Source organism: Thioalkalivibrio versutus, from assembly GCF_001999325.1.
Lineage (GTDB): Bacteria > Pseudomonadota > Gammaproteobacteria > Ectothiorhodospirales > Ectothiorhodospiraceae > Thioalkalivibrio > Thioalkalivibrio versutus.
Map to the genome: position 1 here is coordinate 1 of NZ_MVAR01000012.1, position 109,347 is coordinate 109,347.

The window sequence follows — 109,347 nt, forward strand, 5'->3', positions numbered from 1 at the left end:
CACGGAAATTAGACCAGCTCAGGGTGCAGCGGTTGAAAGCGGGTGTTTAGTGCGGGCGCTCGTAAGTCCTCTAATGATCAATTGGAGATCCCAACGTATGTCGGCCGGCTTTGATGGAGCTTCATGCGGAGGCAATCGCCCCTAGCGATCCCGGGCGGCCATTCCGTGTCGAGTGCGCAGGATCTTCTTACTACACGAAAAAACTACTACACATGGAAACGATTCATCTGTTGGATGGCGCACAGATGAGCGGTGCTTCTTGGAAATTCAGTTTCCGCTGAGAAACCAGAAGAAGTGGACACCCATGATCTTCTTGACGGTCTGAGGCGGTCGGGCTAGGTTTTGGGGTGAGTTCATGGACCAAGGAGGGTCCTGATGACGCGAGCCAGGAAGGAGCTCGTCTCGATCGAGGCGACGCCGTATTACCACTGCATTTGTCGCTGTGTTCGCCGTGCGTTCCTGTGTGGCGAGAATTTCTATTCCGCATGACGAGGTCGGACCTCGTTACCATCCACAGGGTCAATTCGAGCGCCGCGCGATCAGGTCCATCACCGCGCGGATGAGTTGCCACTGGCCGATAAGCCCCACGCCTTGCGGATCGATGTGGGAAAAGCCATCGATCAGGTGGAGGTCGACCTCGCCGATTGCACGGGCGAGGCGCGCGCTTTCGGTGTGCGGGATCATGGTGTCGGCCCGACCGTGGATCAGGATGGCACCGTTGGAAAGATGCGAGAGGTCGCGGTTGGTGAGGGACAGCATTTCGATGGCCTCCCGCGCGCTGGCCGGCAGATCATTCAGGAGCTCCGGCACGCGCTCCTGGTCATCGTTCAGGATTAACGCCAAGAGGGTCCGCCCCTCATCCCCGAGATCATCTGTCACGTCGTCGATGGGGGCCTTGGGGTCGCCCATGCGCCGGCGCGCGATTTCTTCGAGAATCCTGCGGTCTTCGCGGTTATCCAGCATGTGCAGATTGCCGCGCAGGAATAGCCACTTCGCCAACGGGTCAGGCGTCCGCGTCTGCCAGTGGTCCGATCCGGGCTCCTGGAAGGCCCCTGTGGTGGAGAAGGTGATGACGTTCTTCGTGTCGTAGTAGCCGCCGATCCCGACCAGGAAGTCGATGGCCGCTTCCCCCTGCGGCGTCAGCGTCGCCAGGACGGCCAGGCCCACGGCATAAGAGATCGCCGCGACCCCCACGTATTGTTCATCCGCTGCGCGCTCCACATCCAGACGGGACAGAAGGGCCGCGGCATCACCGATGGCAGCGGCCTCCTCGGGACGCACGCTGAGGTCTTTCGAGCCCTGCAGGTCGGGCACCAGCACCAGGAAGCGCGCCCGCGCCAACGTATTGGCGAGTTGCACCAGCCGCCGGTCGTCCTTGCCCTGCGGCGTGAAGCCCGGCACGAGGACGATGCGGGCCCCCACATTCTGCTGGGGATGATAGAGGTCGGCCGCGATGTCACCTTCGTCCGTCTCGAGGGTAAGCGTTTGGCGCGTGGGCTCGGGGGTGCGGTCCTTCAGCGTGCTCGGTCCCGCGCCGGCCTCGATGTCCTGGAGCACGCGCGTCGCCTCCCAGCTTTGGGTGCTGATGCAGCCGGCAAGCAGCAAGAGACCCAGCAACACAGCAGCGATGCGCAGCATGCGATTCTCCTGTCAGATGAGCGGTACCAGTCCCGCCGGTACCCTAAGTCTATATCCGGAGTGACCGGGTCGGACCTCCAGGCGTAGGGTGTAATGAACAGGTTGCGCCCTGATCGGCAAAGGGTTTGGGCCTTGGAGTGGCCATTTTCGGCCATGAGTGGGGCTGTAACGTGCGGGGTCTTCGGCGAGGTGTGAAGCGTCCGAGTCGGTGCGTACGGAGTGATCGACGGCGCGGATATCCAGCTGTGCCTGGATCTGGCGCAGGAATGATTGGCTTCCCATGAAGAAGAGGGCACCCATGACCTTTTTGGGTGCCGACGCTTGGTCCAGCTTTACTAGTCCGGAGAGCCAAGAAGGGGATGTGATGGAGAACAATCTGGGCGGGGCATTTCTGGAGGGGATGCTGCGATTCTGGTGGGCCTGGATCTTGGTCGTGCTGTTCGCCATCGGTCGGCTGCCGATGGTCAAGGGCTGGGTGGGTGAGCTTGTGGTTCGCCTGATTCTGTCGGTTGGGCTGGACGGCAAGGCGGGGCACGCGCTTCATGATGTCACGCTGGAGACGGGCGACGGCACGACGCAGGTGGACCATGTGCTGGTGTCCCGCTTCGGCATTTTCGTCATCGAGACGAAGAATATGCGCGGGTGGATCTTTGGCGATGCGCGGCAGGCTCAATGGACGCAACGTTTCTACCGCCGGTCGTTTCGCTTCCAGAATCCGCTGCGCCAGAACTACCGGCATGAACGGGCGATTTCCGATGCGCTGCAGGTCGAGCCCGAGACGATCCATTCGGTGGTGGTCTTTGTCGGCAGCAGTCGTTTCAAGACGCCGATGCCCGAGAACGTGGTCCGGGGCCTCGGGCTGCTGGGCTACATCCGTTCGTTCCGCACGAAGGTGTGGAGCGATGACGAGGTGCAGGCCCTGGTGGACCAGCTGAAGGGTCGCCGGCTGGAGCCTTCTCGGCATACGCACCGGGCCCACGTGCAGCAGCTACGCGAACGGCATGAGGCCCCGGCCGGGCCGGCCTGTCCGAAATGCGGCGAGGCGATGATGAAGCGGAAGGCACGTCGCGGCTCCAGGGTCGGCCAGGAGTTCTGGGGGTGTACGCAGTATCCCGGCTGCCGCGGAACGAAGCCGGTCCAGTAGTCGGGCTCAATCTGGCATCGTGGAGGCGTTCGATTCGTTCCGGAAATGAAAAGGAAGGGGCCATGGCGAATACTCGGTATGTGACCGCGAATCGATTGACTGAGGAGTCGAAGGCGATTCAGGCGAAGGGGCGGAATCTGGTCCTGATCCTGGGCCTTCCGGTCGCGGTTGCGGCCTTCTTCATTCATCCGCTCGTAGGGCTCGTAGCGCTTGCGGGCGTGGCGGCCCTGTATGGAAGCATCGGTGGCAGCGCGGTGATCGAGGCGGGGGCGCGCGGCGAGGATGCGGCCCTGGACTGGCTTTCGAAGCTCCCGGATTCATTCGCGATCTTCAATCAGGTGGATCTGCCCAGCGAACAGTCCCGCACCGGGATGGTGGAGACCGACTTGGTGGTGACCGGACCGGAGGCGGTGTTCGTGATCGAGGTGAAGCACAACAACGGGGCGATCGACTGTGACGAGAGCCGGCCGCAATGGACCGTGAGCAAGACGGGGCGTCGCGGAAACCGCTATGGCAAGGAGATGCGCAATCCCATCAGGCAGGTGAAGAAGCAGGTGTGGTTGCTGAGTGAATACCTGAAGAGCCGCAAGGCGAAGCGCTGGATCCAGCCGATCGTGCTGTTCACCCACCCGGATGTCTCGCTGGGGCGTTCGTCCGACCTGTCGGTACCCGTGCTCACCGGCCCCGAGGCGGTCGAGTACATCCGGAACTTCAAGCCGGAGCGGCCGCGCCCGGTGAAGGAGAACACGGTGCAGGCCATCGCGACCCTGAAGGGCTGAATCGTCGAGAGTGGCTGCGCATCGGGGGGGCGGACCAGGGTAAGGGTTGGAAAAGGCGGTGAACATATCTGGCCTAGGGCACGAATTCGGGCTTGAAGCCGCCATTTCGACCGTCAAATGGCTATTTCAGGGAGGGAAGCCCATCACTGGCTGGGCCAATCTGGCATGTGGTCCATCGCTGTCTCAAGCAGGAGTTCCTGCTGAAGTTTGCCCGTGACCGCAGGCTCGGGCGGTACTGGCTGTATGACGCGCGGCAGCACTACGGTTTGTGTGTGCTGAACGCCATGGTCACCTCGCTGCGCGTGCACCTGCTGGTACGCCATGTGGGGAGGGCGAGATGGCGGGTGACGTCGTGGATCGCGGGATGGGTGGCCAGTCCTAAACCGGCGCAGGTTATCGGGTGGATACACGGTCTTGACCACCAAACAGGGCGGATAAGCGTCTAGAAAGGGGGTTTGGCGCGATATAACTACATTAAGTCAGTAGGTTATCGTGGTCCGACCCCGTCGCCGCCGCCGTCTGTTATGGGTGCACGGCGGTGTTCTGTCCGAACTGGATCTGCCAGCCGTGGTGATCGTGGCGTTCGAACAGGAAGCTCATACGCGTGTGCAGCTCGCCGTCGCCGCGGTCCGGCAGGCCGTCCGGCATGGATTCAATGCCCGAAACCCGAAACATGACCTCCGCGAAGGCGGTGTCGTCGCCGAGCAGGATGATGTCCTGTACGTCGACGCTTAGCGAGGTTCCGGCAAAGGGGCCCTGCAGCAAGTCCGTATGCCGTTGTGCATTGCTCGAACGGTCCTCGAGGCGCGTGCCGACGAGATTGATCACCCCGGCGTTCTCCGCATAGTCGCGTGCCCAGGCCTCGCCATCGCCGGCTTCCCATGCGGCCCCCTTGGCCTCCAGGATGCGCTGGATCTCGCCGTCGTCGGCCCAAGCAGGGGCCGCCATGAGTGCGGCCAGGGGCAAGGCGATCAGTAGGAACGGTTTCCTGGACATGCAAGCTCCGGATGGTGTTTGTGACAGGCGCCCCCTGTGTACAGGAGTGTCGGCCTGAGTGCCAGCGAGCCCGCGCTATGGGGTCTACCTTCGGATGTAGCAGGCCGGCATCGCCAAGGGAGCAGCTGCGGCGATTTCCCGCACAAATGGGCCCCCCGTCGGCTTGAGTGGCGCAATGGATGTGCGAGCAACAAAGGACACCAACGATCTTCGTTATGTTTGACACCGTACGGACTGCATCCTGACATCAGCCCATTTTGGCGGAAAGTGGAAGGGGCCTGGCATCAAAGCAAGGGCCGGAAGGCGCCTCGTACGCTGGGCATGGATCGCGTGACACTACGCGGGATATTCGGATGGAAGGAGTGACATGATGGCCAGAGACAATTTGCCGACCGTGGATTGGGAGCGTGGCGAGAACACGGATCGGGTGAAGGTGCAGGTAATGCGCGAGGAGCCCGTCATCCTGCAGATGCCATCGGGCATGGACTGGTCGGTGGATGGGGGTGAGTTCAAGTGCACAGCCGATCCCGACAGAGGGATGCAATGCGACTGCGAAGGCGGCCTGTTGCGGAAACTGGCGGAGCTCAACAATATGCCAGAGCTGAAGGAAATCGCGGACGCCTGCGAGTATTCGAGTTCCCGCGTCGATATCGACCCCGCCGGCGCGCGCATCATCGTCCACGACTGATTTGCCCGGGAGCCGCGAGGGCGGCAAGGGCTCAGGCCGTCCTTTCGCGCCGCGCCTCCACCCAAGCGGCAAGGGCTTCTCTAATGTCCCGGGCTCGTTGATGTCTCACAACATCACGACGTGTGGCGCTGTTATATTGTGCGGCGTTTCGCTGACCCATCGCGGGGTCAACGCGAAACATGTCGCCGACCAGCAGATCGACGGGTCGGGACTCACTCACGACCCACGATAGGGACTGGCTGAATGGCACAGGGCGCACCGACCCCGCTGAGGTCGCTTTCATCCGAAAAAGTGGTGGGTCTGAGCACGCTGTTCGTCGCCCTGGCGGCGTTTTCCTGGGGGCTGTCCGGCGGGATTGGGGGCATTCTCACGGGCCAGGGTTGGGATCCGGTGGTGGTGTCGTTCTACCGGGGTGCGATCGGGCTGCTGTTCGTGCTCGCCTGGCTTGCGATTCGTCCGCATGGCAGCGGATTGGCCAGTGGCCGCATGTGGTTCTGGTCGGCGATCGCCGGCCTGGGGGTCGCGGGCAACTTCACCTTCTACTTCCTGAGCATCGCCGAGGGCAGTGTCGCGGTGGCTGCGACACTGATGTACTGCGCGCCGGTATTCGTTTATCTCGTCTCTTTTGCACTCGGGCTCGAAAAACCCACCCTGTTCAAGTGGGTCGCGATCGCGATGGTCATGCTGGGTGTGGTGCTGCTGACGGGTATTTACGATATCGGCGCCGGTGACGTGACGCCGATTGCCGCTGGGGCCGGTCTGGCTTCCGGGCTGTCCTACGCGGTCTTTATCTTCGGCTTCAAGTTCGCGGCACCCCACGGCAGCCCGCAGGCGATTCTGGTGATCGCGTTCGCGGTCCTGGTCGTCATCCTGTTCGGGCTGGGCGATCCCGACCAGACCGTGGCTGTGCTGAGCACGCCGAGCTGGCCGTTGTTCGTGATACTGGGCGTGCTGGGCGCCGGGTTGTCGTTCATTTTCTACATCATCGGCCTGAACCACACGGCACCCGCCGTCGCGTCCATCGTGGCGATGGTCGAGCCGGTGACTGCGTCGCTGTTCGGCGTGGTGTTCCTGAGCGAGACCCTGGGCGCACTCCAGGTCTTTGGCATGGGATTGATCCTGCTGACCGTGACCGCCCTGAGCGTCTATTCCAGCTCGCAGAAGCAATCGGTTCCGCCCCAACCTCGCGCTGATTAGCGCTTGAACCTGCTCCGGGGAGCTGGATTCGTGGGGTCCGATATCGCCTTCACGGCTCATCTTCCGACAATGTTTCGAAAGAGACAAAGGGATGAGAATGAGGGTCAAGATGCACTCATCCCTGCTAATCTGAACTAGGGATCGGGCGGCGCGGACGTCTCCCGGTGTTTACTGGTCAGCGGCCTTGCCCAAGGAGCCCAGTGATGCACGAGCCTGTCCACTCCCACCCCTGCTGCGGCACCGAACACCCCGGGGGCATGTCGTGCCTGTGCGGCCGGCCGGAGACCATGCGCGCCATGCAGCGTATTGAGGCGGACATCAGCCGCCGGCGTATGCTGGGAGGCATGGCGGTGCTGGTGGGCATGTTCGCCGGGTTCCGAGTAGCGGCCGGGCCGGATGAGCGGCCGGGCCTGCCGGATCGCCCCCTGCTACTGGTGAATCTGCGGCTGTTCGATGGCCAGTCCCTTCATCTGAGGGAAGGCGTGGCGGTTTTGATCCAGGGTGAGCGGATCGTCGATCTGATCACGCCGGACGCAGCGCCCGAGGGTGTGCTGCGTGTGGATTGCGGAGGACGGGTGGTGATGCCCGGACTCATCGATGCCCACTGGCATACCACCCTGGCGGGGGTGGACATGCGCACCGCCCTGACGGCGGATCCGGCCTACATTCACCTGCAGGCGGCGCGCGAGGCGCGGGCGACGCTGATGCGTGGTTTCACCACGGTGCGCGACGTGGGCGGCCCCGCCTTCGCTCTCAAGCGCGCCATTGACGAAGGCGTTACCCCGGGGCCGCGCATCTTCCCCTCCGGCGCGATGATCAGCCAGACCTCGGGGCACGGTGATTTCCGCATGCGCCATGAAGTACCGCGCACGGCCCTGTCTGGCCCCATCCAGACGGAGCTTTCCGGGGTTTCGGTGATCGCCGATGGCGCCGACGAGGTGCTCCGTCGCGCGCGGGAACAGCTCATGCTGGGCGCAAGCCAGATCAAGCTAATGGCTGGTGGCGGTGTGGCCTCCCTCTACGATCCCCTGGATAGCGTGCAGTACACCGAGCGGGAGTTGCGCGCGGGTGTCGAGGCCGCCAGGGACTGGGGCACCTACGCCACGGTGCACGTTTACGTGCCCGAAGGGATCAAGCGCGCCATCCGCGCGGGTGTCGGCTGCATCGAACACGGCCAGCTGGCAGACGAGGAGGCGGTCCGCATGATGGCGGGCGAGGGCGTCTGGTGGAGCCTGCAGCCATTTCTCCAGGACGAGGACTCCAACGTTTACCGGGATCCGGAACAGGTGGCGAAGCAGACGCGGGTGGCCAGGGGTACGGAACAGGCCTACGCGTGGGCACGCGAGCATGAGGTACAGACCGCCTGGGGCACGGACATCCTGTTTGCCCCCGACAAGACCCATACCCAGGGGCGTCAGCTGGCCAAGATGACCCGCTTCTACGAACCCCTCGAGGTACTGCGCATGGCTACTGGGGACAACGGCCGCTGCCTGGCGTTATCCGGGCCGCGCGCGCCCTACGGCAGCGGTCTGGGGGTTGTTCAGCCCGGCGGCCTGGCAGACCTGCTGGTGGTCGACGGGGAGCCGGAGCGGGATCTGTCCTTCCTGGCGGAGCCGGAGAACTCGTTGCGGTTGATCATGAAGGGCGGGCGGATGTACCGGAACACCCTGTGAAGTCGCTGCCGGCAGGGCTAAGAATTCTACCTGCGGATTTAGCAGGTCGGCGGGTTGGCGGCGGATGGGCAAAGGGCAAGGTTCGACCCCGAGCATTTCGGCTGGCAGTGGATGGGTAAAGGGCAAGGTCAGCCCCGGTCATCTCGCCTGCGCGAGGATGGGACTCGGGGGGCGGCCTACTCGAGCGCGCAGAGGCAGTCGGCTCCGTCTCAAGCAGGCGCTGAGTGGCGCCTGGGCCTGGAACCGGCCCGGTGCAGTACGGGATGGTGGCGTGGAATCACGCCAAATATCGGTTGATCAGGCTATCGTGGGTGGTAGATGGTCACCAGGACTGACGCGTCTTCCAGCGCCTTGAGGGCATGGGGCTGACCCCCATTCAGATAGATCAGGGCGCCGGCGGTGAGTCGCTGGACCTTGTCTTCCCCGATACGGAAATCGACCGAGCCTTCCAGGCATTGGACCGTGATCTCTCCGGGTACGGCGTGATCACTGAACTCTTCGCCTTTGGGGAGCACGACGCGGAAGACATTGCAAATGTTCCGAACGCAGCAGCGTTGCACTTTTTGATTCGCGCAGTTCTTTCCCCAGGGGGCGAACGTCCACGATTTCTCCGGGTGTGGCGTGGTGCAATGCCATGTTGTGCTCCAGCAGTTTTCTGCAATGGCGGGGCGCGCTGGCCTCAGCGGAGTGGGCGCACCTCGGCGATGTCGGACAGCGCGAGTGGCACGACCATGTAGCCGCTGCCGAAGCGTCGGCGCACACGGATGTGCTCCTCCTCGATTCCGAGCAGTTCGCCATCGCGGGTGCGCCCGTCGGCGAGCTGGATGCGGATATTGCGGCCGATGTGGTCGCCCAGGGCATTCAGTGCGATGTTCGGGACAGGCGATAAATCGGGTGCCGTGGTCGAGGCGGCCGGGCCCGTGTTCAAGTTCGTATTCTCGGTCGTCGTCGGTCTGGCGGGGCCCGGGGTGACGGGGCGCAGATCGACGCGACCGTAGTGTTTTTCGGCCACGGTCAGGCTGGACTCGACCCGACGTAGCAGGTGGGTCGGGGTGTCGACGTTGGCCCAGAGCAGCGCCGGGTTGTCGATCGGGCCAATGCGCAGCGAAACGTCCTTGGGATCCTCGATGAAGCGTCCGTAGGCATCGACCATCGTGGGCCCGGGCTGCACGCCGAAGGGGCGCCAGGCCTCGACCCAGGCGCCTTTGTGGTGCTCGGTATAGTCCTCGAGAGCCATCTCCATCTCGTTCGCGCAGAATTCCATCAGTGCAGGGTAGTACCCCCGGTCCGCGTACCCCACGGTCAAGGATTGTAGCGAGGCGGTCATTAGCGCCGGAGCGAGATCGCGGGCCCGGTTCGAGGCGGCCTGGATGTCGAAGCGTCCGGTGGAGGTGCCCTGGCCCAGTGGGCCCATGCCGAACGTGCTGTGCACGGTCAGACTGTTGCGGTCCTCTTCGAGGTGGTAGTGGGCGCCGAAGTCCAGCGGGATGTCGCGATAGCCGAGTGCGGCCATCAGGGCGTCCGGCGGGGCGGCTTGATAGGCCCCGCAGCCGGCGGTGTCGAGCCACAGCGCAGGCGTGTCGCCCTGCGCGCCTGTGGCGATGCCGGCCGGCAGGGTCAGCCCGTGCACGGAAAACCCGAGCTGCCGCGGCAGGCGTCGGGCATCCAGCGTGTGCCGAAGCCGGGCGAGCCGCCACAGGTTTCCGGCTTCCAGGGTGATGCGGTCAGCGCGCATGCGGCCGATGGCCGTGTTGTTGGGTTCAAACAGCAGCCCGTTGACGTGCAGTTCGCCCCCGAGGCCGATACCGACGTCGGAGTAGTGCAGCGTGCCGAGCGGCTGGAGCATCTCCACCATGTCGTCGAGCTTCTGCTCGACCTGCCGGACCTCGTAGTGGTAATACCCGACACCGGCGGCGGCGACCACGAGGCCGCCCACGATCAGTTTCCCTGGCATGTTTCTCTCCCTTTTTTGACTCATCCGGGCCGCGCGATACCGGACCCGACAGCGGGATTGCCTTGTCCCGCGCCAACAAGATACCCACTCCGGGACATTTCCGCACTGCGGTCGAGGCTCGCTACGCGTCGGGGGGCTATCTAGGGATTGAGCCCGCCGGCGGGATGGACGGAAGCCGGGCGCCCACGGCCCTGCGCCCCCGGGGCTCGTTGATGTCCGGTCCGGGCGGCAGCAAAGGGGTCATTCCTCGCGGGCGGGAATCGAGGCGAAGTAGGCCGACACGGCGGCCATCTCTTCTTCCTCCAGCTCCTGGGCGATGCCTTGCATCAAACCGGCCAGGGCGGTCTTGCGGGCCCCCTGGGCATAGGCCTGGAGCTGTGCCATGAGATAACGCGGGGGATGGCCGGCGAGCGGTGGCAGGCTGGGGTTGCGCTCGCGCCCCTGTTCGCCATGGCAGGAGGCGCAGGACTGGATGTTTCGCTCCGGCAGCCCTTCGAGCGCAATCTCGCGCCCTTTTTCTACCAGGTCTTCGGGCACCCGGTGCGGCCCGCCCGCGGGTTTCATCTCGGCGTAGTGGCGGCTGACCGCCTCGATCTCGTCATCGTCCAGATGCTGGGCGATCTGGCCCATGGTGGCATTCGGGCGCTGGCCTTCCCGGTAGGCCGTCATTTGCTCGACCAAGTAGGCCTTCGGGAGCCCCGCCAGGCGTGGGAATGGGGGCTGTGCCTGGCCCTGTCCCTGTTCGCCGTGGCACTGGATGCAGGCGGTCGCGCCGCGATCATTGCCTCCCTGCGCAATTTGGGCGCCGGGGGCGTCCTCGGCGACGGCGGCGCCGCCCAGCAGCCACAGGGCGGTTAACAGCGCGAGTGGCCGGACAGTGATTCGGTTGAAGGTGTGCGCTCGTGCCATTGGGTCACCACGATTGCAGGACGTTATCTTCAGGAACATAGGGCGGTTTCAACGATGGTGCAATTGCGGTGCACATTTGGCGGGCTTGTGAGGTGTGCGCCGCCGGATATAGCCGCGGTCCGGCGTGCCGCATCCGGGGCGACCAGGAAAGGACGGGAAGAGAGCAGGAAGAGGACACCCTGCTTCCTGGGTTTCGCACGGCGCGGCGGCGCATCCGGGAATCATTCCGCCGGGAGGCAGTCCGGAAGGGAATCCTCCAGCCTGCGGGGCGTGATGCCGAGGTCGGCGAAGCTTCCCGCCGTTTCGTCGGCGACGTTGTCCTGCTGCATCAGGAAGATCTGGTCCCGGGTCAGGGGTGCGTTCGGTAGCAGCGAGCCGAGCCGGGCCAGTGCGTGCCAGAGCGCGAAGGGCACTGGCACCATCGGGCGCTGGCGTTCCAGGTGAACCAGTACCCGAGTCAGGATCTGGCGGTACGTCATGATGTCGGGACCACCGAGTTCGAAGACCGGGTGTGCAGGCGGGGTGGCGGTGAACAGCCTGGCCACGGCGCGGGCGACATCGGCCACGTGCACCGGCTGCAGGCGGGTCTCTCCGCGGCCGAACAGGGGGATCACCGGCAGACGCGCAAGGCCGGCCAGGTTGCGCAGGAAGGCATCATGCGGGCCGAAGAGCACGCTGGGACGCACGATCAAGGCGTCGGGGAACGCGCGGATCACGGCCGACTCGCCTTCGGCCCTGGCGCGTATGTAGGCGGAGCGCGACTGCCTGTCGGCCCCGATCCCGGAGATCTGCACGACTCGCGCCAGGCCCGCGGCGCGCGCCGATCGGGCGAGGCGCGCAGCGCCTTCCACGTGGATGGTGGTGAAGCGGAGGTCGCGGTGTTCCACATACAGGCTGACCGCGTTCACCACGCCGCTGGCCCCCTCCAGGGCCCGGGTGACGGCGGCATCGTCACGGATATCGGCGCTGCAGTGCTCCACCTGGGCATGTTGTTCCAGCGCGGCGGGTAACGCCGCCCGGCGCGAAGCAATCCGCACGGGGTGTCCGGCGTCGATCAGCTCGTGCACGATCGCGCTGCCGAGAAAGCCGGTGCCGCCAAATACCGTGATCAGGTCCGGGCGCATGGCGAGCCACCTTTGTGCGCTCTAGGTAGGCGCCAGATGTGGGGTGTCAATGATCAGTCGTCCAGGTACTGGGTGAGACCGCGCAGAAGTACGAAATGTCCCGGGCCGGCGTGGATTCAAGGGCTGTCTGTGCCTTTTGGGAACGGTCAGGCGTTCAGTCAGCGCGTGCGTCGACATCCGGCCAGCTGCCCGGCCCAGGCATCAAGCAGCCGCTGACGCACACCGGCGTCGTCGCCGCGCCGCAGCTCCTCGCGGCTAGCGGCGAAGGTTTGGGTCATCCAGCCGTCCTCGGCGGCGCATTCGACCCGAATCTCCCAGCCATCGTCGTGCGGCTCGACATCGAACGTGTAGGTCGCCAAATGCAGTTCCTCCAGCAGGCCGTTGACCATCTCCCGCGCCCGGGAGAACTCCTCGACGGATAACGTCATCGTGTCGTCCCTCATGTTGCCGTGCAGCCACTGTTCGAAGCGGCGGATGGAGTGCTCGAACTCCGAGCGGTAGTGCGCTGCCGGGGGGTGATTGCCCGCACCGGCCAGCGCTTCGCGGTAGATGTTCAATGTGCGCTCGACCCATTCCCGCGTGGCGGCCTCGCCGTCACGCTTGATCAGGAAGCGGATGCGTTGCAGTTCGTCGGTCACGGTCTGCTCTGGAACGGGGCTTGTATCTGCCATGATGTAGGGTATTGCGGGCGCCTCTGCAACCGGTGGCCCTTCGAGGCGAGTCCGTTATGGGCCGCCGGAGCGCGCGGGGCCGCTGCGGGTGGGGCCCGCCCCGAGTGCGCTCCGGGTTGGCGAGGCCTGGGCGGACACCAGTGGAACTGTGAAACGCCGCGGCGCGAGAGGCGGCAGACCGGGAAGCGGATGCAGGAGCGTCTTTCACACGTGGTGGGTTTCGATGATGCGCCGTTCGCGCGGCCACATCGGGGTGATGTGCTGGTGGTCGGTGCGGTATTCGCCGGCATGCGGCTGGACGGTGTGATCTCGACGCGGGTGCGCCGTGACGGAGCCAACGCCACCGCGCGTCTGGCCGAATGCGTGCTGGACAGTCCGTTTGCACCGCAACTGCACGCGATCCTGTTGCAGGGGATCACCCTGGCCGGATTCAACGTGGTGGACCTGCCGGCGCTGCACGCGCGCACCGGGTTACCGATCCTCGCGGTGGCGCGCCACGCACCGGATCTGCCCGCGATTCGTCGCGCGCTGTTCGGGCCTGTTCCAGGGGGCGTGCGCAAGTGGCGATTGATCGAGGCCGCCGGCGTCATGGAACCGCTGGCGGGGTTGTACGTGCAGCGCTGCGGGCTGAGTCCCGAGGCGGCGCAGAGGCTCCTGGAAGACCAGCGCGTCCATAGCCGGTTGCCGGAACCACTGCGGGTGGCGCACATGATCGCAGGCGGGGTGGCGACCGGGGCGAGTCGTCACCGTCCGTGACCGGGGGGCGCGAGCCGTCCGGGAACGGGCGGACATTGGGCCGCCCGCTTTCCGCACGCGACTCCACTGCATGAGTGCAGGCGAGATTGGGGCACCCTCCGGATAGGGCGTCAGGCCTGTGGCTACACTCGTTGCAGGCAAGCCTGAAGGAGGTCTCGATGGCCTGTGCGTATGTCGGGACGTCCGGCTGGAACTACCGGGCGTGGAAGGACGACTTCTACCGCGGGGTTCCACAGCGCGAGTGGCTCGCCCACTGTGCGCGGAATTTCAGCGGGCTGGAGATCAATGCCACCTTTTACCGCCTGCCCGCGAGTACGACTGTGCAGCGGTGGGCGGAGCAGACGCCGCCGGATTTCGGCTTCGCGATCAAGGGCAGCCGGTTCGTCACGCATATCCACCGACTGAAGGACGCCGGGGACTCGGTTCGGCTGCTGCGCGACCGCATGCAACCGATGGGGAGCCGGCTGCGGGCGGTCGTGTGGCAATTGCCGCCGAACTTCGCGGTGAACCAGGAGCGTCTGGAGGCGTTCACCAACGCGCTGGGCTTCTGGCCGGAGGTGCGGCATGCGATCGAGTTTCGCCATCCCAGCTGGTTTACCGTGGCGGTGGCGGGGCAGCTGGACGCGGCCGGAGTGGGGATCTGCCAGTCCGATGCCCCGGACTGGCCGTGCTGGGAGGCCATAGCGGGCCCGCTGGTCTACTGCCGTCTGCACGGGCATACCCGCACCTATGCCTCGGCCTACAGCGACCGCCTGCTGGACCAGTGGGCCGACCGCGTGCGGCAGTGGCTGGCGCAGGGGCGTGAGGTGCATGTCTACTTCGACAACGATGCCGAGGGCGCCGCGCCCCGCGACGCCCAGCGCCTGATCGAACGGCTGCGGGATGCAGGCTGATGGCTCAGGCATCCGCCTCCGCGCGGTGGCGGCGGTACAGCCGCAGGGCCGTTAGCCCGACCAGCAGCGAGGCCAGTCCACCGATCACGAACACATGTGCGGGCGTGGCACCGGCGGGCCCGGTAAGCAGCCAGAACAGGACCGGTGCCACCAGCATGGCGGAGAAAGCCAGGAAGTTGCTGGCGGCGATGAAGCGGCCGCGCCGGTCAGCGGGGCTGTGACCCTGCAGGTAGGCGGTGATCGGCACGATGAAGAAACCGGAGGCAATGCCCAGCAGGGCCATCAGCACCAGCGTCGCGGGGTAACTGTCGGTGGCGAAGTACAGCAATGCGCTGATCAGGGCCGCCGCGATCATGCCGGCCGGGGCATGGTGCATGGCGATGCCGCCACGCGACAGGTAGCCGGCAAGGATGCTGCCGGTTCCGATGCCGAGCGCCAGCGTGGTCAGGATGATGCCGGTCGCGAGCTCGCCCAGCTCCAGATGGACCTCGGCGAACAGTGGGACGTTGAGTTGGTACAGCGTGCCCAGAGCCCAGAACCATGCGATGCCGAGGATTACCATGAACAGGACGCGGTGTGGCCGGATCTCGGTGACCGACTGCATGACGGTCGCGAACGGGTTCAGGCGGAACGGCGCGGGGTTGTCGGTGGCCAGGGTCGGGGCGATGAACAAGCTGGTCACCAGACCGGTGACGGACAGCGCCACGATCAGGGCCGCCGGGACCCACAGCGCCTCGCCGGCGAACTCCATCACGAAGCCGGCCAGCGCGGTGCCGAGGATGATTGCCAGGAACGTCCATAGCTGGATGTGTCCGTTGGCGCGCGATAGCTGCTGGTAGCGCACCAGCTCCGGCAGGATGCCGAACTTCGCCGGGCTGAAGAACGTGCTCTGCAGTCCCATCAGGAAGGTGGTCACCAGCAGGCCGGGGAAGTTGTCGGTGATCAGCATCAGCGCGGCGGTCAGCAGCACCGCGGCCTCGGCCATGCGGGTGCAGACGATCACAATCTTCTTGCTGTAGCGGTCGGCGATGTAGCCCGCCCATGGCGAGAACAGCACGAACGGAAGCAGGAACACGAAACCGACCAGGCTGTAGTAGAAGGTGCCTTCGCCCTCGGCGACGAACTCGCGGATGGCGATGAAAATGACCACCAGCCGGAAGAAGTTGTCGTTGAGGGCGTTGATGAAGACCGTCGCCATGTGGGCGACGAAGCTCTTCCTGCGGATGTCCGAGGTCTCGGTCATGGGATCTGCGGCCCGGCGGGGTTTTTGAAAGAACTATAGGTCAGGTTTGACCGCAAAACGGGGGCGGAACACGCGAAACGTCGAAAACAGCGATGAAACGAGGATAAAGCGTCAATTTCAGGCTAGATGAGGAATCCCATGATTTTCCGGGAGGCGAGATCCGGTGTGAAATGCGGGGTGCAGGAACGTGACCGGCCCGGCCTGCCATGGGCAGACCGGGCCGGTTGTCTAGCGGCCGGAAGGCGCGATCGCGATCAGTTGTCCTGATCTTCCGCCTGATCCGCAGCCATCTGTTGCGGAGCCCAGGCTGCACCCTGGTAGGGGGCGGGGTGGTAATACGGGGCATAGCCATAATGCGGGTAGTAGTTCCCGTAGTGACGGCCGTAGTAGTCGCCGTATCCATGCCCGCTGCCGTATCCATGTCCGCGACCGCGCATGCTGAAGTCGAAGTCGCCGAACATGTCGCCGAGGCCGAACCAGTCACCTACGCCGCGACCCCAGCCGGGACCGTACCCGTAGCCGGGACCGTAGTAGGGGCCATAATTCGGCGCGTGATAGCCGGGACCCCACCACTGGGCCGAGGCATGCATCGGGATCGCAAAGGCGCCGATCAGCGCAGCGGTAGAAAGAGCTTTGGCCAGCTTGTTCATGGCAATACCTCCTCAAGTTAACAACCACTTAAACAAGACCAAATGTCTCGGGGCATTCGGGGCCCCGCCTGCTGGAGGGCGGGGTTTTGGGCCCGCCAGTACCTAGCGGCTTGCATCGTAAAAGAAGAAAATCCAGATAATCTGATATATGTCAATTTCTCGACGGAAAATTTTCCTGTGAACGGGGTTGGCTGCGGTAACCGTCGAAAACTTGGCGATTCGAGGGGCGGCTGATCAGCGTCTCCTTGCGTCTCACGCCGAGATTGCGGATGCCATGCCGTTGAGCGCGGGCTGGGGCGGTCAGGCTTTCAACCAGCACGAGGGATGCAAAGGCACCTTCTGGGAGGATCGATGCCCACGTGACGGCGGTGGAGACGGGGGCACCTCTGGCGCGCGGCCTGGTGTATGCGGGGTGGAACATGGTGCGGGCGGGAGTGGTCTCGCATCCATCGGAGTGAGCATGGGCGGACATCGCGAGATCCAGGCGTCACCCGAACGCTACCGCGTCATGTCCGGTGGAGACGAAGCAAGAGGCTCTCCATGATCTTGTTCGCTGCCGTGGCAGTGTGCCGGTTCCGCGTGCCTACCGATGCACGGCGGTGTTTTGCCCGAACCGAATCTGCCAGCCGTGATGATCGTCGTGTTCGAGCAGGAAGCTCATGCGCGTGTACAGGGCGCCGTCCCCCCGGTCCGGGAGGCCCGCAGGCATGGATGCGATGTTCGAGACCCGCAACAGGGCTGCGGTGAAGGCCGTGTCATCGCTCCGCATTGTGATGTCCTGGACGTCCACGCGTAGCGACGTTCCGGCAAGTGGGCCCTGCAGGACTTCGGTATGCCGTTTGGCATTGGTCGCGCGATCATTGAAGCGCGCCCCGAAGGGGTTGGGGTGACGGGCCCAGCCCTGAATCGGACGATCAGTGCAGGGCGGTCGTTGGTCTGGAAGCTACTGAGGGCGCTTGTCGGCTCCAGGGGTGCCGGTTTCAGCGTTGATGGAGACGGGCGTAGGTAGGTAGCGGGCTTGTGTGGGTGACCGGACGACCGGGATGCAACGGCGGGAGCGAATGATGGACAAGACGCAGGCGTTGTTTTTGTCCCATGGCGGCGGGCCGCTGCCACTGCTGGGGGACCCAGGGCACACGGCCATGGTGACGAATCTGGAGGGTCTGGCCGGGCGCGTGCGGGTGCCCGATGCGCTGGTGGTGGTGAGTGCGCACTGGGAGGCGTCGGTGCCGACCATCACGTCCGGGGCGAATCCGGGGCTGATCTACGACTACCACGGGTTTCCCCCGGAGTCGTACACCATCGAGTATCCCTGCCCGGGCGAGCCGGCACTGGCCGCGGAGGTTCATCGACGGCTGCAGGTGGCGGGCATCGATGCGCACCTGGACCCGGCGCGGGGGTTCGATCACGGGCTCTTCGTGCCGCTGAAGATCATGTATCCCGAGGCGCAGGTCCCATGCGTTCAGCTCTCCCTGGTGGAGACGCTGGACCCGGCGCAGCATATTGAGATTGGACGGGCTCTGGCAGGGCTGCATGAATCCGGTGTGTGGGTGGTGGGGTCTGGCTTCTCGTTCCACAACCTGCGCGCCTTTTTCACGCCCGATACGCAGGAGTCCCGGCAGCTCAACCAGTCGTTCGAGGCCTGGTTGGAGGCCGTCTGCTGCGGGCGCGCGGACGCGGAAGATGCACGGGCGGCCAAGCTCGTGCACTGGGATGCCGCGCCGGGCGCCCGGTTCTGCCATCCGCGGGCGGAGCACTTGTTGCCGCTGCATGTCTGCTACGGAGTGGCGGGTGGCCCCGCGGCGGAGCGTATCGGGATGCAAATTATGGGCAAGGAAGCCAGTTGTTATCGGTGGTAGCCGAGGCCACGGAAAGGCGCCCCAGTGTCGCCTTCCGGTAACCCGTAGCGCGGGCCGACGCCGCCCCTGGCTACCAGGCGAGTGCCAGCAAGCCGGCCCCGAGGCAGACGACGATGACCGGGATGATGGTCTCGCGGATCACCTGACCCTCGCGTGCCTGCAGGCCGGCGGCCCCGGCCGCCATGGCGATGTTGTGCAGCGAGATCATGTTGCCCACCCCGGCGCCGATCAGTTGCAGGGCGAGTACGGTCGGGAGCGCCATGCCCAGGGCATCGGCAGTGTCTGCCTGGAGCTGGGCAAACAGCAGGTTGGAGACGGTCGCGCTTCCGGTCATGAACGAGCCCAGGGCACCGAGGAAGGCACTGAACATCACGAAGGTCCCGCCCAGTGATTCCGCCAGGCCCTGCCCCAGCACCTGTGGCATCGACGGCAGGCCTGCGGCGTTGGAGCCGGAGCTCAGCAGGAGCTGGGTGAGGGCGATGATGAATGCCAGCACGATGGCCGCCACGCGCAGCTTGCCCCAGGTGGCGGCCACCGCCTGACCCAGCGTGGCGCGGCTCACGCGGAACAGGATCAGCGCGGTGAGCAGGGCCAGGCCAAAGTAGAAATAGGGTGTGTACAGCGGGGCCAGGCTCTGCCCCAGCTCGATGCCGTGGAACTCGCCCGGCGACCAGCGCACGGACTGCAGGGCCTCGCGCAGCGGCATGATGGTGCGCGAGGCGATCAGCGCCACGGCCATGACCGCGAATGGCACAAACGCCAGCACCACCCGCCCGACTGGGGCCCGCTCGACCTCTGCGCGTCGTTCGTGCCCAGGTAGCAGGAAGCCGCGATGGGCCGCCAGGGCAATCACCGCCATTGCCACCACGCCGCCGATGATCGCGGGCAGTTCCGGCCCCACCAGCCAGGCAATCAGCAGATAGGGGATGCCGAACGCCAGCGCCGATAGCACGGCGAAGGGCACGAACTCGCGGAAGCGCCCGCGTTCCTCGCCGAGGGTCGCCACCCAGACCATGAACAGCGTAATGAATGGTGCGAGGACGGTGTGGATGACCGCCGTCTGCAACACGGCCGAGCGGGTGGTCTCCGCATCCAGTCCGAGGCCGGCGAAGCCGATGATCACGGGCGTTCCGGCCGCACCGAAGGGGACGGCGGTGCTGTTGCCGATCAGGGCGATGGCGACCGCCTTCAGGGGCCGCATGCCGAAATACACCAGCAGCGGTGCCGCCAGTACCGCGGGGGTGCCGAAGCCGGCGATGCCCTCTACGAAACCGACCAGCCCCCACCCCAGCAGCATGGCCAGCACCCGGTGGTCGCGCGAGACGCTGGCGATGACTGACTGGATCGCGCTCATGTGCCCGGTCCCGATCATCACGTTCAGCACCAGCAGTGCCATCAGGATGATCAGCAGGACCTCCACGAAAACGATGGCAGCATCCAGCAGACTCGCTACCAGCACCGTGCCCGATATCTGCCAGACCAGAACGGCCAGAACCAGGGTGGCGAGATAGGCGATGGGCGCCGCTTCAAAGGCCGGCCGCCGCAACGGCACCAGCCACACGAACAGCAACACGAACGGCACCAACGTGAGCCAGAACAGCACGATCCCTCTCCCGTTATGCGCAAGGCGTCATCCTAACCCGGGGCTCGGTTCGGGAATAACCGAATCAGGCTGCCACAAGGCCCCTCGGCGTTATGCCCCGCGAAGAGCTCGCTGGGTCGGGCAGCGTCCTGGAGGTCAGGGCCGGACGCTCGGCCCCATGGGCCGTGGATACTTGTCTATAGTGAGGCTGAACTGGTCACGTCCGGGTCTACATGATGCATAACTCCGAAACCCAGTCATCCGGGGGCGCCTCGGATGCCCTTGATACGGACTTCTTGAAGAAACTTCCGAAGGTGGTCGATGACCTCAGGGACCGCTGGTACATCGTGCGCCAGCGCGGGTTCCGGCCACAGGATGTGATGGATGTCCGGGGCATAACGCGGGCTTTGGTGAGTGGTCTGACCGGCTCGGCAATGGATGACTCCTTCACCACCGCTCGCCGGATTGATGAGCGTCTGGCGCAGTATGCGGCCACCACGGTGCGTCCCAACCCGGCCGATCTCGAGACCATTGGAGCCCTGGTTCTGCGGCTGCGCGAAAGTGTGCGGGGCGAAGTGCCGCTCGCCGCGTACGACGCCGAGACGGCCGCGCCGGCCCCGACGATCCAGCGGCCTCTGGTATGCCTGTTCGGGGCGGATGCTTCGCCGGAGAGCGAGACCGCCTTGCTGCTGGGAATACACGGCTATGCGGTTATTGCGTGCGCCGACGAGGCAGCCCTGCCGCATCCGGGCGACGCGACCCGCCCCGACGTGATGATCGCCGAACTGGCGGCGATGGATGACGCCGAACTGTCGCGGCTTGTCCATCTGCGTGACGGTTCGCTGCCGGGCGTGCCGCTGGTCATCCTGGCGCCAGTCAGCGGAGGAGCAGCAGGACAGGCCGGGCTGCATGTGCTCCGCGCCGGTGCCGATGCCCTGTTGAAGCGGCCCGTGACGGACCTGGACTTGGTGGGGGCCATACGCGGGCTGGTGCAGGACGACCTGATCCCGTACCGGGTGCTGATGCTCGGCGCGGACGCCGGGTCTGTCGAGGAGCCGGCGTCCATGTTGCGGCAGGCCGGGCTGGAGGTAGGTATCAGCGTGGACCCCCTGGAGGTGGTTGGTCGAGTGGCGGATGGTCGGCCAGAGGCGGTAGTGATCGCCGGGTCTTTGCCGGGGGTCACCGCGGAGGAGATCGGCCGCCTGCTGTTGCCCCACGACATGTCTCTGGATATCCCCCTGTTGGCTTTGGGTGTGCCGGGGGCACCGGATGGCTCGCCCGGCAATGGGATGCTCGACTACCTGCCGCCCGCCAGTACCGATGCGGACATCGTCTGCCGGGTTCGTGCGCGGGCTGCATGGCACCGCCGTATTCGGTCGCGGGCGCACGGCCAGGCCGAGCTTGGTCGTGCGCCGACACTGGTGCATCCCCTGGAGTTCGAGCGTCTCGTGTTATGCCATCTCGACGGCCTTGATCCTGCGCAGGGGGCCGCGGTGGTCCTGCAGTGGGCGTTCGATGACCCGGGGGCACTCCTCGCCCGCCTCGGTCCGATCGACTACCAGCAGACTCGCAACCAGTTCGTGCGCCGGATTCGCGAGGCCATGGCCCCGGGTGATCTGGTGGTGAGCCATGGTGAGGCGGGCTTGATTGCGATTGCCCAACGCAAGGACCTGAAGGAGATCGTCGAACTCGCGCAACGCGTGCATGAGCAGACTGCCGGTGCCGCTGTGTCCGGTCTCCCCGGTGGAACCGTTGCGGCCAGCATCGGTGTCGGACAGGTGATGTGGGAACGTCCGCTCAAGGCTCTGGACCGTGCCATCGCGCTTTGTAGCGAGGCCCGCGACAGCGGCGGCAACCGGGTGCAACTGGATCCGGAGTTGCTGACGCCGAATCTGGAGGTCGAAGAGCGCAATCACTGGCGGCGCACCATTGCCCATGCCATCAAGGAAAAGCGACTGTTCCCGGTGTTTCAGCCGATCGCGAATATCAGTGGGTCCGATCAGATCGAGCGTCACGAGGTGCTGCTGAGAATCCGCGAGCCGAATGGCAAGATCCTGTTGCCGGGACAGTTCGTCGAGATGGCGGAACGGCTCGAGCTCGACCGGCATCTCGATCGCTGGGTCATCAGTAATGCCCTTGGCATCCTCAATGCCCGAACCGTGAGCCATCCGCAGTCGCGGCTGTTTGTGAAGATGTCCCGCGGCTCGCTCGGCGATTCGAGCTTTTTGCCCTGGCTGGGCAAACAACTTGCCGTGCACCCGGTATGGCCGGGAAGCCTGGTTCTGCAACTCCGCGAGGGCGATGTGCTGGGCCGTGTGGATCAGCTCTCGGCCTTCGGCGATGCGCTTCGGGATTTGGAGATCCGCATCGCCCTGGAACACTTTGGCGCCAGTACCGATGCCGATACGCGCCGGATGCTTGCCGAAATGCGGCCCGACTACGTCAAGATCGCGCGGGAACTCACCGTGGGGCTGCATCACTCCGCCACGCCTTCGTTACGGCTCAACGGCCTCCTGGGTCAGGCCAAGGAGGTCGGTGCCTACACCATGGCCAGCTATGTGGAGGATGCCGATGGTCTGGCCTTGTTGTGGCAGGCCCAGATCGACCTGGTTCAGGGGAACTTCATCCGGCAGCCAGAGGAAGAGCTGCGCTACGAACTCGAGTTTCCAGGCCTGGACGACGCGGGCTGATCGGCTCGGTGAGACAGGACAGTACGCCTGCGAAGAATGCGGTCAGGCCGGCAAGGCGCAGGGGGCGGTCACGAGCAACGGATGGTCCAGGACGGTAGGATCGGCAGGCGGGGTCGCCAGGCCCCGCAGCGACGGACCGTTCCAATCACGTGACGCAGGGAGGCGTTCATGATTCTTCTGGTTGTATACAGTTTCGCGGTAGTGGCCGCATTGGTGATGCTGTTGTCGCGACGGCGCGCCGCGCTTGGCGTGCGGGTGTTGTATGCCTTCGCGACCTTGGCGCTGCCCTTTGCCACGGTATTGCTCGCGCATGCGCTGAACGGTGGCGAGGCATCCGGGGCGGGGGCTTTCGGGCTGGTGCTGTTCGCGTTCCTTGGGAGCCCGTTGTTGATGTGGTGGGTGTTTGCCTATCGCCACCCTGCAGGGGTCTGCGAGGGTCCTGCTGAGGGGGGCATCGCGCCGGGCTCACCGCCGCCGGAGGCGGCCCGATCGGCCGCGCCGGATGCCGTCCAGGAGTCCGCGGTGGCCGCGGCACAGCGGTCGACTGTGCGGATGCACCCCTTTCATCGTGCGGCGCTGGTGCAGACGCCGGGGTCGCTCCTGCTGGGGTTGGGACTGGCCGAGAAGCTCGGGGATAATGACGGTCCGATCTTTCCGTTTCTGGCGAATGGCTGGCTAGTCGACGGCATGCTGGTGCTGGGGACGGTTCTGTTTGCCGTATCGCTCCGTATGATCGTCGCGGAACTGCGCCGGCCGTCCGCACCGCAACGGGATACCGATGCGCTGGGAATCCGTAACCCGCGTCGCTGAGCCACCCGCAGACGCCGTTCGCCGCGACCGCTTCTCGTACGCCCGTTGACTGTTCCGGTGGACCGGATCTTGTGAGCTCTCTAACGGAACGGTGCTTCCGGGTATGACGGATCGGTAGCAAGCCTCTCCGGCGCGGGCTATGTTCTGGGTGGAGCCGCTGTGGTGGACGAATTCCTCGACTCGCGGGATCGGCCCTAAAACGGTCGGTCGGCGCGGACGGAGGACTTGTGTGGGGTCGTGGGTATGGATGAGTAGCGTGGTGCGGAGGGTTTCGTCATGCAGGGATACGTCGTCGGCAGGGTGGAATCCGATTCGCGGGCAGGGCCTGGCTTGCGGTACCCATGACGTCGGTGGTTGTCACCGCGGCGGGCTGGAGAACGAAGGTATGACCACCGCACAGAGTGACCCCGCTTGAAGGTGCTCGTCATCCTCGGCCACCCGCGCACCGATAGCCTGTGCGGGGCGCTGGCCGAAGCCTACAGCGAAGGGGCGCGCGCGGCCGGGACCGAGGTGCAGTCCCTGAATCTGGCGAGTCTGGAGTTTGATCCGCACGTCCACACCCCTTCGCCCAATCAGCAGCCACTCGAAAAGGATCTGGAGGCCGCACGCGGCCTCGTCGCGTGGGCTGATCATCTGGTGTTTGTCTATCCCACCTGGTGGGGCACCATGCCGGCGCTGCTCAAGGGTTTTCTGGACCGGATCATGACGCCGGAATTCGCCTTTCGCTCCTGCGAGGGCGGTACCGGGTACGAAGGGTTGCTGCAGGGCCGCTCGGCGCAACTGATCACGACCATGGATACGCCGCCGCTGATCCACCGGCTGGTGTATCGCCAGCCAGGTGCCAATGCGATGGCGCGCGCCACGCTGGGGTTCTGTGGGGTCCGGCCGGTGCGCTCGTTGATGTTCGGTTCGGTGCGCCATAGCGACGAGGCCCAGCGCAAAGCCTGGTTGCAGCGCGCACGCCAGGAAGGGCTGCGTCTGGCCAGGGGGCGCGAAAGTGCGGGCGAGTGGCTTGCGCACAAGGCCGGTGCCTGGCTCCAGGCGTTGCGCTTGCAGTTCTATCCGATGACCTTTGTGGCCTACGCGGTGGGGGCGCTGGTGGCCGCCCCGGCGGGTGGGGTGTTCGGCAATCCGGTGTTCTGGCTCGGGTACCTGTGCCTGTTTCTACTGGAAGTGGCCACGGTGCTGGTGAACGAACGCGTGGACTTTGGCTCGGACCGGCAAAACCGGTTCTATGGTCCCTTTACCGGTGGGTCGCGTGTGCTGGTGGAGGGGCTGTTGTCCGCGCGCGAGCTGGGCGTGGGGATTGCCGTCGCGCTGGTGGGCTTCGCCCTCGCGTTCGTTGCATTGCTGGCGACCGCACCCGGAGATTCGGGGCCGATCCTGCTGGTGATGGTCGTCCTCGCGATCCTGGCGATCGGCTACACGGCGGCGCCGCTGAAGCTTAGCTATCGGGGGCTGGGCGAGCTCGATGTCGCGCTGACGCACAGCCTGGGCGTGCTGCTGTGCGGCTATGTGTTCCTGGCGGGCGACTGGACCGCGTCCTTGCCCTGGCTGTTGAGCCTGCCGCTGTTCCTGGCGATTGTGCCGTCGATCACGCTATCCGGTATTCCCGACCGCGAGGCGGACGCCGCGGTGGGCAAGGGCACCCTGGCCGTGCGGCTGGGGAACGACGGTGCGCTTTGGGTGGCGTTGTCGTTCACCATCCTGGCGGCCGCCAGCGGCGCATTGTTCGATGCGCTGGGATGGGCGCAGGGGGCCTATGCCGGGATCGGGTATGTGGTGGTCCCGTATGCCGCCTGGTTGGTCTGGCTCCTGTGGCGTGCGCTGCACCGCCAAGGCCCCAGGGGGCGCATTGATGGATTAATGGCGGCATCCCTGGGCTATGTGCTCTGGTTCGGACTGTTCCCCCTGGTGAACCTGGTCATGGGCTGATGGTGAGTATCTCCGACGAAGCCAATAGCCATGGAAGGCAACGGAGAGGACAGACAGGAACAGGATGAAGGGGCATCCACCAGGCTCCAGCAAGGATGAGGGCAGCGAGCCCGGTGTCCTGGGGAAACACTGATCAAGGTGCATGTTGGCGCTCGAGTCGCTTTTGGGTGTCAGCAAAGGGCGGCGACTGCCGTGCGGTCACTTTGCCCCAGGTGAGCCACAACGCCGTGCGCGCACCCGTTTTCACCAACAGCGGTCGGCCGTGCCCCGTCTTTAAAGGCGTTGTGGGGTTGGTGCGCCTTGTCTCGGAAAACATGGGACACCAACGCGAACATACTCCTTGATCAGTGTTTTCCTGGCGGCCAGGCCATGACAGGCCGACCCGTTGGGGCCGGCCTCTCGTTCAGGGTGGGTTTAGTTGTTGTCTTCTTCGTCGTCGCTATCCAGGTCGAAGCCGCCTTCGGCCTCGGCATCGCCTTCGGCGTCGACTCCATCATCGTCCATGTCGGTGTCAGCGCCGGCTCCCGCGCCGGCCCCCATGCCGCGGTCGCTGCCCAAGCCACGTTCGCTACCCATGCCGCCGCTTGCTTCGGCTCCGGTTTCGGCAGCGCCTTCGGCAGAGGAGCCTAGATCCTGGGCCTGGGCGGCGCCCAGGGCACCGAGTGTGAACAGCGAGCTCAGGGCAATGGCAATGCCGGTCTTTCGATAGTTCCACATGGTTCTTGCTCCTACATTTTTGGCAAAAGTCGCACCGACTGGATGTCACCCCTCGGGGGTGCATCGGTCGCGTGCAAGCCATGGATAACGCTGGTTGGGGGTCGGATAAACCCTGTGCGTGAGGAGTTGAACGCTAGTTCACAGATGTAGGCGGCAAGTTGTGGAGGGGTTCGCGTGCAGGCGGGAAGCGGGCGGGGGCAGCCATCATTGGCTCAGGTGTTGGTTTAAGGCCCGGGGATGCGGCTTATGCGGAGGGTGGCTCGCCAGTCAGCCGCTGCGGGCTGCTGGCATCGGCGGCGCCGCGCCGTTTCCTACGCGCCTTGTCTCGCCAGTTGGGGGCCAGGGTTTCGCAATCGGCGAGTTGCTGCAGGTGCTGGTGGTTCGGGCGCTGATAGACCGCGGCCATTGCGGCCGCGATGCTGAGGCTTTCCGGCAGGCGTTCGAGCCGTTCGATGGTGTCGCCCGCAGTAAGGGTGCCGGGTTCCAGAACGCGGTAGAACCAGCCGCAACGCCCGGTTTCCTGGACCCGGCGTGCCAGGCCGGGGATGTCGAAGCGGACGTCCAGCTTCCAGCAGGGTGTTCGGGGCTGGCTGACCTGCACCCGGACGGAGCCGATGCGATAGACATCGCCGATGTGCACGCTGTGCTCGTCCATGTCGCGGCTTGCGAGGTTTTCGCCAAAGCCGGGGGGCTCGAAGCGCGTGGCCTGCGCTGGGTGCTCCGTCTGCCACCAGGCGTAATGGTCGAGGCAGTAGTGGAGCAGCGCCCGTTCGGGACCGCCGTGATTGTCAGGGTCGGCCTGTTCGTCACCGGTCAGGCCGAGGCGATCCACTGATACCTCGCCTGGCGCGGGTTGCTTGTCGATGGCGCTGGCGCGGCCCTTGGCGTAGTCGGGGGCCACGCGGCCGGTGTAAAGGCCACTGAGGGTGGAGATCGTCATCTGGGACCTTTCCCTGTTGTCGTGACTTTGACCATACAACAGCCCGGGCGCGCCGATAGAGGCCGAGAATGAGCCATCCGTTGGGCCTTCAGCGCCCGCTCAGGTAGATCAGGCGGGCGATGAAGGCGATTCCCAGGATGATCCAACCGACCGGGTAGGGCAGTACGCCCGAGAAGAATGCGGTCAGGCTGGCGACGAGCAGGACGCCGATGACGAGCAGAGGGATATCCATCCCCTTGAGAGCCAGGATTCCGGTAGACGTTCCGCGCGGGCGGGACACGCCGGGCACTTGCGCTTACGGGTCGCCTTGCCACTGATCGAGGATCTCCAGGATCGTGTCGATGGCCGGGGGTTCGTCCGTCAGCGGCCCGGGCACCAGCAGCCCACGATGCGAGGCCTCGAGGATCAGCGGGTTCGGATGACCGTCCAGGTGCAAGGATTCGACCGGCACCACGCCGTCGCCCAGTTCGTCGTCGGTCTGCTCCCACCATTCGCTGATGCGCCCGGCCACCGCCTCGAGGTCGATCTGTTCGTCCAGCGCGGCCAGACTCTCGCGCATGGCGGGGGTGGGTTCGGGCAGTTTTCCGCCGATGATGCGGACCGGTATGTCGTCCGGCCAGGGGCGTGCGTTGAGTTCGGCCAGGAAGTGGCTGCCCGGGCGCAGGTCGATCTTGGCCGCGCCGGTGCCGTCGCGCAGGCCGGCAAACAGCGAGAAGCGCTGCTGCTGGATGTCGGCCAGCCACTCGCGTACCTCCAGCCAGACCCGCAGCCGGGCCCACTCGGAGCCATGATTGGGGGTGGCCACCAGGATCACGCCGGCGACGGGTCGCCCCCCGACACGCGGGGTCGCATCCTCCGGATGCCGGTAGCGAGTCACGAAATCGCGGATCACCAGACCCCCCATGCTGTGGCCAATCAGGATCAGCGGGTCGTCGCCTTCGAGCTGCGCCCAGTGTTCCGCCAGCAGGTCCGCGCTGTGGTCGATGGCCTGGTCGTTGGGATAGCGGAATTCCCAGCCATTGATTCCGGCGTCGTCCAGCGCGGGCGCCAGGGCGTCCCAGATATCGCCGGGCTCGTCCAGTCCGTGCAGCAGCAGAACGTCCGGCGGGCGCTCGTCGTCGAACCGGTCCGAACGCGGCAGGAAGCCCCGCAGATCGTCGGGCAGCTCCATGGTCTCGGGGAACCATTCGTGCAGGCGGTCCTGGACTTCGACGCGCAGCTCGCGCTCCTGTTCCGGATTCTGCTCGGCCCAGCCGACCCAGATGGCGAGGCCGAGCAGGGGCACGCCCACCAGGATCAGGAAGGCGCCGAGGCGCCGGCGGCGCCGGGACGGTTCGGGACGGCTGGCATTCATGGACGATCACCATCGGACAAGCCGAGCTCCACGGCAAGTGGGGGCCTGGCGCGGGCCAGTCGATGCCCTGTGTATCATGGCGGGAAGTCCCTCACGGAAGTTTCGACATGCGACGCGCGCACCTGCTCCCCTGGCTTCTGGTCCCCCTCTTGCTGACCGCCTGCGCCGGACTGGATGTCCGCGACTTCGGCCTCGATGGTGGTGATGATCGTGCCGAGGAGGCCATCCGCGAGGCCCTGCGGGTGGGCACCGAGCGCACGGTGGAGCGGACCGGCCGCGAGGATGGCTACTGGGGCAACGCGTTGATCCGCATCGGTCTTCCGCCGGAGCTGGAGCAGGCCGGCGATACGCTGCGGCGCGTCGGGTTTGCCAGCCAGGTGAACGATCTGGAGCGGCGGATGAATCGTGCGGCGGAGTCCGCAGCGCAGGAGGCCGTTTCGGTGTTTGTCAGCGCCATCCGCGGGATGCGGCCGGAGGATGTGTATGGGGTGCTGCGCGGGGCCGATGATGCCGCCACGCAGTATCTGCGCGATGCGTCGGAGTCCACCCTGCGCGAGCGCTACATGCCGATTGTGCAGGAGCAGATGGAGCGGGCCGACGTCTATCGGGTGTACCAGCCGCTGCGCGACGCGGCGGGCCGCATTCCGGGCCTGTCGGGGCTGGACGTCGATCTGGATCGCTACGTGACCGATCACGCCCTGGATGGCCTGTTTACCATCCTCGCGGACGAGGAGCGGCGCATCCGCGAGGATCCGGCTGCCCGCACGACCCAGCTCCTGCGCGACTATTTCGGTCAGTAGCGCACCGCGTGCAGATGGCCGGTGTGCGGCGTGTCGGAAAGCAGCAGGGATGGGATCTCTTCGGCCCGTAACGGACGGGCGAAGTAGTAGCCCTGGATGCAATCGAATTTTAGTTCGCGGCCGATTGCCAGTTGTTCCTTCGTCTCCACGCCCTCGGCGATGGTTCGCAGGCCCAGCGACTCGGCCAGCAGGACCATGCCGCGCGAGAGGTCGTGGGCGGACGGATCGATCCCGAGTCCGGAGATCAGCTGGCGGTCGATCTTGAGGATGTCGATGGGGAATCGGTTGAGGTAGGCCAGCGAGGAATAACCCGTGCCGAAGTCGTCGATGGCGAGCTGGATGCCGAGTGACTTGAGCTGCTTCAGGGCATCGGTGGCCGCGTCCATCGCCAGCACTGTCTCAGTCAGTTCGATGTGCAGCAACTCCGGCGGTAGCCGATGGCGATCCAGCGCGGCCGCGACATGGGCCGCCATTTCGGGGCGGACGATGTCGTGCGCCGAGAGGTTGATTGCCACGTACCATGCGGGGCGGCCGTGTTCGGCGGCCAGGGCGTTCCACGCACCGGCCTGGCGGCAGCCCTCGTCCAGGGCCAGATCGCAGATGTCATGAATTAACGTGGAATCCTCCGCCACGTCCAGAAACTCCGCCGGGGATAGTTCTCCGCGGATGGGGTGTTGCCAGCGGATCAACGCCTCGACGCCGACATGGCGCTCCTGCGCCAGGGAGTAAATCGGTTGGTAGCGCAGGAAAAACTCGTTGTGCCGCAGCCCGCGCCGGATATCGAATTCTTGGCGCATGCGCCGCAGTTCCTCGGTGACCGGGTGCAGCGCGGGGATGACCAGCCAGGCCATCAGCTGGCCGATGCCGACGAAGAATCCGGTACGGGTTAGCCAGCGTTCGGTCTCCTGCGCGATGCCGGCGGTGACATCCACCGGCGTCATGGGTCCGGCCAGAACGCCGGCCACCAGGGCCACGACCAGGGCGGCGCCCGCGCCGAAGCGCGCCGCGGCGAACAGGATGGGCACGTAATAAAAGTGCGGGACGATACTGTCGGCGCCACCGGCGGTGTAGACGACCAGCCAGGACAGGGCGAGCCCACCCAAGATCAGCAGACTAGCGCCCACGAAGGACATGCCCACCCAGGCACGGAGTGTGGTGCGGGCGAGGTAGTCGGTGTAGCGGATGCTACCGGTGGAGGGCAGGGCCGAGGGAAACCTGGACATCGCGCTCTTCCTTTGGCCAATCCCGGGCCGGTTATTACACCTTTGGCTGTGCGACAAAGCGGCACGGCTTCAGGGTGGCATGTCCAGTCGTCCAAGCGACCGCGCCTGTATCCCGAGTGTAGTACATGTGAGTCAGAACACCGTTTTGCAGATCGGCAGCGCGGATCTGGCAAATCGGTACCCCATGAACGCTGCGGGGTCGTTCCTGGTGCATATAAAAGGCGGGCCCTCGCCTTCGATGATCTGGCTTTTCATGCCCCCTCCTCGCGATGCCCGGGTGGCCAGAAAGGACTCTCGTTAGGCGGTGTTAGGTCTGAGTTGTGGGCAATCGAGATCGGGATGATAATCCGCCGCCCGGGGCACAGCCCCGGCCTGCCATTGCAAGCCTGGGCCCCGAATGCTGAAGAAGATCAAGTTGGAATATGTCGTCGAGGGAATGTACAGCCGGGAACTTTGTGGCTCGTGGATGGAGCATCCCTTCTGGCGCACGCGCTTCCTGCTGGACGATGCGAAGGACCTCGCGACCCTGCGCGAAAGCAGTATCCGCGAGGTCTGGATCGACACCACCAGGGGGCGGGACGTGGAGGGTGCGGAGGCCGCCATGACGCCGGCGGAGCGGGATGCCGAGGTGCAGGCGTCGCTGCAGTCGGTCCCGGATGCCGGGCGCGATTGGGAGCCCGCGTCCATGCGGCAGGAACTGGACCGGGCGGCGACCATTTGCCGGAAATCGCGGCAGGCGATGACCTCGATCTTCGGGGAGGCGCGCATGGGCCGCGCCGTGGACACGGAACTGGCGCGCAAGGTGGTTGAGGAGATCACGGACTCGGTGGCTCGCAACTCCAGGGCGCTGGTCAGCCTGGCGCGGCTGAAGAACGCGGACGACTACACCTACATGCATTCGGTGGCGGTATGCGCGCTGATGGTGGCGCTGGGCCGCGAACTGGGACTTGAGGACGACGCGGTCCTGGCGGCTGGTGAGGCGGGTCTGATGCACGACATCGGCAAGGCCGCGATGCCGCTGGAGGTGCTCAACAAGCCGGGCAAGCTCACCCCCGAAGAGTTTGCCGTGATGAAGCGCCATCCGGCGGAGGGGCGTCGCATCCTGCAGGCGGCCGAAGAAGATCTCTACCCGGTCACCCTGGATGTCTGTCTGCATCACCACGAGAAGATGGATGGTTCGGGGTATCCCGAGGGGCTGGTTGGGGACCAGATTACCCTGTACGCAAAGATGGGCGCGGTCTGCGATGTCTATGACGCGATTACGTCGAATCGCCCTTACAAGGCGGGCTGGGACCCGGGCGACTCCATTCGCAAGATGGCCGAGTGGGCTCAAGGCCATTTCGATCCAACCGTTTTCCAGGCGTTCGTGAAGAGCCTGGGTATTTACCCCGTGGGGTCCCTGGTGCGACTGGAGTCCGGGCGGATCGGTGTGGTCGTGGACCAGTCCGCGGGTTCGTTGCTCAAGCCGGTCGTGAAGGTCTTTTACTCAACCAGCTCGGGGTGCCGCATTCCCCCGAAGGTCGTGGACCTCTCGGCCACGCACGTTCAGGAGGCTATTGCCGGGCGCGAGGACCCCACGGCATGGCCGTTCCCGGACCTGGATGAGCTTTGGTCCGGTCTGCCCGGCGGCAACGGATAAAGGAGACGCTTCGCCGCCGCCGGTGGTGGGTCGTCAGAACAGGCCGCAGGCGGGTCCTGTCCGCGCCGAGCGAACCCCGCGGATGTCGGGATGGGCCCGCAGCTCATCCATCATTTCGCTGTACAGGCCATCCGGGACATCCCGTGCAAAAGTGATGTCGACGCGGCCGTTGCGGCGCATGTTGTAGGCCGTAAAGGCGTCTGCATCGTAGTCGAAAAGGATGTGGGACAGCGCATCCTCGGACGCTCGTGCCTCCGGCGTGGTCGCATGGGTGGTAGCGCAGCCGGACAGGGTTAGAGGTAGAGCGAGAACTAGGATCAGTACGAGGGGCGATAAAAGGATCTGCATGGTGGACCTCCGTGCCGGACGCGATCAAATCGGCGGTTCCCGGGTTGTGCGGCTTTCCTGCGTTACCGGGTGGGAGGTGGCAACCAGGGGCCATCATTCATCTTTGAGCTTCGCCATCAGCTTTCATTTATGTCAAAACATGAAGGAAAGCAAGGGTTGTGCGCGGCTTAGAAGGGATACCCAGGGAGAGGCGGATTCAATCCGCGTCTCCCTAGGCGAGCAGGCGCAGGACGAGCTGGGGTGCCAGGTTGGCCTGGGCGAGGATGGCGATTCCGGCCTGCTGGAGGATCTGGGCACGGATCAGGGCGGCGACCTCGGCGGCATAGTCGGCATCCAGGATGCGGCTGCGCGCGGCCTGGAGGTTCTCGCTGCCGATGCCCAGGTTGTCGATGGTGGACTCCAGGCGATTCTGCACCGCGCCCAGACGACTGTGCCGGGCGCTGATCTGGTCCAGGGCCTGGTCGATTCGGGCGAGTGCGTCGCTGGCGCCCTGTGCGGTGCCTAGGTCGATCCCGGCCAGGTGGCCCTCGACCGCGCGGGTGGCGGGCATGTCCAGGGCATTGAGACCGGCGTCGCCGCTTATGGTGATGATCTCGCGTGCCGTGATGTCGAGGCGCCCATCGAAGCTGGCGGAGGCGCGGTTCGGGGCTCCGAGCTCGCGGTTGATGGCGGTGGCCAGGGCCGCGACCGAGCCGTAATCCCCGTCCGGGACGTCGATCTCCGGCCGCTCGCCGATGCGGATGCGGAAGTCGCCCGCCACCGTGAACGGACCGCTGGCGAACAGCGCCGTCAGATCCCCCGACCGGCTGGTCGCGATCGCGCCGAGCTGGCGCGTGCCCATGCCGTCGCCGAGGTCCACGGCGAGGGTCTGCCCGGCGTTGGCACCAACCTGAAAGAACGCGGTGGGGGCGCTGCCATCGAGCAGGGTGCGTCCATTGAAGGTGGTCTGGGTGACCACCCGGTCGGTCTCGGCCAGCAACTGCCGGGCCTCGCGGTTCAGGGCCTGGCGGTCGGAGGCGGACAGGGTGCCGTTGGCCGCCTGCAGGGCCAGCTCGCGGATGCGCTGGATGTTGCCGCTCATGGAGCCCAGCCCGCCCTCGGCGGTGCGGGCCAGCCCGATGCCGTCCTGCGCATTGCGCATGGCCTGGTTCAGGCCACGAATCTGGGTCGTGAAGCGTTCGCTGATGGCCATTCCGGCGGCATCGTCGCGCGCCGAGTTGATGCGGCGCCCGGAGGCCAGGCGTTGCAGGGCCACCTGCAGGGCGCCCTGGGAAAGCCGCAGGTTGCGCTAGGCGTTGAGCGACAGGAGATTCGTGTTGATCACCTGGGCCATGATGTCGGGTCTCACGGCCCCGTCACCGGGCCTGTCGGTACCCGGTGCCATGCCGCCGGGATCATGCAGCCGAAGTTTCGCGGCTACAGTGCGTTAACGGCGGTCTTGAGGCGAACTTTAGGCCCAGGAAACCCAATCATTTCCATGGTGGCCCCAACCTGTTGGGTACGCCCCATAGCGCTTGCAGGCGCTCCTCCCGGCCGCAAAGGGTCACGTAGTCGGCGTAGCGGTCCGGGTGGTTGCGGTAGTAGTTCTGGTGTTCGTCCTCGGCCCGGTAGAAGGGTGCAGCGTCCCGTATGCGTGTCACCACCGGTTGGTCGAAGCGGCCCGAGCGGTTCAGCTCGGCCCGTGAGGCTTCGGCGATGGCGCGCTGGGCGGCATCCTGCGGAAAGATGGCGGTTCGATAGTGGGGCCCGCGATCACAGAACTGCCCGTGGGGATCCAGCGGGTCAATACTGCGCCAGAAGGCCTCCAGGATCTCGCTGAAGCCGATGCGCCCGGGGTCGAAGAGGATACGCACGGCCTCGACGTGGCCGGTGCGCCCGGTGACCACCTGCCAGTACCCGGGATCAAGGGTATGCCCCCCGGTATACCCAAGCTCAGTTTCAAGCACGCCTTCCAGCGCATCGAAGGGTGCCTGCATGGACCAGAAGCAACCGCCGGCCAGTACCGCCTGTTCGGGTCCCTCGGCCTGTGTCAGGGCCGGCGCCGAGAACAGGAGCAGGGCGGCAAGCCAGAGCGTGCGAGCGAAGGACATGATGCCTCACGAATGCATGCGATCCGATCTTCAGACCCCGAGCCGCGTTCAAGGTGCCCGGTCCAGCGGTCGCGGGCGCCTGGATCAGTCCCTACTGGTTATCACGAGGGATGGAGGCGATGGACCTGACCCCGAACCTGGTGCCACTGCAGGACATCCGGTGGTGCTGGCCGATGATTTCTCCGCGGGAGTGGCCTACTGTTTTGGGAAAGAGCACGCTGGTATCGAGGATCTGGCCACGCGGGGTGAACTCGATGTGGCGACGACCTCGCGGATTGTGTCCCGCACGGCGTGATCCGTACTTTTCGTGGCGGGAGGGCGTCTGCGTATGCGGCGGGGATGGATGACATGACGAACCCCTTGGGGAAGGGTACGGCAACCGCCGTTGCACGCAATGTAAAAGGGCGGTACAGATTCATTGTGCAAGGAGCCAGGTAATGGATAAGCGTACACGGGCAGGGGTGTTGGCGGCCGTCCTGTCGCTGGGACTCGCGGTGCTGTTGGCTGGGTGCGGGGGAACCTTCCCGCAGCCCGGTCCGGATCCGGAATTCGACGACGGACTGAGTGCGGAGGCCCTGTTTCAGCGAACGCTTGCGGCCCACGGCGGGGACCTGCGCGAGTACCCGGGTGATCTGAATCAGGCGACCGATGGCGAGTGGGGGCGGATGATCCAGCGTTTGCAGCCGCTGGTGGCGGACGGCGAGTACCGCGGCCAGGGTGAGGAGCGTTATCGTCCCGCCGATGATCTGTATGCGGTCCACTACACCGGTCCCGAGGGCACCAAGAGCGTCTTCCGCCACGGTGACGAATTCCGCTTGTACTACGATGGCGAGCGCAGTTCGGACCGCGACCGGATTCGCGCCAGCGCGATGACCACGGACGCCGGCGAGCTGTTCCACTACGGTCCGAGCTTCGTCAAACACCGGGCGACCGACATGGAGCGGCTGGCGGACCAGCGCGAGGGCGGTGTGAACTACCGCCGGGTACTGGCCACCATTGAGCCGGGGTTCGGCGAGGCGGACGAAGACCGGGTGGTGCTGTGGATCCACCCCGAAACCGACCTGCTTTATCGCGTGCATGTCACCCTGAACGGCTTTGGCCCCACCCAGGGTGCCCACGTGGATACGACCTTCCTGGAGTACGCGGAGATCGAGGGGTACACCCTGCCGACTCGCTTCGAGGAGCGGGTGCGCGGGCCGCTGCGGCTGTTCGTGCACGAGTGGTGGGTGACCGGTCGGGACAGCGGACGTGACTGGGCGCCTGCGGATGTCCGTGGGCCCGGTTTCTCGGGGGCTGCGGCGCCCCCCGCGGCGGACACTGCCGCTCCGTAAGGGATGTGTTCGGGTGTGCCGTCATCGGCCCGCCATGAACGACGTGAGCCGACCCAGGGCCGATCTGCCGCCTCCGAATGCCCCCGCGGTTCCGGCTGCGCCGGCGGTCGCCGATTGCTTGTGGGGTCGCTGTGCGGTCGGGCCCTACTGGCTGGAGATTGCGGAAGCGCTCGAATCCGACCCCGATGGGATGGCGGACAAGCCACCTTCCTGAAGGCGCCGGACCACGGCCAGTGCCGTGCGGCGGCTGTAGTCGTGGATCTTCCAGTGATCCGGCATCCAGCCGACCAGGAAGCGGTAGAAGTCGGCCTGGGCAATGGGGAACAGCGCACGCCACTCGTGCTCGATGGCGCCGGCTTCCGTGCCCTTGCCCCGTTCGTTCAGGGCCTCGCGCAATGCCTCGAAATAGGCATCCAGCAGGTCGGCCTCCCAGTTCTCCTGTTCCCGTTCGTCCAGGCAGCTCCCGAGGAAATAGGCCACATCGCGCATGCCGCAGCCGCCCCCGACATACTGGAAATCCACGGCTGCGACGGCGTCGCCCTCTGGCGCAAAGCAGAAGTTGGCGACCTTGGCATCGCCGTGGACCAAGCTGCGATAGCGGGCGCCGGTCAGGGCGTTGTCGAGGGTCGCTGCCGTCTCGCGAATCGCCGGGTCCTCGATGGCGGCCCATTCGTCCGGGCGGGTGGCCAGATGCCAGTAGCTGCCCTCGGGCCACAGGCCGGTGGGCTCCCGCCCCATGAAACGCGCGTGGAAGCGGGCGAGCCAGCGCAGGCAGAGCCGCGCCTCGGCGCGGGTCAGGTGGTCCTTGCGCTGCGGGAAACCGGCAGCGTCGAGGTCCTCCAGCACGATCAGGTGCTCGCCGCCGATGGTCGCGGTATCCAGACAGCGGGGGACACGGGTGCTGGCGTCGCATTGGTTGGCCCAGTCGCGGTACCAGGCCATCTCCACCTGATAGGAGCGGAGCTTGCGCTGATGCGAGCGGTTGTTGCTCCAGCCGCGCGGATGGTCCAGTTCGTCGGGGAACACGATGTGCTTGAGGATGACTGTGGGGGAGTCGCCGCCTTCAAGAAGGTAGCGCACGATCTCGCCGTAGCCGCTCCAGAGGGTCTGGATGACCGGGCCGCGCACCGCCGTGCGGGCACTGGTGGCCTGCAGGACGAAACGGGTCGCTGCGTCGGTCATCCGCGGTCGGGCAGGGCGCGACAGCTCCAGAACACGCCCAGCATCTCGAGCATGGCGGCGTCGTCGCGGGTCCAGAACACGATGTCGTCGGTGGGATTGGCGTAGCGCCCGCCGTAGGCCGTCTCGGTGGCTTGTAGTCGGGCGCGGGCCCCGTTGAAGGCCAGGACGGCCTGCTCGCCCTCGAAGGTGGCGGTGAGTTCGGGGCCGTAGGCGCAGATGTAGGCCACCTCGCGCAGGGCATCATCGCCCCGCGGCAGCGCGCTGCAGCCGGCGATCAGCATGATTCCTGCCAGTACGATTGCTAGGCGCACGCGGTGGTCTCCGGTTAGTGATGGTCCATCGTAGGGAAACACGGATCGATGTGCATGCTCGCTGCGTCGTCGCTTGGGCGCGCGAACATGGCGCGGGGAACCGCTCAGGCGCTGCGGCCAGGCTGCGTGGCGGCGGACGAAGCGGGCTCGGCGAGCATCCGTTGGCAGTCGGCGGCTGGCTGCGGGCGGGCAAACAGGAAGCCCTGCAGGGTCTGGCAACCGGCCTCCTGCAGGAAGGCTTGCTGCGCCTCGGTCTCCACGCCCTCGGCGACGGATTCGAGGCCCAGGTTATCCGCGAGGCTGAGGATGGTGCGCACGATGGCGCCCGCGCTCGACTCGGTCTCCAGGTCCGCGGTGAAGCAGCGATCGATCTTCAGCACATCCAGCGGAAAACGGCGCAGATAGGCCAGCGATGAATACCCGGTGCCGAAGTCGTCCAGGGCCACGCGCACCCCGCGCTCGCGAAACTGGCCCAAGGTGCGGATGACCTGGTCGGTATCGGCCATCAGCATGCTCTCGGTGACCTCCAGCTCCAGGGCGTCCGCACTCAGCTGGGTGTGTTCCAATACCCGGTCGATGCTGTGCGCCATCTGGCGATCCCGAAACTGGGGGGCGGCCAGATTGACGGACACGCGGACCGGTGGCAGCCCGGCCTGATGCCAGGCCCGACACTGACGGCAGGCCTCGGTCAGTATCCACTGGCCCAGTTCGACGATCAGCCCGGTCTCTTCGAGGATTGGGATGAAGGCGCCCGGCGAATGTACCGTGCCGGCGCCATCCTCCCAGCGCAGCAGGGCCTCGACGCCTACGATCCGGCCATCGCCGGCCGCCACCCGCGGCTGGTAGTGGAGAAAGAACCCTTCCTGGTGATCGACCGCGCGCCGCAGTTGGCCCTCCAGCGAGACGCGTGTCCGCACGTCATTGTTGAGCTCGCCGGAACAGAACTGGATGGCATTGCCCTCGGTGCGCTTGGCCTGGTGCATCGCGGATTCGGCGCGGCGCATCAGGTCGGACGCATCCTGGGTGTCGTGGGGATACACGGCGACCCCGACGGAACCGGGCACATAGAGCTCGTGCTCGCCAGCCTTGATGATCTGGCGCAGCGGCTCCAGCAGGCGGGTGACCGCGCCGGCGACCGAGCCGGGAGACTCCACCGGGAGCAGAGCGCCGAACTCGTCGCCGCCCAGGCGTGCCAGTACGCCACCGACCGGCAGACGGTTTTCCAGGCGCCGGGCCACATGTTGCAGGACCTCGTCGCCGGTGGCCTGGCCCATGCCTTCGTTGACGCTCTTGAAGCGATCCAGGCCAATGTGGGCCAGCACCAGCGGACGCCCCAGGCGCTCGGCATCGGCGACGGCCTGGTCGGCGCGTTCGGCAAAGCGGGTGCGGTTGGGCAGGCCGGTGAGGGCGTCGTGGTAGGTGATGAAATGGAGGTGGCGCTCCGCCTCGCGCCGTTCGGTGATGTCGTGCACCACGCCGGCCATGCGTTGGGGCCGACCCTGGGCATCGAAGTCCACGCTCCCGCGCTGGTAGACGATGCGGACGGAGCCATCGGGGCGGACGATGCGGTGCTCGATGTCGTATTCCGGTCCTCCGGGGGTGAGGGCGTCGTCGACCGCGCGCTGCACGCGCTCGCGGTCGTCCGGGTGCACCGCCTGCATGAACGCCTCGTGGGTAGCACCCCATTGGTCGTATTCGAGGCCGAAGATGCGGAACACCTCGCTGGACCAGCGGATGCCCCCGGCGTCGAAGTCCGAGATCCAGTTGCCCAGATGGGCGATCTGCTGCGCCTCCTGCAGTTCCGCCTCGCGCCGTTCCAGCGCCTCGCGCGCCGCGCGACGCTCGGTGATGTCCTGGAACGAGACCACGGCGCCGGTAACCCGGTTGCGGGCATCGAACAGCGGGGCGGCGTTGATCAGTACCGGGAACCCGTGTCCCGCGCGGCTCCAGAAATACTCCTCGCAGGCCTGCAACGGCTCGCCGGTGCGCAAGACCCGGTAGACCGGGCATTCCGTGGCGGGGAAGGCCTGGCCGTCGGGCCGGCTGTGGTGCGACAGTTCGTGCGAATTGTGGCTCAGGGCCTCGTCTTCGCTGGCGAACCCGAGCAGTTCGCAGGCCGCGGGGTTGAGAAAGGTGTAGTTGCCATCGGCGTCGATGCCGAAGACGCCCTCGGCCAGGCTCCCCAGCAGGTTCTCGCGCAGGAGTTCGCCCTGCTTGCGGTCCGTGACGTCGATTCCGAGGGTCTGAAAATGGGTGATCTCGCCGGCCTCGTTGAAAAAGGCGCGGCTGGTCCAGCGGATCCAGCGGTCGGCCCCGTCGCCGCGGCGCACCGGGTTCTCGATGGTGCGCACGGGCGCGTCGGGGGTATAGCGCAGCAGGTCGGCGCGGTTCTCGGGCTGCCGCTCTTCGGGGAGGTCATGGATCCAGCGGTGCCCGAGCAGGCTTCCGGGGCGCGCCGCGAAGTACTCGTGGGCCGCCCGGTTGGCATAGAAGATGGTGGTGTCGGGTCGATAACAGATGATGATGAAGGGGTGGTTTTCCACCAGGTCCTCGTACTGGACCTTCACCCCGGACGAATTGCTCATGCATTTCCCCTGTCGGACGCGTCCTGCTGGCCCCCTCCACCCGAACGCGTTGTCCCGAGTTTGTCAGGGGAGTTCTGAAGGCGCAAACCGTATTCAAGAGGCAGATTTCCGGGGCGGTCAAGCGGCGTCAACGCGGCGCGGTTCAGTGGGGCGCCGGTACGGGCGGAGATGTCAGCGCGGGCGTTCGCCGGAATCGAGTTGATCCAGCGGGTCGTGGGCGTCCTCGCGCTGGCGGACGCGTTGTTCGTGTGTCCGGGGGTCGGTAAGGGAGGGATCCGCTTGCACGTTTCGCACGACCAGGAAGGTCCATACCGTCGCAAACACCCACAGGAACAGACCGATTGCCAGCGGGAAGCCGCCGTAGCCGGAGATGCCGGCCAGGCCGGTCAGCAGGGCATAGGCGATCGACACAAGGGCGGCCGCCCAGGCAATGGCGATCGGCGCGGCGCAGCTGTGGGCGGCGGCGCCGTAGCGGTACGCCGCCACCGGTGGCAACACGATGCCGAGAAAACGGTAGAGCGCAGGTTCCCGCGCGGGTTGATGCAGGCTGGTCATGTCGATCCCTCCCTCCGGGGTGCCGCTTTCCCCGGAGTCTGGTCCGAATCCGGGATGTTTTCCACGTGGCCCGGCGCCCGCTGCGCGAGGACTGGACGTGGATCACGGCCCTGGCGCTCGGCCCGGCCGCGGATGGACTGCGTTCCGGCCCCTGCGCGGGGCGCGGTCCGGTTGCTATCCGTTCAGATCACCGGCGATGGGGATGGTTCAGGGCCTGGGTTTGGCGGTGTCGGCCGCGGCAATGGCGACCCGGTCGCGCCCGCCGCGCTTGGCCTGGTACAGGGCGCGGTCCGCGGCCTCGACCACCTGCGTGGCGTGGCGGGTCTCGTTGGGGGTGAGGCAGCCGACCCCGGCGCTGGCGGTCAGTGTGGGGGCCACGCGGGAACTCGCGTGCGGGATCGCCTCCTCGCGGATGCGCTGCAGGCAGCGCTCGGCCAGCGCGTGGGCCGCGTCGATATCGGTGTCCGGCAGGATCAGTACGAACTCCTCCCCGCCCAGGCGTGCCAGCAGGTCCTGTTCGCGGCCGACGATGCCGGCGAGGCAGGTGGCGATCCGCTGCAGGCAGCCGTCGCCGGCCGGGTGGCCGTAGCGGTCGTTGTATTCCTTGAAATGGTCGATATCGAGCATGATGGCGGAGAGCGGGCGCTGGTCGCGCCGGGCGTGGGCCCACTCGCGTTCGAGTACGAGGTCGAACTGCCGACGGTTGGCGATGCCGGTGAGCGAGTCGCGGTAGGACAGGGCCTCCAGTTCGGACTTCAGGCGCAGTAGTTCTTCTTCCTGTTGCTTGCGCTCGCTGATGTCGAACATGAAACCGACCAGGGCCTCCACCTCGCCGTCCCTGCGCACCACGTGGACCACATCGCGGATCCAGATGTAGTGCCCGTCCCGTGTCAGGGCGCGGTAGTCCGCCTCGTGGTCGACCCCGGACTGCGACTGGGTGACGCAGAAGTTGACGACCGATTCGCGATCGTCCGGGTGCATGCGCTCCACCCAGTCGTCGATGCTGACCCAGCTCTCCGGCGTCCAGCCCAGCAACGCCTCGATCTGCGGGCCGATGTAGGTGAAGCGCATGGTGGCCCAGTCGATCCTCCACGGGATGGCGCGGGTGGATTCCAGCAGCGTGCGATAGACGGTGCTGTCCGGTTCCATCTCGGGGTGCGTGGTGGGCGATTCGATGCCCGGTCCCGGGGCCGTCCCTGTGTTCTCCGGCTGGTCGGCTGCGGTCGCGTTCATGGCGAATCAAGTCCTTCTTTGGGGCGCAGGCGGTATTGCGTGGTGGTTGGATTGATCAGCTGGCGGCGAGGGGCTGGATCAGCAGCTCGATCTGCGGGGAGAACGCCTCGCTGCCGAGGTTCCCGGCCGGAGTGGTGGTGCCGAAGACGCGCAGGACCAGGCGTTCGGGGGCGACCCCGGCGTTCTCCAGGCGGCGGCCCGCCGCCATCGCATCGTCCTCCGTGCCCTCCGATGAGGTGTCGGATGCGTCCATGCCGTGTCCATGCGCGATGACGGTCACCAGGCTGGCACCAAACTCGTCGAGCAGCCGGCCGATGGTATCCAGTGCGCGGGCTTGGTCCGCACCTTCCGGCAGGGTCACGCGGATACCCGAATCCTGATGATCGATCGCGCTGGGTTGTCCGGACAACTCCTGGCGCAGGCGGGCCCCCAGGACGTCCATGTAGTAGCCCAGGCGGCCGGGGTCCAGGGTTTCGTGACCCTGTTCCCTCAGGAAGACGCGTCGTTCGCTTTCGGCGCTGGACGAGCGGGCGATGTGCAGGCCCAGCGACGGTTCGGTGGGTTCCGTCGAGCGGGTTTCCGTCTCCGTCTCGGTGTCCGTATCCGTACCTGCGGCCGTGTCCGTGTTCGTATCCGTTTCGGGCTGGTTATCGGTGCCTTCGGGTGGCGTCGTATCGGTTTCCGGCGCGGCGGGTTCGGAGGCGGGGCGGTCGCCAGTGGGAGCCGGTGCATCCTGCTCCACCGGCAACAGGGCACAGCCCGAGGCCATCGCGGACAGTAACAGGGGGAGCGCCAGGATTCGGCCCGAGCGACGGGTGTTCGAAGATTGGAACATGGTCTCCTCAGTGTTGGCGGCACCAGTCGAGGAAGGCCTCGGCGGACAGGGGACGGCTGAAGTGGTAGCCCTGTCCGCCTTCCACGCCCTGCGCGCGCAACCATTCCACCTGGTGGGCCGATTCGATGCCCTCGGCGACGATCTGCAGATTGAGCGAGCGGGCCATCTCGATGATGTGGCCGATGACATGGCTGGTCACCGCTTCGTGGGCGATGGCATCGGCAAAGGTCTTGTCGATTTTTAGTGTATCGAGTTCGAAACGTTCCAGGTAGGAAAGGCTCGAATATCCGGTGCCAAAGTCGTCGATGGCGATGTGGTGGCCGCGCCGGCGCAGTTCCCGCAGGCGGGCGCGTATGGCGTCTTCGTTGAGCAGGGAGCGTTCGGTCAGCTCCAGCTTGATCGCGGAGGGTGCGACACCTGCCTCGCGCAGGGCCTTGCGCAGCGCATCCCCGAAGCGGTCGGAGGCCAGGTCGTGGCCGGTAATGTTGAGGTTGATGGTCTGCTCGGGATGCGCCCGCAGGTTGTCGCCGAGATCGCGGAGGATCGCGCGCAAGATCGCCAGGGTCAGATCGGTGGCCTGCCCGGTGTCCTCGGCGAGCGGCACAAAGACATCCGGGCGGATGGTCTCGTCGCCCTCGCGATGCCAGCGGGCCAGGGCCTCGGCACCCCGGCAACGGCCGTCGGCGAGGTCGACGATGGGCTGGTACTCGACACTCAGGCACTCGTTGGCAATGGCCTCGCGCAGCTCGCTGGCCAGGCTCAGGTGGCGGCGCAGGTAATGCAGGACCAGGAGTAGCCAGAGGGTCACCAGGAGCAGCCCGAAGATGCCCGCCACGATCAGGGTGGAAAGGTAGCGATCCCAGAAGGCCGCCAGCGGCTGCACGGCAATGATGTCGACAGGGAAGATCGTGTCCAGCGAGAAGCGGCTGACGATGCGTCCCTGGGCGCGGTCGACGCTCAGGCCAATGGGGGTGGCGGCGGGTGATGGCAGGTCGGCGTCAGCGGGATAGCGGCTCATGGGAAGGCCTTCGACCCACAGGCCGACCCGCTGCTTGTCCAGCAGGCCCGGACTGATCAACAGGCGTGGGTCGATCGCGACATCATGCTGGCCGAAGCGCATCAGGAACAGCTCCACACCGCCCACGGCGGTGTCCGCGCTCGGCCACCAGGCGACCACGCCGGTGTCGTAGATGCGGCTGGCACGCGGTGGTGTGAGGGCCTCGCCCTGGACAAACCCCGCACCGCACTGGCGTTCGGCCGCGCGCCAGTAACCGATGGCACGCACATGAGGCCGTGCGATGGCCGCGTCCTGAAGGCGTTCCAGGTGCTCCGGGGAGCAGGGTTCCAGATCCAGCTGGTTGAGGCTGTCCAGTAGTTCGCGGGCGTCTACCAGCGCGGCTTCGGTCTGTTCGCCCAGACGCTGGGAGAGTTCGGCCAGGCGCTTCTCCTCGGCGACCACGGATTCCTGCCACAGGAACCAGGCCAGGGCGGCGAGCGGCAGCAGGATGCCGAGCAGGGTCGCGGCGGAGACCGAGAGCAGGACCTTGTCGCGTCGGGTGACCATATTCACCAGGGGCCGGGATCGAACGGATTGAGAGTAGCACGGGGCGGACCTCAGGCCGGTACCCGTAATGTCACGGAGATTCGGCAACGTCTATGGTCAGAATGAGGAGTCCGTGTCGGGAGGTGTTGCCATGAACCAGGATCGGAAAGAGGGCGGAGATGGGGGCGCGACGATGTCGCACGAAACATCCGGAACGCGAATGCCGCAGGCCCTGCGCAGCCGGATCAGCATGCATGACGGTGTCACCGATTGGTGCGACTGCTGTTCCTGCGAGGCCGAGCCGTACTGGGCGGAGGTGGCCGAGGAGCTGGGAATCGATCCGGATCTGGGCGTGGCACGTGGAGGGCGCGCCCGCGGGTCAGTCGCAGCTCCCGACTGAGTCACGGGCGCAGATGCGGCCGTCGGTCCAGATGCTGCGGCTTAGGTAAGCAGCGTCCAGCCGGGCACCGGAGAGGTCGGCATTGGTCAGGTTGGCGTGGGCGAGATTGGCACTCTCGAGGTTGGCGTCGACCAGGCGAGCCTGGATCAGGTCCGCGCCGGTCAGGTTGGTTCCAGCCAGATTCGCGCCCTCCAGTCCGGCCAGGGCGAGGTCCGCGAAACGCAGATCCGCGTCGGTCAGCCGTGCACCATGCAGGCGCGCGCCGGCCAGGCGGGTGCTGTGAAGTGACGCGCCCGTCAGGTCGGCACCGCGCAGGTCGGCGCCGGCCTTGTCACAGTAGTTCCAGTTGACCCCGGGCCCCGCGGCTTGTTCGCAGTTGGGCCCGGAGTCACGCTCGAAGGCAATCCCGAAGGCGAGCAGCAGGCCGATGGCCAGGGTGACTGCAAGGCCACCCGCGATCCAGGGCCGCGGCCCGCGGACCCACTCACTCCAGGGCGGCGCCGGCCGTTCCAGGATCTCGGCCCATTGTTGGCGATGGGAGATCGTCGCGGGCGATTCGGGACAACGGCGGTCCCCCTTGCGGCGTTCGCGGATCTCGGCGGGCGGGTTGTCGTCGCGCCGTTCCCGCCGGCGTTCGTCCTCGCGCAGGCGGGCCTGCTCCAGGCGTTCGCGGCCCTCCGGGGTGTGGGCGTTCTGCAACTCTTCGGGGATCAGGTGAGGGCGCTGGTCGATGCGCCACCAGGTCTCGCGGTCGAGGCTGACCTGGTCATCCGGGCGCAGCCGGCCCAGGATCAGGAAGCGGCCGATCGAGCGCTGAGGGTAGGGCCCGCAGACCTGATCATCGCGTCGGGTAAACCACAGCTCATGGCGTCCGTCGCCGGTTCCCGGGGGCGGATCTTTTGCGTCTGGCCGGGGATCGGGGTTATCGCTGGTCACGGTTCTTGCTGGCTTCCCTTGGCACCGCGTCCGTTACGGTGGATGCCGCGAGTATAGGGCATGAAACCGGGCTTCTGGGCACGGATTACCGGCTGGGGGCCGGGGGCTGGATGCCCCAGGCATCGAGCTGGGCGCGGAGTTCCCCGGCGGCGGGCTCCGCCTTCTCCAGGATTTCGTCGATCCGGTTGAAGTGCAGCAAACGGATGCCACCAGTGTCCGGTACCAGGTAGAGATCCGGCGGGTCGAGGCGGGTCATGTGGCGGATGATGGAGCCCTGCATGATGCTGAAGCTCTTGAACAGCAGGTCGGTGATGCCGATCTCCTCGGTGGCGTTCGGCGAGCCATTGCCGGACACGTCCACGGCGATCACGTAGTCGTATTCGCCCTGCAGCAGATCATAGGGCAGAGGATTGGAGGCCCCGCCGTCGATCAGGGTCTGGCCGTCGTCGTGCCGGACCGGTTCGAACAGGCCGGGCACTGCCATGCTTGCCTCGATCGCCAGGAAAAGGTCGCCCTGGTCGATCACCACGCTCTCGCCGGTGCGAAAGTCGGTGGCGACCACGGCGAAGGGGATGCGCAGGTCGTCGAAGTCGCGCGCCTCGGTGTGCTCGGCGAGGAAACGCAGGAACTCGCCCGAATCGAACAGGGCATTGCGGCCCAGTCGCAGGGGGACCAGGTCCAGCAGCTTGATCTCGGAGCGCGCCAGCCCGGTCAGGGCATCAAGCTCGGATCCGGAAAAGTCGTCGAACAGGTCGAAGATCTCGTCGGCATCGAGCCCCGCGGCGTACAGGCCGCCGATCACGGCGCCGATGCTGGTGCCGGTGATGCGGTCGGGCAGGACCCCCCGGTCGTCGAACACCTGCAGCATGGCGATATGCGCCAGCCCCCCGGCCCCGCCCGAGCCCAGCGCCAGGCCAATGGTGGGGGTGGGCGGTTCAGCGGTGTCCGCAGCCAGTGCGACCGGGGCGGTGGCCAGGAACAGGGCGAGGAAAAGGAACGACAGCCGTCTCATGGGGCGATGCGTTTCCGGGGCGTGTGGGTGTCATGCTGCTACCCTGAGCCCGAATGCACGGACGGGCAAGAAGAGGGTCGCGCATGCGGGTCACAACAGGGAGTGGCGAGAGGGTCCCCCGCGCCTTCAAGTGGAGCTATCTCGCCTTCGTTCTGGTGCTGGTTCCGGTGTATGCCGTGGTGCATGGCTGGTTCAATTTCCTCTGGTTTTCCAATGTGGCGTTACTGGGCGGGCTGCTGGCGGCCTGGCTGGAGAGTCGCCGGATCGCGAGCATGATGCTGGTGGCCGTCGTGCTTCTGGAGCTGGGCTGGGTGCTGGATTTCCTGCTGAGCATGGCGGTCTGGGGCTGGGCCCCGCTGGGGGTTGTGCACTACATGTTCAACCCCGAGATCCCGCTGTTCGTGCGCCTGCTGTCGCTTTACCACCTGCCGCTTCCGTTCGTGCTGATCTGGATGGTCTGGCGTCTCGGGTATGACCCCCGTGCCTGGCGTTACATGGTGGGGCTGGGCTGGGTCATCCTGTTGCTGACCTTCGCGCTCGCGGATGCCGACAACAACGTGAACTGGGTGCTGGGTCCGGGTGGGCAGGTGCAGGAGTGGATGCACCCTGTTGCATGGCTCGCGGTGGTCATGGCGGTATGTTCCGGGGTGTGGTGGCTCACGCATCTGCTGTCTGCCTGGCTGTTGCCGCAGCGCAGCATCGCGCGCTGCGGGCGGGCTTGGTAGGCTGACGGGCTTCCCCGAGCGAGGAAACGGGAGCGGAAATGATCGAGACTACGCCGGTAGAGCGGGTCGGGCTTGTCGAACCGGACACGTTCCTGCGGCAGTACAAGGCGGTCGCGCAACCGGTGATCCTGGAGGAGCTGACCCGAGAGTGGCCGGCACGGGAGCGCTGGACACCCGACTATTTTCGCGAGGTCGCCGGGGATGCCGTGGTGCCGCTGTACGACAGCCGGCCCGCGCGCGACAACGAGCATCAACACGCCGCGTCCCTGCACATGCCGCTGGCGGAGTATCTGGACCTTCTGGAAGGGGGCGAGCGCGATCTGCGCCTGTTCTTCTTCAACCTGTTTGCCGCCCGGCCGACGCTGGCGCGCGACTTCGAGTTTCCCGACATCGGTTTGCGACTGTTCCGCAAGCTGCCCGTGCTGTTCATGGGCGGCAAGGACGCGCGCGTGCAGATGCACTTCGACATCGACCGCCCGGATATCTTGTTGTGCCACTTTGGCGGGCCGAAACGCGTACTGCTGGTCGCTCCCGAGTACACGCCGTACATGTACCACGTGCCTTTCTCGTTCAGTGCGCTGGCCTCGGTGGACTTCGAGGATCCCGACTACCAGCGCCATCCGGCGCTGCGGCATGTGCGGGGCCACCTGGCCGAATTGCACCACGGGGACGTGCTCTATATCCCGCCGGGGTTCTGGCACTACGTGCTGTATGACGACATCGGCTTTTCCATGGCACTGCGGGCGTTTCCGCGTGACCTGCCGAATGTCGCGCGGATGCTGAGCAACCTGCTGGTGACGCGGACTATCGAGGGCACCATGCGCAAACTGGTCGGGCAATCCTGGAACGACCGCAACGAACGCCGCGCGGTGGAACGCACCGAACACTTTCTCGCCCGGCATCCAGGGAAACACTGATTAATGTACACGCTCGCGCTCGAGTCGCTTTTGNNGCGGTGACTGCCGTGCAGTCATTCTGCACAAGGGAACCGCAACGCCGTTCCCACGCCCGTTTTTGATCAACAACGGGCGGCCGAGCCCCTGCTTTTAATGGCTTGTGGGGTTGGCACCCCAGGTTCCCCGATCCTGCGTTGCGGCCCTTGCCGGTAGAACCACTACCGGCTGCGCACCGCGCCTGGTCTCGGAAAACCTGGGGTGCCAACGCGGGCGTGTACATTGATCAGTGTTTCCCCAGCGGCCTGATGGATCCATGCACGCGCTCGCGGAGTAAGATCAGGGTGCTGGCCTTTTCTTCTTCTGCCTGGAACGAGGTGCTGCCGTGAGTGAAGCCCTGCACGTGGTCTGTCCGCATTGTGACGCGGTGAATCGAATCCCTGCGACACGGCTGGGTGCCGGCCCGAAGTGTGGCCAGTGTCATCGGTCGTTGTTCGGCCAGGATCCGCTGGAACTGACCGCCACGAACTTCCTCCGCCACCTCGAGCGTAATGAGATCCCGCTGTTGGTGGACTTCTGGGCGCCGTGGTGCGGCCCCTGCAAGATGATGGCCCCGCAGTTCCGCCAGGCCGCGGCGGACCTCGAGCCGACCGTGCGGCTGGCGAAGGTGAATACCGAGGCGGAGCCGGAGCTGGGCCGGCGGTTTGCGATCCGCAGTATCCCGACGCTGGCGCTGTTCCGCGGCGGACGCGAAGTGGCGCGCCAGGCGGGCGCGATGGGGGCGGCAGATATCGTGCGCTGGACCCAGAGCCAGGTTTAGCCGGGCAAAGGTGGCTTCGTCGCGGTCGTCAGCATCGTAGGGTGCCGACGGTAATCAATCAGCGGCTGCCCAGTTCGCGCCAGGCCTCGTGGCCGCAGCTCATGCAGTGGTATTGCGCCTCGAAATGCCCCGGCTGGTTCGCACGTTCCCGGATCGTACCGTCCTGGAAGGTGAAGCTGCGCAGGGTGCAGCGCGGGCATTTTTCGACCGGGTCGCGGGGCGCACGTGGCTCGCTGGCCGCAGGCGTGTGGGTGCCATCGGTCCTGTCGGCGGCGTCCTCGATTGCCTGATTGAGCTCCCGGGTCAACTCGGCCGTGACCCGGTGGGCGGCCTCTGTGGTGTCCTCGCGGGCCATGGCCTCCAGCTCGGCCAGACGGTCACGGATGTGCTTTAGACGGGTTTCGAGTTCGGTCACGGGCGCCTCCAGGGTGGTATGCCCAGCATAGTCGGTTCGAGTTCGACGGGGGTTAATCCAGCCGGACTACTGTACGGCCGCGGATCTGGCCCTTCAGGATCGCTTCGCCGTAGTCCGGCAGGTCTTCCAGGCCGATCTCGCTGGTGATGGCGTCGAGATCGGCCCCGGGGAGCAGAGCGGCCAGGCGCTCCCAGGTGCCCCGCCGCCGCTCGGCGGGGCACAGGACCGAGTCGATCCCCAGCAGGTTGATCCCGCGCAGCAGGAACGGCAGGACCGTGGTCTGGAGCTGCGCGCCGCCGGCCAGGCCACAGGCGGCCACCGAACGTCCGTACGCCATCCCGGCGAGTACATGGGCCAGCATGTCGCCGCCGACCGTGTCCACACAGCCCGCCCAGCGTTCGCCCAGCAGCGGCTTGGCCGGCGCGTCGGCCAGCGCCTCGCGAGCCAAGATGGTGCTGGCGCCCAGTTGGTGCAGGTAGTTGGCGTTCTCCGGGCGTCCGGTCACGGCGGTGACCGTGTAGCCCAGGCGTGCCAGGAGCCGCACGGCGATGCTGCCCACGCCGCCGGAGGCACCGGTGACCAGAACCTCGCCGGTGCTCGGTTGCAATCCGTGATCTTCCAGGGCCTGCACCGCCAGCATGGCGGTAAAGCCGGCGGTGCCCGCGGCCATCGCCTGGCACGCGCTGTATCCGGACGGCTGAGCGATCAGCCAGTCGCCGCGGACGCACGCGCGCTGGGCGTAACCGCCCCAGTGGGCCTCGCCGACACGGTAGCCGGTCAGCACGACGGGATCGCCCGGGCGGTAGCGCGGGTCCGCCGATTCGAGCACGGTCCCGGCCAGGTCGATGCCCGGCACGTGGGGATAATCCCGCACCAGGTTGCCCCGCCCCTGCAGGATCATGCCGTCCTTGTAGTTGAGCCCCGAATAGTGAACCTGGAGCAGGACTTCGCCCGCGGGCAGGTCGTCGAGGGTGAGTGTCCGGATCGTGGCCACCGGGCCGTCGGGCTGCGGTTCCAGGAGCAGGGCCTTGAAGGATTCGGTCATGCGAATCAGCGTCTCGTCAGGGAATGCAACGGCAGCCTAACAAACGGCCGTCTTTTCTGGCGCGAAGGGCGGGGAATGTTGCTAACCTCATTGAGATGGGCGAACGGGATTGCGCGTGTTCGCCGGGCGGCGTTGCGCCACGCGCCGATTGTTTCCCGTTGCGAGGATCATCATGGCGGCAGACCCCTCCGGGTGTTTCCATTCACAGATCATTGAATACGCCCCGGTCTGGGTGAATACCCTGGATCCCGAGGGGCGGGTGACGCTGTGGAATCGGGCGGCGGAACGGATCAGTGGCTATAGCCGCGAGGAAGTCGTGGGACACGCGAGTATCTGGGAATGGCTTTTCCCCGACCCGGACTATCGCGTAGCGGTCTACGCCGAGGGGCAGGCCATCATTCACGAAGGCCGCGAGATCGCGGGCCTGGAGTCCACCATCCGCACCCGTAGTGGCGAACAGCGCACGCTGTCCTGGTATGCCCAGCGGTTTTTCGATACCGAGGGCACGCTGCTTGGGGCCAGCGTGATGGGCGAGGACATCACCGAGCGCAAGCAACTGGAACTCAGGGCACAGCACCAATACCGGTTGCAGGAGGTGGTCTCGGCGATCTCCGCGCAGTTTGCGGACCTGTCGGCGGACGCGGTGGACGCGGCCGTTGTGCAGGCCCTGCAACGTCTGGGCGAGTTCTTCCGGATGGGGCGAGCCTACGTGATCTGCTTTCGCCCGGACCATGAGACGATGGACCTGGTGAGCGAGTGGTGCGCGCCCGGGGTCGGCCCCTTTCTCGACGAGATGCAAGGGATACCCATGGAGGCGCATGGTTGGGTGACCCGCCAGATTCGGCAGGGACACCCGGTGCACGTCCCCGATGTGGGTGCGCTCCCCGAGGCTGCGGTGGTGGAGCAGGCCGAGTTCCGGCGCCAGGATATCGAGTCCCTGTTGCTCATCCCGTTGATCAGTGATCAGAAGGCCTTCGGGCTTTTGGGCCTTGATTCGGTGGCCCGGCACTACGAGTGGAGCCCCGAACAGATCGCCGTGCTGCAGGTGGTAGCCGATATCATCGCCGGCACCTTCGCGCGCAAGGAGGTGGAGGCGGAGCTGGCACGCCAGGCGCGGGTAGATGGCCTGACCGGCCTCGCCAACCGGCGCGAATTCGATGCCGTGCTGGAGCGCGAGTGCGGTTCGCGGCGCGAGGTGAACCTGGCGCTGTTGATGATCGATATTGACCACTTCAAGCCGTACAACGACCGCTTTGGCCACCAGCGTGGGGATGACTGCCTGCGCCAGGTCGCGGAGGTATTGCGCGCCGCGGCACACCGGCCCACCGATCTGGTGGCGCGTTATGGCGGCGAGGAGTTTGCCTGCATCCTGCCGGACACCACGCTGGAGGGTGCGCGGGCGGTCGCCGAACGGGTGCGCCGCAAGGTCGAATCGTTGCAGCTGGGCCACCCGGATAACGTGACGGATGCGGTGACGGTCAGTCTCGGAGTATCCGCAGTCGACGGGGGGCGATCCGTGGCGCCGGAGGATCTTCTGGGGGAGGCGGACCGGCAGCTTTACCGCGCCAAGCGCGAGGGACGCAACCGGGTCTGCGCGGCGGGGCTCTGATTACCCCCGCCGGGGTTATTCTGCGCCGGCGGCGCGCGTCGGGCGTTCGCGCGGATCGGCGGAGCGGGCATCTTCGCGCTCCAGCAGGGTGACGACCGGGACCGACTCGCTGTCTTCGCTCACCAGCTGATCGCCTTCCATCCACGGTGGCGGCAGCTGCGGACGCATGTCCTGGACCTGGGCGAAATTCGGGAACTCCACCTTGGAGAACAGTTCCGCAGCGGATTCCTGCGCCTGCGGGTTTTGCAGGGTCAGCACGAAGCCGGTGGCCAGCACCAGCAGGGAAAACTGGAAGCGCTGATCGCTATAGGTGGAACGTGAACGCAGCAGGTCGAGCATTGGATGGTCTCGCGGGAGTATTACCTGCATAGACAGTACGCCCGGACGAGGGTTTCCATCAAGCAGGCCCGGTGCGGAGCGGGGCTTTGAGTCGCCACCGACCCGGGTCGTGTCAGGGGCAGCCGGGGGCGTGTTGCTTCAGGAGGCGCGGCGGCAGACCAGAAAGACCTCTTCGACGCCGTCGGTGGCGACCATGCCGGGGGTCAATTCGAGGGGCTTTTGCAGGCGCAGTCCCAGGGGCATCAGGAAGCGGTTGTAGACCTTCATCGCGACCGGCCGATGACGTTGCAGGAACCACATGCCGAGGTCATTGAGGCGCGAGGATTTGGGCTTCATGCCGAAGATTGCGCTTTGCTCGATCTGCAGGTGGTGGCGTTCCAGCAGTTGCGTCAGCTTGGCCGGTTCATAGCGCCGGTAGTGGCCGACGATGTCGTCGAACGGTGTCCAGTATTCCGGGTGTAGCGGGGTGGAGAGCAGTACCCGGGCCCCGGGTGCCGCCACCCGCGAGAGCTCGGCCAGGGCCGCCTCGTCGTCTTCCACGTGCTCCACGATGTCCAGCGCGCACACCAGGTCGAAGCTCTGGTCGGCGTAGGGCAGGGCGGAGATGGGGGCGGTGTGGGTGATGCCGCCCGCGCTTTCCAGTGCCGCCAGGGCCGGTGGGCTGATATCGACAAAGTGGGTGCCGGCGATCGGCAGGCGCGGGCGCATGCCGGGCCCGACTTCGAGCCGGCGGGTATGCGATTCGGCCAGGCTGGACACCAGGCTCCAGGTGTTGAAGCGCTCCGGGTGCACCAGACGCGTGTCCGCCCACAAGCCATCGTAGAAGCGCTGGTTGACGTCGCCGATGTCCGAATGTTGCTGCGGGGCAGTATCGTGGGTCACGCGGTGGCCGGGCTTGAGTGGTGCGCAACAGTGTAACCAACCTGACGGGTGGTCACAGGCTGACTGGGTAGACTCCGGGAAGCCGTTCTCGGTTTGGTGGGCGGGTCAGCGCCATCCGCTGTGTCATTCGTCGGTCTCAATGTGCCGTGAGTGGCGGCGCTGAATCCGGTGGCGCAGCGCGGCGCCCAGCAACAACAGCACCGCCAGCGCAAACAGGGGCAGGAGGGTTTGCGGTTGCAGGGCCTCGCCGCTCGCGAGGGCGTCGGTGGTCCCGTGGATGGCGGTGGCGTACACGCTCCATTTGACGGCGAGCCCAAGCACGGCTGCCAGCAGGAAACGGCCAAGTGGAAGGCCCAGCGCGCCGCCGGCGTAGTTGACCATCGAATGGGGAAAGCCGGGGAGCACGCGCAGCGCGATCTGCGTGGCGAGGCCACTGTGGCGGTGCAGGAAATCGGCCAGCCAGGCGTCTTCGCGGCGTTCGTGATCGGGATGGCGCGCCAGGCGGGCGGACACGCGGTACGCACCCCAGGCACCACTGACGCTACCTGCGAGGAGCAGACCGATGGCTAACAGGGGCGGATGGAACGGGGCGATCAACCAGAGGATGAGCGTGCCGGGCAGAGCAAAGGTCAGCATCAGGGCCATCAGGAGCACCAGCCCTGCCGTCGCCCAGGGGCCGCCCGCGACGGCATCGCCCCAGGCCAGCAGGCGGACCGGATCGCCGATCCGCAGCGCGATGCCGATGCCCAGCGCGATCAGCAGCACCAGCAGGCCGCGCCCGATGTTGGCGCGGGAAAACCCGTTGGGTCGGGGGCGGGGGTGCGTCATTGAGCGGGGCCTCCGGGGAGCGTCCGGCGTGATGCGGTCAGAGTAGCGGATGCGCAATCCCAAGGTTCGGTGGGCAGGTCGCATCGGCGCCGCGGATCGGTACACTCGGCTCAGGCACCCGGGGAGGAGACGCGCATTGAGCAAGAAGCTGGAGAATCAGACGGCACACAAGATCCTGCGCGGGCTCAAGTCGCACTATCCGGTGTTCTACCTTCTCGGCTGGGACGAAGATCGCATGGAGCGGCTGCTGCGTTCGGTCGCACGTTCGTTCTACGGCGAAGACGGCCACCTGGAAGTCTGGTCGGCGAGTCACGGATTTGGCGAGCACGACGACCCGAATGCCCCGACGACGGACCCGGTAGCTGCAGTGGCGCGGGTGGCGGCCGGCGAGACGGATGCCCCGCGCATGGTCCTGCTGAAGGATCTGCCCATGTGGTTCGATGACAACCCGGCGCTGGTGCGCGGAGTGCGCGACCTGTACTACCAGCTGAAGAAGGGACGCAACGTGGTGTTCCTCAGCTGCCCGTTGCTGAAGCTGCCGGAGATCCTGAAAAAGGAGGTCTTCCTGGTCGAGGTGGAGCTGCCGTCCGAGGCCGAGGTGCTGGAGCAGCTCGAACACACCCGCGGCGCCGAGGCGGTCCCGCGCGAGCAGTTGTTCCGGGTGGCGGCGGGAATGCGCGGCCTGTCGCTCAACGAGGTCGGGCACCTGAGTGCGCGGCTGTTCCGCGGCAAGCCGCTGCCCGAGGCCGACATGCTGGCCGAGATCCAGGAGGAGAAGGGCCAGATCCTGCGCAAGGAGAGCTGCCTCGAGTTCTATCCGCCACAGCGCTCGCTGGAGGATATCGGCGGTCTGGAGAACCTCAAGGAATGGGTGCGCACGCGCGCCGACCTGTTCACCGAGAAGGCCTGGAACGACAACGTCCCGCTGCCGGCCGGGGTGCTGTTCATGGGGGTGAGCGGCTGCGGCAAGAGCATGGCCGCCAAGGCGATCGCCACCGCCTGGAAGCTGCCGCTGGTGCGGCTGGACATGAGCCTGGTGCTGTCCGGCAGTTTCGGTACGCCGGAATACGCCTTTGCCCGGGCCACCCGGATCGCCGAGGAGATCGCGCCGATGGTGCTGTGGGTCGACGAGCTGGAGAACGCCTTCGGTTTCGATAGTCACGCCGCGGGCAGCGCCGGCAATGTCAACATCTTCTCCAGCTTTCTCACCTGGCTGCAGGAGAAGTCGCCCCGGGTGTTCGTGGCGGCGACCGCGAACCGCATCCAGCAGCTCCCGGCCGAGCTGATGCGCAAGGGGCGCTTTGACCAGCTGTTCTTCCTCGACCTGCCGAATGTGGAGGAGCGCAAGGAGATCCTGCGCATCCACGTCGAGCGTCACGGCGGCAACCTGGAGGACTTCAACCTGAACTACATGGCGGCCAGCACCGAGGACTGGAGCGGGGCCGAGATCGAGCAAGCGGTGAAGTCGGCGCGGATCGACGCCTACCAGGAGGGGCGGGTGTTCAACCAGCGCGACGTGATCCGCAACGTCATCAACACGGTACCGCTGTCGCGGACCATGGTGGAGCAGATCCGCGAGATCAAGAGCTGGGTCTTCCAGCGCGCAATCAATGCCTCGAAGCCGGAGCCGAAGGGCGCCGCGTCCGGCCCGCCGAAGCCGCCCGGCTGACCGCCGAGCCTGGTTTTCCGGGCGCCGGAGAGTGGGCCCCGGGTGGCCTATACTCCGGTCAGGGGGACGCCAGAGCCGGTACGGGTCCCGGTCCCCCACGGGTTCAGATACGGGTCGCCGGTGGAGGAATGCTCATGTGGCGCAATGTTTCTTTCGCGATTGTCCTGGCGGCGGTCCTGGGTCTCGGCGGCTGTGCGACCTATCAGGGGTCGCAGGAACAGGCCGGGATGGTGATCGGCGGCGTGCTGGGGGGCGTGCTTGGCTCGCAGGTCGGCTCCGGGCGTGGCCGGACCGCGGCGATCATTGCCGGCACCCTCGCGGGGGCGGCGATCGGTGGCTCGGTGGGCCAGTCCATGGACGAGGTCGACCGGTTGAAGACGGCCCAGACCCTGGAGAGTGTGCGGACGGGTGTGCCCTCGCGGTGGGTCAACCCCGACAGCGGCAACCAGTACACCGTGGTGCCGACGCGGACCTACGAGACCACCGCCGGCCCGTGCCGCGAGTACACCATCGACGCGGTGATCGGAGGCCAGACCGAGCAGGTGTACGGGACCGCCTGTCGGCAGCCGGACGGCAGCTGGCGTATCCAGGGCTGAGTGGCGGGCCTGGTCCGCGTCTCAGACAGACGGTTCCGGGGTCGGTTGCACCGGCCCGGGCGAGTCGGCGGCGGCGTGGATGTCCTTGCAGTCGGATTCGGCTCCAGCATCCAGGGTGCGCGAGACGACGCAGTCACGCCCCTCGCTCTTCGCCTGGTAGACGGCCTGGTCGGCGACCCGGAAGAGGTCGTTCATGTCCACCTCGCGACCGCAGGGACGACTGGTCACGCCGAAGCTGGCGGTAATGGTCAGTCCGGCGGGCTGGAGTTCGCGCAGTTGCTGGCGCAGCTCCTCGGCACGGGTATGGGCATCGAACAGGTCGCACTCGGGCAGGACCAGCAGGAATTCCTCGCCGCCGAAGCGCAGGGCGACATCGACCTCGCGCCCGGTGGTACGTAGCAACTCGCCCACACCAACCAGGACCTCGTCGCCCACCAGATGGCCGTGGCTGTCGTTGATCTGCTTGAAATGGTCGATATCCAGCAGGATCAGGCTGAGGGCCATGTCCTTCTGGTTGGCTTCGGTGAAGAAGCGTGCGGCGCATTCGGCCAGGACATTGCGATTGCGCAGGCCGGTGAGGGGATCGATCATCGCCATGTCGTAGAGTTTCTGGCGCTGGCCTTGCACTTCCTCGAGCAGGCGCTTGTTCGCCAGGAGGTTGCCGATGCGGGCGCGGACCTCGTCTTCCAGCACCGGCTTGGTCACGAAGTCGTTGACCCCCAGGCGGAAGAGCTCGGCGCGTCGGTTCGGGTCGTCGAGGCCGGACATCGCGACGATCGGCAGGCTGGTCTTGTCGGGGAAGCGGTGGCGCAGGCGGCTGACCAACCCCATGCCGCTGATGTCGCCCTCGACCAGGATATCGCTCAGGACCAGATCCCAGGTGGCCTCGTCGAAGGCATTCAGGGCGGCGGAGGCGCTCCGAAAGTGCGCTACTTCCAGACCCATGCCTTCGAGGATGCGAGTCATCACCCGGGCGACGGTGGGGCTGTCCTCGACATACAGCACATGCCCCTCATGGGCGTGTTCCACCGGCCGGCCGTAGCGTGCGGCCTGGTGGAACAGGTCACGGATGTTGGTCTTGTCGTGGAGATCGGTGGCGCCGGCCTCGAAGGCCGCGCGGCGTATGTCGTGGTCCTGCTTGGTGGTCAGCAGGATCAGCGGCAGATCATGGCCGGCGGATTTGGCGCGTGCCTGGCGGCAGAACTCGATCCCGCTCATGTCGGGCAGGGTAATGGAGGCGCAGACCAGCTCGAGGTCGTCTTCCTCGATGCGGACGAGGCCCTCCGCACCACTTGCGGCCATGATCGGCTTGTGTCCGGCGGCCAGGACCATTCGGCTCCACAGCGCCCGGAATACGCGGGAGTGGTCGACGACCAGGATCTTCATGGCGGGCCGTCCATTGGGCGGTCTCGCTGGGGCGCGGCCGTGCCCGGCGGCCGGAGCGTGTCTGCCGTCATGCTGGGCCCTGACTCCATTCAGTGATCCGCAGGCAAATCCGGATAATGCGCGTCTTCGCACCGGGCTTCAAACGGGCCGTCAAGGCGCGCTGGACAGCGCGTGCGGGCACGGGAACAATGCGGTCATCTGGCGTGCGACGAAACACTACGCCCAGGGGAAAGGAGTCCGGCATGAGCTACATGCAGCGAATGGGGAGTCTGCTGCGGTTCGGCAAGGCCGGCGAGCGGCGTACAAAGGCACGCCAGGAGGCCGCTCGCGGGCTGCGGGTGTTGGTGGTGGATGATTCGCGCACGGTGGTCGCGCTGCTCACCAGCATGCTCAAGCAGAACGAGCTGGAGCCGATTGGCGTCGGCGATGCCGAGGAGGCGCTGGCTTTGGCGCGCGAGAATCCACCGGACCTGATCTTCCTGGATATCCTCCTGCCCGGGATGACCGGGTTTGCCATGCTGCGTCAACTGCGCCGGGACCCCGCCACCGCGAAGGTGCCGGTGATCATGATCAGCGGCAACGAGGACGCGGTCGAGCAGTTCTTCCTCGATCGCATCGGCTCCGACGACTTCATGAAGAAACCCTTCGGCCGCGGAGAGGTGTTCACCCGCATCGAGCGCCTGGTGGCGAAGGGGCGTCTTCCGGCCCGCCCGACGCGCTTCTCCGGATAGGAATCCCGGACCCGCACTCGCGGTTCAGGCGGCCTGCCGGGCCCGCCAGTCGCCGATCTCGTCGTGCAGGCGCTGTTTTGCGCTGGCTTCCAGGAACGCGGCGTCGACGGCGTTGCGTGCCAGTTTTTCCAGGTCATCCAGGTCCAGCTGCAGGGCCGCGGCCGTGGCGCGGAAGTTTTCCCCCACGTAGCCGCCGAAATAGGCCGGGTCATCCGAGCTGATGGTGACGCACAGCCCCGCGTCCATCAGGCGCTTCAGGTTGTGTTGTTCCAGGCGCTCGAACACGCACAGCTTGATGTTGGACAGCGGGCAGACGGTCAGCGGGATCTGCTCCCGCGCCAGGCGCTGCATCAGGTCGGGGTCCTGCTCGGCCTGGACGCCGTGGTCGATGCGCGCGACCTTGAGCAGGTCCAGTGCCTGCCAGATGTAGTCCGGTGGTCCCTCCTCGCCGGCATGCGCCACGGCGGGGAATCCCTCGGCCCGCGCGCGCTCGAACACGGCCTGGAATTTCTCCGGCGGGTTGCCCAATTCGGCCGAGTCCAGCCCGACTGCGTGGATGTGCTCGCGCCAGGGCAGGGCGGTCTCCAGGGTCTCCATCGCGGCCTCGGCGCTCAGGTGGCGCAGGAAACAGAGAATCAAGCGGCTGGTGATGCCGAGTTCCCGTTCGCCGTCGGCCAGCGCGCGGTGGATGCCGTCGATGACCGTCGCGAAGGGCACGCCGCGTTCGGTGTGGGTCTGCGGGTCGAAGAAGATCTCGGTGTGGCGGACGTGGTCGTCCCGGCAGCGTTCGAGGTACGCCCAGGTCAGGTCGTAGAAATCCTGCTCGGTCAGCAGGACGCAGGCGCCCGCGTAGTAGATATCCAGGAAGGATTGCAGGTCGTGAAACTGGTAGGCGGCCCGAACCTCCTCGACCGAGGCATACGGGAGCTCGACATTGTTGCGCTCGGCCAGGGCGAACATCAGCTCGGGTTCCAGGGAGCCCTCGATGTGCAGGTGCAGCTCGACCTTGGGGAGCGTGGCGATGGCGTCTTGCATGGCGGGATCCTGCGGTGTCGGGGAGGAAAGTGCGCAGAGGCTAGAACTGCCCGGGGCGCCCGACAAGTAACCGGGGTCACCCGAGGGGCGAGAGCAGTTCCTGGAAGAATCGCGCCAGCAGGCCGGGTTCCAGCCACAGCATGAAGGCGATGCCCCAGGCGCCGCCCCACAGGTGGGCGCTGTGGTTGATGTTGTCGCGGTTCTGGCGCTGGGCATAGAGCGAATAGCCGACATAGACCGCCGCAAACACGATGGCCGGGACCGGGATAAAGAACACGAACAACAGCGACCACGGCTGCAGCAGGATGTAGGCGAACAGCACCGCGGAGACCGCGCCGGAAGCGCCCAGCGAGCGGTAGCCCGGGTCACGCAGATGGCTCAGGTGGCTTGGCAGACTGGCGAGGACGATGGCGGCCAGATAGAACAGCACGAAGCCGCCCATGCCGATCGCGGGCACCAGCACGCGCTCCATGGCCATGCCGAAGAAAAACAGCGTGATCATGTTGAACGCGAGATGGGTGCCATCGGCATGGATGAAGCCGTGGGTCACCAGGCGCCAGTATTCGCCGCGCTGCACCGATGGCGGGTGATGGATCATCGCCTGCAACCAGCGCGGGTTCTGCCATGCGAGCAGGGAGACCGCGACGGTGGCGACGATCAGGTACAGCGTCACACTCGGTTCAAAGTTCACCGGCAACCTCCAAGGACCCGTAGCGCCAGGCCTGCAGGCCGTCGGGCCAGCCGCCCGGCGCCAGCCCGGCCTTTTGCAGCAGGGCATCGAGGAAGGTCTCGGGGTCGGGCAGTTGTTCCCAGACCGCAGGGAGGAAGGTGGCGCGGCGCGCTCCGGCCTGAACGACCAGGCCGTCCCGGCCCGGTTGTAGCTGATCCAGCAGGCCCTTGCGGTGCGCGGCCTCCATGGGTCGCGACGCGGTCAGCAGCGTGACCGAGTAGGCGAGACCGGCCAGTTCCGACGTGCGCAGCGGCGGAAAGCGCGGGTCATTGAGCGCCGCCGCGCGAGCGTTGTGCAGGACGTCCGCGGCCAGGGGCTGGTGGGCCTCCAGCGTGCCGATGCAGCCGCGCAGGGTTTCCCCTTGCTTCAGGGTGACGAAGCTGGCGCCGGGATCGGGTAGCGGGTCGGGCTCCTGTTCCAGTGCAATGGGGCGGGCGGGGGCATGGTGCGCGGCCCGCCGGATGGCATCCGCGGCCAGTTCCAGCAGGCGCTCGCGCGCCGGCGCGGGCAGGTCGATGGTGTGCGTCATTGCAGCATCCAGGCGCCGTAGCCGACCACCTGGTCGCGCGGGCCGGCGGTGTCGCCGGAGTTGCGCTGGTCCAGTGTGGTGATGGTGAGACCGCGCTGCCGCGCGAGCCGCAACAAGCCCGCCAGCGGCCGGCAGCCGCAGGCCTGTTCCGGCCCCAGCGCGTGTTCGTCCAGCTGTTCGATGGCACGGGTGGTGGCCGTGTCCAGGCGGCACGCGGTGGCATAGTCGTGGAAGTGGGAGAGATCCGAACTCACGACGATCAGGGTCTCCGGGCCGCCCCACAGCCGTTCCAGCACGCTCGCGACCTGCTCGGACGAGGCATCCCCGACCACCAGCGGGACGAGTTCGAATGTCCCCAGTGCCACCTGCAGGAACGGCAGGTGGGCCTCCAGGCTGTGTTCCGGTCCGTGGGCGATGTCCAGTAACTGGACGCCGGGCAGGTCCGCGATGGCTTCCAGGGCTTTGTGGTCCACGGGGAGGTCTCCCAGCGGGCTGCGGTAGGCCGTTGCCGTAGTGGTCGCGATGCCGCGGAAGGGCACGCGATGCGACGGACCCAAGAGGATGACGCGCTGGATCTTCCCCGCCAGGGGGCGGATGTGCGCATAGACCGAGGCCGCCACCGGGCCGGAGTACGGGTAGCCGGCATGCGGCGCGATCAGGGCCTTGGGCGGCGCCGCGTCCGCTACGAGTGGGACGGCATCGAGCAAGCGGGTGACCGTGGCGCGCAGCTCCTCGGGATCGGCAGGGTAGAACTGGCCCGCGATGGCGGGCTCGCGGATGCGGGGCTGTGCCGTCATTGGGGGGCTCCATCAAACATTATGTTGTTGAATATTGGGATTGTGTCCTCATATTCAAGACCATGAATCACGGTCTGGACTGGATATGAACGACATCCCCGAACACGACGCATTCACCGTCGCCACGCGCTACTGGCATGCCCTGGAGGATGGCCGCGTACAGTGCGATCTGTGCCCGCGCTACTGCAAGCTGAAGCCCGGACAGCGCGGCGCATGCTTTGTGCGCGCCAATCTCGACGATGCCGTGGTGCTGACCAGCTATGGGCGTTCCTCCGGCTACTGCGTGGATCCGATCGAGAAGAAGCCGCTCAATCACTTCCTCCCGGGCAGTCCGGTGTTGTCGTTCGGCACGGCCGGCTGCAACCTGGCCTGCAAGTTCTGCCAGAACTGGGACATCAGCAAGTCGCGCGAGATCGACACGCTGGCCGATCGCGCCGATCCCGAGACCATTGCACGTGCCGCCGAGGCGCTGGACTGTCGCGCGGTGGCCTTTACCTACAACGACCCGGTGATCTTCCACGAGTACGCCATCGACGTGGCGGCGGCCTGCCGCGCCCGGGATATCCGCACGGTGGCCGTGACGGCCGGTTACATCACCGAGCAGGCGCGCGGCGAATTCTTTGCCGCCATGGATGCGGCGAACGTGGACCTGAAGGCATTTACCGAGCGCTTCTATCACAAGCTGACCGGGGCCCATCTGCAGCCAGTACTCGACACCCTGGAATGGCTGGTGCACGAGACCGATACCTGGGTCGAGATCACCACGCTGCTGATCCCGGGGGAGAACGACAGCGATGCGGAGATCACCTCCATGGCGCAATGGGTCCGGGAGCATCTGGGGCCGGATGTGCCGCTGCATTTCACCGCCTTCCATCCGGATTTCAAGATGACCGAACACCCGCGCACGCCGATCGATACGCTGCAGCGGGCGCGGCGCATCGCTCGCGAGCAGGGTCTCCATCACGTGTATACCGGCAATGTGCATGACACGGAGGGCCAGAGCACCTGGTGTGCGGGCTGCGGGCAACGCGTGATTGGCCGCGACGGGTACGAACTCTCGGACTGGAAACTGACCGCCGATGGTTGCTGCAACGCCTGCGGGGCATCGGTGCCCGGGGTGTTCGAGGCGCGCCCCGGCAACTGGGGCGCGCGGCGTCAGCCGGTGCGGCTAGCCGATTTTCGGGGGGTCTGATTCGCAGGGCTTGAAAAGTCCCTCTCCGCGACCTAGTTAACTCGGTAGACAGGATTTGCAACGGAGGTGATCACCATGGACCTGCAAAAGCTCAAGCCGTGGAACTGGTTCAAGCGCGAGGAGACCGCGAGCACGGAGGTCGTGCCGGCTCGGCGCGAGGGCGGCGACCCCTTGATGCGCATGCACCGCGAGATGGACCGGATGTTCGAGGATTTCTTTGGCTCGACCCTCGGGATGCGTGGGGGTGATGCCGCCGCCTCGATGCTGCTCAAGCCCAGTGTGGATATCGCGGAGAGCCGCGAGGCCTACCGGATCAGCGTCGAGGTGCCGGGGATCGAGGAGGACGCGATCGACCTGACGGTGGATGGCGACGACCTGATCATCTCCGGCGAGAAGCGCCAGGAGACCGAGGAAGACGACGCGGGCTACCATCGGGTGGAGCGGGCCTACGGACAGTTTCGCCGTATCCTCAGCCTGCCCGGGGACGCCGATATCGATGCCATCCAGGCGCGGTTCAAGAACGGTGTTCTGAAGATCGACATCCCCCGGCGCAAGGACGACGCCCGGCCGGGCGTGCGCCGGATCGAGATCGGCTCCTGAGGGGGCATCACACGGCGGCATGCCGTGCGGCGAATGATCGCCGGGCCCGCCCGACGACAAGGATGTGAGCCCAGCGAATGACACGACGGATCGTGATCTGTGCGGACGGAACTTGGAATCGCCCGGAGGAGGACGTCGAGTCGGACGTGCCGACGAATGTCCGGCCATTGCGCCCGCCGATGCCATGGGCGACCCGCAGCAGGTCTACTACGACTGGGGCGTGGGGGCGTACTACGCAAAGATCTCGGGTGGCGTTACCGGGCGTGGCATCCACAAGAATATCCAGGATGCCTATCGCTACATCGTGCAGAACTACGCCCCCGGCAGCGAGATATTCCTGTTCGGTTTCAGCCGCGGGGCGTACACCGTTCGCAGCCTGTGCGGCTTGATCAACAACTGCGGGGTCCTGAAGCGCCCGGATGCACGGTTGATCGAGCAGGCCTTTCGGCACTACAAGAACAGCGGCGCCAGCCATGCGCCCGAGGGCGAAGCCTCGCGTACCTTTCGCGCGAAACATGCACATCCCTCGCGGGAGATCCGCTTTGTTGGTGTCTGGGATACGGTCGGCGCGTTGGGAATCCCGTTCTCTCTGCTGGGAATGTTCGATCGTACGGACGAGTTCTACGACACCAAGCTGGGGCCCAACGTGCGCATCGCCCGCCATGCCATGGCGATCGACGAGACACGAGCCGACTTTGAGCCCACCCTGTGGGATCCGCGCCCGGGGCTGGACCTGAAACAGCTGTGGTTCAGTGGCGTGCATGCCGACGTGGGCGGCGGCTACGCCCCGGATGCCGTGGGGCGTCTCGCGTCAGAGGCCCCGCTGGCGTGGATGATCGAGCAAGCCCGGATGGCCGGACTGCAAGTGGAGGGGTATCTGCCGGATAACCTGCGCCCCGACCCGCTGGCGTCGCTGCACCGCTCGCGGCGGCACATCTATCGCCTGCGACGGCGCTATCGGCGTCCGTTGTACCAGTCGGGTCACCCGACCGAGGTGCATCCGAGTGCCCTGGAACGCTATCGGAAGGATGTCGCCTACCAGCCCGAGAACCTGCGCGCGTTTCTGGACGAATGGGGCTGGCCGGACGCCGACTGAATTCCCCCGGATGGAGTAAACGCTCGCGTTGGGAGGCCGGGTCTCCGTTATCCTGTAGGAATAGCAGACGGAGATTCCCTCAATGCAGCCATTTCCCTCGAAGAACGTGTTTGGCGGGGCCCTGGAGCCCTGCAGTCGCGGACCGGTCACTGGTTTTTATCGCGACGGCCGTTGTGCCACCGGCTACGACGACCAGGGCATGCATACCGTGTGCGCCGAGCTCACCCGCGAGTTTCTCGATTTCTCCCTGGCACGGGGGAATGATCTGATCACGCCGGTTCCGGAATTCGGCTTCCCCGGCCTGGAGGCCGGGGATCGCTGGTGCCTGTGCGCCGCGCGCTGGCTGGAGGCCTACCGGGCGGGGGCGGCGCCCGGGGTCTTCCTGCGCGCGACGCACGAGGAGACCCTGGCGGTGATCCCGCTGGACATCCTCAAGGAACACGCGCGCGACCCAGCTGATTGAGATGGAGGCCCTCCTCGGAGGGTCGGTGGGGGGCCGGGGTGGGCCCCGTTGAATACAGGGAGAAGACGGATGGATCCGTACATGGTGGGGCTGACAATCGTTCGGGTCGATAACGTGGGCATGGGGAATCGGGGGGTGGCCGATGGTTGACCGCATGGCGGTGCCCGAGATCGAACGCTTCCGGATCACGCGGACGCTGGGTACGAGTGCCCGCGACGGGCTCTATGTCGCGCACGACCCGCTGCTGGATCGGCAGGTCGCGATTCGAACGCTGACCAACGTCGCGGCGGACGCTTCGACCCGCCAGGCATTGCTTGAAGATGCCCGCCGGTTAAGCCGCTTTCGACACCCGAACATCGCTCCAATCTTCGAGGCGGGGGACTACGCCGAGGGCGTCTACCTGGTGTTCGAGTACGTCGAGGGCGAGACCCTGGAGCAAATCCTGGCGCGCGGACCCTTGCCGATCGATCGCGCCCTGGCCCTGATGCGCGAGCTGCTGGATGCGGCGGCGGCGGCGCACGAGCAGGGCATCCTGCACGGGGCCTTGCAGCCGGCGAACGTGACCGTAAACCCCGAGGGGCATGCGCGCATCACCGGGCTGGGCATGGCGTTGCCCGACGTGGCCGCGCGCGGCGAGAGCCACCTGCCGGATACACCCTACTATCTGGCGCCGGAACGGCTGGCAAACGAGGCCGCGACCGAAGGGTCCGACGTGTTCTCCCTGGGGGCCTTGTTCTTCGAGATGCTGACGGGCGAGCGCGCGTTTGCCGGTGATACCCCCGCGGCGATCCGGCAGGCGATGCAGGCGGGGGCGCTGGAGCCACCCTCCGGTCGCACCGGCAATGGCGACGAACGCTTCGACGCCCTGGTACTTCGGGCCACCCGCCCGGATCCCGCCGAGCGTTTTGCATCGGCCCGCGAGTTTCGCGAGGCGCTGGTGGTGGCCGTCGAGGGCGAAAGCCAGACGGGCGACGGATCGCAGGACTTCATCCTGCGGCGGATCCGACGCAAGCCTGATTTCCCCGGCATCTCCAGCCATATCCGCGAGATTACCCAGTGTTCCGACGACACCATGAAGCGCTCGGTGGCCGAGCTGTCGAATGCCGTGCTAAAGGACTACGCCACCACGCAGAAGCTGCTTCGGCTGGCGAACTCCCCCTTTTACAGCAACTTTGGCGGCAATATCCGCACCGTTTCGCGCGCGATCGTGCTGCTGGGCTTCGAGCAGGTGCGCACGGCGGCGCTCGGGCTGGTGCTGTTCGAAAACCTCAAGGGCGGACGTCATTCCGGACGCCTGATGGAGGCGCTGGTCGGCACCCTGTTCAGCGCCATGCTGGCGCGCGACCTGGCGGAACAGGTCGGCGGGGTGGAGAGCGAGCAGGCCTTTGTCTGCGCTCTGTTCCACGATATCGGCCGCATGCTGGTGTTGTACTACCTGCCGGAGGAGGCGGACGAAATCCGCATTCGTGTGGGTCAGGGTACGAGCGAGGGCAGTGCCGCCCGTCAGGTCCTCGGTATCTCCTACGAGGCCCTGGCGCGCAGCGTGCTGGAGGACTGGAACTTCCCGCGCGAGATCGTTACGTCGGTGGAACGGGCTCCCTCGGGCACGCTGCCGGCAGCGCGGGATGCCGACCAGCGCCTGCACCGCATCGTCACCCTGGCGTCGGAGATGGGGCAATGCATTACCCAGGCGGATCGCGACCAGCAGGGCGCCTTGCTCACCGATCTGCGCAGGCGCTACGAACGTGCCCTGGGCGTGGATGCCCGCGGCATGCAGCGGGCCATCAAGTCCGGGCGCGAGCACATGGATCACTTCCTGACGGTGGTCAAGCTGCCGCCGGAGGGCCGCGAGCCGCTGAACCGGCTGAAGGCGAATCTGGGTGTGCAGATCGATGACAGCGACGCGGCGGATATCGAGCCCGCGGGGGGGAGCGGCGAAGCGGCGGCAGCCGCAACTGCCGATCCCGACGCACAGGCCGCGGCACTGATGGAGACCCTGACCGACATGCTGGACAGCATGGTGGGCGAGTTCGAGCTGAACACCTTGATGCAGACAACGCTCGAGACCCTGTACCAGACCCTCGGTCTGCGCCGGGTAATGCTGATGCTCGCCGATCGCGAGCATCGGGTGCTGGTGGCGCATACCGCCTTCGGAAAGGATGCCGAGACGCTGTCCGGACGGCTGCGACTCACGCTTGCGGGCAAGGGCGACATTCTGTCGCTGGCCCTGGAACAGAAGAAGGACCTGGTCATCACCGACAGCCACGAGGCCTCGATCAGCCGTTATATCCCCGACGAGTTCCGCCAGGCTCTGGATGCGCGCAGTTTTCTGCTGCTGCCGCTGGCGGTGCGTGATCGTTGTATCGGGCTGCTGTATCTGGAATTGCCGGCCGGCGCCGCCGTGGAACCGACGGTCCTGCGGGCCCTGAAAGCGGTGCGCAATCAGATGGCTCTGGCCATTCGGCAGGCGCGCGACTGACGCCGCCGCAGTGTCGAGCGCGGCCCTCTGTCCGCCGGATTGGGCCAGCCGGTGCCGACATTTGCGAACGCCTAGCGGGTTCTGTACTAAAGCGCTGTTCCGCCTCGGGGAGCGGCGCTAAGGTAGAGGTGATGCAAAGCTGGCCGAACATCGTCGCGGCCAGATGCGACAGTTGGACAACAGTGGTATGCCTTGGGGACTGTTACAGCAGGAGATCCCGGTTTCCGACCTGCAGGTTGGTATGTACGTCAGCCGGCTCGATCGCCCGTGGCTGGAGACGCCCTATCTGGTCGAGGGGGTGCGGATTCGCTCGCAGGACGATGTCGACGAGCTCGCCCGGCATTGTGTGCATGTATTCGTTGATCTGGATAAGAGCGCGCCGGAGTCGTTGAGCCGGCTGCCACCGGCCGCGGGATCCGCGCGGGCTGCCGCGACGGCCTCGAGCCGGGCCGAGGCCGCCCAGTTCCGCGGTATGACGGTGTATCGCGATCACTGTTCGGTGGAGCAGGAGCTCCCGGCGGCCAAGGAGGCTCAGGCGATTGTCGGGCGTGTTCTGGAGCAGATCCGTGCCGGCATGGAGCGTAATCCCGGGGTCCCTCTGTCGGCGGCCCGGGAGGCGTCCGAGGCGTTGCGCGAGAGCGTGGAGCGCAACCCGGACGCCCTGCTGCTGCTGGCCAGGCTGAGCCACTCGGACGACGTGCTGTACGCCCACTCGCTCAATGTCGCGATCCATCTTCTGGCGCTGGGTCGGCACATGGGGCTGGATCGAGCCGAATTGTCGGTCCTCGGGCTGGGGGGGCTGCTGATGGATATCGGCAAGATGCAGATGCCGCGGACGCTCCTGGGGCGCCGCACGCGGCTGTCCCCGGATGAGCGGCGCGAGATTCAGCGGCACGTGGAATATGGCGAGACCATTCTGCAGTGCTCCCACGGGATCCCGGAGGGCGTGCGCGACATTGTCGCCCAGCACCACGAACGCGAGGACGGGCGTGGCTACCCACGGGGTCTGGTGGCCAACCAGATCAGTGCCTATGCGCGCATGGCGGCTATCGTGGATTCCTACGAGGAGATGCTGACGGAAGGCGGCCTGGCCGGGACCCCCTTCGAGGCCCTGAAGGAACTGCGGGAGAACGCGCGCTGGGGGCTGAATTCGGCGCTCGTGGATCAGTTCACCCACTGCGTGGGGCTGTTTCCCGTGGGCAGCCTGGTGGAGCTGGATAACGGTGAGGTCGCGATCGTGCTGAGTCACCGCCGCACGCAGCGCTTCATGCCCCGGGTGATGCGCATCCTCGATCCGTCCCATATGCCGTATCCCGACCCGTGGGAGCTGGATCTGGGGTCGCACGCGCCGGAGTCCGAGGGGGCGCGGCGCCAGATCCTGCGCGACCTTCCGGCGGGCGCCTACGGGGTCGACCCGGCGCGCTATTATCTTTGAGTAGATGCGCATTCCGTACATGGGATCCGCATGTACTGATTTCGCCGCATGGGCGTAGCAGCAGGAACTCTCCCGATGTCGAAGCTGTTTGAATACCCCGATTTTCTCCGTGCGCTGGACGGGATTTCTCCGTGCCCGCAGGACGCCGGGGCGCAAGCAGCCGTGACCGTCATCGAACTGGAGGGGCTAAGGGACGTGGACGCGGCCCTGGGGTATGCCGCGGGAGACGAGCTGATCCGGAACGCGGGTCAGGCACTGGCCCGCGCCCTGGCGGACGGCCTGGTCGGTATCACTGGACGCCATCAGATCACCTGTGCGCAGCTGGCCGTGGCCGGGAGCGGGTTCGCCGAGCTGGCGGCCCACAAGATGCTGCGGGTGTTGAGTGAACCGTTTGCCTGTGGCGAGCGGCAGGTGCTGCTTTGGCCGCGTGCCGGGCTGGCGCTGGCGGGCCCCCGGGTGGTGCGCCCGCAGGAGTTGCTGGCCCATGCCTATGCCGCAGTTCGGCAGGCGCGGCGGGCTCGGGCGCGCCTGCGCCTGTATGCCCCGGAGGCGGCGGCAACCATGCTGGAGGGCGTGGATCTGTGGTCCCAGCTGGGGCAGGCCATCGAGGAGGGAAGCCTGCACCTCGAGTATCAGCCACAGGTCGCGCTGGCATCGGGCTGCGTGCAGTCGGTGGAAGCTTTGTTGCGCTGGGATCACCCGCAGTACGGCTCGATCCGTCCGGACACCATGGTGCGCGCGGCGGAGGGAACGGACCTGATGCCCCGGCTGACGCACTGGGTCTTCAACACGGCCCTGCGCCAGTGTGCCGAGTACCGCCAGGCCGGACTGGACGCGGGGATCTCGGTGAATTTTTCTGCCGATGACCTGCAGGAACGGGAGGTGGTGGATCTGGTGGCCCAGTCACTGGAGGTCTGGCAGGTGCCGGCGGAGAGCGTCACGGTGGAGCTGACCGAAACCGCGGTGATGGAGAGTCACGACGCCGAGGCGCGTGCGGCCCTGCACGGGATGAAGGACCTGGGCTTGCGGGTGTCCATGGATGACTTCGGTATTGGCTATTCGTCGATGGAGCGGCTGCTGCGCATGCCGCTCGATGAGCTCAAGATCGATATGACCTTTGTCCACGAACTGGTGTCCAGCCGGCCGCACCAGCGCATCGTGGAATCCATGATCGGGCTCGGCCAGAAAATGGGCTTGAGCGTGGTGGCCGAAGGCGTGGAAGATCAGGAAACCCTCGAGCGCCTGCGCGCTCTGGGCTGTGATCTGGTACAGGGTTTTTATCTCGGGCGGCCGGCGCGCCTGGCTCAATTCATGGAACAGACGCGCTCGGGCCATGGCCCGAGCGCGTTCTGAACGCGCCCACCCCGTCCTCGTTCGGCGCGCCAGCGCACCGATCCCGTAGTCCGGAAGCCTGTCGCGTGCTCCCGGGACAGGCAGTCGGTGACGTCGACCCCCGGCCCGTGGAGTGTCATCCAGCAGTGGCAAGGCGGGACTTGGCGGGCCCGTTCCCCCTGGGTGATTGCATGGATGATCATGCGCCGCGCCTGCCGGCATCGCGGGAACGCAGGTACCAGTGGATGACGATCCAGTCGTACAGGGCATGGGTGACGATCACCACCAGCAGGTTGCCGGTCAGGTGATAGAGCAGCCCGAGGTAGAGCCCGATGACGGTGGCGAACACGAAGTACAGGCGGCTGATCGAATGGGCGAGTCCAAACACAATTGCCGCGGCGACGATGGCCCACTCGGGTGACCAACGTTCGGTCAGCCAGCCCTGCAGCACGCCCCGCACCAGCAGTTCCTCGCCCACGCCGGCGAGGATGGCGATCAGCAGCACGGCGCCAGGCAGGGCGTTGCGAAAGAGCTGGTGCACGAAATCGCGGACCTGGTCGGCCAGTGCGCGGTAGGGCTCCCAGCCGCTGAGTGCGAGCGTGCCGAGCAGCATCAGCATGGGCAACACGGCAAGGGCGCCCAGCGCTGCGGCCTCCAGGCTCCAGTCGATTCGCTCGTCGAGCGGGATGCCGGCCACCCGGGCCAGGATCAGGGCGAGCGGGATCAGCGCGGCCTGAAAGGCCATCCCGGCCAGCAGCGGGTGTCGCGCGACCGCTTGACGGAAGCTCATGGGTGTTGGGCCGGGGCGTGTGGACTCATCCGCGAGAGGATGCCCGATTCCGGGGGTGGTTGTCCCGAACGGAACGGCCCCCGCGGCGCCGAGACCGGCGGGCGCGGGGGCCGGGTGGGGAGGCTGGATGGCCTGTGGTGACCATCCAGACGGCGGCCGGCGTCAGGTCTTGGCTTCCTCGATGCGGATCAGGGCCAGTTCGTGGAACAGTCCCTTCATCAGGCTGACGCACATCAGCAGCAGCACGACGACGAATGGCAGGCCGGTGCTCACCGCCCCCGCCTGCAGTGCATTGAGGGCCGCCGCGCCGCCAACCGCCAGCAGGACCCCCGCGACCACGCCCTCGGTGGTGGCCCAGAACAGGCGCTGGGATTGCGGGGCGTCGGTCTTGCCGCCCGAGGTGATGGAGTCGATCACCAGGGAACCGGAGTCCGAGGAGGTGATGAAGAACACCAGCACCAGGGCGATCGCCAGGAACGAGGTGATGGCGGTGAACGGCAGGTGCTCCAGCATCTGGAACAGGGCCAGGGAGGAGTCGGAGATGCCGTCCGCCAGGGCGCCAACGCCGTCGCGTGCCTGGGCCAGGCCGGAGCCGCCGAAGGCACTCATCCAGACGACGGTGACCAGGGTCGGCACTAGCAGTACGGCGGTGACGAACTGGCGCACCGTACGGCCGCGGGAGACGCGGGCGATGAACATGCCGACGAACGGCGACCAGGAGATCCACCAGGCCCAGAAGAAGATGGTCCAGGCGTGGTAGAAGGTCTCGTCCTCGCGCCCGACCGGGTTGCTGAGCGGGATGAAGTACTGCACGTACCCGGTGACCGTGGTGCCGATGCTGGAGAGGAATGCGAGGACGCCGCCGGCGACCATCACGAACAGCAACAACACTGCGGCGAACACCAGGTTGATGTTGCTGAGGAGCTTGACGCCGCCATGGATGCCGCGCATGACCGACAGCAGTGCAATGATGGTCACGCCGATGATGATGGCGATCTGGGTGTTCAGGCCGGTATCGATGTCGAACAGGAATCCGATGCCCGAAGCGGCCTGCTGCGCACCCAGGCCCAGCGAGGTGGCCAGGCCGAACATGGTCGCCAGCACGGCCAGGATGTCGATCACGTGGCCGATCGGGCCCCAGATGCGCTCCCCGAGGATGGGATAGAACGCCGAGCGGACGGTTAGCGGCATGCCCTTGTTGTAGGCGAAGAACGCCAGCGCCAGGCCGACGACCGCGTAGATCGCCCAGGGGTGCAGGCCCCAGTGATACATGGTGGCCCCCAGCGCCGCCTGCCGGGATTCTTCGGTCCCGCCTTCGATCCCCAGCGGCGTGCCGAACCATTCGGTGAAGTAGCCCACCGGTTCGGCTACGCTCCAGAACATCAGACCGATGCCCATGCCGGCGGCGAACAGCATCGAAAACCAGGACATGACGGAGAATTCCGGCTTGGCGTCCTGGCCGCCGATGCGGATGCGCCCGATGGGCAGGACGACCAGGGCCAGGCAGAACAGGACAAAGATGTTGCCGGCCGACAGGAACAGCCAGTCAAAGGAGCGGCCGATCCACTGACGCGTGTTGTCGAGGTGCTCGTTGGCCTGTTCCGGAAAGACCAGGGACAGGATGACGAATACGACAATCAACAGGGCGCTGGTGACGAAGACCGGATTGTGCAGGTCCAGCCCAAGCGGGTTGATGTTCTGATCACCGATCTCGTGCTCGGTGTCGTATTCCGCTTCCAGTTCCTTTTTCTGCTCTTCGAGATCGTGCGGATTCTCGCTCACCGTCTTCTCCTCGCTTCTTGGTCTTGTATGGCGGCCACACCAACTGCCGCGGTGGCAATCTCGTTGAGTAAAGACCGGCAATCGGCGGATTGCAAAGGCCGCGGCCGGTTCTTGTTGTGCCGGCGTAAGAAAACACTGATCAGTGTTTCCCTAGCGGCGCGGGGCCTCACAAAGCGCGCGCACATGGGCCGCCGCACTTCGGCCCAGGGCCGGGAGGGCGTAGCCGCCTTCCAGCATCGAGACCAGACGCGCGCCGGCATACCGCGCGGCGATGCGGGTGAGTTCGTGGGTGATCCACGAAAAGTCGTCCGCGTCGAGGTTCAGGCCCGCGAGGGCTTCGTCCCGATGCGCGTCGAAGCCGGCCGAGACGAGCACCAGTTGGGGGCGGAACTGTTCCAGTGCCGGCAACCAGTCGTGGCGGACCGCCGCGCGGAACTGCGCCCCGGTCGTGCCGGCGGCAAGCGGGGTATGTATCAGATGGTCCCGTTCGGCTCGCGGCGTGTCCGGGTAGAACGGGTGCTGAAAGCTGGAGCAGTAGAGCACTCGGGGATCATCCCGGAAGATGTCCTCGGTGCCGTTTCCGTGGTGCACGTCGAAATCGGCGATGGCCACGCGCGACAGCGCGTAGTGCTCCAGGGCATGCGCAGCGGCCACCGCGATGTTGTTGAACAGGCAAAAGCCCATCGCGCGTTCGCGTTCGGCATGATGGCCGGGCGGACGGATGGCGCAGAAGGCATTGTCCACGTCCTCCTCCATGACGGCCCGCACGCCCTCGATGCCGGCCCCGGCGGCGCGCAGGGCGGCCTGTAGCGAGTGTTCGCCCATGGCCGTGTCCGGGTCCAGCAGCGCGTGATGTCCTAGGGCGGGGGCGTTGGCGCGAATGCGGGCGACGTGCGCCGGGGTGTGCACCCGCTGGAGCTGCGCATCGGTGGCTGGCGGGGCATCCAGAAGGTGCAGGCCTTCCATCAGGCCTTCGTCGAGCAGGGCGTTACGAACGGCGTGCAGGCGGTCGGCCCGTTCCGGGTGGTGGGGCCCCGAGTCGTGCAGCAGGCAGTCGGGATGCGAGATATACGCCGTATGGGTCACGGGAAGCCTCCGCGCGATCATCTCCAGGGAGTATAGGTGCATGCGGAGTACGTGTGCGGTGGCCGCGCGGCCGCCGGACCTTTACCGTGGTACCGACGATGAACCACCCGTGCAGAGGGGAACCGCATGAAGGCCTTGTTGATTGATCCGGAGCAGCAGACGATCGAAGCCGTGGACGTCCAAGGGCGTGACGACATCGCCCGGCTGATCGGGTACGACACGCTCGAGTCCGACGAGATCGGGCCGGATGGTGATCGCCTGTTCTTCGACGAAGAGTGCTTCCTGCGCGGAACCACCGGGCGCTTTCAGATCGACAGCGTGATCCCGGTTTCCGGCAAGGGGCTCGTGGTTGGCAGTGACGACGATGGCGCGACCCTTAAGGACGTCGCATCCGATCTGGAGTCCATCCGGGGCCGGATGAAGTATCTCTAGGGCGAGCTCAACGAAGCTGGCTGTCCTTGGAGGCCCGCCGGTTGTAGGGGCTGGTGGCCTGCTGTGCCGCGTCCTCCGCCTCCTGACAGTCCACGCACAGGCGCACGCCCGGCAGGGCCTGGCGCCGGCCTTCGGGAATCGGCGCCCCGCATTCCTCGCATTCTTTCAGACCTTCCCCGGTGGGAATCTGGCTGCGCACCCGTTGCAGGGCGTCCTCGACCGTGTTGTCGATCTGCTCCTGCTCCGCACCGTCTTTTGCCCATCCGCCTGCCATCGCGAGGCCTCCGCCCGTGGTCAACAAGACTGAGACCGGCGCAACCTGGCCTGAAGTTCCCGTCGCGCCGCCTTCGAGCCGTATTGGCGAGGCGGGCTATCCGTGTCCGAACTCGCGGGCGACGTAGTCGATGTCCTTGTCGCCACGACCGGAGAGGTTGGCCAGGATCGTCGTGCCGGGGTTCTCGCGGCCGTGCTTCATGGCCCAGGCCACCGCATGGGCACTTTCCAGGGCCGGGATGATCCCCTCGGTGCGCGAGAGCTGGTAGAAGGCATCCAGGGCCGCGTCGTCGTTGATGGCGTGGTAGGCGACGCGCTGGGTGGTCTTGAGGTAGGAGTGCTCGGGGCCGACGCCGGGATAGTCCAGCCCGGAGGCGATGGAGTGGACCGGGGCCGGGTTGCCCTCCGCGTCGGCCAGCAGCATGCACTTGAAGCCGTGGATCATGCCCGGCTTGCCGTAGGTCATGGTGGCGGAGTGCTCGCCGAGCTTGGTGCCGCGCCCCAGCGGCTCCACGCCGTTGAGTTGCACCTGGGCGTCCTCGATGAAGCCGGCGAACATGCCCATGGCGTTGGACCCGCCGCCGACGCAGGCGACCACGTGATCCGGCAGCTCGCCACCACTCATCTCCAGGTACTGTTCGCGGGCTTCGATGCCGACCACCGACTGGAAGTTGCGCACCATCAGCGGAAACGGGTGCGGCCCGACCACGGAACCGATCGCGAACAGGGCCTCGTCTGCCTGCGACAGGTAGGACTGGAAGGCGGAATCCACGGCCTCCTTCAGCGAGCGTCCACCGAAGGAGACCGGCACCACCTGGGCCCCCATCAGCTTCATGCGGGTCACGTTGGGCGCTTCCTTGGCGATGTCGATCTCGCCCATGTGGATTTCGCATTCCATGCCGAAGTAGGCCGCCGCAGTGGCCAGCGCCACGCCGTGCTGGCCGGCCCCGGTCTCGGCGATCAGCTTGCGTTTGCCCATGTGCTTGGCCAGCAACGCCTCGCCCATGCAGTGGTTCAGCTTGTGCGCGCCGGAGTGGTTCAGGTCTTCGCGCTTGAGATAGATATGCGCGCCCACCGAACGGCTCAGGTTATGGGCGTAGTACACCGGCGTCGGGCGCCCCTGATAGTGCTTGCGGATGTAGCGAAGTTCGTTCAGGAAATCGCCGGAGCGCGCCAGGGTCCGATAGGCGTGGTTGATCTCGGCGAAATGCGGTTCCAGCTCCGGCGGCAGGAAGGCGCCGCCGAATTCGCCAAAGTAGCCTTCCGGGTTGGGGTAGTCCTTGAGATACGACATGGGCGGTCTCGGTGCCAGGTTGGTGGGCCGGGTGGAAGTGGCCGTTGGGTCGGACAGGGTTTCGTGACCCGGCACGACCGGGTTGGGTCCATATCATCCGTTCCCCGAACCCGATTGCCAACCCGGGCGGATCCCGGTCCGCGTCGTCCTACGCGGAAAAGGGCAGGTCGTTATAGCGGATTACGCGGTCCAACTGGGTCGCGTCGAGCTCGAGGCCGTAGTCCTGCTGCAGACGCGTGCGCAGCTCGGTGGCGGTGGTCGGGGGTGGGTCCATCTCGCGGGTGAACTGGCCGACGTCCTCGATGACGGCCCAGGGGTAGAGGATCCAGCGCCACTCCTGCACGGCCTGACTGTGGAAATTGGCGGGGCACTGGGTGCTGGCCTTTTCATGCAGCACGGCGGTGCGCACGGCGGCCGGCTCGAAGCCCTCCAAGTGGGGGCGGGCGGCCACCAGGGTGTCGCCGGAGTCGTTGACGTCGTCCACCAGCAGGACCTGTTCACCGCGCACATCTCCGGCCAGCGGGACCGTCACCGCCGCTCGCTGTTTTTCACGCGCCCCCGAGGTGTAGTGTTCGACCTTCAGGCTGAGCAGCTTGTGCACGTGGAGGAAGTCGCACAAAAAGCGCGCGGGCATGAATCCGCCGCGGGCGATGGCCACGATCGTGTCCGGCCGAAAGTCGCTGGCCCGTATCTGGCGTGCCAGGTCGTCGGCGCGGCGGACCACTTCCTCGACCGAGATCAACTGCACGGGCATCTTGCCGGGTTCAGCCATGCTCGGCGATCTCCACGCCCGCTGCCCTCATCTTCGCGCGCGCCTCCGTGCCGCCCTGCGGCGAAATCGGCAGCGAGGCATAAGGGATCAGGTGAACGTCAAATCCTTCCTCGCGTGCGCCCAGGGCGGTTGCCGCAACGCATACGTCCAGGGCCAGTCCGCCCATCCAGATGCGTTTCACACCCCGGTTGCGCAGTTCGCCCGCCAGCCCGGTCTGGTCGAAGGCGGAGTACTGGTCCTGGTCGAAGCGTACCCCCGTGGTGACCTTGACGGTGCCGGCCGGCAGGGCCAGATCGGCGTGGAAGCGTGCCCCGGGCGAATCCTGCAGGCAGTGCGGGGGCCAGGGCCCGCCTTGTTCCACGAAGCTCGCATGCCCGGCTGGGTGCCAGTCGCGCGAGGCATACACCGGAATATCCAGCGCGGCGGCCGCCTCCAGCCAGCGGTTGAGTACCGGGATCACGGTATCCCCGTGCTCGATAGCCAGCGCGCCGCCGGGGCAGAAATCGTTCTGTACGTGGATCACCAGCAGGGCGTCGCCGGCTTGCAGGTGATTGCGCGGATCGTCAGTCATTTGAGTGGTCTCCGTCTCCAGTTTCGGACGTTCGACCCGATGCGGCGTAGCGGGCCTGGATGGTGCGGGTCACTGCATCCTGGTGTGCCTGCAGCGCGGGACTGATGGCTACGGGATACGGCGTTTCGGCGGGCTCGATGGCGCGGATCCCGGGGGGCAGTTGTTCCAGCTGAGCCCGGGCATATTCGCGCAGTGTATCCAGGTCACGAGAATGGCCCGGCAGGCGCTGGCCGTCACGCATCACGGGCTGCAGCAGCGGCTCCCCGGGCTGGGTCTCGTCCTGGCGTCCGATGGTGTCGCCCGCGAACCGGTTGCCTTCCCGGCGGCGATAGATCTGCTTGGCACCGGGCAGGATGGGCTTGCCGCTGGAGAGCTTGAGACGCCCTTCGCCGGCGTATTCGGCCAGCTTGTAGGCAATGTCCAGGTCGGGGGCATCGGGGGCAATGCCCATGCTGGTGCCGACCCCGAAGGCATCGATCGGTGCGCCGTGTGCCAGTAGCTCGGCAATCAGGTGTTCGTCGAGCCCGCCGCTGGCGAAGATCCCGACTTGTTGCAGGCCCGCTTCATCCAGCATCCGCCGCGCCTGGCGGGCCAGTTCTCCCAGGTCGCCGGAGTCGAGGCGGACGGCGTGTACGCGGAAGTCATCGCCCAGCTCACCGCTCAGCTTGATGACCCGGCGCACCCCTTCGAGGGTGTCGTAGGTATCGACTAGCAGCACCGTTTCCGGATAGAGACGGGCAAAGGCGCCGAAGGCCTCGGCTTCGTCATGGTGCGCCTGGATGTAGCTGTGGGCCATGGTGCCACTCACCGGTACGCCGTACTGCTTGCCCGCCAGTACATTGGAGGTGCTGGCGACGCCCGCGACATGGAAGGCGCGTGCACCCTTCAAGGCCGCATCCAGCCCGTGCATGCGGCGCGCCCCGAAATCGACCACCGGCCGCCCGTCGGCCGTGGCCACCAGGCGGGCGGCCTTGCTGGCCTGCACCGTTTGCAGATGAATCTGGTTCATCACCAGGGTCTCGATCAGCTGGGCCTCGGGGAGTGGCGCGGTGACCTCGAGGATGGGCTCGTTGGCGAAGACCGGGGTCCCCTCGGGCACGGCGCGGACCGTGCCGGTGAAGCGGAAAGCCTCCAGCCAGCGCAGGAACCGTTCGGAGAAGCGGTTGAGGCCGGCCAGGTAGTCGAGATCCGACGGCTCGAAACGGAGGCCTTCGAGTTGTTCCAGCACCGTATCGAGTCCGCAGGCCAGGAGATAGTTGCGCCGTTGCGGCAGGCGGCGTACGAACAGGCTAAAGACCGCTGGTTCGTACAGGCCTTCTTCGAAATAGGCCTGGAGCATGGAGAGCTCGTAGAAGTCGGTGAAGAGCGCCAGGCCATCGTCGCTTGGGATTGCGCTGCGCCCGGCCGCGATCATGCGGTCAGTTCCTCCAGGATCCGGACGTGGATGTCGTGATCATCCTTGGTGTGCAGCACGAAGCGGACATGGCCGACGGCATCCAGTCTGGGCGTGGCGGCGATCACGGTTTCCAGGGCGATGCGCGCGGCTTCCTCGACGGGGTAGCCGAAGGCCCCGGTGGACAGCGCGGGAAATGCGATGCTGTAGGCCCCGGCCTCTTCGGCGCGGGTGAGGGCGTTGCGATAGCAGGCAGCCAGCAACCGGCTGGCCGATTCGTCGTGCCCGTAGACCGGTCCCAGGCAGTGGATCACAAAGCGATTGGGCAGGTTGTGGGCATCGGTCAGTACGGCCTGGCCGGGCTCGATCGGGGCCAGGGGCTGGCATTCACGCTCCAGGCCGGGCCCCGCAGCGCGGTGGATGGCCCCGGCCACGCCGCCGCCGGGCCGCAGCCAGGCGTTGGCGGCATTGACGACCGCGTCCATGTCGCGCTGGGCGGCGATGTCGCCCATGGTGCATTCGATGGTGACGCCGCGAACCTTGACGCGCATGTGTCTCTCCCGTGCTGAATGGTCTCGGCTACTACGGCCCTTGTCTCAAGCATAGGGTACGCATTCCGGTCAGGTGAACCGGCGACCCGCGCTTATCTAGCGATGCGGTCGCGCACCTCCGCGGTCAGTTCCAGCGAGCGCCGGCGCGCCGCATGGTCGAAGGTGGAGGTGGTCACGATCAGCTCGTCGGCGCCGGTCTGCTCGAGAAACCGGCGGATCTCCTCTTCGACCGTATCCGGCGAGCCGATCGCGGAACAGGCCATGGTCTGTTCGACGATCGCGCGTTCGGCGCGGTCGAGGCGTTCGCGGTAGCCCTCGATCGGCGGCTGGATCGGTTCGGGCCGACCCCGCCGCAGGCTGACAAAGGCCTGTTCCATGGAACTGGCCAGCGTCCGCGCCGCGGCGTCGGTGTCGGCGGCATACACGTTGTAGCCGAGCATCGCATAGGGGCGATCCAGCCATGCGGAAGGCCGGAACTGGCTGCGGTACAGCTCCAGGGCGTTCATCAAATGCCCGGGGGCGAAGTGCGAGGCAAACGCATACGGCAGGCCCATCTGCGCGGCCAGCTGGGCACCGAACAGGCTGGAACCGAGGATCCAGACGGGCACGTGCTGGCCGGCGCCGGGGATGGCGCGGATCACCTGGTCCGGCTGGGGGTCGTCGAAATAGCCCAGCAGCTCGGCGACGTCGCGCGGGAACTGGTCCGGGTCGATATCCGGGGCCCGGCGCAGGGCGCGCGCGGTGGTCGGGTCGGTGCCGGGGGCGCGCCCCACCCCGAGGTCAATGCGGCCCGGATACAGCGCGTTCAGGGTGCCGAACTGTTCGGCGATCACCAGCGGGGCATGGTTCGGCAGCATGATGCCGCCGGCACCCACCCGAATGCGCTGTGTGGCCGCTGCGACTTGGCCGATCACCACCGCCGTGGCTGCGCTGGCGATGCCGGGCATGTTGTGGTGTTCCGCCAGCCAGTAGCGCTGGAAGCCGAGGGCCTCGGCGTGTTGCGCAAGATCGAGGGTGTTGTGCAACGCATGGGTGGCGTCCCCGTCAGCGGTGATCGGGGCGAGGTCGAGTACGGAAAAGGCAGTCATGTTCCTGATTGTACCGACCTGTCCGATCCGTGCAGACGTGGGCGATCCCGATGAGGTCTATAGTCGAAGGAAGGCACTGCGGAGGGCGCGCCATGAGTATCCCCAGGACCCTGAACAACTTTCTGGACGAGCATGCGGTGACCTACCAGCTGGTGCCCCATCCGCATTCGAACTCGGCCAGTCGCACGGCCGAGGCGGCCCATATCCCGGGCGACGCCGTGGCCAAGGCGGTGTTGCTGGTCGAGGAGGATGGACAGTACCGATTGGCCGTCGTGCCGGCCACGCGCCGCGTAAAACTGGGGCAGTTGCACCGGTTGTTGGGCGAGCACGTGGGCCTGGCTACCGAGGACGAGGTGGCCAGCGTCTTTGCTGACTGCGAACGCGGCGCAATCCCCGCTCTGGGTGCCGCTTACGGGCTGGAAACCCTGCTTGATGACAGTATGCTGGAACAGCGCAACGTGTATTTCGAGGCTGGCGATCACGAGTCGCTCGTCCGGCTGCGCGAAACGGATTTCCTCCATCTGCTCGGCCAGCCGCGGCGGGGCCAGTTCAGCGCCCACATCTGACGCCCGTTCCATCAGCGTCTCACGCGTGGGTCGGATCGATCTTGCAATGCCATATCGTCTACCGTCAGCCTGAGTTCGTTGCGACAACTGGGTGACGACGATGGATCCGTTTCTGGAGATGGCGCTCGACGAAGCGCGTACGGGGCTGGGCGAGGCGGGGATCCCGATCGGGTCGGTGCTGGTGCACCGGGGCGAGGTGATTGGGCGCGGGCACAACCGGCGAGTGCAGCAGGGCAGCGCGATCCTGCATGCGGAGATGGATGCGCTGGAGAAGGCCGGCCGGCAGTCGGCGCAGGTGTATCGCGAATGCACGCTCTATACCACGCTCTCGCCCTGCGCGATGTGTAGCGGCGCGATCGTCCTCTACGGCATTCCGCGAGTGGTGATCGGGGAGAACGAGTCGTTCCTGGGGGAGGAGGCGTGGTTGCGCGGTCACGGCATCCAGGTGGACGTAGTCCAGGACCCGGGCTGCCGCGAACTGATGCGTTCGTTTATCGAGACGCACCCCGAGCTGTGGCACGAGGACATCGGCCACTGAGCCTGATAGCCGGCGCAAGAGCCGCGCCCCGGCGTGTCCCTCAGCGTCTCCTTCAGGGTGTCTCGAGCCGCTGCTGATCGGCGTAGGGGTAGTCGCTGGCCTCCAGGTTTTCCTGAAAGGTCTCCAGGCGTTCCACGGCGAGGTCCGTACGGTTGAACTGGGCGATGTGGAACAGCGCATCGCCCTCGTTGATCAGCGGCAGGTTGAGCTGACCAATGATGATGCCGGAGGCCGGGGCGAGGATCTCGGTCTCGGTTTCGCCAAACGGGTCGGAGATGATCGCCAGGCGGGTCTGGTCGCGGACCACGCGGTCCCCGTGGCGCACGAAGGTGCGCAGGATGCCGCTTTGGGGCGCGCGGACCCAGCCGCTGGTGCGCGCCATGATGGGTTCCTTGCGCGGGCGCCGGCGTACGGCCGGCAGCATGCCCAGATGGCGCATCACCTCGATGATGCCGTGCACCCCGCCGCGGCGGCCTCGCGCAGGGAGCCGTCGCGCAGGGCCGAGTTGAGAATCACCGGGGCCCCGAAGGCGCGCGCCAGGTCGAGGGTCTCGGCGTGATCGAGGTTGGCGCGGATCTGCGGCAGGTTGGAGCGGTGGATGGCGCCGGTGTGCAGGTCGATGCCATGGGTACTGTTCTGCACGATTTCGCGCATGAACAGGCGCGCAACGCGAGCCCCCAGTGAGCCTTTCTGCGAGCCGGGGAAACAGCGGTTCAGGTCACGCCGGTCGGGCAGGTAGCGGCTCTGGTTGATGAAGCCGTGCATGTTGACCACAGGGATGGCAATCAGGGTTCCCTTCATGCGCCGCAGGGCCGGCACTTTGAGCAGGCGGCGGATGATCTCGACGCCGTTGATCTCGTCGCCGTGGATGGCGGCGCTGACAAACAGCACGGGCCCTTTGCGCCGACCGCACAGCACCTGTACCGGCATGTTGGTCGGGGTGTGGGTGTACAGCGCTCCCAGTTCCAGTTCCACCGTGCGCCGCTCGCCGGGGCGGACGGTGGTGCCACCAATGGTGATCGGCTTGTTGCGCAGCGACCGGGGTATGCCGGGCATCAGGGAGCCACCGAACAATGTGCAAACGCACGCGCGGGTCGTTCTTGCGTGCGGTCCACCCGCTGCGAGTGACGTGTAGCCTTGCGACTCGAGGACACTAGCCGCTCCCTTTGGTCTTCGTCCGGTTGGGCTTGGCGTTCTTCTCGATGAACTCGATGATCATGCCCGCCACGTCCTTGCCCGAGGCATTCTCGATGCCCTCCAGGCCGGGCGAGGAGTTCACCTCCATCACCACCGCGCCATGGTTGGAGCGCAGCAGATCCACGCCACAGACGTTCAGGCCCATGACCTTGGCCGCGCGTACCGCGGTGGCACGTTCTTCCGGGGTGATGCGGCACAGGGAGGCGCTGCCGCCGCGGTGCAGGTTGGAGCGGAACTCGCCGTCCTTGGCCTGGCGCTTCATCGCCGCGACCACCTTGTCGCCGATCACAAAGCAGCGGATATCCGAGCCCTTGGCCTCCTGGATGTATTCCTGCACCAGGATGTGCTGCTTCAGGCCCATGAAGGCCTGGATCACGCTCTCGGCCGCCTGCTTGGTCTCGGCGAGTACCACGCCCAGCCCCTGCGTACCTTCCAGCAGCTTGATCACGCAGGGCGCGCCGCCCACGGTCGCCAGCAGGTCATCGATGTCATCCGGCGAGTGGGCAAACCCGGTCACCGGCAGGCCGATGCCGCGGCGCGAGAGCAACTGGAGGCTGCGCAGTTTGTCGCGCGAACGCGAGATGGCCACCGACTCGTTCAGCGGGTAGACGTTCATCATCTCGAACTGGCGCAGGATCGCGGTCCCGTAGAAGGTGATCGATGCCCCGATCCGCGGGATGACCGCGTTGAACTGGTCGAGGATGTCGCCCTTGTAGTGGATCTGCGGGCTGTGCGCGGTGATGTTCATGTAGCAGCGCAACGGATCCACCACACGGACCTCGTGGCCGCGCTGTTCGGCCGCCTCGACCAGGCGTCGGGTGGAATAGAGTTTGCTGTTGCGCGAAAGGATGCCGAGTTTCATTCAGGCGCCTGCTGGGCTGTAGGGATTTGCGGTCGGTGGCTGGCGACAAACGAGGCCTGGGGGTCGACAAGAAAGCGACCGCGCATGGCCTCGCGGCCGAGCAGCATGCGAAAGAGCATGGTATCGCGGCTGGTCAGGGAGAGTTCAACTGGCAGTACTACGGCACCGAGTTGCACCCGGGTGGCGATGAAGTAGCGCTCCCCGGTGTGCCCGCCGGAATCCGTCACCTTGCGGACATCCAGCACCGGTGCCTCGCACCAGACTTCGGTCTCGCTATCATGCTGGTGGGGGTGGATGCCGAAGCGCACCCACTCGTGGTCATCACGCGTGAAGGGTTCGATCTGGAAGGTATGCAGCGCCGAACTGCGGGCTCCGGTGTCGACCTTGCACTTGATCGCGGGGATGCCGAGGTCGGGCAGGCCGACCCATTCGCGCCAGCCGAGGATGGGCCGGTCGCGGATGTCGGGTGAGGTCTGGCTGGAAGGGGACGGGCGATCCACGTCGGCTCCCGGAAAGGATGGAAGCCTCACTATAACCAATCGCCCGCCCGGCGCGAGTGAACCTCAGCAGGGCTGCGCCCGTGCGGCGGGGATCGAGCAGGTGCTCAGTCCTCGGCGATTGCTGCGTTGGTCAGATTGTCCAGCGCGTTGCTCATGGTATCGAGGATGTCATCGCGGTCGTCGATGCCGTGGCGCTCGGCCATCCATTCCGGATCGTTGTAGGCGAGCCAGGTCTGGCCGTCTGCGTCGGTCCACGCCAGCGCCTTCATCGGCAGGTCGATGCCGGCGGTCTGCTGGCTGGTGAACAAGTGGCTGCCGAGCGCCGGGTTGCCGAACATCAGGAGTTCGGTCGGGCCGAGTTCGATATCCACGCCGTCAGCCTTGGCGGCGTGGTCCCAGCGCAGGGCGACGCCGATATCGTTGGCTTCCAGGGCATTCTCCAGCCGATCCAGGGTCTCGGAGGCGGAATGCGGGCTGGCCTTGGCGATCATCCCGGGTACGTCGGCGGCCAGCGCCGGGGTCGCGATCAGGGCCAGGGGCAACAGCGCGGTCAGTAGCGTCTTCTTCATGACAAAGTCCTTGTGCAGTAATAATGGGTGCGTCGAGCGAGTGGCGACGATCGACCGGGTGGTTTCGTCAGCGCGTCCGGAAAAGGTAGACGACCCATGCAGAATTTTCAGCGACCGGTCCACGGAAGCGTGATCGGGTCGTGGGACAACGCCCGTGCACGGTGTTCGGCCCTGGGTGGCCGAACACCGTTCGAGGATTACTGCATCAGCAGATAGCCTTCGTGCTGCAGTTCGATGATCTCGGCATCGGCCATCGGTACGACGTTCACGAAGCCATGCACGTCTTCCACGTCGATGCCGCGCAGGCGCGCCGAGGCCTCGCACATGCGGAACTCGATATTGCCGGACTGGGTGAGCGAGCGCGCGCGACGCATCAGTTCCTCGTGCTCGCCAAACTCGTCGCGAGTGAAATACGGGACCTCGGCACCGTGCAGCACCAGGACGATGTGCGATTCGAACGGGTCCGCCTCGTAGACGTTGTTCAGCATGCTCACGCGGTCGAGTACGCCCTCCAGCTCGCTGGGGCTGCTGGTATACACGTCGTAGACCACCTTGCGGGGTTCGTACTGCCGGTCCATCTTTTCGGCCGAGCCCCAGGGCAGGTTGTCGTCCGCGCCGGCCACAAGCGGCGTGGCCAGGAGACTGGCGGCGGCCAGCAGGATCAGCAGAAGACGGGTCAATGGGTGGTTGTTTCGTTTCATGGGGGACTCCGATTGTTGCAGTAGATCGTGTGAGGTTGACGGTCTCGCCCGCCAAAGCGTTCCCCGGCAGGTGGACTTTACATCCGGGTTTCCGGCCCCTGGCTGCGCAAAACGCGCTCGAGGATGGATTCCATCGCAAAGGTGATGCGCCGGCCCAGGGTCTGCGGGCGGTGATAGGTCAGTTCGAAGACGTCCGCCTCGCGGGTCAGCTCCAGCAGCAGATCGTCGCTGGTGCGCAGTTCGTCGGCCAGCCCCATCTCGCGGGCCTGTTCGCCGTACCAGTGTTCGCCGGTGGCGACCTGGTCCAGGTCCAGTTGCGGGCGGTAGCGGGCGAGAAAGGTCTTGAACAGCTCGTGGGCCTCTTCCAGTTGTTCGCGGAATTTCTTGCGGCCCTCGTCAGTGTTCTCGCCAAGCATGGTCAGGGTGCGCTTGTATTCGCCTGCGGTCAGCAGTTCGATGTCGATATCGTTGCGCGACAACCAGCGGTGAAAGTTGGGGATCTGGGCGACCACGCCAATCGAGCCGAGCACCGCGAATGGCGCGGCGACAATGCGGTGACCGACCGCCGCCATCATGTAGCCGCCGCTGGCGGCGACGCGGTCCACCGCCACGGTCAGGTCCAGCCCGGCTTCGCGCAGGCGTGCCAGCTGGGCGGCCGCGAGCCCGTAGGAGGGCACCAGCCCGCCGGGGCTCTCCAGGCAGACGATGGCGCGGTCCTGTTCCGGTCGCGCCATGGTGAGGATGGCGGTGACCTCCTCGCGCAGGCTCTCGACGCTGGAGGCGCGGATATCACCGTCGAAGCGCAGGACGTACACGCGCGAGCGTTCGGCATCCGCCTCGCGGTCGGAACGGGTGCCACCGAGATTGTCGGTCTGTTCGGTTTCGGTTGTGGCGGTCGAGTCCCCCATCCCCTTGCGCGGCAGCTTGCGTGCGGCCCAGTGGCGCAGGCGTTCCACCCGCCCGCGGCGGCGCTCCACCGCCCGGCGCACGGTCTTCTCCATCCGCTCGAAACGATCGTTCAGGCGTTTGACGTGCAACCGGTCCGGCTTGCCCTCGCGCGACCGGCCGACCAGGCCGGCGATCGCACTCAACACAATGAGCCCGGCGATGACGGCCGTGGCGGCCTTGGCGACGAAAAGTCCGTATTCCTGAAGAAATTCCATTGGCTGTCCTTGATGAGCCGGGATGTCCGCGCAGGCATAATGCCAGCATGGATACCGATACAGTTGAAGACCCTCGTAGCGCGGGACGGTTTCACGGCCAGGAAGGTTCCGCGGCCGGTCCGACGCCGGAGCCGATCATCCATGCCGGGTATGCGACGCTGAGTCTGCGCCAGGTCGATGCATGGAACGGCGTGCCCAAGGGCACGGCCTTCCGTCTGTTCAAGGCGCGCAAGCATCAGCTGCGCGAGGGCGTGGACTTCTTCTACATCCCGGAAGGCCGCGACCCCGAACTCACCGAGACCCTGCGCCTGGACGGGCGGATCTACCCCTCCACCGTACACCTGGTCCTGCTGACCGGCGCGGCCTATGCCCGCATGCGCGAGGAATGGCATGCGCGGACCCACAATCCGGGCTGCGGCTGCCCCGAGGAACACTAGGGGTGCGCGCATCAATGGTCCCGTTCGTGCTCGAGTCGATTGTGCTCGCTGACTCGGCAGAGCGACCGCCATGCCTTCGCTCTGCACAAGGGAGCCGCCACGCCGTCAGCGGGCCCAACGTTAGAAGGCAAACGCGGCCGCGGCGCGTCATTCAATGGTTTGTGGGGTTGATGCCCCAGGTTTCCCGACCCTGTGTTGCGACCCGAGACAGACCAAAACCGGCCGGTAGCATCACGCTCGGTGGCGCGCCGCGCCAGGTCTCGGGAAACCCGGGGCACCAGCGCGAGCGGGTAGATTGATCCGCGTCACTCTCGAACAGTGGCGCATGCTGCAGGCGGTGGTGGACGCCGGGGGCTTTGCGCGTGCTGCGGAACGGGTGCACAAGAGTCCGTCGAGCATCAACCACGCGGTGCAGAAGCTGGAAGAACAGCTGGGCGTCGACGTCTTCGAGATCAAGGGCCGCAAGGCGGTGCTTACCGCGGCCGGGGCGGCGCTGTTGCGCCGGGCCGGCCACCTGCTGGAAGAGGCGGCGGAGATCGAGACCCTGGCCGGTGCGCTGGCCGCCGGGGTGGAATCCGAAATCCGGTTGGCAGTGGATCAGCTCCTGCCGCGGGCGCCGGTGATCGGGGCCCTGGAGGGGTTCTCACGGGCCTACCCGGCCACTCGCATCCAGCTGCACGAGGTGGTGCTGAGCGGTGGGCCGGATCTGCTGCGCGAAGCGGCGGTGGACATCCTGCTGGGTCCGGAACTGCCATCCGGCTACCTCGGGACCTGCCTGGGCGAGTTGTCGATGGTGTGCGTGGCGCACCCTTCGCATTCCCTGGCGCAGGGAGAAGCGCCGCTGACCCGGCGCGATCTGCAGCCGCACCGCCAAGTCGTGGTGCGGGACTCGGGTGCCCAGGCCTCCGGTGAGGGCGGCTGGGTGGAGGCGGACCAGCGCTGGACGGTGTCGCACATGGGTACGGCCTGCGAGATCCTGCGCTCCGGTATCGGCTTCGCCTGGATGCCGGAGGACCGGATCGCCGAGGATCTTGCCGCGGGAGGCCTGGTCGAACTGAATCTGGAGGCCGGGGCGCGGCATGCGGTGCCGTTCTACATTACGCATGCCGATCGCGACCGCGCCGGCGCGGCCAGCCAGTCCCTGATGGACGCACTGGAGCAGGCGTTTCGAACCGAGCGATCGTCCTGATCGCCGCTTGGGGGGCGGGTTCGCCCGCGAAGCCCCGCCCGCGTCGGACGATGGCCACGAAGCACAACCCAAGAAGTCCCAACCAGCAAGGAACCAATCATGTGCGGGATCGCAGGAGAATTCGTCTGGGGTGAACGGCGCGCGAGCGGCGAGGCGGTCGCGCGCATGCTGCCCTGTCTGGAACGGCGCGGGCCGGATGCCGACGGCCTGTGGGCTTCTGGTCGGGTCGCCCTCGGCCACCGGCGGCTGTCGATCCTGGACCTGTCGCAGCGCGCGCACCAGCCGATGTTCGATCCGGAGACCGGGCTTGCGCTGGTGTTCAACGGCGCGATCTACAACTTCCGTGCGCTGCGCAGCGAACTGGAAGGACGCGGCCACCGCTTCTTCTCCACCGGCGACACCGAGGTCATCCTGCGCGGCTACGCCGAGTGGGGCGAGGGCATCGTCGCCCGACTGCATGGGATGTTCGCGTTCGCACTGTTCGATGGCAACGCCCAGCGTCTGTTGCTGGCGCGCGACCGCATGGGCATCAAGCCGCTGTACCTGGCCCGCGTCGGTGAGGGCATCCGCTTCGCCTCCAACACCCAGGCGCTGCTGGCGGCCGGCGACGTGGACACCGAGCTGGATGCGGAGGCCCTGCACATGCTGTTCTCGCTGCACGCGGTGGTGCCCGCGCCGCGCACCGTGCTGCGCGGCATCCGCAAGCTGGAGCCGGGGCACTACCTGAGCATCGACGCGCGGGGCCAGGAGCGGTTGCAGCGCTACTGGACGCTGCACGCACACCGCCCGGCCGAGGCGGTATCGGACGGCGAGTGGCAGGAACGCATCGAGCATTCGCTGCGCCAGGCGGTGCGCAAGCGGCTGGAGGTGGCCGATGTGCCCGTCGGCGTGCTGCTCTCCGGTGGGCTGGATTCCTCCCTGCTGGTCGCGCTGGCGATGGAGGAGGGTGCGCAGGATCTGCGCACCTTTACCGTCGGCTTCGAAGACCAGCCGGAGGAGAAGGGCTCCGAGTTCGAGTATTCCGACCCCGTCGCGGAGCGCTATGCGACCGACCATCAGGCCACGCTGATCCCCAACGACCAGGTGCTGGCCCGGTTGCCGGAGGCGGTGGGTGCCATGGCCGAGCCGATGTTCGGCCAGGATGCGGTCGCGTTCTACCTGCTCTCGGAGCAGGTCTCGCAGCATGTGAAGGTCGTGCAGTCCGGTCAGGGCGCCGATGAGGTCTTCGGCGGCTACTTCTGGTATCCGCAGATGGCGGAGGATCGCCATGGCGACTGGGTGGAGCGCTTCCGGCGCCACTACTTCGACCGCGATCATCCGGAGATGGCCGAGATGCTGCGTCACCCGCCGGCGAACGACGTCACTGGTGACTGGCTGCGCGAGCAGTTCGCCGAACTGGAGACCGACCGCGCGGATTCCTTCATCGACGCCGTGCTGGCGCTGGACGTGACCACGCTGATCGTGGACGACCCGGTCAAGCGCGTGGACAACATGACCATGGCCTTCGGCCTGGAGGCGCGGGTGCCGTTCCTGGACCACGAGCTGGTCGAGACCGCCGCCGCGATGCCGCCGCATCTGAAGCTGGGCGATGGCGGCAAGGACGTGCTGCGCCGCATCGCTCGTGGCCGGCTACCGGACGCGGTGCTGGACCGGCCCAAGGGCTACTTCCCGGTGCCGGCGCTGAAGTACGTGCGCGGTGACTTCCTCGAGTTCATGCGCGACATCCTCACCTCGCGCGCCTCGCGCGAGCGGGGCCTCTATCAGCCGGCCTACATCGACAAGCTGCTGGATGCGCCCGATCAGTACTTCACCCGCATCCAGGGCTCCAAGCTCTGGCACGCGGCCCTGCTGGAGTACTGGTTGCAGACTCACGTGGACCGGTAATCGCCGCATGGAACGGGTGCGGATCCGGCGCGTCTACGACCCGGTCGATCCCGGGGATGGGACGCGTGTGCTGGTCGACCGCCTGTGGCCGCGCGGGGTGAAAAAGTCGGCGCTCCTGCTGGACGCCTGGGAAAAGTTGCTCGCTCCGTCCACCGACCTGCGGCGCTGGTTCGGCCACGATGTGGAGCGCTGGCGCGAGTTCTGTCGCCGGTACCGGGCGGAACTGGGAGCGGCGCCCGAGGCCTGGGGCCGCTTGCTGGGGTTTTCCCGTCGCGGCCGCCTGACGCTGCTGACGGCGACCCGGGACGTCGAGCACAGCCATGCGGCGGTGCTGCGCGCTCTCCTCGACGCCGAACGGGCCGAGGAGGAACCAACGGGCGAGCGCGCCTCGCCGGCATGCTTCGCGCCCGACGAGTCCGGGCCGGCCCCGGATTGATCGTGTCTCGTCAAACTTCCTTCAGGCGCGGCATCAGCATGGTGAGGTTGCAGGGCATGGTGCGGTCGTCGAGCTGGGCCTGGATGATGCGGTCCCAGGCGGTGCGGCAGGCGCCGGTGGAGCCCGGAAGCACGAAGAGATAGGTCCCGTTGGCGACGCCGGACAGGGCGCGCGACTGCAGGCTGGAGGTTCCGATCTCGTCGAAGGAGAGCATGCGGAACAGCTCGCCGAAGCCCTCGATGGTCTTGTCCAGCAGGACCGATACGGCCTCGGGGGTGCCGTCGCGGCCGGTAATGCCGGTGCCGCCGGTGGTCAGCACCGCGTCGATATCGGGATCGGCGATCCAGCGCGAGAGTTCGGCGCGGATGGCATAGATGTCGTCCTTCACGATCTTGCGCTCGGCCAGCCGGTGACCGGCGCTTTCAAGGCGTTCCACCAGGGCGTCGCCGGAGCGATCCTCCGCGAGTTCGCGGCTGTCGGAGACGGTGAGCACGGAGATGTTCAGCGGTGTCTTGACGGGCGTGGTTTCCGGCGCGGAATCGGTCATGGCAACGTCCTGTTGGTGTATCGTGGCGTCCATCTTAATGAGTTGCTGGAGTTCCGGGAATGTCGGAGCGGGTACAGAAGGTCCTGGCGGCGCGCGGGCTGGGTTCGCGGCGCGAGATCGAGGGCTGGATCGAGCGCGGCGAGGTGCAGGTGAACAACCGCACCGTGAAGCTGGGCGACCAGGTCGACGAGCACGACGTGATCCGCGTGCGCGGGCGCATCGTGCGGCGCCCGGAGCATCCGCATCGGTGGATCGTGTATCACAAGCCGGTGGGCGAGATCTGCAGCCGCTCGGACCCCGAGGGGCGGCGGCCGGTGTTTGCCAGCCTGCCGCGGTTGAAGGGGCAGCGCTGGGTGGCCGTGGGACGGCTGGACCTGAATACCTCGGGCCTGTTGCTGTTCACCACCGATGGCGAACTGGCCAACCGGCTGATGCACCCGAGCATGGCCCTGGAACGCGAGTACGCGGTGCGCGTGCTGGGCGAGGTGCCGCCGGCGACCCAGGACATGCTGCGCGAAGGCGTGGAACTGGAGGATGGCGCGGCCCGTTTCGACAGTCTGGAAGAGCAGGGTGGGGAAGGCGCCAATCACTGGTTTCATGTGGTGGTCAGCGAAGGCCGCAACCGGCTGGTGCGCCGCCTGTGGGATGCGGTCGGGGTCACGGTCAGCCGCCTGATCCGGGTGCGCTACGGGCCGGTGGTCCTCGGGCACGGGCTGAAGACCGGTGCGGTGCGGGATCTGGAGACCCGCGAGGTGGCCGGGTTGTACGAGGCGGCGGACCTGCCCGTGCCGGACTCCGTGCGCACGCGCGGTCGCGGCGGCCCGCGACGCGATCCGCGCGGCAAACCGCGGGATCAACGCCCCGGCAAGGCGGCGCCGGCGGGCAAGGCCCGCACCAGCCGGGCGGCGCGCGAGGACGGCTGGAGTTCGTCGCCGCCGAAGAAGCCGGGCAAGTCTTCGTCCCCCGCGGGTCGCGGCGGCTCCCGGGGCGCGAAGCTTGCGGGAGGTCGACCCGGCGGCCGCTCGGGCGGCGGTGGCAAACCGGGCGGTAGCCGTCAGCGGTAGCTCCTGTGCGGATCCCCGAGCTCCTGGATGCCCTGCGCGCGGAGTACGGCGACCTGCAGTGGTGGCCGGCGGAGACTGCGTTCGAGGTGATGGTCGGCGCGGTGCTGACGCAGAACACCAGCTGGACCAACGTCGAGAAGGCGCTGGCCAACTTGCGCGGTATCGACGCGCTGTCGCCGGAGGGCTTGATGGCCCTGAGCCGGGAAGAGTTGGCCGAACACATTCGTCCCAGTGGCTATTTCAACGTGAAGGCGGATCGCCTGCGCCACCTGCTGGCCTTCCTGGAGGCGTCCGGCGGGATCGAGGGTCTGGCGGCGCTGGACACCGACGCGCTGCGCGCGGCGCTGCTGGGGGTCAAGGGTGTCGGGCCGGAGACCGCCGACGATATCGTGCTGTACGCCTTCGAGCGCCCGGTGTTCGTGGTGGATGCCTATACCCGCCGGTTGTTCGAACGTCTGGACCTGCCGCAGGCACGGGCTCCGTACGATGCGCTGCGCGAGCACGTCGAGGTGGCACTGGGGCCGGATGTGGCGGCGCTGAACGACCTGCATGCGCTGATCGTGGAACATGGCAAGGAGCGCTGCCGGCCTCGGCCGCGCTGTGATGCCTGTCCGGTGCGGCGGCACTGCACCCACGCCGAGGCCTGAAACCCACCGCCCGGCCGGTTGACGCCCGCGGCGGGGCGCCGGAACCTGAGAGGCATGTTCGACTGACCAGGGAGGTCCCATGCGTTACCTGTACACCCTGTTGATTATCGTGTTCGTCGCGGTGGTTGCGATCTTTGCGATCCAGAACCTGCGTCTCGTAACGCTCAACTTCCTCACCCTGTACGTAACCCTGCCACTGGCGCTGCTGATTGTCGGAATCTACCTGCTGGGCCTGGTCTCCGGGGGTGCCCTGGTCGCGTTGCTGAAGCGCTGGATACGCGGCGCCAGTCGTTGAGCCGCGTGGTGTCCTTCGGGGCGGCATCCCTCGATGGCTGACATGATCCGCCGCCATCCGCTGGCGGTGATCGTGGTGGCGCAGCTGTTCGGGACGTCACTGTGGTTTTCGGTCAACGGGGTCGGGCTGTCGCTGCAGCAGGCACTGGGGTGGTCGCCCGCCGAGATCGGCTGGCTCACGATGGCCACCCAGCTCGGTTTCATCACCGGGACCCTGGCGGTCGCTGCCACGGGGCTGGCGGATCGCTTTCGCGCCAGTCGTGTGTTCGCCATTTCGGCGCTTTTCGGGGCCGGGCTCAACGCCATCTTCATCCTGCTCGCCGGCGTCTGGGAGCTGGCCCTGCTGACGCGCTTTCTGGTCGGGCTGGCACTGGCCGGGGTCTATCCGCTGGGCATGAAGCTGGTAATCGGCTGGACCCCGCAGTACAAGGGCTGGGCGCTGTCCTGGCTGCTCGGAATGCTGACCCTGGGGACCGCGCTCCCGCATCTGCTGCGTGGCGCCACGCTCGATTTCCCGTGGGCGGTGCCCGTGCTTCTGGCCTCGGGCCTGGCCCTGCTGGCCGCGCTGATGATCCTGCGTCTGGGGGATGGCCCGCATCTGCCGCCACCGGGGCGCACGCCGGGGCTCGGGAAGGGCTTCCATGCCCTGGCCCGGCGGGATTTTCGCGCCGTGGCCGGGGGCTACTTCGGGCACTGCTGGGAACTGTATGCGTTCTGGACGCTGGTGCCTCTGCTGGTCGCCCGTGAGCTTGCACGAATGGAGGCCGATGCGGCCCTGATTCCGTGGTTGGCCTTTGGCGTGATCGCGCTGGGGCTGGCGGGCTGTGTCTGGGGTGGGCGCCTGAGTCGGGGCCTGGGAAGCCTGCGTGTGGCGCGGGTGGCACTGGCAACCTCGGGCCTGGCCTGTCTGCTGTACCCGCTGCTTGCGGGGCAGTCGCCCTGGTTGCTGTTCGGCCTCCTGGCGCTGTGGGGGCTCACGGTGATCGCGGACTCGCCCCAGTTCTCCGCGCTGGCCGCGGACAGCGCGCCGGAGGATGCCGTGGGTTCCGCGTTGAGCGTGATGAATGCAATCGGCTTTGCGCTGACCTTGCCGGGCATCTGGCTGACCGGCTGGTTATGGGCGGATGGCGGGGTTTGGGTCCTGTGGCTGTTGCTGCCCGGCCCGTTGCTGGGGCTTTGGGCGCTGGCGCGTCTGTCGGCGCCGCATCGCGTCCGGGAAGCCGTGGATTGACTCGAGTGCCGGGCTGCGGCGGCCGCGCAGCCATGCGGGGCGCTCAGTTGCTGTGGGGTGCCGGCTCGGGTGCCGTTAGCAGGGTCTGGGCGCGTTCAAGCAACTCACCGGCGGCATCGGGTTGTTCGCGCAGGGCGCGGCTCCAGTGCGGGAACAGGTTCTGTTCCTCGCGGCCTTCGTGCTTGGCCAGCGCGCCGGAGATCAGGGCGAAGAACGGGGCCACGGCCCAGGCCTCGTCCACGCCTTCGCTGAATTCGTGTTCCAGCATCGCGGTCTGTTCCAGGATCTCGTCGTGCTCGCGCAGCATGATCGAGGTGGGATCCTGGCCGTTCGGGCTGCGGGGCAGGTCCAGCAGGGGGACGATCAGGTCGTTTTCCACCTCCACGTGGCGACGCAGGCCGTCGACATAGGCGTGGAAATCCGGTGCTGCGCCTTCGAGGTCGCCGGTGTTGACCTTGTGCAGGGCGCTGGCGAACAGGCGGTCGATGCGCAGGTGATCGCGTTCCAGCAGGTCGACCAGGTCCACCGGGGCGACGTCCTCGCGGCGTTGTACCGCGAGCTTCCACAAGGGCGGGCCGTCTTCGAGCACCCGCCAGTGGATGGCCTGACGCAGCTGCAGGCTGACCGCGTCCATCAGCATCTTCGGTTCCTGATCAAGCCAGACCTCGAAGACCTGACCGCTGCGCAGTTCGCGCAGGGTGTAGTAGGCGCGGGTGTGGGCCTGTTCGGCCAGGCCGCGGAGGTCGAGTACGAAATCAGCCACGGTCTGCGCTCGCGATGCCCCGGCGTGCGGCCATGGCGGCACCGATGGCGCGGCGGTCTTCCGGGCTTAGCAGGTGCTCGGCAAAGGGGAGTACGGCGCGCTCTTCCAGATCGAGGTGGATGCGGTATTGGCGTATCCAGGCGTCGGCCCCGTCGAGGTCCGCCGGCTGGCCCGCGGCGATGCGTTGCAGGGCCGGCTCCAGTCGATCCCAGCCGGCCTCGATCTCGTCATGTTCGGCGGTCAGGCGGTCCAGCCATTCGCACAGTTGCGGATGACTCTCGGGGTGGCCACAGTGCTGGCGCAGCACGGGGAACAGGTCCTGGTCCTCGTCCGCGTGGTGGTTGGGCGCTGCCTCGTGAAAGTAGTTCAGGACCCGTTGCGCGGCGCCTCGGGCCTCTTCGTCGGCGCCTTTGTCGGCCAAATGGGCGGGCAGGCGCTCGAGGATGTCCAGAGAGTTGAGGATTCGGCGATGGCACGCCCGCAGCAACTCGATGGGCTGCTGGAATCCGGGAACACTTTCGTGGAGTTGCGCGTGCATGGGGTATCGGACCTTCGCAGAGTGGTCAACAAGCAGGCGACTTTCGCCGAAGCGCTCGCGCCCCGTCTTGATCTCGATCAATGTAAATTGAATATAGCTTAAAGTATGCTGTGCGAAACCTGGCCTGGAGCTTTTGATGCACCCTCGGAACCGGATGTTCATCCTCGCGGCCCTCGCCTATGCCCTGCTGGGCGGGCTGCTCGGCATCCTCTGGCTGGCCCATCCCGGCCTGATCCCCGGCAATGTGCCGCGCATCCATGGCCACCTGATGCTGCTGGGGTTCGTGACCATGATGATCTATGGCGTGGGTCTGCATGTGTTGCCGCGCTTTTCCGGACGTTCGCTGTTCTCCGAGCGCCTGGGCCATGTGCAGTTCCTGCTGGCCAATCTCGGGCTCCTGGTGATGATCGCGGGCTGGCTGGTCTTTCATAACCCGACCGTCGCGGTCGGCGGGGCGATGGCCTGGGGGGCGATGATCCTGTTCGCACTGAACATTGCACTCACCGTGCGTCACTACGGTCCGAAGGGGGCGTAATGAGTCATACGGAATACAACGGCTGCGAGTTGCCGGACGACCTGTTCTATGACCTGGATTATGTCTGGGTCCGTCCGGAGGACGACGGCACCTTTACCCTCGGGATTACCGATCCCGCCCAGACCATGGCGGGGCGGGTGCAGTACTTCCGCTTTCGCAAGCCGGGTTCGCACCGCGCCGCGGGCAAGCCGGTGGCGCGGCTGGAGTCCGGCAAGTGGGCGGGGGGCATCCCTACGCCGTTCGACGGCACCATTGAGCGCATCAATCCGGCCGTGGAGGCCGATCCGGGGCTGGTGAACGTGGCCCCCTATACCGATGCCTGGGTCGTGGTGATGCGCCCGGACGATCCGGAAGCGGCGCTGGAGCGGCTACATACCGGGGCCGAGGCGATTGCCGGTCTGAAACAATGGGTCGATCGCTACGACATCCACTGCATGCGCTGCGCGGACTAAGGGCGGGATCATGAAAGTGGAACTGCTGGTGTCCGAGTGGTGCGCCTCCTGCCACGATGCCGAGCGCATCTGGCGCGAGGTGTCGGAAAACAAACAGATCGACTTCGCGGTGGTCGACATGGGCCAGCCCGAAGGGCGCGAACTGGCGACCCGGCTGCGCATCCGGTCGATCCCGGCCGTGGTGGTGGATGGCGAGCTCAAGCACATCGGGCTGCTGGATCGCACTGCCGCGACCGCACTGGTGGCGGAGGCCCCGGAACGCACACAGAAGGCCGCGCGCCATGTCGGGCTGGGGTTGTCGGCCTCCAGCCGGGCCTCGGTGCTGGGCGCGATGATCTGGCTGCTGATCGCGGGTGCCGCGTTGCCACTGGGCGGGTTCTTCCTCGAGGGTGCGGCGCGTCCGGCCGCGCTGCATGGCTTTACCCTGGGTTTTCTTCTGTTGCTGATCATGGGGCTTGGCGAGCACATGCTGCCGCGCTTTACCGGCCACCCGATCGCCAGTGGCTGGCTGTGGGCCTGGACGCCGCAGGTCCTGGTGCATCTGGCCGTGCTGGGCATGGGGCTCGGCTGGATCCTGGGCGTTGCGATGTTAACGGCGGTGGGTGCGGTGGCGGCGCTGGTCGGGCTGGTCCTGTTCACCCTTCGGGTGGTCCCACTGCTGGTACGTCCGTCGTTGTGACCCGGGCGCGCGCTAAACTTGCGGTTCACGCAGCCAACGGAGTCCTCCTGTGAGTCTTTTCGAGAAGCGTATTCGCGAGCTGGAACAAAGCCTGCCGCATCTGGAACCAGGGGAGGTGGCGCGCTGGCTCGAGGAAGAGAAATCGTTTCTGCTGGTGGATGTGCGCCAGCCCGAGGAGGCGGCCGCGGGGACGATCGAGGGCGCGATCAACATCCCGCGGCCCAAGCTAGAGGCCGGTATCGAGTCTCATATGGCGGATGCGGACCAGCCCGTCGTGGTGTTCTGTGGCGGTCGCGGCCGGTCCCAGCTCGTGGCCGACAGCCTGCGCACGATGGGTATCAATGCGCATGTGCTGCGCGGGGGCTACGCGGCGTGGCGGGAGACCTGGCCTCGGTGAGGGCGCAAGGCAAAGGCTAGGTGCGGCTCCCGCTTACGAGCACTGTGATGGGCGCTATGGCTTTTTTGCCGGGTCTTGGCTAGTCTCCCGAATAAGTTTCCCGGTTTCCGGAAATTCCCTGAATATTATTTGCCTGGCGCGTCTCCCCGGAGGCGCGTTCTGCATTCTGGAGTAAGAAAGTGAACAAGCCGAAGATCATTGTCTCCACCACGGACATGGAGCGCCTGGACAAGCTGCTGGAGTCGCTTCCGGATGGCAGTTTCCCCGGCAAGGCCGATCTCGAGTCCGAACTGGATCGCGCGGATGTCGTGGATTCGCACGAGGTTCCGGGTTCGGTGGTGACGATGAACTCGAAGGTCCGGTTCCGGGTGATCGAGTCCGGCGACGAGTTTTCGATGACACTGGTGTACCCGCGCGATGTGGACGAGAGCGGTGGCACGCTGTCAATCCTGGCGCCGGTGGGCAGTGCGCTGCTGGGCCTGTCCGAGGGCGACGAGATCGAGTGGCCGCGCCCGGGCGGGGGGCAGATGCACGTGCGCATCGAGGAGGTCGAGTACCAGCCGGAGCGCGCGGGCGAATACCACCGCTGACGCGGCGTCCCCCCTCAGCCCCAGTAACCCTGGCGATACCACTGGCCGCTGCGCAGGCAGCGGTACAGCCAGAGCCGGCGGCCCTGACGGTCGCGGCTGCAAGCGTAGTCGCGGCGCGCGTCCTGGCCGTGATCCCACCAGCCGTCTTCCAGTCGTCCCAGCCATTGGGGCTGGTCGGGGGGCGCGGCGGGCTCGGGGCCCTGTAGCCAGAGGGCAGTTCCGCAGGCCCGTTGGCCCGGGGTTGGAGCGGTGGGGGCCGGAGTGGTGGCGAGATCGTGTCGCGGCCGCTGGGCATCCTCCGGTCTCGGTGTGCGGCGGTTGATCAGACGGGCGACGGCCTGCTCGCCCAGCCGGGCGCGCAGGCGAGCCAGCACGGCGGGGAGCTGATCGGCCGGGGGTCTGCTCGCCGGGTCTGCGGCGAGCAGACTGTCGCCCCGGGCCGGTGGGTCCAGCAAGCGGGGTGCCTGCAGGCGCAGGCCGATCACCGCCGCCGGCAGGGTCTCGCGATCGAGTCGGGTCTGCCACAGGGGCAGCCACTCGTCGGTGCGAATGCCCGGCTGCCCGCGCTCCAGTGAGATGCGGGTACACGCCTCGCGGTGGGCCAGTTCCAGTGTCATCCCCTGCAGGCTGCGGTTCAGGCCGCGCAACTGCGCCTCGGCCTGGCGCAGCAGCCGCTTGAGCGGGAAGGCCAGGGTCGCCGTGGCGTGGATCTCGTGCTCCAGCCGCAGGGACAGATCCAGCACCGGGGGTGGCGCAAAGCGGGGCAGGGTCTCCGCGCGCCGCGCCAGCAGTCGGTCCAGCAGGTCCAGCAACTCCGGTCCGTGGCGTCGGGCCAGTTCGGGGCGCGACAGGCGCAGCAGATCGCCCAATTGGCGCAGGCCCACGGCGCGCAGGCCCTCGCGGGTCGCGGCGGCCAGTGGCAGGGCCTCCAGCGGAACCGGGGACAGGATGCGGCGCAGGGCCTCGGGGTCTTCCGCGATCGCGGGGTTGCGCAGGCGGGCCAGCAGGCGCGCGGCGGCGGGGCTGCGGGCCAGTCCGATACGGGGATGGAAGCCCAGTTCGGTCAGGGTGTCCCGCGCCTGGTCGCGCAGGGTCTCGAGGCCGCCGAACAGGCGGCGGCTGCGCCCGACCTCCACCAGGATGCGCTGTGCCTCCGGCTCCGGGTGCACGTGATCGGAGAACCGCAGCAGTACGCCGGCCAGCATCTCCAGTTGGGCCTGCAGGGTGTCCGGGGCATGCTCGACCAGTTCCGGGGTATCCAGCACCGCCAGGGCATCCCCCAGCGCCATGCCGGGGCGGGCACCCGCCTGGCGGGCGGCGCGGTTGGCGGCGTGCACCCGGGGGGCAGGGTCGGATTCCACCACCAGCAGGGGGCGCTGCAGCCGCCCGGGGTCCGGCTCCGTCCGGGCCAGCGCGTCCAGCGCAAGGTGCGGCAGGTCGATTGCCATCCAGTGTTCCTGCCGCGGCCGGGCGTCGCGGGTGGCGGTATGCGTCTCCGGTGGCCGGGGTGCGGTGGCGGGCAGGGCTGCGGCCGGAAGCAGGCTCAGTTGTTGTCGGACCGGCTCCGGGTGTGTGGCCGCACGCGAGGGACGGGCAGGCTGGCCCATCTCAGGCCTCCGGTGGTTCGGGAACCTGTAGGGGGTGGCCGGAGCGGGCCCAGTGGCCGGCCCCCTTCAGGCAGTGCAGTTCCAGGCCGGAGGCCGCGGGCTGCCAGCGCAGGCGCTGGTGGGCCGGCGAAGGCTGTGCCGCGGCGTTTGGTGGCCGGTACAGGATCGCGCAGGCCCGGCTCTCGCTGGCAGCCAGACGCAACCGGCGCAGCAGGGCCGTCTCCACGGGGCCGCGCAGCCAGGCGAGCAGGACGCCGAACGCCGGGTCGCGCAGGCACTGCTCGCCGGCCCACAGGGTGTCGCGGTCGTGCTCGGTATGGATCAGCAGGACTCGCTCCGGCGGGATGCCGAGGGTCTGCCAGCCGGGTAGCCAGGGCGTGGCCGGCGGTGCGATCAGCGCGATCCAGTAGCCGTCGCGGCCGCAGGCGGCGAGCATGGGGATCAGCAGCCGGGTCTCGCCGCAGCCGAACGGGGCCCCCAGCAGTTCGATCAGCTGGCCGCGCGGCCAGCCGCCGCCCAGGGCCCGGTCCAGTTCCGCATGGCCACTGGGCCAGACCGGGGCATCCGTGGCCGGGGCAGCACTGCGCCCGCGCCAGAGCGCCGGGTGGTTGAGCAGGGTATCCAGCGCGCTCATGGCTTAGGGAAACACTGATTCATGTACACGCTCGCGCTCGAGTCGCTTTTGCGTGCGAACAAGGCGCGGTGACTGCCGTGCAGTCATTCTGCACAAGGGAGCCGCAACGCCGTGCGCGCGCAAAAGCGGCCGAGCCCCGTCTTTCAATAGCTTGCGGGGTTGGCACCCCAGGTTTCCCGATCCTGCGTTGCGCCGCTTACGGGTAGAACCACTACCCGCTGCACGACGCGCCTTGTCTCGGAAAACCTGGGGTTCCAACGCGAGTGTGTACATGAGTCAGTGTTTCCCTAGGCCTGCGGGTCGAGATCGCGCAGCACGCCCACGCCGATCCCCTCGATGGCCAGGTCCTGGCGCTCGAGGTCGATCTCGATGGGGGCGAAGTCGGGGTTCTCCGGGAGCAGGCGCACCTTCGGGCCGTCCTGCGCGAAGCGCTTGACGGTGACTTCGTCCTCGATGCGGGCGACCACGATCTGGCCGGGCCGGGCCTCCGGGGTCTGGCGCACGGCCAGCAGGTCGCCGTCGAGGATGCCGGCGTCGCGCATGCTCTCGCCGTGTACGCGCAGGAGATAGTCCGGGCGGGCGCGGAACAGGGCGTCGTCGACCCGGTAGTGGCGCTCGATATGCTCGGTGGCGAGGATCGGCGAGCCGGCGGCGACGCGCCCGACCAGAGGGAGTTCGGCCGGTGCGCCACGGGCGGCGCCCGGCAGGCGGATGCCGCGGGAGGTGCCGCCCAGCAGTTCGATCGCGCCTTTCTTCTCCAGGGCTTTCAGATGGCACTCGGCCGCGTAGGGCGAGCGGAAGCCGAAGGCCCGGGCGATCTCGCTGCGGGTCGGTGCCGTGCCCTGGGTGGCGATGGTCTCGGCGATGTAGTCGAAGATGGCTTGCTGGCGTGCAGTGAGCGACACGGGGCACCCTCCGGTTGCTGTCTATATATACAGTACAGGGGTAGCTGGCGCGAGGACAAGAGCGGCGCATCCATCCGGAGTGCGTGTTTGCTCCTGACGGCCGGTTTGTTCCACCACGAAGTGCACGAAGAAGCTCAAGTGCGGTTGCACCACAGAGGATTACGGAGAAAACCCAGGGAGGTGTCGCGACCCGGGCGTAGGATGCTGTTGAGCGAAGCGAAACGCATCGATCCGGGAACCTCGCAACCCTTGGGATGGCTACACGATGCGCTTCGCTTCGCTCATCACATCCTGCCGGCCCTTGCCTTTCTTCGTGCCTTCGTGGTCAACCCGCCCTGGGTCTTGAGGTGGTATTCAGGTGGGGGTGTAGTCCAGTGGCAGGGCGGTGCGGTCGACCACGCGGCGCAGCACGAAGCTGGAATGGACGCTGTCCACGCCCTCCAGTCGGGTGATCCGGCGCAGCAGGAATTCCTGGTAGGCATCCATGTCGGGGACGACCACCTGCAGCATGTAGTCCGCCGACTGGCCGGTGATCAGGTAGCAGTGCTGGACCTCGGGGTAGCTCGCCACGGTCTCCTCGAAGTGGGCGAAGCGCTCCGGGGTGTGGCGGTCCATGCCGATATGGATCAGGGCGGTCAGCTCCAGCCCCAGGCTGCGCCGATCCAGCAGGGCTACGCGGCTCAACAGGACGCCGGCCTGTTCCAGCGCACGCACCCGACGCAGACAGGGGGAGGGGCTGAGCCCCACGCGATCGGCCAGGGCCTGATTGGACAGGCTCGCATCCTCCTGCAGGATCTCGAGGATGCGGCGGTCATAGCGGTCGAGTCGGTGCGGTTCGGGTGTCATGGTTGAATATTGCTCTCAAGTGGCTTTGTTGCGCAAGGATAGTGCGCAACTATTGCGTTCTTAGGGAAAAACGCAAGGTTATGCCGGGGGCAATGCGTTAGGATAATGCACAGATAGAAATCCGGAGCGCGGCACCCGACCACACGGCGAGGCCGCGCCCCTTACAGGAGACGAACACGATGGCCTTCGATCACACCAAGTACGCCCCGTTCCCGCCGATCGACAAGTCCGATCGGCGCTGGCCGGCCCAGCGCACCACGGCCGCCCCGCGTTTCTGCGCGGTGGACCTGCGCGACGGCAACCAGGCGCTGGTGCACCCGATGAGCGTGGAGCAGAAGATGCGCTTCTTCGAGGTGCTGGTGGGGATCGGTCTGACCGAGATCGAGATCGGCTTCCCGTCCGCCTCGCAGATCGACTACGACTTTACCCGCCGCCTGATCGATGAAGACCGCATCCCCGAGGGCGTGTACATCCAGGTGCTGACCCAGGCGCGCGAGGACTTGATCCAGAAGACCTTCGCGGCGCTGGAGGGCGCCCCGCGCGCGGTGGTGCACGTGTACAACTCCACCAACCCGGCGCAGCGCGAGCAGGTCTTCCGCATGGATCGCGACGGCGTGCGCGGCATTGCCGAGAACGGTGCGCGCTGGGTGCGTGACCATGCGGCGAAGTACCCGCAGACCGACTGGATCTTCCAGTACTCCCCGGAGAGCTTCTCCACCACCGAGCTGGACTTCGCGGTCGAGGTGGTCGATGCGGTGAATGCGATCTGGCGCCCGGACCAGGGCCAGAAGGTCGTGATCAACCTGCCGGCCACGGTCGAGTCCGCCACGCCGAACGTCTTTGCCGATCAGGTCGAGTGGTTCTGCGACCACGTGCAGTACCGCGAGCATTTCTGCGTGTCGCTGCATACGCACAACGACCGGGGCACTGGTGTGGCCGCGGCCGAGCTGGGGCTGCTGGCCGGGGCCGATCGCCTGGAGGGCACGCTGTTTGGCAACGGCGAGCGCACCGGCAACATGGATCTGGTCACCGTCGGCATGAACCTGTACTCGCAGGGCATTGACCCGACCATTGACCTGTCCGACATGGAGCGGCTGATGGACGTGTACAAGGAGTGCACCGACATGCCCATCAACCCGCGCCACCCGTGGGCGGGCGAGCTGGTCTACACCGCCTTCTCCGGCAGCCACCAGGACGCGATCCGCAAGGGCCTGGCGCATTACAAGGAGAAGGGCGGCCACTGGAACGTGCCCTACCTGCCGATCGACCCGAGCGATCTGGGCCGGCGTTACGAGGAGGTCGTGCGCATCAACAGCCAGTCCGGCAAGGGTGGGGTCACGCATGTGCTGGAGCGCGACTACGGCATCGAATTGCCGCGCTGGCTGGCGATCGAGTTCGCCCGCATCGTGCAGAAGGATGCCGAGACCTCGCAGATCGAGGTCTCCTCGAAGCGCATCCACGAGCTGTTCGAAAAGCATTACCTGACGCCGGTTACCGGCTGGGATCTGGTGCGTTACGAGATCGAGAAGGACGGTCCTGTGGTGCGGCTGGATGCGACCATGGGCCCGCCCGGGCGTGAATCCCGCCTGCGGGGCGAGGGCCACGGCGCGGTCGCGGCGCTGACCTCCGCCATGGAGGCCGAGCGTGGCGTGCAGGTGAAGATCACCCACTTCGACGAGCACGCGATGGAGTCCGGCACCGAGGCGCGCGCCATGGCCGCCGTGGACGTGCAGGTCGATGGCGAACGCTCCGTGGGCGTCGCCCTGGGCGAGGACACCACGGCCGCCACGCTGCAGGCCGTCCTGAACGCTACCGGCCGCCGTCTGGGCGAACGCGCTGCCGAGCCGGCCGCCGTTAACGCCTGATTCCGGCGAGGCCCCGCCCCTGCCAGTCTGCGGTCTACCGTAGGGTGCGTATAGAAAAGCGAAACGCACCGTCACCCAGGCGTTTGGGTCGCGATGCGATTCGCTGCGCTCATCGGCATCCTGCCTACGGATAGGTTGGATGCCCGAGGCGTCAGAATCGACGAACGGTCAGCCCCATCGATGAAGCCGCATCCGCGAGGACGTTGTCTGCGGTGGCGATCACCGGAATTTGATGGTGGCGCGCGGTTGCGATGTGCAGCGCGTCCAGCGTCCGCAATGGATGTTCGGGATAGCGGGTGATCAGGTTGGTCGCTTCGTCGAACAGTGAGTCGTCGAAGGGATAGAGTTGTAACGAGGCGCTGGAGATGTCGTCCTGGAAGGTGGCGAAGATGATCGTTTCCAGTTCCTGCGGCAGCTCCCCCATGCGTCGGCGTCGTGCGAGCAGGGACCGCAGTTCGGTCGCTACCAGGCGGCTGATGATCGCGACGTCGACGCGCTGCAGATAGTCGACGAAGGCCTCGGATCCCGGTTCGTTCAAATACCACTTGGCCAGGGCACTGGTGTCGAGGTAGCTCCGTTCATCCGCGCTCGTCACGCTCTTCCCTCAGGAGGATTTCCGAGGGAACCAGTGGTCCGGTTCGCCGGCGAAGTTCGTGGTGGTCGGGGCGCTGGCGCCCGCGACGAACGGGCAGGACCCGTGCAATGGGCTTTCCGTGACGGGTGATGGTGATTTCCCCGGACGCCTGGACGATTTCGTCCAGATGCCCAATGGAGGCTCGCATTTCGCGGACGTTGAGCTCTTTCATGGCGCCACCCTAAGTGTGCTTCATATTTCGATATTGAAGCACACCGCCGTGTGTTCGGCAATGACGGGGCCGAATGAGTAGTAAAGAAGGTTAACGTACGCGTTTCTCCAGCATGGTTTGCATGCGGGTCAGGCGTTCCTGGAGCTTGAGGGTTTCCTGCTGTATCTCGTGGATCTCCGCGTGCAGGGCCTGGTTCTCTTCGTGCACGCTGTCATGGATCATCTGCTGCTCGATCTCCATCGAGCGGTCGTGCATGCGCTGCATGGCGTCCACGATGATGGCGATGAACAGGTTCAGCACGGTGAAGGTGGCGATCAGGATGAAGGGCACGAAGAACGCCCAGGCCCAGGGGTAGATTTCCATCACCGGGCGGGCGATGTCCTCGGACCAGCCCTCCAGCGTCATCACCTGGAACAGGCTGTACATAGTGGCGCCGAGCGTGCCGAACTTCTGCGGGAAGGATTCACCAAACAGGCCGGTAGCGATGATCGCGAACACGTAGAAGATCAGCACCAGCAATCCCATGATGGAGATGATGCCGGGGATCGCCCGCAGCAGCGCCTCCACGATGAAGCGCAGCTTCGGCACCATGGAGACCAGGCGCAACAGACGCAGCACGCGCAGCACCGAAAATGGCCCCGAGGCCGGGATCAGTGCGATCCCCACCACGAAGAAATCGAACACGTTCCACGGGTTGCGCCAGAACCGCAGGCGGTAGACGAACAGCTTGGCCAGCACTTCGGCGGTGAAGATCGACAGGATGATGGCGTCCGCACTCAGGATCACCGGGCCCATCCAGCCCATCACGGTGTCCGAGGTCTCGAGCCCCAGGGTCAGGGCGTTCAGCAGGATCAGGCCAATGATGAAGCGCTGGGTCAGCCGGGCCTCGATAAAGTGTTCCAGGCGTGCGCGCAGCGTGGGGGTTTCGCTCATGGTGTCGAAGATCGTTGGAGTCCTAGGGGACGCGCAAGAGTAGGGTAAAGCCGGGGTTCCGGCAATCGCGCGAGCGCAAGCACGCGCCACGTCAGGAGTGCCTGGCAGACGGCACGAATGGACAGATTCCGGGGAACGGAAGGAGAGCAGGGATGTGGGATGAACGTTACGCCGAGGACGACTACGTCTACGGCACTGAACCGAATGATTTTCTGCGCGCGGCAGTGGCCAACGTGCCGCGCGGGCGGGCCCTGTGCCTGGCCGAGGGGGAGGGCCGCAACGCGGTGTTCCTGGCGCAGCAGGGGTTCGACGTGCTGGCGGTGGACAGCTCCGCGGTCGGCCTGCAGAAGGCCCAGCGCCTGGCCGAGGACCGGGAGGTACAGATCGAGACCCTGGTGGCGGATCTCGCCGATTACGCGATCGAGCCGGACTCCTGGGATCTGATCGTATCGATTTTTTGCCATTTGCCACCGGACGTTCGGCGCCGCCTGCACGCCGAGGTGGTCGCGGGCCTGCGCCCGGGCGGGGTGTTCATCCTCGAGGCCTATACGCCGGCGCAACTCGAATGGGGCACGGGAGGTCCGCCCACTGCGGAATTGATGATGACGCGGGAGGCGCTAACCGAGGAACTGGAAGGGCTGGAGTTCGAAGAGGCCGTGGAACGCGAACGCGACGTGATCGAGGGGCGTTTCCACACCGGGCGCGGTGCGGTGGTGCAGGTCCTGGCGCACAAGCCGCGGAACGACTGGGGCTAGACGCGGGCGCGCCCGTTCTTGGAGGTTGCCGGGCCGGTGTTCAGGCCGCTGCGGGCGGGACGGCCACACCCGCTTCGCGCAACCAGTTTCCCAGGGTGATCAGCGGTAGCCCCACCAGCGCGGTCGGGTCGTCGCCGCTCATGCGCGCGAACAGGCTGATGCCCAGCCCCTCGGACTTGAAGCTGCCGGCACAGTCCAGCGGCTGGTCCAGTGCAACGTAGCGCCGGATCTCCTCGGCGCTCAGTTCGCGGAAGGTCACGGTGAACGGGACCTGGCCTGTCCGCACCTTCCCGGTGGCCGTGTCCAGCAGGCACAGGCCGGTGTGGAACGTAACCGTTTCCCCGGACAGCGCCGCGAGTTGCGCCTCGGCGTGGACGCTGTCGCCGGGCTTGCCGAGGACCTGCCCGGCGTGGCTGGCGTTCTGGTCGGAGCCGATGACCAGATGGTCGGGATAGACATCGGCGACCGCCCGGGCCTTGGCCTCGGCCAGGCGTGCCACCATCGCCTCGGGCAATTCATGCGCCAGAGGGGTCTCGTCCACCGCCGGGCGCGCGGTCTCGAATGGCAGATGCAGCCGCTCCAGCAGTTCGGCGCGATAGCGCGAGGTGGAGGCGAGGACCAGTCTTCGTGCGGTATCAGCCATCGTCGCCGTCGATCTCGATCAGAGCGTCGTCCGGATTGGCGGCGGCCCCTTTGGTGATGTTCACTGCGGTGACCGTGCCGGATACGGGTGCGGCGATCTCGGATTCCATCTTCATCGCCTCCAGCACCAGCACTGGCTGCCCGGCTTCGACCTTGTCACCCTCGGCCACCAGCACGTCGATGATGGTGCCGGGCATGGAGGTAGTGACGTCGCCCGGCCGGGTCGCACGGCGCGACTTCTTGCCTCCGCTGCCCCCGCGGCTGCGTTCGGCGCCGCCGTTGCCGGCGGTCTCGATGCTGTCCAGGGTCTCGATCTGGACCTCTTCCGGCATCCCGTCGACCGTCACATACATCGGGCGGGTGTCCTCCCGGTGATGGCCGGAGCCGTTGACCTGGATGTGATAGGTCTCGCCGTGGAAGGTGACGTTGAACTCCACCGGGGCCGGGCAGCCGGCCTGGGTGTTCTCCGGCAGGTTGAGCGGTTCCGGGTTGAGCGTGCCGTCGCGGCGCTGCTCCAGGAATTGCCGTCCTACCTCGGGGAACAGGGCGAAGGTCAGGACATCCTCCGGGCCCCCGGCGAGGTCTCCGATCTCGTCAGTCAGGGTAGCCATCTCCGGCTTCAGCAGGTCGGCCGGGCGGCAATCGATGACATCGGCATTGCCGATGGCCTGTTGCCGCACGACGCTGTTGATCGGGCCGGGCGCCCGGCCGTAGTGCCCGGTCAGGTATTGCTTCACCTCGTTGGTGATGGTCTTGTAGCGCTCCCCGGCGAGGACGTTCATCACCGCCTGGGTGCCGACGATCTGCGAGGTGGGGGTGACCAGCGGCGGGTAGCCCAGGTCCTCGCGCACCCGTGGGATCTCTTCCAGCACCGCATCAAAGTGATCCAGCGCGTTCTGGTCACGCAGCTGGTTCGCCAGGTTGGAGATCATCCCGCCGGGCACCTGGTTGATCTGCACGCGGGTGTCGACGCCGGTGTACTCACTCTCGAAGCGCTGGTACTTCTTGCGCACCTCGTGGAAGTACAGCCCGATCTTCTGCAGCGCGACCAGATCCAGACCGGTGTCGTGTTCGGTGCCGGCGAGGGCGGCGACCAGGCTCTCCGTTGGCGGGTGGCTGGTGCCCCCGGCGAATGCCGAGATCGCGGTCTCGATATGCCGGCAGCCGGCCTCGATGGCCTGCCAGTGGCACAGCTCGGACAGCCCCGATGTGGCGTGGGCGTGCAGGTGGATCGGCACGTCCAGGGCATCCACCAGCTCGGTGACCAGCTCGCGGGTGGCGCTCGGGGTGAGCAGCCCGGCCATGTCCTTGATCGCGATGCTCTGCGCGCCCATCGCGACCAGCTCGCGCCCCAAGGCGACGAATTCGGCGGCCGAATGCACCGGTCCGGTGGTGTAGCAAAGCGTGCCCTGGGCGTGGCCGTCGGCCTCGCGGGTGGCCTCGATCGCGGTGCGCAGGTTTCGCGCGTCGTTCATCGCGTCGAAGATGCGGATGATGTCGATGCCACCGGCGATCGAGCGCTCGACAAAGGCGCGCACCACGTCGTCGGCGTAGTGGCGATAGCCGAGCAGGTTCTGTCCGCGCAGCAGCATCTGCAGGGGGGTGTTCGGCAGCGCGGCCTTCAGCTGGTGCAGCCGCTCCCAGGGGTCCTCCTTGAGAAACCGCACGCAGGCATCGAAGGTGGCACCGCCCCAGACCTCCAGCGAGTGAAAGCCGATGGCGTCCATCTGCTCGCAGATTGGCAGCATGTCCTCGGTGCGCATGCGCGTGGCGATCAGGCTCTGATGGCCGTCGCGCAGGGTGACATCGGTGATGTGAACTCGATCCATGGTCAGTCCGGTGGCCGGGGTTATAACCCGTGGTGGGCGGCGAGGGCTGCGGCAACGGCCACGGCCAGCTGGCGGTCCGAGCGCTTGCCGGGGAAGTGCGTCAGCTCCGGGTGGGCCGCGACGAACCCGGTATCGAAGTGCCCGCTGCGGAAGGTCGGGTGGTCAACGATGGCCAGGTGGAACGGGATGGTGGTCTTGACCCCGAACACGCCCATGTCCCGCAGGGCACGATTGGCGCGGGCCAGCAGGTCGTCCCACTCCAGGGCCCAGCAGATCAGCTTGGCGCACATCGAGTCGTAATGCGGCGGGATGGTGTAGCCGGTGTAGATGGCCCCGTCGGTGCGCACGCCCGGGCCGCCCGGGGCGAAGTAGCGGGTGATGCGGCCGAAGCTCGGCAGGAAGTCGTTCTTCGGGTCTTCCGCGTTGATGCGGAACTCCATCGCATAGCCGCGGCGGGTGATCTGCGACTGTTCGTAGCGCAGCGGCTCGCCGGCGGCGATGCGCAGCTGTTCCTGCACGATGTCGACCCCGGTGATCATCTCGGTAACTGGATGTTCTACCTGAAGTCGTGTGTTCATTTCCATGAAATAGAACGAATCATCTGCGTCCATCAGGAACTCGACGGTGCCGGCGTTCTGGTAGCCGACGGCGAGCGCGGCGCGCACCGCCAACTCGCCCAGATACTGGCGCTGCGCCTCGTCCAGTTGTGGCGAGGGGGCGATCTCCACCAGCTTCTGGTGGCGGCGCTGCACCGAGCAGTCGCGTTCGAACAGGTGGATCGCATGGCCGTGGGCATCGCCGAGGATCTGCACCTCGATGTGTCGCGGATTGACCACGGCCTTCTCGAGGAAGATCTCGGTACT

At 66.6% G+C, this 109,347-nt stretch carries 111 protein-coding genes and 6 pseudogenes (1 of these 117 only partly in view); 49 read left to right on the forward strand and 68 right to left on the reverse strand.

Annotation, left to right across the window (positions count from 1 at the left end; all coding sequences use genetic code 11):
- Positions 1-375 precede the first annotated feature (375 nt).
- Positions 376-483 (forward strand): annotated as a pseudogene (locus tag B0684_RS13715) (transposase); the annotation flags it as partial.
- 36 nt (positions 484-519) lie between these two features.
- Here the strand turns inward: B0684_RS13715 and B0684_RS04080 are convergent.
- Positions 520-1,638 carry an alpha/beta hydrolase family protein gene (locus B0684_RS04080; protein ID WP_018175687.1) on the reverse strand — a complete coding sequence of 373 codons (1,119 nt, stop codon included), beginning with the start codon at positions 1,636-1,638 and terminating at the stop codon, positions 520-522.
- 364 nt (positions 1,639-2,002) lie between these two features.
- Between B0684_RS04080 and B0684_RS04085 the strand changes: the two genes are divergently transcribed.
- The 3 genes and pseudogenes from B0684_RS04085 to B0684_RS14020 all read left to right on the forward strand — a co-directional run.
- Positions 2,003-2,782, forward strand: coding sequence for a nuclease-related domain-containing protein (locus B0684_RS04085; RefSeq protein WP_018175688.1), 780 nt, complete (start codon positions 2,003-2,005; stop codon positions 2,780-2,782).
- Between the two features lie 62 nt (positions 2,783-2,844).
- Positions 2,845-3,561: a nuclease-related domain-containing protein gene (locus B0684_RS04090; RefSeq protein ID WP_018175689.1), complete on the forward strand. Its 717-nt coding sequence runs from the start codon at positions 2,845-2,847 to the stop codon at positions 3,559-3,561.
- Positions 3,562-3,707: 146 nt separating this feature from the next.
- Positions 3,708-3,932, forward strand: a pseudogene (locus tag B0684_RS14020) (hypothetical protein); the annotation flags it as partial.
- 151 nt (positions 3,933-4,083) lie between these two features.
- On the opposite strand, the gene B0684_RS04100 reads toward B0684_RS14020, so the two are convergent.
- Positions 4,084-4,557, reverse strand: a complete 474-nt coding sequence (locus B0684_RS04100) for an SgcJ/EcaC family oxidoreductase (protein ID WP_018170137.1) — start codon at positions 4,555-4,557, stop codon at positions 4,084-4,086.
- Between the two features lie 367 nt (positions 4,558-4,924).
- On the opposite strand from B0684_RS04100, the gene B0684_RS04105 reads away from it, so the two are divergent.
- The 3 genes from B0684_RS04105 to B0684_RS04115 all read left to right on the forward strand — a co-directional run bounded on the left by B0684_RS04105 (position 4,925) and on the right by B0684_RS04115 (position 8,115).
- Positions 4,925-5,245: a hypothetical protein gene (locus B0684_RS04105; protein WP_018170136.1), complete on the forward strand. Its 321-nt coding sequence runs from the start codon at positions 4,925-4,927 to the stop codon at positions 5,243-5,245.
- 294 nt (positions 5,246-5,539) lie between these two features.
- Positions 5,540-6,442, forward strand: a complete 903-nt coding sequence (locus B0684_RS04110; RefSeq protein ID WP_018175690.1) for a DMT family transporter — start codon at positions 5,540-5,542, stop codon at positions 6,440-6,442.
- A gap of 203 nt (positions 6,443-6,645) precedes the next feature.
- Positions 6,646-8,115 carry a metal-dependent hydrolase family protein gene (locus B0684_RS04115; RefSeq protein WP_018649884.1) on the forward strand — a complete coding sequence of 490 codons (1,470 nt, stop codon included), beginning with the start codon at positions 6,646-6,648 and terminating at the stop codon, positions 8,113-8,115.
- Positions 8,116-8,417: 302 nt separating this feature from the next.
- Here the strand turns inward: B0684_RS04115 and B0684_RS13935 are convergent, their stop codons facing one another.
- From B0684_RS13935 to B0684_RS04140, 5 genes are all read right to left on the reverse strand, one after another.
- Complete coding sequence (locus B0684_RS13935) at positions 8,418-8,630, reverse strand: cupin domain-containing protein (RefSeq protein WP_018649885.1); 213 nt, start codon at positions 8,628-8,630, stop codon at positions 8,418-8,420.
- Positions 8,631-8,794: 164 nt separating this feature from the next.
- Entirely contained in the window at positions 8,795-10,069 is a 1,275-nt protein-coding gene (locus B0684_RS04125) for an LSm family protein (protein WP_018649886.1), read from the reverse strand.
- 240 nt (positions 10,070-10,309) lie between these two features.
- A complete protein-coding gene (locus B0684_RS04130; RefSeq protein ID WP_018170131.1) occupies positions 10,310-10,978 on the reverse strand; it encodes a c-type cytochrome in 669 nt (222 codons plus the stop codon).
- A 221-nt stretch (positions 10,979-11,199) separates the two neighbouring features.
- Positions 11,200-12,102 carry a complex I NDUFA9 subunit family protein gene (locus B0684_RS04135; protein ID WP_018649889.1) on the reverse strand — a complete coding sequence of 301 codons (903 nt, stop codon included), beginning with the start codon at positions 12,100-12,102 and terminating at the stop codon, positions 11,200-11,202.
- Between the two features lie 158 nt (positions 12,103-12,260).
- Complete coding sequence (locus B0684_RS04140; protein WP_018649890.1) at positions 12,261-12,740, reverse strand: hypothetical protein; 480 nt, start codon at positions 12,738-12,740, stop codon at positions 12,261-12,263.
- A 222-nt stretch (positions 12,741-12,962) separates the two neighbouring features.
- On the opposite strand from B0684_RS04140, the gene B0684_RS04145 reads away from it, so the two are divergent.
- Entirely contained in the window at positions 12,963-13,529 is a 567-nt protein-coding gene (locus B0684_RS04145; protein WP_018175697.1) for an endonuclease dU, read from the forward strand.
- 158 nt (positions 13,530-13,687) lie between these two features.
- Complete coding sequence (locus B0684_RS04150; RefSeq protein WP_018649891.1) at positions 13,688-14,422, forward strand: DUF72 domain-containing protein; 735 nt, start codon at positions 13,688-13,690, stop codon at positions 14,420-14,422.
- 4 nt (positions 14,423-14,426) lie between these two features.
- Here B0684_RS04150 and B0684_RS04155 read toward each other — a convergent pair whose 3' ends face one another.
- From B0684_RS04155 to B0684_RS04165, 3 genes and pseudogenes are all read right to left on the reverse strand, one after another.
- Complete coding sequence (locus B0684_RS04155) at positions 14,427-15,665, reverse strand: MFS transporter (RefSeq protein WP_018170127.1); 1,239 nt, start codon at positions 15,663-15,665, stop codon at positions 14,427-14,429.
- Between the two features lie 254 nt (positions 15,666-15,919).
- Complete coding sequence (locus tag B0684_RS04160) at positions 15,920-16,315, reverse strand: sulfur globule family protein (RefSeq protein ID WP_018649894.1); 396 nt, start codon at positions 16,313-16,315, stop codon at positions 15,920-15,922.
- A gap of 583 nt (positions 16,316-16,898) precedes the next feature.
- A pseudogene (locus B0684_RS04165) lies at positions 16,899-17,198 on the reverse strand (SgcJ/EcaC family oxidoreductase); the annotation flags it as partial.
- 181 nt (positions 17,199-17,379) lie between these two features.
- Here B0684_RS04165 and B0684_RS04170 point away from each other — a divergent pair.
- Positions 17,380-18,174 carry a DODA-type extradiol aromatic ring-opening family dioxygenase gene (locus B0684_RS04170; protein ID WP_018649895.1) on the forward strand — a complete coding sequence of 265 codons (795 nt, stop codon included), beginning with the start codon at positions 17,380-17,382 and terminating at the stop codon, positions 18,172-18,174.
- 70 nt (positions 18,175-18,244) lie between these two features.
- On the opposite strand, the gene B0684_RS04175 is transcribed toward B0684_RS04170, so the two are convergent.
- Positions 18,245-19,777 carry an L-lactate permease gene (locus B0684_RS04175; RefSeq protein ID WP_018649896.1) on the reverse strand — a complete coding sequence of 511 codons (1,533 nt, stop codon included), beginning with the start codon at positions 19,775-19,777 and terminating at the stop codon, positions 18,245-18,247.
- A 212-nt stretch (positions 19,778-19,989) separates the two neighbouring features.
- Here B0684_RS04175 and B0684_RS04180 point away from each other — a divergent pair, with 212 nt between their 5' ends.
- The 3 genes from B0684_RS04180 (at position 19,990) to B0684_RS04190 (ending at position 25,191) form a co-directional block, all read left to right on the forward strand.
- Positions 19,990-22,446, forward strand: a complete 2,457-nt coding sequence (locus tag B0684_RS04180) for an EAL domain-containing protein (protein ID WP_018649897.1) — start codon at positions 19,990-19,992, stop codon at positions 22,444-22,446.
- Between the two features lie 168 nt (positions 22,447-22,614).
- Entirely contained in the window at positions 22,615-23,256 is a 642-nt protein-coding gene (locus tag B0684_RS04185) for a hypothetical protein (RefSeq protein WP_018649898.1), read from the forward strand.
- Between the two features lie 411 nt (positions 23,257-23,667).
- Positions 23,668-25,191: an NAD(P)H-dependent oxidoreductase gene (locus B0684_RS04190; RefSeq protein WP_018649899.1), complete on the forward strand. Its 1,524-nt coding sequence runs from the start codon at positions 23,668-23,670 to the stop codon at positions 25,189-25,191.
- A 414-nt stretch (positions 25,192-25,605) separates the two neighbouring features.
- Here the strand turns inward: B0684_RS04190 and B0684_RS04195 are convergent, their stop codons facing one another.
- The 4 genes from B0684_RS04195 to B0684_RS04205 all read right to left on the reverse strand — a co-directional run bounded on the left by B0684_RS04195 (position 25,606) and on the right by B0684_RS04205 (position 28,202).
- Positions 25,606-25,908: a cellulase gene (locus B0684_RS04195; protein WP_077276969.1), complete on the reverse strand. Its 303-nt coding sequence runs from the start codon at positions 25,906-25,908 to the stop codon at positions 25,606-25,608.
- Positions 25,909-26,152: 244 nt separating this feature from the next.
- Positions 26,153-26,848, reverse strand: a complete 696-nt coding sequence (locus B0684_RS04200; RefSeq protein WP_018649901.1) for an MOSC domain-containing protein — start codon at positions 26,846-26,848, stop codon at positions 26,153-26,155.
- An 88-nt stretch (positions 26,849-26,936) separates the two neighbouring features.
- A complete protein-coding gene (locus B0684_RS13870) occupies positions 26,937-27,080 on the reverse strand; it encodes a hypothetical protein (protein WP_018144251.1) in 144 nt (47 codons plus the stop codon).
- Between the two features lie 63 nt (positions 27,081-27,143).
- Positions 27,144-28,202 (reverse strand): alpha/beta fold hydrolase, encoded by a 1,059-nt coding sequence (locus tag B0684_RS04205; protein ID WP_018649902.1) that lies wholly within the window; start codon positions 28,200-28,202, stop codon positions 27,144-27,146.
- Between the two features lie 107 nt (positions 28,203-28,309).
- Between B0684_RS04205 and B0684_RS04210 the strand changes: the two genes are divergently transcribed.
- Positions 28,310-29,002, forward strand: coding sequence for a DUF4197 domain-containing protein (locus B0684_RS04210; RefSeq protein WP_018649903.1), 693 nt, complete (start codon positions 28,310-28,312; stop codon positions 29,000-29,002).
- Here the strand turns inward: B0684_RS04210 and B0684_RS04215 are convergent.
- Complete coding sequence (locus B0684_RS04215) at positions 28,996-30,225, reverse strand: putative bifunctional diguanylate cyclase/phosphodiesterase (RefSeq protein WP_018649904.1); 1,230 nt, start codon at positions 30,223-30,225, stop codon at positions 28,996-28,998. The genes B0684_RS04210 and B0684_RS04215 overlap by 7 nt on opposite strands.
- A 397-nt stretch (positions 30,226-30,622) precedes the next feature.
- Here B0684_RS04215 and B0684_RS04220 point away from each other — a divergent pair, with 397 nt between their 5' ends.
- Positions 30,623-31,864, forward strand: a complete 1,242-nt coding sequence (locus B0684_RS04220; RefSeq protein ID WP_018649906.1) for an HD-GYP domain-containing protein — start codon at positions 30,623-30,625, stop codon at positions 31,862-31,864.
- A 33-nt stretch (positions 31,865-31,897) separates the two neighbouring features.
- Here the strand turns inward: B0684_RS04220 and B0684_RS04225 are convergent, their stop codons facing one another.
- The 4 genes and pseudogenes from B0684_RS04225 to B0684_RS14075 all read right to left on the reverse strand — a co-directional run.
- The gene (locus B0684_RS04225) at positions 31,898-32,212 is read right to left on the reverse strand and encodes a hypothetical protein (RefSeq protein WP_018649907.1); all 315 of its coding nucleotides are present in this window, start codon (positions 32,210-32,212) and stop codon (positions 31,898-31,900) included.
- 211 nt (positions 32,213-32,423) lie between these two features.
- Complete coding sequence (locus tag B0684_RS04230; protein ID WP_233123394.1) at positions 32,424-33,494, reverse strand: flagellin N-terminal helical domain-containing protein; 1,071 nt, start codon at positions 33,492-33,494, stop codon at positions 32,424-32,426.
- 187 nt (positions 33,495-33,681) lie between these two features.
- A complete protein-coding gene (msrA, locus tag B0684_RS04235) occupies positions 33,682-34,302 on the reverse strand; it encodes a peptide-methionine (S)-S-oxide reductase MsrA (RefSeq protein WP_018649910.1) in 621 nt (206 codons plus the stop codon).
- Between the two features lie 145 nt (positions 34,303-34,447).
- Positions 34,448-34,632, reverse strand: a pseudogene (locus B0684_RS14075) (hypothetical protein); the annotation flags it as partial.
- A 107-nt stretch (positions 34,633-34,739) separates the two neighbouring features.
- Between B0684_RS14075 and B0684_RS04240 the strand changes: the two are divergent.
- Complete coding sequence (locus tag B0684_RS04240) at positions 34,740-35,633, forward strand: hypothetical protein (RefSeq protein ID WP_018649911.1); 894 nt, start codon at positions 34,740-34,742, stop codon at positions 35,631-35,633.
- A gap of 144 nt (positions 35,634-35,777) precedes the next feature.
- On the opposite strand, the gene B0684_RS04245 is transcribed toward B0684_RS04240, so the two are convergent.
- The 7 genes from B0684_RS04245 to B0684_RS04275 form a co-directional block, all read right to left on the reverse strand.
- Positions 35,778-36,815 carry a phosphotransferase gene (locus tag B0684_RS04245; RefSeq protein WP_018649912.1) on the reverse strand — a complete coding sequence of 346 codons (1,038 nt, stop codon included), beginning with the start codon at positions 36,813-36,815 and terminating at the stop codon, positions 35,778-35,780.
- Entirely contained in the window at positions 36,812-37,096 is a 285-nt protein-coding gene (locus tag B0684_RS04250; protein WP_018649913.1) for an MliC family protein, read from the reverse strand. The genes B0684_RS04245 and B0684_RS04250 overlap by 4 nt, the downstream gene beginning before the upstream one ends.
- 134 nt (positions 37,097-37,230) lie before the next feature.
- On the reverse strand, positions 37,231-39,711 hold the full coding sequence (locus B0684_RS04255; protein WP_018649914.1) for a sensor domain-containing protein: 2,481 nt from the start codon (positions 39,709-39,711) through the stop codon (positions 37,231-37,233).
- A 171-nt stretch (positions 39,712-39,882) separates the two neighbouring features.
- Positions 39,883-40,266, reverse strand: a complete 384-nt coding sequence (locus B0684_RS04260; RefSeq protein WP_018170103.1) for a hypothetical protein — start codon at positions 40,264-40,266, stop codon at positions 39,883-39,885.
- Positions 40,267-40,473: 207 nt separating this feature from the next.
- Positions 40,474-41,499 carry a sensor domain-containing diguanylate cyclase gene (locus tag B0684_RS04265; RefSeq protein ID WP_018649915.1) on the reverse strand — a complete coding sequence of 342 codons (1,026 nt, stop codon included), beginning with the start codon at positions 41,497-41,499 and terminating at the stop codon, positions 40,474-40,476.
- A gap of 55 nt (positions 41,500-41,554) precedes the next feature.
- Positions 41,555-42,334 (reverse strand): hypothetical protein, encoded by a 780-nt coding sequence (locus tag B0684_RS04270; protein WP_018649916.1) that lies wholly within the window; start codon positions 42,332-42,334, stop codon positions 41,555-41,557.
- 7 nt (positions 42,335-42,341) lie between these two features.
- Positions 42,342-43,898, reverse strand: coding sequence for an EAL domain-containing protein (locus tag B0684_RS04275; protein ID WP_018649917.1), 1,557 nt, complete (start codon positions 43,896-43,898; stop codon positions 42,342-42,344).
- 199 nt (positions 43,899-44,097) lie between these two features.
- Between B0684_RS04275 and B0684_RS04280 the strand changes: the two genes are divergently transcribed.
- On the forward strand, positions 44,098-44,277 hold the full coding sequence (locus tag B0684_RS04280; RefSeq protein WP_018649918.1) for a hypothetical protein: 180 nt from the start codon (positions 44,098-44,100) through the stop codon (positions 44,275-44,277).
- Here the strand turns inward: B0684_RS04280 and B0684_RS04285 are convergent.
- Positions 44,257-45,213 carry a pentapeptide repeat-containing protein gene (locus B0684_RS04285; protein ID WP_018649919.1) on the reverse strand — a complete coding sequence of 319 codons (957 nt, stop codon included), beginning with the start codon at positions 45,211-45,213 and terminating at the stop codon, positions 44,257-44,259. The genes B0684_RS04280 and B0684_RS04285 overlap by 21 nt on opposite strands.
- Positions 45,214-45,298: 85 nt before the next feature.
- A complete protein-coding gene (locus B0684_RS04290; protein ID WP_018649920.1) occupies positions 45,299-46,225 on the reverse strand; it encodes a patatin-like phospholipase family protein in 927 nt (308 codons plus the stop codon).
- Between the two features lie 83 nt (positions 46,226-46,308).
- On the opposite strand from B0684_RS04290, the gene B0684_RS04295 reads away from it, so the two are divergent.
- From B0684_RS04295 to trxC, 3 genes are all read left to right on the forward strand, one after another.
- Complete coding sequence (locus B0684_RS04295; RefSeq protein WP_198928521.1) at positions 46,309-46,950, forward strand: hypothetical protein; 642 nt, start codon at positions 46,309-46,311, stop codon at positions 46,948-46,950.
- Positions 46,951-46,988: 38 nt separating this feature from the next.
- Complete coding sequence (locus B0684_RS04300) at positions 46,989-47,867, forward strand: cupin-like domain-containing protein (protein ID WP_018649922.1); 879 nt, start codon at positions 46,989-46,991, stop codon at positions 47,865-47,867.
- A gap of 361 nt (positions 47,868-48,228) precedes the next feature.
- The gene (gene trxC, locus B0684_RS04305) at positions 48,229-48,663 is read left to right on the forward strand and encodes a thioredoxin TrxC (protein WP_026304746.1); all 435 of its coding nucleotides are present in this window, start codon (positions 48,229-48,231) and stop codon (positions 48,661-48,663) included.
- A gap of 58 nt (positions 48,664-48,721) precedes the next feature.
- On the opposite strand, the gene B0684_RS04310 is transcribed toward trxC, so the two are convergent.
- On the reverse strand, positions 48,722-49,078 hold the full coding sequence (locus B0684_RS04310) for a hypothetical protein (RefSeq protein WP_018144230.1): 357 nt from the start codon (positions 49,076-49,078) through the stop codon (positions 48,722-48,724).
- A 52-nt stretch (positions 49,079-49,130) separates the two neighbouring features.
- The gene (locus B0684_RS04315) at positions 49,131-50,123 is read right to left on the reverse strand and encodes an MDR family oxidoreductase (protein WP_018649923.1); all 993 of its coding nucleotides are present in this window, start codon (positions 50,121-50,123) and stop codon (positions 49,131-49,133) included.
- 172 nt (positions 50,124-50,295) lie between these two features.
- Here B0684_RS04315 and B0684_RS04320 point away from each other — a divergent pair, with 172 nt between their 5' ends.
- A complete protein-coding gene (locus B0684_RS04320) occupies positions 50,296-51,732 on the forward strand; it encodes a sensor domain-containing diguanylate cyclase (protein ID WP_018170091.1) in 1,437 nt (478 codons plus the stop codon).
- 15 nt (positions 51,733-51,747) lie between these two features.
- Here the strand turns inward: B0684_RS04320 and B0684_RS04325 are convergent, their stop codons facing one another.
- From B0684_RS04325 to B0684_RS04335, 3 genes are all read right to left on the reverse strand, one after another.
- On the reverse strand, positions 51,748-52,071 hold the full coding sequence (locus tag B0684_RS04325; protein ID WP_018170090.1) for a hypothetical protein: 324 nt from the start codon (positions 52,069-52,071) through the stop codon (positions 51,748-51,750).
- Positions 52,072-52,209: 138 nt separating this feature from the next.
- Entirely contained in the window at positions 52,210-52,953 is a 744-nt protein-coding gene (locus B0684_RS04330; RefSeq protein WP_018170089.1) for a class I SAM-dependent methyltransferase, read from the reverse strand.
- 123 nt (positions 52,954-53,076) lie between these two features.
- Positions 53,077-53,781 carry a TVP38/TMEM64 family protein gene (locus tag B0684_RS04335; RefSeq protein ID WP_018649924.1) on the reverse strand — a complete coding sequence of 235 codons (705 nt, stop codon included), beginning with the start codon at positions 53,779-53,781 and terminating at the stop codon, positions 53,077-53,079.
- Positions 53,782-53,917: 136 nt separating this feature from the next.
- On the opposite strand from B0684_RS04335, the gene B0684_RS04340 reads away from it, so the two are divergent.
- Both B0684_RS04340 and B0684_RS04345 read left to right on the forward strand, forming a co-directional pair.
- Positions 53,918-55,450 carry an AAA family ATPase gene (locus B0684_RS04340; protein ID WP_018649925.1) on the forward strand — a complete coding sequence of 511 codons (1,533 nt, stop codon included), beginning with the start codon at positions 53,918-53,920 and terminating at the stop codon, positions 55,448-55,450.
- Positions 55,451-55,584: 134 nt separating this feature from the next.
- Positions 55,585-56,046 carry an RT0821/Lpp0805 family surface protein gene (locus B0684_RS04345; protein WP_018144223.1) on the forward strand — a complete coding sequence of 154 codons (462 nt, stop codon included), beginning with the start codon at positions 55,585-55,587 and terminating at the stop codon, positions 56,044-56,046.
- Between the two features lie 21 nt (positions 56,047-56,067).
- Here the strand turns inward: B0684_RS04345 and B0684_RS04350 are convergent, their stop codons facing one another.
- Positions 56,068-57,432 carry a diguanylate cyclase gene (locus B0684_RS04350; RefSeq protein WP_018649926.1) on the reverse strand — a complete coding sequence of 455 codons (1,365 nt, stop codon included), beginning with the start codon at positions 57,430-57,432 and terminating at the stop codon, positions 56,068-56,070.
- Positions 57,433-57,674: 242 nt separating this feature from the next.
- On the opposite strand from B0684_RS04350, the gene B0684_RS04355 reads away from it, so the two are divergent.
- Positions 57,675-58,163 carry a response regulator gene (locus B0684_RS04355; RefSeq protein ID WP_018144221.1) on the forward strand — a complete coding sequence of 163 codons (489 nt, stop codon included), beginning with the start codon at positions 57,675-57,677 and terminating at the stop codon, positions 58,161-58,163.
- 24 nt (positions 58,164-58,187) lie between these two features.
- Here B0684_RS04355 and B0684_RS04360 read toward each other — a convergent pair whose 3' ends face one another.
- The 4 genes from B0684_RS04360 to amrB all read right to left on the reverse strand — a co-directional run bounded on the left by B0684_RS04360 (position 58,188) and on the right by amrB (position 61,254).
- Positions 58,188-59,198 (reverse strand): adenosine deaminase, encoded by a 1,011-nt coding sequence (locus B0684_RS04360; protein WP_018649927.1) that lies wholly within the window; start codon positions 59,196-59,198, stop codon positions 58,188-58,190.
- A 76-nt stretch (positions 59,199-59,274) separates the two neighbouring features.
- Positions 59,275-59,889, reverse strand: coding sequence for a rhomboid family intramembrane serine protease (locus B0684_RS04365; RefSeq protein ID WP_018649928.1), 615 nt, complete (start codon positions 59,887-59,889; stop codon positions 59,275-59,277).
- Positions 59,879-60,457: an AmmeMemoRadiSam system protein A gene (gene amrA, locus B0684_RS04370; RefSeq protein WP_018649929.1), complete on the reverse strand. Its 579-nt coding sequence runs from the start codon at positions 60,455-60,457 to the stop codon at positions 59,879-59,881. The genes B0684_RS04365 and amrA overlap by 11 nt, the downstream gene beginning before the upstream one ends.
- Complete coding sequence (amrB, locus tag B0684_RS04375) at positions 60,454-61,254, reverse strand: AmmeMemoRadiSam system protein B (protein WP_018170082.1); 801 nt, start codon at positions 61,252-61,254, stop codon at positions 60,454-60,456. Before amrB ends, amrA begins: the two co-directional genes overlap by 4 nt.
- A gap of 85 nt (positions 61,255-61,339) precedes the next feature.
- On the opposite strand from amrB, the gene amrS reads away from it, so the two are divergent.
- From amrS to B0684_RS04410, 7 genes and pseudogenes are all read left to right on the forward strand, one after another.
- Positions 61,340-62,446: an AmmeMemoRadiSam system radical SAM enzyme gene (gene amrS / locus B0684_RS04380; RefSeq protein WP_018649930.1), complete on the forward strand. Its 1,107-nt coding sequence runs from the start codon at positions 61,340-61,342 to the stop codon at positions 62,444-62,446.
- 75 nt (positions 62,447-62,521) lie between these two features.
- A complete protein-coding gene (locus B0684_RS04385) occupies positions 62,522-63,046 on the forward strand; it encodes an Hsp20/alpha crystallin family protein (RefSeq protein WP_026313034.1) in 525 nt (174 codons plus the stop codon).
- Positions 63,047-63,123: 77 nt separating this feature from the next.
- Positions 63,124-64,142 (forward strand): annotated as a pseudogene (locus B0684_RS04390) (DUF2235 domain-containing protein).
- 82 nt (positions 64,143-64,224) lie between these two features.
- A complete protein-coding gene (locus B0684_RS04395; protein WP_018144213.1) occupies positions 64,225-64,605 on the forward strand; it encodes a DUF2237 family protein in 381 nt (126 codons plus the stop codon).
- Positions 64,606-64,759: 154 nt separating this feature from the next.
- On the forward strand, positions 64,760-67,084 hold the full coding sequence (locus B0684_RS04400) for an HDOD domain-containing protein (protein ID WP_026313035.1): 2,325 nt from the start codon (positions 64,760-64,762) through the stop codon (positions 67,082-67,084).
- Positions 67,085-67,271: 187 nt separating this feature from the next.
- Positions 67,272-68,519 carry an HD-GYP domain-containing protein gene (locus B0684_RS04405; RefSeq protein ID WP_051080056.1) on the forward strand — a complete coding sequence of 416 codons (1,248 nt, stop codon included), beginning with the start codon at positions 67,272-67,274 and terminating at the stop codon, positions 68,517-68,519.
- A 75-nt stretch (positions 68,520-68,594) separates the two neighbouring features.
- Positions 68,595-69,872: an EAL domain-containing protein gene (locus B0684_RS04410; RefSeq protein ID WP_018649934.1), complete on the forward strand. Its 1,278-nt coding sequence runs from the start codon at positions 68,595-68,597 to the stop codon at positions 69,870-69,872.
- Between the two features lie 178 nt (positions 69,873-70,050).
- On the opposite strand, the gene B0684_RS04415 is transcribed toward B0684_RS04410, so the two are convergent.
- From B0684_RS04415 to B0684_RS04425, 3 genes are all read right to left on the reverse strand, one after another.
- Positions 70,051-70,641, reverse strand: coding sequence for a CPBP family intramembrane glutamic endopeptidase (locus B0684_RS04415; RefSeq protein WP_018170075.1), 591 nt, complete (start codon positions 70,639-70,641; stop codon positions 70,051-70,053).
- Between the two features lie 162 nt (positions 70,642-70,803).
- The gene (locus tag B0684_RS04420) at positions 70,804-72,423 is read right to left on the reverse strand and encodes a BCCT family transporter (RefSeq protein WP_018649935.1); all 1,620 of its coding nucleotides are present in this window, start codon (positions 72,421-72,423) and stop codon (positions 70,804-70,806) included.
- Positions 72,424-72,573: 150 nt separating this feature from the next.
- Positions 72,574-73,509, reverse strand: coding sequence for a histone deacetylase family protein (locus tag B0684_RS04425; protein ID WP_018649936.1), 936 nt, complete (start codon positions 73,507-73,509; stop codon positions 72,574-72,576).
- A 126-nt stretch (positions 73,510-73,635) separates the two neighbouring features.
- On the opposite strand from B0684_RS04425, the gene B0684_RS04430 reads away from it, so the two are divergent.
- Positions 73,636-73,941, forward strand: a complete 306-nt coding sequence (locus tag B0684_RS04430; RefSeq protein ID WP_018649937.1) for a hypothetical protein — start codon at positions 73,636-73,638, stop codon at positions 73,939-73,941.
- Positions 73,942-73,948: 7 nt separating this feature from the next.
- Here the strand turns inward: B0684_RS04430 and B0684_RS04435 are convergent, their stop codons facing one another.
- From B0684_RS04435 to B0684_RS04465, 7 genes are all read right to left on the reverse strand, one after another.
- Entirely contained in the window at positions 73,949-74,215 is a 267-nt protein-coding gene (locus B0684_RS04435) for a DksA/TraR family C4-type zinc finger protein (RefSeq protein WP_018649938.1), read from the reverse strand.
- Positions 74,216-74,311: 96 nt separating this feature from the next.
- A complete protein-coding gene (trpB, locus tag B0684_RS04440; protein ID WP_018649939.1) occupies positions 74,312-75,508 on the reverse strand; it encodes a tryptophan synthase subunit beta in 1,197 nt (398 codons plus the stop codon).
- Positions 75,509-75,656: 148 nt separating this feature from the next.
- Positions 75,657-76,280, reverse strand: a complete 624-nt coding sequence (locus tag B0684_RS04445) for a phosphoribosyltransferase (protein ID WP_018170069.1) — start codon at positions 76,278-76,280, stop codon at positions 75,657-75,659.
- Positions 76,273-76,851, reverse strand: coding sequence for an isochorismatase family protein (locus B0684_RS04450; RefSeq protein ID WP_018170068.1), 579 nt, complete (start codon positions 76,849-76,851; stop codon positions 76,273-76,275). Before B0684_RS04450 ends, B0684_RS04445 begins: the two co-directional genes overlap by 8 nt.
- Complete coding sequence (locus B0684_RS04455; RefSeq protein WP_018649940.1) at positions 76,844-78,265, reverse strand: nicotinate phosphoribosyltransferase; 1,422 nt, start codon at positions 78,263-78,265, stop codon at positions 76,844-76,846. The genes B0684_RS04450 and B0684_RS04455 overlap by 8 nt, the downstream gene beginning before the upstream one ends.
- Entirely contained in the window at positions 78,262-78,795 is a 534-nt protein-coding gene (locus B0684_RS04460; protein WP_018649941.1) for a macro domain-containing protein, read from the reverse strand. Before B0684_RS04460 ends, B0684_RS04455 begins: the two co-directional genes overlap by 4 nt.
- 92 nt (positions 78,796-78,887) lie before the next feature.
- On the reverse strand, positions 78,888-79,883 hold the full coding sequence (locus B0684_RS04465) for an LLM class flavin-dependent oxidoreductase (RefSeq protein WP_018649942.1): 996 nt from the start codon (positions 79,881-79,883) through the stop codon (positions 78,888-78,890).
- 92 nt (positions 79,884-79,975) lie between these two features.
- Between B0684_RS04465 and B0684_RS04470 the strand changes: the two genes are divergently transcribed.
- A complete protein-coding gene (locus tag B0684_RS04470; protein WP_018649943.1) occupies positions 79,976-80,449 on the forward strand; it encodes an aminoacyl-tRNA deacylase in 474 nt (157 codons plus the stop codon).
- 100 nt (positions 80,450-80,549) lie between these two features.
- Positions 80,550-80,987 carry a nucleoside deaminase gene (locus B0684_RS04475; protein WP_018144197.1) on the forward strand — a complete coding sequence of 146 codons (438 nt, stop codon included), beginning with the start codon at positions 80,550-80,552 and terminating at the stop codon, positions 80,985-80,987.
- Between the two features lie 52 nt (positions 80,988-81,039).
- Here the strand turns inward: B0684_RS04475 and B0684_RS04480 are convergent.
- The 6 genes and pseudogenes from B0684_RS04480 to sohB form a co-directional block, all read right to left on the reverse strand.
- Positions 81,040-82,043 (reverse strand): annotated as a pseudogene (locus B0684_RS04480) (succinylglutamate desuccinylase/aspartoacylase family protein).
- Positions 82,044-82,140: 97 nt separating this feature from the next.
- Complete coding sequence (gene rimK / locus B0684_RS04485; protein WP_018144195.1) at positions 82,141-83,046, reverse strand: 30S ribosomal protein S6--L-glutamate ligase; 906 nt, start codon at positions 83,044-83,046, stop codon at positions 82,141-82,143.
- Positions 83,043-83,546, reverse strand: coding sequence for an ATP-dependent zinc protease family protein (locus B0684_RS04490; RefSeq protein WP_018649945.1), 504 nt, complete (start codon positions 83,544-83,546; stop codon positions 83,043-83,045). Before B0684_RS04490 ends, rimK begins: the two co-directional genes overlap by 4 nt.
- A 104-nt stretch (positions 83,547-83,650) precedes the next feature.
- Positions 83,651-84,115, reverse strand: coding sequence for a DUF302 domain-containing protein (locus B0684_RS04495; RefSeq protein ID WP_018649946.1), 465 nt, complete (start codon positions 84,113-84,115; stop codon positions 83,651-83,653).
- Positions 84,116-84,312: 197 nt separating this feature from the next.
- Positions 84,313-84,816, reverse strand: a complete 504-nt coding sequence (locus B0684_RS04500) for a DsrE family protein (RefSeq protein ID WP_018649947.1) — start codon at positions 84,814-84,816, stop codon at positions 84,313-84,315.
- A 77-nt stretch (positions 84,817-84,893) separates the two neighbouring features.
- The gene (sohB, locus tag B0684_RS04505; protein ID WP_018649948.1) at positions 84,894-85,979 is read right to left on the reverse strand and encodes a protease SohB; all 1,086 of its coding nucleotides are present in this window, start codon (positions 85,977-85,979) and stop codon (positions 84,894-84,896) included.
- Positions 85,980-86,026: 47 nt separating this feature from the next.
- Here sohB and B0684_RS04510 point away from each other — a divergent pair, with 47 nt between their 5' ends.
- The 4 genes from B0684_RS04510 to B0684_RS04525 all read left to right on the forward strand — a co-directional run bounded on the left by B0684_RS04510 (position 86,027) and on the right by B0684_RS04525 (position 89,925).
- Positions 86,027-86,416 carry a hypothetical protein gene (locus B0684_RS04510; protein ID WP_018144190.1) on the forward strand — a complete coding sequence of 130 codons (390 nt, stop codon included), beginning with the start codon at positions 86,027-86,029 and terminating at the stop codon, positions 86,414-86,416.
- A gap of 295 nt (positions 86,417-86,711) precedes the next feature.
- Positions 86,712-87,605, forward strand: coding sequence for a LysR family transcriptional regulator (locus B0684_RS04515; protein WP_269844074.1), 894 nt, complete (start codon positions 86,712-86,714; stop codon positions 87,603-87,605).
- Positions 87,606-87,704: 99 nt separating this feature from the next.
- Positions 87,705-89,489: an N-acetylglutaminylglutamine amidotransferase gene (locus tag B0684_RS04520; RefSeq protein WP_018649950.1), complete on the forward strand. Its 1,785-nt coding sequence runs from the start codon at positions 87,705-87,707 to the stop codon at positions 89,487-89,489.
- Between the two features lie 7 nt (positions 89,490-89,496).
- Positions 89,497-89,925, forward strand: coding sequence for a DUF488 domain-containing protein (locus tag B0684_RS04525; protein WP_018649951.1), 429 nt, complete (start codon positions 89,497-89,499; stop codon positions 89,923-89,925).
- A gap of 10 nt (positions 89,926-89,935) precedes the next feature.
- Here B0684_RS04525 and moaB read toward each other — a convergent pair whose 3' ends face one another.
- Positions 89,936-90,472 (reverse strand): molybdenum cofactor biosynthesis protein B, encoded by a 537-nt coding sequence (gene moaB / locus B0684_RS04530; protein ID WP_026313036.1) that lies wholly within the window; start codon positions 90,470-90,472, stop codon positions 89,936-89,938.
- A gap of 59 nt (positions 90,473-90,531) precedes the next feature.
- On the opposite strand from moaB, the gene rluB reads away from it, so the two are divergent.
- From rluB to B0684_RS04550, 4 genes are all read left to right on the forward strand, one after another.
- Positions 90,532-91,536 carry a 23S rRNA pseudouridine(2605) synthase RluB gene (rluB, locus tag B0684_RS04535; protein ID WP_018649953.1) on the forward strand — a complete coding sequence of 335 codons (1,005 nt, stop codon included), beginning with the start codon at positions 90,532-90,534 and terminating at the stop codon, positions 91,534-91,536.
- Positions 91,537-91,541: 5 nt separating this feature from the next.
- Positions 91,542-92,183: an endonuclease III domain-containing protein gene (locus tag B0684_RS04540; protein WP_018175765.1), complete on the forward strand. Its 642-nt coding sequence runs from the start codon at positions 91,542-91,544 to the stop codon at positions 92,181-92,183.
- A gap of 79 nt (positions 92,184-92,262) precedes the next feature.
- Positions 92,263-92,478, forward strand: coding sequence for a LapA family protein (locus tag B0684_RS04545; RefSeq protein WP_018144183.1), 216 nt, complete (start codon positions 92,263-92,265; stop codon positions 92,476-92,478).
- A 42-nt stretch (positions 92,479-92,520) separates the two neighbouring features.
- Positions 92,521-93,708 carry an MFS transporter gene (locus tag B0684_RS04550; protein ID WP_018649954.1) on the forward strand — a complete coding sequence of 396 codons (1,188 nt, stop codon included), beginning with the start codon at positions 92,521-92,523 and terminating at the stop codon, positions 93,706-93,708.
- Positions 93,709-93,751: 43 nt separating this feature from the next.
- Here B0684_RS04550 and B0684_RS04555 read toward each other — a convergent pair whose 3' ends face one another.
- Both B0684_RS04555 and B0684_RS04560 read right to left on the reverse strand, forming a co-directional pair.
- Positions 93,752-94,471, reverse strand: a complete 720-nt coding sequence (locus B0684_RS04555; protein ID WP_018649955.1) for a hemerythrin domain-containing protein — start codon at positions 94,469-94,471, stop codon at positions 93,752-93,754.
- Positions 94,464-95,090: a hemerythrin domain-containing protein gene (locus tag B0684_RS04560; RefSeq protein WP_018175768.1), complete on the reverse strand. Its 627-nt coding sequence runs from the start codon at positions 95,088-95,090 to the stop codon at positions 94,464-94,466. Before B0684_RS04560 ends, B0684_RS04555 begins: the two co-directional genes overlap by 8 nt.
- 55 nt (positions 95,091-95,145) lie before the next feature.
- On the opposite strand from B0684_RS04560, the gene B0684_RS04565 reads away from it, so the two are divergent.
- The 5 genes from B0684_RS04565 to rnk all read left to right on the forward strand — a co-directional run bounded on the left by B0684_RS04565 (position 95,146) and on the right by rnk (position 97,662).
- A complete protein-coding gene (locus B0684_RS04565; protein ID WP_026182008.1) occupies positions 95,146-95,544 on the forward strand; it encodes a hypothetical protein in 399 nt (132 codons plus the stop codon).
- Positions 95,544-95,996, forward strand: coding sequence for a biotin/lipoyl attachment domain-containing protein (locus B0684_RS04570; RefSeq protein ID WP_018144178.1), 453 nt, complete (start codon positions 95,544-95,546; stop codon positions 95,994-95,996). Before B0684_RS04565 ends, B0684_RS04570 begins: the two co-directional genes overlap by 1 nt.
- 10 nt (positions 95,997-96,006) lie before the next feature.
- Entirely contained in the window at positions 96,007-96,675 is a 669-nt protein-coding gene (locus B0684_RS04575) for a glutaredoxin family protein (protein WP_018649956.1), read from the forward strand.
- A gap of 49 nt (positions 96,676-96,724) precedes the next feature.
- Positions 96,725-97,072, forward strand: a complete 348-nt coding sequence (locus B0684_RS04580) for a rhodanese-like domain-containing protein (protein WP_018649957.1) — start codon at positions 96,725-96,727, stop codon at positions 97,070-97,072.
- A gap of 179 nt (positions 97,073-97,251) precedes the next feature.
- The gene (rnk, locus tag B0684_RS04585) at positions 97,252-97,662 is read left to right on the forward strand and encodes a nucleoside diphosphate kinase regulator (protein WP_018144175.1); all 411 of its coding nucleotides are present in this window, start codon (positions 97,252-97,254) and stop codon (positions 97,660-97,662) included.
- Positions 97,663-97,676: 14 nt separating this feature from the next.
- On the opposite strand, the gene B0684_RS04590 is transcribed toward rnk, so the two are convergent.
- The 4 genes from B0684_RS04590 to B0684_RS04610 all read right to left on the reverse strand — a co-directional run bounded on the left by B0684_RS04590 (position 97,677) and on the right by B0684_RS04610 (position 101,654).
- Positions 97,677-99,110 (reverse strand): Y-family DNA polymerase, encoded by a 1,434-nt coding sequence (locus B0684_RS04590; RefSeq protein WP_077276971.1) that lies wholly within the window; start codon positions 99,108-99,110, stop codon positions 97,677-97,679.
- 160 nt (positions 99,111-99,270) lie between these two features.
- Positions 99,271-99,903 carry a translesion DNA synthesis-associated protein ImuA gene (imuA, locus tag B0684_RS04595; protein ID WP_018649959.1) on the reverse strand — a complete coding sequence of 211 codons (633 nt, stop codon included), beginning with the start codon at positions 99,901-99,903 and terminating at the stop codon, positions 99,271-99,273.
- A 287-nt stretch (positions 99,904-100,190) separates the two neighbouring features.
- The gene (gene lexA / locus B0684_RS04605; protein ID WP_018144172.1) at positions 100,191-100,808 is read right to left on the reverse strand and encodes a transcriptional repressor LexA; all 618 of its coding nucleotides are present in this window, start codon (positions 100,806-100,808) and stop codon (positions 100,191-100,193) included.
- Positions 100,809-101,162: 354 nt separating this feature from the next.
- The gene (locus tag B0684_RS04610) at positions 101,163-101,654 is read right to left on the reverse strand and encodes an Lrp/AsnC family transcriptional regulator (RefSeq protein ID WP_018649960.1); all 492 of its coding nucleotides are present in this window, start codon (positions 101,652-101,654) and stop codon (positions 101,163-101,165) included.
- 179 nt (positions 101,655-101,833) lie between these two features.
- Between B0684_RS04610 and B0684_RS04615 the strand changes: the two genes are divergently transcribed.
- Positions 101,834-103,519, forward strand: a complete 1,686-nt coding sequence (locus tag B0684_RS04615) for a 2-isopropylmalate synthase (RefSeq protein WP_018649961.1) — start codon at positions 101,834-101,836, stop codon at positions 103,517-103,519.
- A gap of 151 nt (positions 103,520-103,670) precedes the next feature.
- Here B0684_RS04615 and B0684_RS04620 read toward each other — a convergent pair whose 3' ends face one another.
- The 3 genes from B0684_RS04620 to B0684_RS04630 form a co-directional block, all read right to left on the reverse strand.
- Positions 103,671-104,114, reverse strand: coding sequence for a type II toxin-antitoxin system VapC family toxin (locus B0684_RS04620; protein ID WP_018649962.1), 444 nt, complete (start codon positions 104,112-104,114; stop codon positions 103,671-103,673).
- Complete coding sequence (locus B0684_RS04625; protein ID WP_077276970.1) at positions 104,098-104,325, reverse strand: type II toxin-antitoxin system Phd/YefM family antitoxin; 228 nt, start codon at positions 104,323-104,325, stop codon at positions 104,098-104,100. The genes B0684_RS04620 and B0684_RS04625 overlap by 17 nt, the downstream gene beginning before the upstream one ends.
- Before the next feature lie 90 nt (positions 104,326-104,415).
- Positions 104,416-105,258 (reverse strand): ion transporter, encoded by an 843-nt coding sequence (locus tag B0684_RS04630; RefSeq protein WP_018649964.1) that lies wholly within the window; start codon positions 105,256-105,258, stop codon positions 104,416-104,418.
- Between the two features lie 152 nt (positions 105,259-105,410).
- Here B0684_RS04630 and B0684_RS04635 point away from each other — a divergent pair, with 152 nt between their 5' ends.
- Positions 105,411-106,013, forward strand: coding sequence for a class I SAM-dependent methyltransferase (locus tag B0684_RS04635; RefSeq protein WP_018649965.1), 603 nt, complete (start codon positions 105,411-105,413; stop codon positions 106,011-106,013).
- A 40-nt stretch (positions 106,014-106,053) separates the two neighbouring features.
- Here B0684_RS04635 and B0684_RS04640 read toward each other — a convergent pair whose 3' ends face one another.
- The 3 genes in view from B0684_RS04640 to B0684_RS04650 are tightly spaced (at most 20 nt apart) and all read right to left on the reverse strand, a layout consistent with a single transcriptional unit that may run on beyond the window.
- Positions 106,054-106,656 (reverse strand): Maf family protein, encoded by a 603-nt coding sequence (locus tag B0684_RS04640; RefSeq protein ID WP_018649966.1) that lies wholly within the window; start codon positions 106,654-106,656, stop codon positions 106,054-106,056.
- Positions 106,649-108,484 (reverse strand): sodium-extruding oxaloacetate decarboxylase subunit alpha, encoded by a 1,836-nt coding sequence (oadA, locus tag B0684_RS04645; protein ID WP_018649967.1) that lies wholly within the window; start codon positions 108,482-108,484, stop codon positions 106,649-106,651. The genes B0684_RS04640 and oadA overlap by 8 nt, the downstream gene beginning before the upstream one ends.
- 20 nt (positions 108,485-108,504) lie before the next feature.
- A protein-coding gene (locus B0684_RS04650; RefSeq protein ID WP_018649968.1) for an acetyl-CoA carboxylase biotin carboxylase subunit crosses the window boundary here: on the reverse strand, positions 108,505-109,347 show its 3' portion. Its footprint extends 576 nt past the window's final position; 843 of the gene's 1,419 nt are visible here — the last part of the coding sequence; the start codon falls outside the window, past its right edge; the stop codon is at positions 108,505-108,507.

What these genes read in the sequence shown, in the direction of transcription:
- B0684_RS04080 (WP_018175687.1), bottom strand. Translation starts at nt 1,638, where the DNA reads ATGCTGCGCATCGCTGCTGTGTTGCTGGGTCTCTTGCTGCTTGCCGGC.
- B0684_RS04085 (WP_018175688.1), top strand. Translation starts at nt 2,003, where the DNA reads ATGGAGAACAATCTGGGCGGGGCATTTCTGGAGGGGATGCTGCGATTC.
- B0684_RS04090 (WP_018175689.1), top strand. Translation starts at nt 2,845, where the DNA reads ATGGCGAATACTCGGTATGTGACCGCGAATCGATTGACTGAGGAGTCG.
- B0684_RS04100 (WP_018170137.1), bottom strand. Translation starts at nt 4,557, where the DNA reads ATGTCCAGGAAACCGTTCCTACTGATCGCCTTGCCCCTGGCCGCACTC.
- B0684_RS04105 (WP_018170136.1), top strand. Translation starts at nt 4,925, where the DNA reads ATGATGGCCAGAGACAATTTGCCGACCGTGGATTGGGAGCGTGGCGAG.
- B0684_RS04115 (WP_018649884.1), top strand. Translation starts at nt 6,646, where the DNA reads ATGCACGAGCCTGTCCACTCCCACCCCTGCTGCGGCACCGAACACCCC.
- B0684_RS04125 (WP_018649886.1), bottom strand. Translation starts at nt 10,069, where the DNA reads ATGCCAGGGAAACTGATCGTGGGCGGCCTCGTGGTCGCCGCCGCCGGT.
- B0684_RS04130 (WP_018170131.1), bottom strand. Translation starts at nt 10,978, where the DNA reads ATGGCACGAGCGCACACCTTCAACCGAATCACTGTCCGGCCACTCGCG.
- B0684_RS04135 (WP_018649889.1), bottom strand. Translation starts at nt 12,102, where the DNA reads ATGCGCCCGGACCTGATCACGGTATTTGGCGGCACCGGCTTTCTCGGC.
- B0684_RS04145 (WP_018175697.1), top strand. Translation starts at nt 12,963, where the DNA reads ATGCAGGAGCGTCTTTCACACGTGGTGGGTTTCGATGATGCGCCGTTC.
- B0684_RS04150 (WP_018649891.1), top strand. Translation starts at nt 13,688, where the DNA reads ATGGCCTGTGCGTATGTCGGGACGTCCGGCTGGAACTACCGGGCGTGG.
- B0684_RS04155 (WP_018170127.1), bottom strand. Translation starts at nt 15,665, where the DNA reads ATGACCGAGACCTCGGACATCCGCAGGAAGAGCTTCGTCGCCCACATG.
- B0684_RS04160 (WP_018649894.1), bottom strand. Translation starts at nt 16,315, where the DNA reads ATGAACAAGCTGGCCAAAGCTCTTTCTACCGCTGCGCTGATCGGCGCC.
- B0684_RS04170 (WP_018649895.1), top strand. Translation starts at nt 17,380, where the DNA reads ATGGACAAGACGCAGGCGTTGTTTTTGTCCCATGGCGGCGGGCCGCTG.
- B0684_RS04180 (WP_018649897.1), top strand. Translation starts at nt 19,990, where the DNA reads ATGATGCATAACTCCGAAACCCAGTCATCCGGGGGCGCCTCGGATGCC.
- B0684_RS04185 (WP_018649898.1), top strand. Translation starts at nt 22,615, where the DNA reads ATGATTCTTCTGGTTGTATACAGTTTCGCGGTAGTGGCCGCATTGGTG.
- B0684_RS04195 (WP_077276969.1), bottom strand. Translation starts at nt 25,908, where the DNA reads ATGTGGAACTATCGAAAGACCGGCATTGCCATTGCCCTGAGCTCGCTG.
- B0684_RS04200 (WP_018649901.1), bottom strand. Translation starts at nt 26,848, where the DNA reads ATGACGATCTCCACCCTCAGTGGCCTTTACACCGGCCGCGTGGCCCCC.
- B0684_RS13870 (WP_018144251.1), bottom strand. Translation starts at nt 27,080, where the DNA reads ATGGATATCCCTCTGCTCGTCATCGGCGTCCTGCTCGTCGCCAGCCTG.
- B0684_RS04205 (WP_018649902.1), bottom strand. Translation starts at nt 28,202, where the DNA reads ATGAATGCCAGCCGTCCCGAACCGTCCCGGCGCCGCCGGCGCCTCGGC.
- B0684_RS04210 (WP_018649903.1), top strand. Translation starts at nt 28,310, where the DNA reads ATGCGACGCGCGCACCTGCTCCCCTGGCTTCTGGTCCCCCTCTTGCTG.
- B0684_RS04215 (WP_018649904.1), bottom strand. Translation starts at nt 30,225, where the DNA reads ATGTCCAGGTTTCCCTCGGCCCTGCCCTCCACCGGTAGCATCCGCTAC.
- B0684_RS04220 (WP_018649906.1), top strand. Translation starts at nt 30,623, where the DNA reads ATGCTGAAGAAGATCAAGTTGGAATATGTCGTCGAGGGAATGTACAGC.
- B0684_RS04225 (WP_018649907.1), bottom strand. Translation starts at nt 32,212, where the DNA reads ATGCAGATCCTTTTATCGCCCCTCGTACTGATCCTAGTTCTCGCTCTA.
- msrA (WP_018649910.1), bottom strand. Translation starts at nt 34,302, where the DNA reads ATGTCCTTCGCTCGCACGCTCTGGCTTGCCGCCCTGCTCCTGTTCTCG.
- B0684_RS04240 (WP_018649911.1), top strand. Translation starts at nt 34,740, where the DNA reads ATGGATAAGCGTACACGGGCAGGGGTGTTGGCGGCCGTCCTGTCGCTG.
- B0684_RS04245 (WP_018649912.1), bottom strand. Translation starts at nt 36,815, where the DNA reads ATGACCGACGCAGCGACCCGTTTCGTCCTGCAGGCCACCAGTGCCCGC.
- B0684_RS04250 (WP_018649913.1), bottom strand. Translation starts at nt 37,096, where the DNA reads ATGCTGATCGCCGGCTGCAGCGCGCTGCCGCGGGGCGATGATGCCCTG.
- B0684_RS04255 (WP_018649914.1), bottom strand. Translation starts at nt 39,711, where the DNA reads ATGAGCAATTCGTCCGGGGTGAAGGTCCAGTACGAGGACCTGGTGGAA.
- B0684_RS04260 (WP_018170103.1), bottom strand. Translation starts at nt 40,266, where the DNA reads ATGACCAGCCTGCATCAACCCGCGCGGGAACCTGCGCTCTACCGTTTT.
- B0684_RS04265 (WP_018649915.1), bottom strand. Translation starts at nt 41,499, where the DNA reads ATGAACGCGACCGCAGCCGACCAGCCGGAGAACACAGGGACGGCCCCG.
- B0684_RS04270 (WP_018649916.1), bottom strand. Translation starts at nt 42,334, where the DNA reads ATGTTCCAATCTTCGAACACCCGTCGCTCGGGCCGAATCCTGGCGCTC.
- B0684_RS04275 (WP_018649917.1), bottom strand. Translation starts at nt 43,898, where the DNA reads ATGGTCACCCGACGCGACAAGGTCCTGCTCTCGGTCTCCGCCGCGACC.
- B0684_RS04280 (WP_018649918.1), top strand. Translation starts at nt 44,098, where the DNA reads ATGCCGCAGGCCCTGCGCAGCCGGATCAGCATGCATGACGGTGTCACC.
- B0684_RS04290 (WP_018649920.1), bottom strand. Translation starts at nt 46,225, where the DNA reads ATGAGACGGCTGTCGTTCCTTTTCCTCGCCCTGTTCCTGGCCACCGCC.
- B0684_RS04295 (WP_198928521.1), top strand. Translation starts at nt 46,309, where the DNA reads ATGCGGGTCACAACAGGGAGTGGCGAGAGGGTCCCCCGCGCCTTCAAG.
- B0684_RS04300 (WP_018649922.1), top strand. Translation starts at nt 46,989, where the DNA reads ATGATCGAGACTACGCCGGTAGAGCGGGTCGGGCTTGTCGAACCGGAC.
- B0684_RS04315 (WP_018649923.1), bottom strand. Translation starts at nt 50,123, where the DNA reads ATGACCGAATCCTTCAAGGCCCTGCTCCTGGAACCGCAGCCCGACGGC.
- B0684_RS04320 (WP_018170091.1), top strand. Translation starts at nt 50,296, where the DNA reads ATGGCGGCAGACCCCTCCGGGTGTTTCCATTCACAGATCATTGAATAC.
- B0684_RS04325 (WP_018170090.1), bottom strand. Translation starts at nt 52,071, where the DNA reads ATGCTCGACCTGCTGCGTTCACGTTCCACCTATAGCGATCAGCGCTTC.
- B0684_RS04335 (WP_018649924.1), bottom strand. Translation starts at nt 53,781, where the DNA reads ATGACGCACCCCCGCCCCCGACCCAACGGGTTTTCCCGCGCCAACATC.
- B0684_RS04345 (WP_018144223.1), top strand. Translation starts at nt 55,585, where the DNA reads ATGTGGCGCAATGTTTCTTTCGCGATTGTCCTGGCGGCGGTCCTGGGT.
- B0684_RS04350 (WP_018649926.1), bottom strand. Translation starts at nt 57,432, where the DNA reads ATGAAGATCCTGGTCGTCGACCACTCCCGCGTATTCCGGGCGCTGTGG.
- B0684_RS04355 (WP_018144221.1), top strand. Translation starts at nt 57,675, where the DNA reads ATGAGCTACATGCAGCGAATGGGGAGTCTGCTGCGGTTCGGCAAGGCC.
- B0684_RS04360 (WP_018649927.1), bottom strand. Translation starts at nt 59,198, where the DNA reads ATGCAAGACGCCATCGCCACGCTCCCCAAGGTCGAGCTGCACCTGCAC.
- amrA (WP_018649929.1), bottom strand. Translation starts at nt 60,457, where the DNA reads ATGACGCACACCATCGACCTGCCCGCGCCGGCGCGCGAGCGCCTGCTG.
- amrB (WP_018170082.1), bottom strand. Translation starts at nt 61,254, where the DNA reads ATGACGGCACAGCCCCGCATCCGCGAGCCCGCCATCGCGGGCCAGTTC.
- amrS (WP_018649930.1), top strand. Translation starts at nt 61,340, where the DNA reads ATGAACGACATCCCCGAACACGACGCATTCACCGTCGCCACGCGCTAC.
- B0684_RS04385 (WP_026313034.1), top strand. Translation starts at nt 62,522, where the DNA reads ATGGACCTGCAAAAGCTCAAGCCGTGGAACTGGTTCAAGCGCGAGGAG.
- B0684_RS04395 (WP_018144213.1), top strand. Translation starts at nt 64,225, where the DNA reads ATGCAGCCATTTCCCTCGAAGAACGTGTTTGGCGGGGCCCTGGAGCCC.
- B0684_RS04400 (WP_026313035.1), top strand. Translation starts at nt 64,760, where the DNA reads ATGGCGGTGCCCGAGATCGAACGCTTCCGGATCACGCGGACGCTGGGT.
- B0684_RS04405 (WP_051080056.1), top strand. Translation starts at nt 67,272, where the DNA reads ATGCCTTGGGGACTGTTACAGCAGGAGATCCCGGTTTCCGACCTGCAG.
- B0684_RS04410 (WP_018649934.1), top strand. Translation starts at nt 68,595, where the DNA reads ATGTCGAAGCTGTTTGAATACCCCGATTTTCTCCGTGCGCTGGACGGG.
- B0684_RS04415 (WP_018170075.1), bottom strand. Translation starts at nt 70,641, where the DNA reads ATGAGCTTCCGTCAAGCGGTCGCGCGACACCCGCTGCTGGCCGGGATG.
- B0684_RS04430 (WP_018649937.1), top strand. Translation starts at nt 73,636, where the DNA reads ATGAAGGCCTTGTTGATTGATCCGGAGCAGCAGACGATCGAAGCCGTG.
- B0684_RS04435 (WP_018649938.1), bottom strand. Translation starts at nt 74,215, where the DNA reads ATGGCAGGCGGATGGGCAAAAGACGGTGCGGAGCAGGAGCAGATCGAC.
- trpB (WP_018649939.1), bottom strand. Translation starts at nt 75,508, where the DNA reads ATGTCGTATCTCAAGGACTACCCCAACCCGGAAGGCTACTTTGGCGAA.
- B0684_RS04445 (WP_018170069.1), bottom strand. Translation starts at nt 76,280, where the DNA reads ATGGCTGAACCCGGCAAGATGCCCGTGCAGTTGATCTCGGTCGAGGAA.
- B0684_RS04450 (WP_018170068.1), bottom strand. Translation starts at nt 76,851, where the DNA reads ATGACTGACGATCCGCGCAATCACCTGCAAGCCGGCGACGCCCTGCTG.
- B0684_RS04455 (WP_018649940.1), bottom strand. Translation starts at nt 78,265, where the DNA reads ATGATCGCGGCCGGGCGCAGCGCAATCCCAAGCGACGATGGCCTGGCG.
- B0684_RS04460 (WP_018649941.1), bottom strand. Translation starts at nt 78,795, where the DNA reads ATGCGCGTCAAGGTTCGCGGCGTCACCATCGAATGCACCATGGGCGAC.
- B0684_RS04465 (WP_018649942.1), bottom strand. Translation starts at nt 79,883, where the DNA reads ATGACTGCCTTTTCCGTACTCGACCTCGCCCCGATCACCGCTGACGGG.
- B0684_RS04470 (WP_018649943.1), top strand. Translation starts at nt 79,976, where the DNA reads ATGAGTATCCCCAGGACCCTGAACAACTTTCTGGACGAGCATGCGGTG.
- B0684_RS04475 (WP_018144197.1), top strand. Translation starts at nt 80,550, where the DNA reads ATGGATCCGTTTCTGGAGATGGCGCTCGACGAAGCGCGTACGGGGCTG.
- rimK (WP_018144195.1), bottom strand. Translation starts at nt 83,046, where the DNA reads ATGAAACTCGGCATCCTTTCGCGCAACAGCAAACTCTATTCCACCCGA.
- B0684_RS04495 (WP_018649946.1), bottom strand. Translation starts at nt 84,115, where the DNA reads ATGAAGAAGACGCTACTGACCGCGCTGTTGCCCCTGGCCCTGATCGCG.
- B0684_RS04500 (WP_018649947.1), bottom strand. Translation starts at nt 84,816, where the DNA reads ATGAAACGAAACAACCACCCATTGACCCGTCTTCTGCTGATCCTGCTG.
- sohB (WP_018649948.1), bottom strand. Translation starts at nt 85,979, where the DNA reads ATGGAATTTCTTCAGGAATACGGACTTTTCGTCGCCAAGGCCGCCACG.
- B0684_RS04510 (WP_018144190.1), top strand. Translation starts at nt 86,027, where the DNA reads ATGGATACCGATACAGTTGAAGACCCTCGTAGCGCGGGACGGTTTCAC.
- B0684_RS04520 (WP_018649950.1), top strand. Translation starts at nt 87,705, where the DNA reads ATGTGCGGGATCGCAGGAGAATTCGTCTGGGGTGAACGGCGCGCGAGC.
- B0684_RS04525 (WP_018649951.1), top strand. Translation starts at nt 89,497, where the DNA reads ATGGAACGGGTGCGGATCCGGCGCGTCTACGACCCGGTCGATCCCGGG.
- moaB (WP_026313036.1), bottom strand. Translation starts at nt 90,472, where the DNA reads ATGACCGATTCCGCGCCGGAAACCACGCCCGTCAAGACACCGCTGAAC.
- rluB (WP_018649953.1), top strand. Translation starts at nt 90,532, where the DNA reads ATGTCGGAGCGGGTACAGAAGGTCCTGGCGGCGCGCGGGCTGGGTTCG.
- B0684_RS04545 (WP_018144183.1), top strand. Translation starts at nt 92,263, where the DNA reads ATGCGTTACCTGTACACCCTGTTGATTATCGTGTTCGTCGCGGTGGTT.
- B0684_RS04550 (WP_018649954.1), top strand. Translation starts at nt 92,521, where the DNA reads ATGATCCGCCGCCATCCGCTGGCGGTGATCGTGGTGGCGCAGCTGTTC.
- B0684_RS04565 (WP_026182008.1), top strand. Translation starts at nt 95,146, where the DNA reads ATGCACCCTCGGAACCGGATGTTCATCCTCGCGGCCCTCGCCTATGCC.
- B0684_RS04570 (WP_018144178.1), top strand. Translation starts at nt 95,544, where the DNA reads ATGAGTCATACGGAATACAACGGCTGCGAGTTGCCGGACGACCTGTTC.
- B0684_RS04575 (WP_018649956.1), top strand. Translation starts at nt 96,007, where the DNA reads ATGAAAGTGGAACTGCTGGTGTCCGAGTGGTGCGCCTCCTGCCACGAT.
- B0684_RS04590 (WP_077276971.1), bottom strand. Translation starts at nt 99,110, where the DNA reads ATGGCAATCGACCTGCCGCACCTTGCGCTGGACGCGCTGGCCCGGACG.
- imuA (WP_018649959.1), bottom strand. Translation starts at nt 99,903, where the DNA reads ATGAGCGCGCTGGATACCCTGCTCAACCACCCGGCGCTCTGGCGCGGG.
- B0684_RS04610 (WP_018649960.1), bottom strand. Translation starts at nt 101,654, where the DNA reads ATGACACCCGAACCGCACCGACTCGACCGCTATGACCGCCGCATCCTC.
- B0684_RS04615 (WP_018649961.1), top strand. Translation starts at nt 101,834, where the DNA reads ATGGCCTTCGATCACACCAAGTACGCCCCGTTCCCGCCGATCGACAAG.
- B0684_RS04625 (WP_077276970.1), bottom strand. Translation starts at nt 104,325, where the DNA reads ATGAAAGAGCTCAACGTCCGCGAAATGCGAGCCTCCATTGGGCATCTG.
- B0684_RS04630 (WP_018649964.1), bottom strand. Translation starts at nt 105,258, where the DNA reads ATGAGCGAAACCCCCACGCTGCGCGCACGCCTGGAACACTTTATCGAG.
- B0684_RS04635 (WP_018649965.1), top strand. Translation starts at nt 105,411, where the DNA reads ATGTGGGATGAACGTTACGCCGAGGACGACTACGTCTACGGCACTGAA.
- B0684_RS04640 (WP_018649966.1), bottom strand. Translation starts at nt 106,656, where the DNA reads ATGGCTGATACCGCACGAAGACTGGTCCTCGCCTCCACCTCGCGCTAT.
- oadA (WP_018649967.1), bottom strand. Translation starts at nt 108,484, where the DNA reads ATGGATCGAGTTCACATCACCGATGTCACCCTGCGCGACGGCCATCAG.